The organism is Staphylococcus pragensis (assembly GCF_004785665.1).
GTDB lineage: Bacteria > Bacillota > Bacilli > Staphylococcales > Staphylococcaceae > Staphylococcus > Staphylococcus pragensis.
On record NZ_SRPJ01000002.1, the window covers coordinates 173014 to 288356 of the forward strand.

The 115343-nt window shown below is 32.9% G+C and carries 112 protein-coding genes and 1 pseudogene (1 of these 113 running past the window's edge); 73 read left to right on the top strand and 40 right to left on the bottom strand.

What is annotated here, in order from left to right; all coding sequences use genetic code 11:
• The 4 genes from E2558_RS06570 to E2558_RS06585 all read left to right on the top strand — a co-directional run.
• A protein-coding gene (locus E2558_RS06570; RefSeq protein WP_126565591.1) for an MDR family MFS transporter crosses the window boundary here: on the top strand, positions 1-250 show its 3' portion. It extends 1196 nt beyond the left edge of the window; only the last 250 of its 1446 coding nucleotides appear in the window; its start codon lies off the left edge, out of view; the stop codon is at positions 248-250.
• A gap of 139 nt (positions 251-389) precedes the next feature.
• On the top strand, positions 390-1190 hold the full coding sequence (locus E2558_RS06575; protein WP_126565592.1) for a transporter substrate-binding domain-containing protein: 801 nt from the start codon (positions 390-392) through the stop codon (positions 1188-1190).
• Positions 1171-1890, top strand: coding sequence for an amino acid ABC transporter permease (locus tag E2558_RS06580; protein WP_126565593.1), 720 nt, complete (start codon positions 1171-1173; stop codon positions 1888-1890). Before E2558_RS06575 ends, E2558_RS06580 begins: the two co-directional genes overlap by 20 nt.
• A complete protein-coding gene (locus tag E2558_RS06585; protein ID WP_126565594.1) occupies positions 1887-2618 on the top strand; it encodes an amino acid ABC transporter ATP-binding protein in 732 nt (243 codons plus the stop codon). Before E2558_RS06580 ends, E2558_RS06585 begins: the two co-directional genes overlap by 4 nt.
• A gap of 76 nt (positions 2619-2694) precedes the next feature.
• Here E2558_RS06585 and E2558_RS06590 read toward each other — a convergent pair whose 3' ends face one another.
• Entirely contained in the window at positions 2695-3942 is a 1248-nt protein-coding gene (locus E2558_RS06590; RefSeq protein ID WP_126565595.1) for an aminoacyltransferase, read from the bottom strand.
• A 263-nt stretch (positions 3943-4205) separates the two neighbouring features.
• On the opposite strand from E2558_RS06590, the gene E2558_RS06595 reads away from it, so the two are divergent.
• The 19 genes and pseudogenes from E2558_RS06595 (at position 4206) to E2558_RS06685 (ending at position 24536) form a co-directional block, all read left to right on the top strand.
• On the top strand, positions 4206-4565 hold the full coding sequence (locus tag E2558_RS06595; RefSeq protein WP_126565596.1) for a DUF4467 domain-containing protein: 360 nt from the start codon (positions 4206-4208) through the stop codon (positions 4563-4565).
• 22 nt (positions 4566-4587) lie between these two features.
• A complete protein-coding gene (locus E2558_RS06600) occupies positions 4588-5184 on the top strand; it encodes a thioredoxin domain-containing protein (protein ID WP_126565597.1) in 597 nt (198 codons plus the stop codon).
• A gap of 139 nt (positions 5185-5323) precedes the next feature.
• Complete coding sequence (adcA, locus tag E2558_RS06605) at positions 5324-6883, top strand: zinc ABC transporter substrate-binding lipoprotein AdcA (RefSeq protein ID WP_126565598.1); 1560 nt, start codon at positions 5324-5326, stop codon at positions 6881-6883.
• A 122-nt stretch (positions 6884-7005) separates the two neighbouring features.
• A complete protein-coding gene (locus E2558_RS06610; protein WP_126565599.1) occupies positions 7006-7521 on the top strand; it encodes a YceI family protein in 516 nt (171 codons plus the stop codon).
• Between the two features lie 133 nt (positions 7522-7654).
• Positions 7655-8122, top strand: coding sequence for an SRPBCC family protein (locus tag E2558_RS06615; protein ID WP_126565600.1), 468 nt, complete (start codon positions 7655-7657; stop codon positions 8120-8122).
• A 70-nt stretch (positions 8123-8192) separates the two neighbouring features.
• Positions 8193-8375, top strand: a complete 183-nt coding sequence (locus tag E2558_RS06620; protein WP_103297966.1) for a hypothetical protein — start codon at positions 8193-8195, stop codon at positions 8373-8375.
• 141 nt (positions 8376-8516) lie between these two features.
• Positions 8517-9338: a formate/nitrite transporter family protein gene (locus E2558_RS06625; protein ID WP_126565601.1), complete on the top strand. Its 822-nt coding sequence runs from the start codon at positions 8517-8519 to the stop codon at positions 9336-9338.
• Between the two features lie 165 nt (positions 9339-9503).
• Positions 9504-10217 (top strand): sirohydrochlorin chelatase, encoded by a 714-nt coding sequence (locus E2558_RS06630; protein ID WP_188349587.1) that lies wholly within the window; start codon positions 9504-9506, stop codon positions 10215-10217.
• A 234-nt stretch (positions 10218-10451) separates the two neighbouring features.
• A complete protein-coding gene (gene nirB, locus E2558_RS06635; protein ID WP_126565603.1) occupies positions 10452-12863 on the top strand; it encodes a nitrite reductase large subunit NirB in 2412 nt (803 codons plus the stop codon).
• A 3-nt stretch (positions 12864-12866) separates the two neighbouring features.
• The gene (gene nirD / locus E2558_RS06640) at positions 12867-13181 is read left to right on the top strand and encodes a nitrite reductase small subunit NirD (RefSeq protein WP_126565604.1); all 315 of its coding nucleotides are present in this window, start codon (positions 12867-12869) and stop codon (positions 13179-13181) included.
• Positions 13172-14116 carry a uroporphyrinogen-III C-methyltransferase gene (gene cobA, locus E2558_RS06645; protein ID WP_126565605.1) on the top strand — a complete coding sequence of 315 codons (945 nt, stop codon included), beginning with the start codon at positions 13172-13174 and terminating at the stop codon, positions 14114-14116. The genes nirD and cobA overlap by 10 nt, the downstream gene beginning before the upstream one ends.
• Positions 14117-14365: 249 nt before the next feature.
• Positions 14366-18115 (top strand): nitrate reductase subunit alpha, encoded by a 3750-nt coding sequence (locus E2558_RS06650; protein ID WP_126565606.1) that lies wholly within the window; start codon positions 14366-14368, stop codon positions 18113-18115.
• Positions 18105-19658, top strand: a complete 1554-nt coding sequence (gene narH / locus E2558_RS06655) for a nitrate reductase subunit beta (protein ID WP_126565607.1) — start codon at positions 18105-18107, stop codon at positions 19656-19658. The genes E2558_RS06650 and narH overlap by 11 nt, the downstream gene beginning before the upstream one ends.
• A complete protein-coding gene (gene narJ / locus E2558_RS06660) occupies positions 19651-20226 on the top strand; it encodes a nitrate reductase molybdenum cofactor assembly chaperone (RefSeq protein WP_229716390.1) in 576 nt (191 codons plus the stop codon). Before narH ends, narJ begins: the two co-directional genes overlap by 8 nt.
• Positions 20219-20902 carry a respiratory nitrate reductase subunit gamma gene (gene narI, locus E2558_RS06665; RefSeq protein WP_126565609.1) on the top strand — a complete coding sequence of 228 codons (684 nt, stop codon included), beginning with the start codon at positions 20219-20221 and terminating at the stop codon, positions 20900-20902. Before narJ ends, narI begins: the two co-directional genes overlap by 8 nt.
• Positions 20903-20922: 20 nt before the next feature.
• Positions 20923-21372 (top strand): nitrate respiration regulation accessory nitrate sensor NreA, encoded by a 450-nt coding sequence (nreA, locus tag E2558_RS06670; RefSeq protein WP_126565610.1) that lies wholly within the window; start codon positions 20923-20925, stop codon positions 21370-21372.
• Between the two features lie 9 nt (positions 21373-21381).
• A complete protein-coding gene (gene nreB / locus E2558_RS06675; protein WP_126565611.1) occupies positions 21382-22416 on the top strand; it encodes a nitrate respiration regulation sensor histidine kinase NreB in 1035 nt (344 codons plus the stop codon).
• 21 nt (positions 22417-22437) lie between these two features.
• A pseudogene (gene nreC, locus E2558_RS06680) lies at positions 22438-23099 on the top strand (nitrate respiration regulation response regulator NreC).
• A 261-nt stretch (positions 23100-23360) separates the two neighbouring features.
• Positions 23361-24536 carry a nitrate/nitrite transporter gene (locus E2558_RS06685; RefSeq protein ID WP_126565612.1) on the top strand — a complete coding sequence of 392 codons (1176 nt, stop codon included), beginning with the start codon at positions 23361-23363 and terminating at the stop codon, positions 24534-24536.
• Between the two features lie 72 nt (positions 24537-24608).
• Here E2558_RS06685 and E2558_RS06690 read toward each other — a convergent pair whose 3' ends face one another.
• Positions 24609-25025: an Hsp20/alpha crystallin family protein gene (locus tag E2558_RS06690; protein WP_126565613.1), complete on the bottom strand. Its 417-nt coding sequence runs from the start codon at positions 25023-25025 to the stop codon at positions 24609-24611.
• 230 nt (positions 25026-25255) lie between these two features.
• Positions 25256-25699: a MarR family winged helix-turn-helix transcriptional regulator gene (locus E2558_RS06695; protein WP_126565614.1), complete on the bottom strand. Its 444-nt coding sequence runs from the start codon at positions 25697-25699 to the stop codon at positions 25256-25258.
• 280 nt (positions 25700-25979) lie between these two features.
• Here E2558_RS06695 and E2558_RS06700 point away from each other — a divergent pair, with 280 nt between their 5' ends.
• Together E2558_RS06700 and E2558_RS06705 are read left to right on the top strand one after the other, a co-directional pair.
• Entirely contained in the window at positions 25980-26339 is a 360-nt protein-coding gene (locus tag E2558_RS06700; protein ID WP_103328847.1) for a DUF3139 domain-containing protein, read from the top strand.
• Positions 26340-26519: 180 nt separating this feature from the next.
• Positions 26520-27797, top strand: a complete 1278-nt coding sequence (locus E2558_RS06705) for a cation:dicarboxylate symporter family transporter (protein WP_126565615.1) — start codon at positions 26520-26522, stop codon at positions 27795-27797.
• 132 nt (positions 27798-27929) lie between these two features.
• On the opposite strand, the gene E2558_RS06710 is transcribed toward E2558_RS06705, so the two are convergent.
• The 4 genes from E2558_RS06710 to E2558_RS06725 form a co-directional block, all read right to left on the bottom strand.
• Positions 27930-28283: a DUF4889 domain-containing protein gene (locus E2558_RS06710; protein WP_126565616.1), complete on the bottom strand. Its 354-nt coding sequence runs from the start codon at positions 28281-28283 to the stop codon at positions 27930-27932.
• Positions 28284-28454: 171 nt separating this feature from the next.
• On the bottom strand, positions 28455-28877 hold the full coding sequence (locus E2558_RS06715; RefSeq protein ID WP_126565617.1) for a pyridoxamine 5'-phosphate oxidase family protein: 423 nt from the start codon (positions 28875-28877) through the stop codon (positions 28455-28457).
• A 68-nt stretch (positions 28878-28945) separates the two neighbouring features.
• Entirely contained in the window at positions 28946-31051 is a 2106-nt protein-coding gene (gene rsp / locus E2558_RS06720; RefSeq protein ID WP_126565618.1) for an AraC family transcriptional regulator Rsp, read from the bottom strand.
• Positions 31052-31975: 924 nt separating this feature from the next.
• Positions 31976-32350 (bottom strand): YbgA family protein, encoded by a 375-nt coding sequence (locus tag E2558_RS06725; RefSeq protein ID WP_126565619.1) that lies wholly within the window; start codon positions 32348-32350, stop codon positions 31976-31978.
• A 194-nt stretch (positions 32351-32544) separates the two neighbouring features.
• Between E2558_RS06725 and E2558_RS06730 the strand changes: the two genes are divergently transcribed.
• Positions 32545-33987, top strand: a complete 1443-nt coding sequence (locus tag E2558_RS06730) for a sucrose-specific PTS transporter subunit IIBC (protein WP_126565620.1) — start codon at positions 32545-32547, stop codon at positions 33985-33987.
• A 61-nt stretch (positions 33988-34048) separates the two neighbouring features.
• Here the strand turns inward: E2558_RS06730 and E2558_RS06735 are convergent, their stop codons facing one another.
• Entirely contained in the window at positions 34049-34993 is a 945-nt protein-coding gene (locus E2558_RS06735) for a magnesium transporter CorA family protein (RefSeq protein ID WP_126565621.1), read from the bottom strand.
• A gap of 30 nt (positions 34994-35023) precedes the next feature.
• Positions 35024-35629: a TetR/AcrR family transcriptional regulator gene (locus tag E2558_RS06740; RefSeq protein ID WP_126565622.1), complete on the bottom strand. Its 606-nt coding sequence runs from the start codon at positions 35627-35629 to the stop codon at positions 35024-35026.
• A gap of 163 nt (positions 35630-35792) precedes the next feature.
• On the opposite strand from E2558_RS06740, the gene E2558_RS06745 reads away from it, so the two are divergent.
• From E2558_RS06745 to E2558_RS06780, 8 genes are all read left to right on the top strand, one after another.
• Positions 35793-37076 (top strand): YhgE/Pip domain-containing protein, encoded by a 1284-nt coding sequence (locus E2558_RS06745; RefSeq protein WP_126565623.1) that lies wholly within the window; start codon positions 35793-35795, stop codon positions 37074-37076.
• 161 nt (positions 37077-37237) lie between these two features.
• Entirely contained in the window at positions 37238-37666 is a 429-nt protein-coding gene (locus E2558_RS06750; protein WP_126565624.1) for a MarR family winged helix-turn-helix transcriptional regulator, read from the top strand.
• A 95-nt stretch (positions 37667-37761) separates the two neighbouring features.
• Entirely contained in the window at positions 37762-39117 is a 1356-nt protein-coding gene (locus E2558_RS06755; RefSeq protein WP_126565625.1) for an MATE family efflux transporter, read from the top strand.
• 225 nt (positions 39118-39342) lie between these two features.
• Complete coding sequence (locus tag E2558_RS06760; RefSeq protein WP_126565663.1) at positions 39343-40590, top strand: copper resistance CopC/CopD family protein; 1248 nt, start codon at positions 39343-39345, stop codon at positions 40588-40590.
• Between the two features lie 15 nt (positions 40591-40605).
• On the top strand, positions 40606-41223 hold the full coding sequence (locus E2558_RS06765) for a YcnI family protein (RefSeq protein ID WP_126565626.1): 618 nt from the start codon (positions 40606-40608) through the stop codon (positions 41221-41223).
• Positions 41224-41374: 151 nt separating this feature from the next.
• A complete protein-coding gene (locus E2558_RS06770) occupies positions 41375-41791 on the top strand; it encodes a DUF2871 domain-containing protein (RefSeq protein WP_126565627.1) in 417 nt (138 codons plus the stop codon).
• Positions 41792-41990: 199 nt separating this feature from the next.
• The gene (locus E2558_RS06775) at positions 41991-43022 is read left to right on the top strand and encodes an NAD(P)/FAD-dependent oxidoreductase (RefSeq protein WP_126565628.1); all 1032 of its coding nucleotides are present in this window, start codon (positions 41991-41993) and stop codon (positions 43020-43022) included.
• Positions 43023-43041: 19 nt separating this feature from the next.
• Complete coding sequence (locus E2558_RS06780; RefSeq protein ID WP_126565629.1) at positions 43042-43443, top strand: GNAT family N-acetyltransferase; 402 nt, start codon at positions 43042-43044, stop codon at positions 43441-43443.
• 61 nt (positions 43444-43504) lie between these two features.
• Here the strand turns inward: E2558_RS06780 and E2558_RS06785 are convergent, their stop codons facing one another.
• Positions 43505-44503, bottom strand: coding sequence for an acrylyl-CoA reductase family protein (locus E2558_RS06785; protein ID WP_126565630.1), 999 nt, complete (start codon positions 44501-44503; stop codon positions 43505-43507).
• Positions 44504-44849: 346 nt separating this feature from the next.
• Here E2558_RS06785 and efeO point away from each other — a divergent pair, with 346 nt between their 5' ends.
• The 3 genes from efeO to E2558_RS06800 are packed head-to-tail and all read left to right on the top strand — an operon-like array spanning position 44850 to position 48662.
• Entirely contained in the window at positions 44850-45719 is an 870-nt protein-coding gene (gene efeO, locus E2558_RS06790; protein WP_126565631.1) for an iron uptake system protein EfeO, read from the top strand.
• Positions 45716-46942 (top strand): iron uptake transporter deferrochelatase/peroxidase subunit, encoded by a 1227-nt coding sequence (gene efeB, locus E2558_RS06795; RefSeq protein ID WP_126565632.1) that lies wholly within the window; start codon positions 45716-45718, stop codon positions 46940-46942. The genes efeO and efeB overlap by 4 nt, the downstream gene beginning before the upstream one ends.
• A complete protein-coding gene (locus E2558_RS06800) occupies positions 46923-48662 on the top strand; it encodes an FTR1 family protein (protein WP_126565633.1) in 1740 nt (579 codons plus the stop codon). Before efeB ends, E2558_RS06800 begins: the two co-directional genes overlap by 20 nt.
• Before the next feature lie 88 nt (positions 48663-48750).
• On the opposite strand, the gene tatC is transcribed toward E2558_RS06800, so the two are convergent.
• Together tatC and E2558_RS06810 are read right to left on the bottom strand one after the other, a co-directional pair.
• Complete coding sequence (gene tatC, locus E2558_RS06805) at positions 48751-49503, bottom strand: twin-arginine translocase subunit TatC (RefSeq protein ID WP_126565634.1); 753 nt, start codon at positions 49501-49503, stop codon at positions 48751-48753.
• Entirely contained in the window at positions 49448-49672 is a 225-nt protein-coding gene (locus E2558_RS06810) for a twin-arginine translocase TatA/TatE family subunit (RefSeq protein WP_103297060.1), read from the bottom strand. Before E2558_RS06810 ends, tatC begins: the two co-directional genes overlap by 56 nt.
• Before the next feature lie 182 nt (positions 49673-49854).
• On the opposite strand from E2558_RS06810, the gene E2558_RS06815 reads away from it, so the two are divergent.
• On the top strand, positions 49855-50370 hold the full coding sequence (locus E2558_RS06815) for a GNAT family N-acetyltransferase (RefSeq protein ID WP_126565635.1): 516 nt from the start codon (positions 49855-49857) through the stop codon (positions 50368-50370).
• A 67-nt stretch (positions 50371-50437) separates the two neighbouring features.
• Here the strand turns inward: E2558_RS06815 and E2558_RS06820 are convergent, their stop codons facing one another.
• On the bottom strand, positions 50438-52129 hold the full coding sequence (locus E2558_RS06820; RefSeq protein WP_126565636.1) for a CDP-glycerol glycerophosphotransferase family protein: 1692 nt from the start codon (positions 52127-52129) through the stop codon (positions 50438-50440).
• 401 nt (positions 52130-52530) lie between these two features.
• Between E2558_RS06820 and E2558_RS06825 the strand changes: the two genes are divergently transcribed.
• Positions 52531-54132, top strand: coding sequence for an L-lactate permease (locus tag E2558_RS06825; RefSeq protein WP_126565637.1), 1602 nt, complete (start codon positions 52531-52533; stop codon positions 54130-54132).
• A gap of 69 nt (positions 54133-54201) precedes the next feature.
• On the opposite strand, the gene E2558_RS06830 is transcribed toward E2558_RS06825, so the two are convergent.
• Entirely contained in the window at positions 54202-55347 is a 1146-nt protein-coding gene (locus E2558_RS06830) for a glycosyltransferase family 4 protein (protein ID WP_126565638.1), read from the bottom strand.
• A 326-nt stretch (positions 55348-55673) separates the two neighbouring features.
• On the opposite strand from E2558_RS06830, the gene mqo reads away from it, so the two are divergent.
• The gene (mqo, locus tag E2558_RS06835) at positions 55674-57152 is read left to right on the top strand and encodes a malate dehydrogenase (quinone) (RefSeq protein ID WP_126565639.1); all 1479 of its coding nucleotides are present in this window, start codon (positions 55674-55676) and stop codon (positions 57150-57152) included.
• A 61-nt stretch (positions 57153-57213) separates the two neighbouring features.
• On the opposite strand, the gene E2558_RS06840 is transcribed toward mqo, so the two are convergent.
• Both E2558_RS06840 and E2558_RS06845 read right to left on the bottom strand, forming a co-directional pair.
• Entirely contained in the window at positions 57214-58587 is a 1374-nt protein-coding gene (locus tag E2558_RS06840) for a sensor histidine kinase (protein ID WP_126565640.1), read from the bottom strand.
• Entirely contained in the window at positions 58580-59254 is a 675-nt protein-coding gene (locus E2558_RS06845; protein ID WP_126565641.1) for a response regulator transcription factor, read from the bottom strand. Before E2558_RS06845 ends, E2558_RS06840 begins: the two co-directional genes overlap by 8 nt.
• 137 nt (positions 59255-59391) lie before the next feature.
• Here E2558_RS06845 and E2558_RS06850 point away from each other — a divergent pair, with 137 nt between their 5' ends.
• Positions 59392-60447 (top strand): ABC transporter permease, encoded by a 1056-nt coding sequence (locus E2558_RS06850; protein WP_126565642.1) that lies wholly within the window; start codon positions 59392-59394, stop codon positions 60445-60447.
• On the top strand, positions 60447-61112 hold the full coding sequence (locus E2558_RS06855; protein WP_126565643.1) for an ABC transporter ATP-binding protein: 666 nt from the start codon (positions 60447-60449) through the stop codon (positions 61110-61112). Before E2558_RS06850 ends, E2558_RS06855 begins: the two co-directional genes overlap by 1 nt.
• Before the next feature lie 60 nt (positions 61113-61172).
• On the opposite strand, the gene E2558_RS06860 is transcribed toward E2558_RS06855, so the two are convergent.
• On the bottom strand, positions 61173-62129 hold the full coding sequence (locus E2558_RS06860; protein WP_126565644.1) for a YdcF family protein: 957 nt from the start codon (positions 62127-62129) through the stop codon (positions 61173-61175).
• A gap of 160 nt (positions 62130-62289) precedes the next feature.
• Here E2558_RS06860 and E2558_RS06865 point away from each other — a divergent pair, with 160 nt between their 5' ends.
• The 3 genes from E2558_RS06865 to E2558_RS06875 all read left to right on the top strand — a co-directional run bounded on the left by E2558_RS06865 (position 62290) and on the right by E2558_RS06875 (position 65618).
• The gene (locus E2558_RS06865; protein WP_126565645.1) at positions 62290-62748 is read left to right on the top strand and encodes a MarR family transcriptional regulator TcaR; all 459 of its coding nucleotides are present in this window, start codon (positions 62290-62292) and stop codon (positions 62746-62748) included.
• Positions 62749-62929: 181 nt separating this feature from the next.
• Positions 62930-64306 (top strand): membrane-associated protein TcaA, encoded by a 1377-nt coding sequence (locus E2558_RS06870; protein WP_126565646.1) that lies wholly within the window; start codon positions 62930-62932, stop codon positions 64304-64306.
• Positions 64307-64409: 103 nt separating this feature from the next.
• Positions 64410-65618, top strand: coding sequence for a putative multidrug effflux MFS transporter TcaB (locus E2558_RS06875; RefSeq protein ID WP_126565647.1), 1209 nt, complete (start codon positions 64410-64412; stop codon positions 65616-65618).
• A 59-nt stretch (positions 65619-65677) separates the two neighbouring features.
• Here the strand turns inward: E2558_RS06875 and E2558_RS06880 are convergent, their stop codons facing one another.
• Positions 65678-66229, bottom strand: a complete 552-nt coding sequence (locus tag E2558_RS06880; RefSeq protein ID WP_126565648.1) for a TetR/AcrR family transcriptional regulator — start codon at positions 66227-66229, stop codon at positions 65678-65680.
• Between the two features lie 128 nt (positions 66230-66357).
• Here E2558_RS06880 and E2558_RS06885 point away from each other — a divergent pair, with 128 nt between their 5' ends.
• Positions 66358-67005: a biotin/lipoyl-containing protein gene (locus E2558_RS06885; RefSeq protein ID WP_126565649.1), complete on the top strand. Its 648-nt coding sequence runs from the start codon at positions 66358-66360 to the stop codon at positions 67003-67005.
• A 12-nt stretch (positions 67006-67017) separates the two neighbouring features.
• Complete coding sequence (locus E2558_RS06890; RefSeq protein ID WP_126565650.1) at positions 67018-69105, top strand: DHA2 family efflux MFS transporter permease subunit; 2088 nt, start codon at positions 67018-67020, stop codon at positions 69103-69105.
• A gap of 153 nt (positions 69106-69258) precedes the next feature.
• On the opposite strand, the gene E2558_RS06895 is transcribed toward E2558_RS06890, so the two are convergent.
• Positions 69259-69903 (bottom strand): hypothetical protein, encoded by a 645-nt coding sequence (locus tag E2558_RS06895; protein WP_126565651.1) that lies wholly within the window; start codon positions 69901-69903, stop codon positions 69259-69261.
• 202 nt (positions 69904-70105) lie between these two features.
• Here E2558_RS06895 and E2558_RS06900 point away from each other — a divergent pair, with 202 nt between their 5' ends.
• Complete coding sequence (locus E2558_RS06900; RefSeq protein ID WP_126565652.1) at positions 70106-71005, top strand: alpha/beta hydrolase fold domain-containing protein; 900 nt, start codon at positions 70106-70108, stop codon at positions 71003-71005.
• A 22-nt stretch (positions 71006-71027) separates the two neighbouring features.
• On the opposite strand, the gene E2558_RS06905 is transcribed toward E2558_RS06900, so the two are convergent.
• The gene (locus E2558_RS06905) at positions 71028-71438 is read right to left on the bottom strand and encodes a hypothetical protein (RefSeq protein ID WP_126565653.1); all 411 of its coding nucleotides are present in this window, start codon (positions 71436-71438) and stop codon (positions 71028-71030) included.
• 2 nt (positions 71439-71440) lie between these two features.
• Complete coding sequence (locus tag E2558_RS06910) at positions 71441-71920, bottom strand: thioesterase family protein (RefSeq protein ID WP_126565654.1); 480 nt, start codon at positions 71918-71920, stop codon at positions 71441-71443.
• 124 nt (positions 71921-72044) lie between these two features.
• On the opposite strand from E2558_RS06910, the gene corA reads away from it, so the two are divergent.
• Together corA and fni are read left to right on the top strand one after the other, a co-directional pair.
• A complete protein-coding gene (corA, locus tag E2558_RS06915) occupies positions 72045-72992 on the top strand; it encodes a magnesium/cobalt transporter CorA (protein ID WP_126565655.1) in 948 nt (315 codons plus the stop codon).
• A 44-nt stretch (positions 72993-73036) separates the two neighbouring features.
• A complete protein-coding gene (gene fni, locus E2558_RS06920; RefSeq protein ID WP_126565656.1) occupies positions 73037-74086 on the top strand; it encodes a type 2 isopentenyl-diphosphate Delta-isomerase in 1050 nt (349 codons plus the stop codon).
• A gap of 269 nt (positions 74087-74355) precedes the next feature.
• Here the strand turns inward: fni and gltS are convergent, their stop codons facing one another.
• Together gltS and E2558_RS06930 are read right to left on the bottom strand one after the other, a co-directional pair.
• Positions 74356-75567 carry a sodium/glutamate symporter gene (gene gltS / locus E2558_RS06925; protein ID WP_126566381.1) on the bottom strand — a complete coding sequence of 404 codons (1212 nt, stop codon included), beginning with the start codon at positions 75565-75567 and terminating at the stop codon, positions 74356-74358.
• A gap of 219 nt (positions 75568-75786) precedes the next feature.
• Positions 75787-76395 (bottom strand): DNA-3-methyladenine glycosylase, encoded by a 609-nt coding sequence (locus E2558_RS06930; protein WP_126566384.1) that lies wholly within the window; start codon positions 76393-76395, stop codon positions 75787-75789.
• Positions 76396-76624: 229 nt separating this feature from the next.
• Between E2558_RS06930 and E2558_RS06935 the strand changes: the two genes are divergently transcribed.
• From E2558_RS06935 to E2558_RS06950, 4 genes are all read left to right on the top strand, one after another.
• A complete protein-coding gene (locus tag E2558_RS06935) occupies positions 76625-76831 on the top strand; it encodes a helix-turn-helix transcriptional regulator (protein ID WP_103365562.1) in 207 nt (68 codons plus the stop codon).
• Entirely contained in the window at positions 76815-77549 is a 735-nt protein-coding gene (locus tag E2558_RS06940; RefSeq protein WP_126566386.1) for a hypothetical protein, read from the top strand. The genes E2558_RS06935 and E2558_RS06940 overlap by 17 nt, the downstream gene beginning before the upstream one ends.
• Positions 77550-77765: 216 nt before the next feature.
• Positions 77766-78092, top strand: a complete 327-nt coding sequence (locus tag E2558_RS06945; RefSeq protein ID WP_126566389.1) for a YnfA family protein — start codon at positions 77766-77768, stop codon at positions 78090-78092.
• Positions 78093-78121: 29 nt separating this feature from the next.
• Entirely contained in the window at positions 78122-79141 is a 1020-nt protein-coding gene (locus tag E2558_RS06950) for an aldose epimerase family protein (RefSeq protein WP_126566392.1), read from the top strand.
• A gap of 62 nt (positions 79142-79203) precedes the next feature.
• Here E2558_RS06950 and E2558_RS06955 read toward each other — a convergent pair whose 3' ends face one another.
• A complete protein-coding gene (locus E2558_RS06955) occupies positions 79204-79866 on the bottom strand; it encodes an MOSC domain-containing protein (protein WP_126566394.1) in 663 nt (220 codons plus the stop codon).
• Between the two features lie 157 nt (positions 79867-80023).
• Here E2558_RS06955 and E2558_RS06960 point away from each other — a divergent pair, with 157 nt between their 5' ends.
• Positions 80024-80710 carry a ribose 5-phosphate isomerase A gene (locus tag E2558_RS06960; protein ID WP_126566396.1) on the top strand — a complete coding sequence of 229 codons (687 nt, stop codon included), beginning with the start codon at positions 80024-80026 and terminating at the stop codon, positions 80708-80710.
• Positions 80711-80873: 163 nt separating this feature from the next.
• Here E2558_RS06960 and sdpC read toward each other — a convergent pair whose 3' ends face one another.
• On the bottom strand, positions 80874-81917 hold the full coding sequence (sdpC, locus tag E2558_RS06965; RefSeq protein ID WP_126566398.1) for a peptidoglycan release complex CPBP-like subunit SdpC: 1044 nt from the start codon (positions 81915-81917) through the stop codon (positions 80874-80876).
• 257 nt (positions 81918-82174) lie between these two features.
• On the opposite strand from sdpC, the gene hutG reads away from it, so the two are divergent.
• From hutG to E2558_RS06995, 6 genes are all read left to right on the top strand, one after another.
• Positions 82175-83110 carry a formimidoylglutamase gene (gene hutG / locus E2558_RS06970; RefSeq protein WP_126566400.1) on the top strand — a complete coding sequence of 312 codons (936 nt, stop codon included), beginning with the start codon at positions 82175-82177 and terminating at the stop codon, positions 83108-83110.
• Between the two features lie 499 nt (positions 83111-83609).
• Positions 83610-84791: a SulP family inorganic anion transporter gene (locus E2558_RS06975; protein WP_126566403.1), complete on the top strand. Its 1182-nt coding sequence runs from the start codon at positions 83610-83612 to the stop codon at positions 84789-84791.
• The gene (locus E2558_RS06980) at positions 84788-85915 is read left to right on the top strand and encodes an amidohydrolase (protein ID WP_126566405.1); all 1128 of its coding nucleotides are present in this window, start codon (positions 84788-84790) and stop codon (positions 85913-85915) included. The genes E2558_RS06975 and E2558_RS06980 overlap by 4 nt, the downstream gene beginning before the upstream one ends.
• A 128-nt stretch (positions 85916-86043) precedes the next feature.
• On the top strand, positions 86044-86925 hold the full coding sequence (locus tag E2558_RS06985) for an SDR family oxidoreductase (protein ID WP_126566408.1): 882 nt from the start codon (positions 86044-86046) through the stop codon (positions 86923-86925).
• Positions 86926-87150: 225 nt separating this feature from the next.
• On the top strand, positions 87151-88446 hold the full coding sequence (locus E2558_RS06990; RefSeq protein ID WP_126566410.1) for a Na+/H+ antiporter NhaC family protein: 1296 nt from the start codon (positions 87151-87153) through the stop codon (positions 88444-88446).
• A 141-nt stretch (positions 88447-88587) separates the two neighbouring features.
• Positions 88588-89103, top strand: a complete 516-nt coding sequence (locus E2558_RS06995) for an SRPBCC family protein (RefSeq protein ID WP_103329242.1) — start codon at positions 88588-88590, stop codon at positions 89101-89103.
• Between the two features lie 73 nt (positions 89104-89176).
• Here E2558_RS06995 and E2558_RS07000 read toward each other — a convergent pair whose 3' ends face one another.
• Positions 89177-89938: a MurR/RpiR family transcriptional regulator gene (locus E2558_RS07000; RefSeq protein WP_126566413.1), complete on the bottom strand. Its 762-nt coding sequence runs from the start codon at positions 89936-89938 to the stop codon at positions 89177-89179.
• Positions 89939-90133: 195 nt separating this feature from the next.
• Here E2558_RS07000 and E2558_RS07005 point away from each other — a divergent pair, with 195 nt between their 5' ends.
• Positions 90134-91744 (top strand): alpha-glucoside-specific PTS transporter subunit IIBC, encoded by a 1611-nt coding sequence (locus E2558_RS07005; RefSeq protein WP_126566415.1) that lies wholly within the window; start codon positions 90134-90136, stop codon positions 91742-91744.
• Positions 91745-92145: 401 nt separating this feature from the next.
• Here the strand turns inward: E2558_RS07005 and E2558_RS07010 are convergent, their stop codons facing one another.
• Positions 92146-92676: a hypothetical protein gene (locus tag E2558_RS07010; RefSeq protein WP_126566418.1), complete on the bottom strand. Its 531-nt coding sequence runs from the start codon at positions 92674-92676 to the stop codon at positions 92146-92148.
• 329 nt (positions 92677-93005) lie between these two features.
• On the opposite strand from E2558_RS07010, the gene E2558_RS07015 reads away from it, so the two are divergent.
• Together E2558_RS07015 and E2558_RS07020 are read left to right on the top strand one after the other, a co-directional pair.
• Positions 93006-93650 carry an HAD-IA family hydrolase gene (locus E2558_RS07015; RefSeq protein WP_126566420.1) on the top strand — a complete coding sequence of 215 codons (645 nt, stop codon included), beginning with the start codon at positions 93006-93008 and terminating at the stop codon, positions 93648-93650.
• 6 nt (positions 93651-93656) lie between these two features.
• The gene (locus E2558_RS07020) at positions 93657-93848 is read left to right on the top strand and encodes a hypothetical protein (RefSeq protein ID WP_126566423.1); all 192 of its coding nucleotides are present in this window, start codon (positions 93657-93659) and stop codon (positions 93846-93848) included.
• 62 nt (positions 93849-93910) lie between these two features.
• Here the strand turns inward: E2558_RS07020 and E2558_RS07025 are convergent, their stop codons facing one another.
• Together E2558_RS07025 and E2558_RS07030 are read right to left on the bottom strand one after the other, a co-directional pair.
• Positions 93911-94099: a hypothetical protein gene (locus E2558_RS07025; RefSeq protein WP_126566425.1), complete on the bottom strand. Its 189-nt coding sequence runs from the start codon at positions 94097-94099 to the stop codon at positions 93911-93913.
• Complete coding sequence (locus E2558_RS07030; protein WP_126566428.1) at positions 94099-94449, bottom strand: hypothetical protein; 351 nt, start codon at positions 94447-94449, stop codon at positions 94099-94101. The genes E2558_RS07025 and E2558_RS07030 overlap by 1 nt, the downstream gene beginning before the upstream one ends.
• A 405-nt stretch (positions 94450-94854) precedes the next feature.
• Here E2558_RS07030 and E2558_RS07035 point away from each other — a divergent pair, with 405 nt between their 5' ends.
• The gene (locus E2558_RS07035) at positions 94855-96243 is read left to right on the top strand and encodes an amino acid permease (protein ID WP_126566429.1); all 1389 of its coding nucleotides are present in this window, start codon (positions 94855-94857) and stop codon (positions 96241-96243) included.
• Between the two features lie 206 nt (positions 96244-96449).
• On the opposite strand, the gene E2558_RS07040 is transcribed toward E2558_RS07035, so the two are convergent.
• From E2558_RS07040 to E2558_RS07065, 6 genes are all read right to left on the bottom strand, one after another.
• The gene (locus E2558_RS07040; RefSeq protein WP_126566431.1) at positions 96450-97322 is read right to left on the bottom strand and encodes a MurR/RpiR family transcriptional regulator; all 873 of its coding nucleotides are present in this window, start codon (positions 97320-97322) and stop codon (positions 96450-96452) included.
• Positions 97323-98759: a PTS transporter subunit EIIC gene (locus tag E2558_RS07045; protein WP_126566434.1), complete on the bottom strand. Its 1437-nt coding sequence runs from the start codon at positions 98757-98759 to the stop codon at positions 97323-97325. It lies immediately after the preceding gene.
• A gap of 13 nt (positions 98760-98772) precedes the next feature.
• Positions 98773-99660: an N-acetylmuramic acid 6-phosphate etherase gene (gene murQ, locus E2558_RS07050; RefSeq protein ID WP_126566436.1), complete on the bottom strand. Its 888-nt coding sequence runs from the start codon at positions 99658-99660 to the stop codon at positions 98773-98775.
• Complete coding sequence (locus E2558_RS07055; protein ID WP_126566439.1) at positions 99648-100715, bottom strand: MupG family TIM beta-alpha barrel fold protein; 1068 nt, start codon at positions 100713-100715, stop codon at positions 99648-99650. Before E2558_RS07055 ends, murQ begins: the two co-directional genes overlap by 13 nt.
• Before the next feature lie 103 nt (positions 100716-100818).
• On the bottom strand, positions 100819-101187 hold the full coding sequence (locus E2558_RS07060; RefSeq protein WP_126566440.1) for a hypothetical protein: 369 nt from the start codon (positions 101185-101187) through the stop codon (positions 100819-100821).
• 86 nt (positions 101188-101273) lie between these two features.
• Positions 101274-101975 (bottom strand): helix-turn-helix transcriptional regulator, encoded by a 702-nt coding sequence (locus E2558_RS07065; protein ID WP_126566442.1) that lies wholly within the window; start codon positions 101973-101975, stop codon positions 101274-101276.
• 553 nt (positions 101976-102528) lie between these two features.
• Here E2558_RS07065 and E2558_RS07070 point away from each other — a divergent pair.
• The 7 genes from E2558_RS07070 to E2558_RS07100 all read left to right on the top strand — a co-directional run bounded on the left by E2558_RS07070 (position 102529) and on the right by E2558_RS07100 (position 110616).
• On the top strand, positions 102529-103320 hold the full coding sequence (locus E2558_RS07070; RefSeq protein ID WP_126566445.1) for an inositol monophosphatase family protein: 792 nt from the start codon (positions 102529-102531) through the stop codon (positions 103318-103320).
• A 115-nt stretch (positions 103321-103435) separates the two neighbouring features.
• On the top strand, positions 103436-104383 hold the full coding sequence (locus E2558_RS07075) for an LCP family glycopolymer transferase (protein WP_135789023.1): 948 nt from the start codon (positions 103436-103438) through the stop codon (positions 104381-104383).
• Positions 104384-104695: 312 nt separating this feature from the next.
• Positions 104696-107650: a formate dehydrogenase subunit alpha gene (fdhF, locus tag E2558_RS07080; RefSeq protein WP_126565851.1), complete on the top strand. Its 2955-nt coding sequence runs from the start codon at positions 104696-104698 to the stop codon at positions 107648-107650.
• Positions 107650-108123, top strand: a complete 474-nt coding sequence (locus E2558_RS07085; RefSeq protein WP_126565850.1) for a helical membrane plugin domain-containing protein — start codon at positions 107650-107652, stop codon at positions 108121-108123. Before fdhF ends, E2558_RS07085 begins: the two co-directional genes overlap by 1 nt.
• Before the next feature lie 174 nt (positions 108124-108297).
• Positions 108298-108519, top strand: a complete 222-nt coding sequence (locus E2558_RS07090; RefSeq protein ID WP_126565852.1) for a hypothetical protein — start codon at positions 108298-108300, stop codon at positions 108517-108519.
• A gap of 24 nt (positions 108520-108543) precedes the next feature.
• Entirely contained in the window at positions 108544-109329 is a 786-nt protein-coding gene (locus E2558_RS07095; protein WP_126565849.1) for an N-acetylglucosaminidase, read from the top strand.
• A gap of 162 nt (positions 109330-109491) precedes the next feature.
• Positions 109492-110616 carry an FAD-dependent monooxygenase gene (locus E2558_RS07100; protein ID WP_126565848.1) on the top strand — a complete coding sequence of 375 codons (1125 nt, stop codon included), beginning with the start codon at positions 109492-109494 and terminating at the stop codon, positions 110614-110616.
• A gap of 63 nt (positions 110617-110679) precedes the next feature.
• Here E2558_RS07100 and E2558_RS07105 read toward each other — a convergent pair whose 3' ends face one another.
• The 5 genes from E2558_RS07105 to E2558_RS07125 form a co-directional block, all read right to left on the bottom strand.
• Positions 110680-111636: a 2-hydroxyacid dehydrogenase family protein gene (locus tag E2558_RS07105; protein ID WP_126565847.1), complete on the bottom strand. Its 957-nt coding sequence runs from the start codon at positions 111634-111636 to the stop codon at positions 110680-110682.
• A 78-nt stretch (positions 111637-111714) separates the two neighbouring features.
• Positions 111715-112029 (bottom strand): DMT family transporter, encoded by a 315-nt coding sequence (locus E2558_RS07110; RefSeq protein WP_126565846.1) that lies wholly within the window; start codon positions 112027-112029, stop codon positions 111715-111717.
• Between the two features lies 1 nt (position 112030).
• Entirely contained in the window at positions 112031-112360 is a 330-nt protein-coding gene (locus tag E2558_RS07115; protein WP_126565845.1) for a DMT family transporter, read from the bottom strand.
• 142 nt (positions 112361-112502) lie between these two features.
• Positions 112503-113213 carry a CHAP domain-containing protein gene (locus E2558_RS07120; RefSeq protein WP_126565844.1) on the bottom strand — a complete coding sequence of 237 codons (711 nt, stop codon included), beginning with the start codon at positions 113211-113213 and terminating at the stop codon, positions 112503-112505.
• 325 nt (positions 113214-113538) lie between these two features.
• The gene (locus E2558_RS07125; protein WP_126565843.1) at positions 113539-113967 is read right to left on the bottom strand and encodes a DUF4870 domain-containing protein; all 429 of its coding nucleotides are present in this window, start codon (positions 113965-113967) and stop codon (positions 113539-113541) included.
• Between the two features lie 246 nt (positions 113968-114213).
• On the opposite strand from E2558_RS07125, the gene E2558_RS07130 reads away from it, so the two are divergent.
• Entirely contained in the window at positions 114214-115284 is a 1071-nt protein-coding gene (locus tag E2558_RS07130; RefSeq protein ID WP_126565842.1) for an NAD/NADP-dependent octopine/nopaline dehydrogenase family protein, read from the top strand.
• Positions 115285-115343 lie beyond the last annotated feature (59 nt).

Consider the following 115343-nt stretch of genomic DNA (forward strand, 5'->3'; position numbering starts at 1 on the left):
TTCTGGTTCCATTGGTACTGCGGGCTTAATTACTATTCTAAGTTCAGCTAGTAAAAGTTTTAAGCCAACGATGAGTGACTATCAAGGGATGAATAAGCAAGACATGATGCATCAAATACAACTTGATGCAACGTTGCATGGTTATCATGCTGGTTTCTTATTCGCAGTAGGTATTACCGTTATCAGTTTGTTGTTAACTTTTCTCATTAAAAGTAAAAAGAAAGTCAAAGCTGAGGCGCAAAATCATTAAGCGTGTTGAGTGATAGTTGATAATATCCAAACATTCTGAACACTTGATATGACGCAAATTATTATTGACTATTCCTACCGTTGAGATTAGAATTAATTTATTCTGACTAATTTAATAGGAATATGGAGGAAATATAGAAATGAAAAGACTTTTATTTGTAGCTTTAGCACTTATCTTCGTGTTAGCTGCTTGTGGTAATAGTGGGTCATCTGATAAAAACAGTGATTCAAAATCTAGTGACAGCAGTAGCGACAAAAAAACTTTAAGAGTAGGTACTGAAGGTACATATGCACCATTCACGTTCCACAACAAAAAAGACGAATTAACTGGTTATGATATTGATGTCATCAAAGCAGTAGCTAAAGAAGAAGGTTACAAACTTAAATTCAATGAAACATCATGGGATTCAATGTTTGCTGGTTTAGACGCTAAACGTTTCGACGTTATTGCTAACCAAGTTGGTATTAACAAAGAAAGAGAAGAAAAATACAAATTCTCTAAACCTTACACTTATTCAAGTGCAGTATTAGTAGTACGTGAAAATGAAAAAAATATTAAATCATTTAATGATGTTAGAAGTAAAAAATTAGCACAAACATTCACATCTAACTACGGTAAATTAGCTAAAGATAAAGGTGCTAATATCACTAAAGTTGATGGCTTCAACCAAGCAATGGACTTATTATTATCTAACCGTGTTGACGGTACATTTAACGATAGCTTATCTTACTTAGATTATAAAAAACAAAAACCTAATGCTAAAATCAAAGCAATTAAAGGTGACGCAGAACAAAGTAAATCAGCATTTACATTTAATAAAAGCGTAGATGACAAAGTAGTATCTGACTTTAATAAAGGCCTTGATAAACTTAAAGAAAACGGTAAATTAGAAGAAATCGGTAAGAAATGGTTCGGTGAAAATGTTTCTGAGCCTAAATAGTCAACAACAACACGCACTTGATGCAGCAGGGCAAGCATTTGGACCGATGTTGGAAGGATTAGTAAAATATTCTATTCCAATTACTATCGTTACGTTTATCTTAGGTTTAATCATTGCTTTATTTACAGCGTTAATGCGTATTTCAAATAGTAAGATATTAAGAGGAATTGCACGTGTCTATGTTTCAATCATCCGTGGTACACCAATGATTGTACAATTGTTTATCATCTTCTATGGTATACCTGAATTAGGTCGATTACTTACAGGTAACGCTGATGAACAATGGACATTATCTTCTGTATTATCAGCTATCATTGGTTTATCTCTTAACGTAGGTGCGTATGCATCTGAAATTATCCGTGGCGGTATTATGTCTATTCCTAAAGGACAAACGGAAGCGGCGTATTCTATTGGTATGAATTATCGTCAAACTATTCAACGTATTATTTTACCTCAAGCAATTCGTGTATCGATTCCAGCTTTAGGTAATACGTTCTTAGGATTAATTAAAGATACATCTCTTTTAGGATTTATCTTAGTAGCTGAAATGTTCCGTAAAGCTCAAGAAGTTGCTTCTACAACATATGAATATTTCACAATTTATATTCTAGTAGCAGTAATGTATTGGGTAGTATGTTTCATTATTTCAGTGATTCAAAGCTTCTATGAATCATATATTGAAAGAGGGTATAGCTCATGATTGAATTAAGTGGTATCCATAAATCATTCAATGATAAAGAAGTCATTAAAGGCATTGATTTAAACGTTGGTAAAGGGGAAGTTGTGACGCTTATTGGCCGATCAGGTTCTGGTAAAACAACGTTACTACGTATGATTAATGCCTTAGAGATTCCAACTGAAGGTAATGTAACAGTTAACGGAGTAAGCTATACAGCTGACAACAAGAAGTCTCAAATTAATGTTCGTAAACAATCAGGTATGGTTTTCCAAAGTTACAATCTCTTCCCGCATAAATCAGCATTGGAGAATGTGATGGAAGGTTTAGTAACTGTTAAGAAAATGAATAAAGCGGATGCTAAAGAGAGAGCGATGAGTTTATTAGAAAAAGTTGGATTAACAAGCGTTAAAGACCAACGTCCTCACGCTTTATCGGGTGGTCAACAACAACGTGTGGCGATTGCAAGAGCACTAGCTATGAATCCCAAGGTCATGTTGTTTGATGAACCAACATCTGCATTAGATCCTGAATTGGTCAATGACGTATTGAGAGTAATTAAAGAATTAGCAGAAGAAGGCATGACCATGGTTATTGTGACACATGAAATGCGCTTTGCGAGAGAAGTTTCAAATAAAATCGTCTTCATTCATGAAGGTAGAATTGGTGAACAAGGTTCTCCAGATGAGGTGTTTAATCATCCTAAAACAGAAGAACTTCGCAGATTCTTAAATGTAATTAATGAAGAATAGTAAAAATATAACCACGTTATAGAGAAGTGAAAATTCTCTATAACGTGGTTTTTTATTGAATCTATTTAAAATGAAATTATCTTCTGCGTTCTAATAATTTTTGAGCGCGATAAGCGAATGGTTTAATTGGTTTAATAAAGTCTCCAATGTATTCATATACATTAGCATTGAAGCCTTTTTTAAATTGTTGTACACCATAGTCCTCGGCATCTTCATTGAAGTCTCCTGTGATACCGTAGAAGTTATAGCGATCAATATTATGTTCTTTAGCGAATTTAATCATTTCCCATTGTAAACGGTAAGCACCCATATATGCATTGTATTTAGGGTTAGAGCCACTTGATAAGTAATAAACTTCGTGATCGTTATAAATATAAAGTGCAGCTGCTAGATTTAATATTTCGCCTTCTGCAGCAATTTTTTCTTTTGTTTCATTGAGCTTACGTTCATTACTATTTAATTGTTGCTCAACTTGTGTTTTCTTATTTTTATTCTTCTTAGAATTAGGACTTTCTTTTAATGCTTCATCGACATCAGCCAATTGTTTTGTTAAATCATCATGTTTTTGTTGAAGAGTAGATAAATAGTCTTTTAAATCGATATAAGCAAGTTTTAACATTGCATGGTCTTGGTAAGTCTTTTGCATTTCATAGAAATAAGGTTTATCTCTAAATTTGAAACCGTGCTTTTCTTCTGCCATTTGGAACAATTCAAAGAATGTATCTGTTTCTTCCATAGGTAATGTTCTAACTTTAACGCCCATTTCATATGTCTTTTTAATATTACGGCGTGTTTGATAATCCATTTCTTTTAATAATTGATCTTCAGATTTATCATTAAGGTCAAGAACAGATAGCCAACGGATTTGACTCATTGTACTATAACCTACGGACCAACCTTGATGTTTATAGCCTAAATCTTCTAACGTTTTAATAACGGCACGATTATCATAGCTTTCTAAAATTTCGCCGTCTGCATTTCTTAAATTTTCTAAAATATAAGGATCAACTAAGACGAATAAGCAATTTTGTTTTTTTAAATAGTCTGTTAATGATTTAAAGAAAAAATGAACTAATTTAATATCACTATAATCCATTACTGGACCGCGGTGAGTATAGAAATATTTATAGATTTTTAAAGCACGGGCTTCAGTCATTAAAGTTCCAGCAATAACGTTGCCTTCCTCATCTTTGACACCTACAATATGGACATCATGTTTCATTTCACTTCTATTGTCATAATGAATACGTGATTGAGTGTAATGTGAAAAATTTTCTGATGTAAATTTTCCAAATTCTTCAGGTGTTAAATTAACGAATTTCATACATATCTACTCCTCTGTCTTTTTAAGAATTCTAATCTATTCTATCAAAATAACCGTATTATTACACATAATTTATTATTATATTTAGTCATACTTTAGTAGTATATTGAATTATTTTTTTAAAATAATAACTTGAAAAATTATAAAAAATTGATTTTTAATCATCTAGCGCTCACGTCAAAAGCGTTGTATGATAGAATTTGCAGTAATAGTATTATTGGAAGTTGATAATATACCGAACTGAGTTGTAGGAGTGAATTTAATTGAAGAAATTAATTGTAACGATAAGTGTATGTGCACTGCTATTAGTAGGGTGTGGCAATGATAAATACACTGATAAAATAGATAAAGCGGTGAAGTTACAAGATCAGAAACAAGAGCGACTTGCAAAGAATGACCAAGGCGATGTGGTCAAACACTTTGATAAAAAAGACGCCAATATCTACGTATTTGAAAAAGGGAAGTACGTAGTATTAGCGTATAAGCCTTTGAGTAACAATGAAGAAGTGCATTACTATACATATCAATTTGATGGTAAGAAGGCGACATATTTAGAGGATTTTGATACCAAAAAATATATTGATGGTCACGATCCAGACTATAAAGAAGAAAATATGAATTAATATCATGACTAAAGGAGCATCTATGAAGAAGATATTATTAGCGGGTGGTGCATTTATCGTATTACTTCTTGTTATTGGTGCATGCTCAAATAATAAGAAAGAACAAACACCGCCTAAAACTAAAAATGGCAAAATATTAATAGTAGAATATGGAGATTTTAAATGTCCGTATTGTAAAAAAGTGGAAGAAAAAGTGATGCCTACCATTAAAAAAGAATATATTGATACGAATAAAGTGGAATATCAATTTGTGAATGCTGGATTTTTAGCGCAAGATTCTTTAGTAGGCTCAAGAGCTGGCAATGCAGTAGAAAAAATTGCACCTAAAGAATATTTAACTTTTCAACATAACATTTATGCTCAACAACAAGATGAAGATAAAAAGTGGTTAACTGAGGACTTCTTAGATAAAGAAATAGATAAATTAGATATTGCACAAAATGATAAAGCGCGTATTAAAGAAGAATATAAAACAAAAAACAGCGACGCATGGAAAAAAGCAGATGAGCAGAAAAAACAAACGAAAGAAAATCACATCAAATCTGTACCAACAGTATTTATTAATGGTAAAAAAGTAGACGATCCATACAAATTAGAAAACTGGAAAAAATATTTATAGTTATATGACTGTTATAAACAGAGTGCATTAAATTCAAAAATGAATTTAATGTACTCTGTTTTTTTATGATGTACTTGCTATTTGAGAAAATAACGTCTATACTTTTAAATCGTAATCATTACTATTTAGGAGGAGCAACATGAGAAAAATTATAAGTATCACTGTATTAGTTACGATTTTAGTCCTAAGCTTAGTAGCTTGTGGAAAGTCAGATCAGTCAAAAGACACAAGTAGTAGTAAAGATGGAAAAATCAATGTGTCTACAACAGTTTATCCATTACAATCGTTTATTCAACAAATTGGTGGGGACCATGTGAATGTATCTTCAATTTATCCCGCTGGTACAGATTTACATGATTATGAACCTACACAAAAAGACATTTTAAATGCAAATAAATCTGATTTGTTTGTATATACTGGTGATGATTTAGATCCAGTTGCAAAGAAAATTGCTAGTACCATCAAAGAAGATAAGAAGAAATTATCTCTTCAAAAAGGATTAGATAAAGCAAAATTATTAACGGATCAACATGAACATGGTGATGAAGACCACGAACATGAAAAGGGGCATGAACATCATCATCACGGTGGCTATGATCCGCATGTTTGGTTAGATCCAAAAATGGACGAAGTCTTTGCTAAGGAAATCAAAGAGCAGTTAATTAAAAAAGACCCTCAACATAAAGCTGAGTATGAAAAAAATTATAAAAAATTAATGAGTGATTTAAATAATATTGATACATCAATGAAAGAAATTACTAAAGATAAACAAGGAAATGCCGTATTTATTTCTCATGAATCACTAGGTTATATTGCAAATCGTTATGGCTTTGTTCAAAAAGGTATTCAAAATATGAATGCAGAAGATCCATCACAAAAAGAACTGACAAAATTAGTAAAAGAAATTAAAGATAATAATGTGAAATACATACTGTATGAAGATAATGTAGCGAATAAAGTTACAGAGACGATTCGTAAAGAAACTAATGCAGAACCGTTAAAATTCTATAATATGGAGTCATTAAATAAAGAACAACTTAAAGATAAAAGTATAAGTTATCAAAAACTAATGCATGACAATATTAAAGCGTTAGATAAAGCTTTAAATACTAATATGAAACTTAAGGATTCTAAAGCGGAACATAAATATGATAAAGCCATTTCAGAAGGCTATTTCAAAGATAATCAAGTGAAAGACCGTCAATTATCTGATTATGCGGGTAAGTGGCAATCAGTTTATCCATATTTAAAAAATGGTGATTTAGATGAAGTAATGAAACATAAAGCTGAAGAGGATTCATCTAAATCTGCTCAAGAATATAAAAAGTATTATGAAAATGGTTATAAAACAGATATTTCAAATATAAATATTGAAGGAAATCACATTAGTTTTACTAAAAATGGGAAAACAGAAACTGGAGAATACGAATATATTGGCTACAAAATTTTAGATTATAAAAAAGGAAATCGTGGTGTAAGATATATCTTTAAATTAGTAGATAACGAAGATAAAAATAACGCGCTTCCTACTTATGTACAATTTAGCGATCATAATATTTATCCTAAGAAAGCAGAACATTTCCATATTTTCATGGGAAATGATAACAATAAATTGTTGAAAGAGATGAATCATTGGCCAACATATTATCCAGCTCATTTAAACAAAGAAGAAATTGAACATGAAATGTTAGAACACTAAAATAGAATTCATTTTACTTGTATTTTTCATGAAGTTAATTTATTATACTAAGTATAATAAGTATACAAAAAATGAAACATGATTTAGTAGTTTCATAATTTAACTATTGGAGGTATGCTAACATGGCTAATTTTAATTTAGATCCAGTGCATTCAGGGGTTAACTTTTCAATTCAACACTTAGTAGTATCAAATGTTAAAGGTCGTTTTAATGACTTTGATGCTGACATTACAGGCGATTTCAATGACTTAAGTTCATTACAAGGGACTTTTACAGTACAAGCCAATTCAATCGATACTAAAGTAGAAGATCGCGATAACCATCTTAAAGGCGCGGATTTCTTAGATGTTGAACAATATCCAGAAATTAAATTTGAAATTACTAAAGTCGATGACCACTCAGTAACTGGTAACTTGACTATGAAAGACCATACGCAAGAAGAAACATTTGACTTAGACTTCAAAGGTATTAGCTTAAATCCATTAAACGGTAAAAACACAGCTGGTTTAGTCATTACTGGTAAAATCGACCGTGAACAATACGGTATCACTTTCAACCAACAATTAGAGACTGGTGGTTTCTTATTAGGCAAATCATTAGATGTTGAATTTGATTTAGAATTTCCTATTGAAGAATAATATTTCTGACAATCTATCTATGCAGATTTAAACAGATGAGGTGTTTACCTTATCTGTTTTTTTGTTATATTTATAGAGATAAATTGTTAAATTTTGTAAGAATAAAGCTTTTTGAAAATGAGGGAAGTAAATAATGACAATTAAAATAAAAGATAACAAGATGATATTCTCAAGAACATTTGATGCACCAGTTGAACAAGTATTTGATGCTTACACAAAGAAAGAATTATTTGAACAATGGTTTCATCCACAAGGGGCGACAACGAAAGTATTCACGTTTAATGCTGTAACTGGCGGGCAAGCATTTTTTGCAATCGAAACGCCTGAACATACGAGTCACACACTTACAGAATATAAAAAAGTGAACAAACCATATTACATCGAATACTTTGATTTCTTTGCGACACCTCAAGGTGAGAAAGATACACGCCTGCCTGGTATGCATATCTTTATGGATTTCGAAGACGAAGGCAATCGTACTACTGTGACATCTACTTCTGAATTTCCAACAAAAGAAGCGGCGCAACAAGCAATTCACATGGGTGTTGAAGCGGGAATGAATTCGACACTTGACCAATTAGAGAAATTGTTGGAATCATAAAAACGTCACTAGGATGTCAATTTTTATAAGCAATTTTAAGTTATAATGTAGGGGAAAAGAGGATGATATGATGAAACAACGCTATTTAAAAGTACTTGCATTATTTTCAGTAAGTACATTAATTCCTACATTATTATTTAATTCAAAATGCCTAAATAATGGTGCGATTAAATATGTTCTAAGAACAGCATTAGGGTATGGCATTTTTGCGAGTGGTTTACATTATTTATCTAAATTCAAACGCACACGCTAAACATTTATCGAGATGTAGTTTAATTGAAACTGCATCTCGTTTTTTGTTTATAAGAAAATTTAATTTTATCTATCTCTTTATAAATAATTTATATATAATTGTAAAATATACAATTATATATTGTAGGGGGTTAAGTAATCAATGTTGGAAAATCACAAACATGTAGAGGATACATATGCAACAAGACATATCGTTGAAGCTGTAGTAGACCAAGTTCAAATGAAACAAGTCATGGCTAAGAAAACACCTGGAAGATATTTGTTAAAAGCAATGATGTCAGGATTTTTATTGGCAATCGTGACCGTATTTATGTTAGCTGTTAAAACTCAATTTTCGGGGACAAATGAGGGTTTAGTGAATTTGTTAGGTGCTATTTCATTTAGCTTAGCATTAGTATTAATCGTTCTAACCAATTCAGAGTTACTTACAAGTAATTTTATGTATTTGACAGTGGGCTGGTACTATAAAGCAATTACAGTGAATAAAATGATTATTATTTTCTTATTCTGTTTCTTAGGAAATATTATTGGCGGATTCATTTTATTCTTCTTAATGAAAGGGACACACGTCATGACGCCAGAGATGATTGCAGCTTTAAGCAAAACAGTACATGCTAAAACAGTAGAATCATCATGGTTAAACATTTTAGTTAAAGCGATATTCTGTAACTTCTTTATAAACATTGGCATTTACGTTTCAATGTTATTTAAAGAGGGACTTGCAAGAGCATTCTTTATTGCTGTCGGTGTTATTGTCTTTGTATTTATGGGCTATGAACACGTTGTTTTCAACGCCGGTTTATATGCAGGAATGATGTTCTATAACATTGATGCATTATCATGGTTAGACGTATTAAAAAATATCGTCTTTGCATTTATCGGTAACTACATCGGTGGAGGTATCTTTGTAGGTCTTGTATACGCTTATTTAAATGGTAAACGCGATAGTTTTAGTACAAAATAAATAGACAAAATTAACGAGATGATTTAGTTGAATAAAAAATTATCTCGTTTTTTTATAGGTTGACTTAATTCTCTAAAAAACATATCATTTTAATCAACATTAACATGATTCATTAAAATATTGTGGTTTAGTGATTCATTTTCAAAAAAGAAAGGGATGAGGGGATTGGTAGCAAATATTTTAGTAGCACACGGTATGCGCAAAGGAGACCAAAATAAAGCACTAGGTGACTTCCTAGAACATCTATTAAGTGATGAAACATATAATTATGAATTGGCGTTTATTGAAAGTGAAGAAAAAAGTATCGAGAATACTATTGGCCGATTGATTGATCAAGGAGAAACAGAATTTAAAGTAGTTCCTTTATTAATTTTTTCAGCGATGCATTATATTGTCGATGTGCCAAATATTTTAGAAAGTATTAAGCAAGCGCATCCTCATATTCGTTATGAAATTAGTGAGCCTCTCGGAACACATGATTACATGGTGGATTTAGTTGAAAAGCGTATTAATGACGTACATATTGATGGTACAACTAACTACGCGATTGTATTAATCGCGCATGGTAGCTTCTCATATACTAAAGCGCATGATGAACTTAAAGAATTTAGTGAAAAGTTAACACAAACAGCACCAATTTATTGTCGTACGTTGTACGGGGATATCACATTTAGAAATGACCTCGACCAACTATCACGTGACTATGATGAACTCATTGTCGTGCCGATGTTTTTATATGATGGACGATTAGTAAATAAAGTAAAACGCCTGATTTCAGAAATGGATATTGAAGGCACACTACATATTACACCATCCATTAATTTCGATAACATACTTAAACTTATTATTAGTGAACGTTTAGACCAACTGTATATATAAATTTTTAAGACTCTCTTACTGAAAAAGTAGGGGAGTTTTTTCATGTTTCAAGCAAAAAATAAAGTATTAGGGAATTCCCTATTTTTTAAAAATATGTGAAAAAAATCACAAAATTAACTGAAATTGTTATAAAATAGCAGTGAAGAAAGTAGTTGCAAATTCGCAATAATAATAAATTTATAATTTTAATCATTATAAATGACTAAATATTAAGTGGTAAAAGGGGCATATTTTATGACTAAACAAAAGCTTGTAATGATTGGTAATGGTATGGCAGGCCTTAGAACAATAGAAGAAATATTAGAACGCTCAAACTCAATGTTTGATATTACAATCATCGGCAAAGAACCTTATCCAAACTACAATAGAATTATGTTGTCTAACATTTTACAAAAGAAAATGACAGTCGAAGAAACTATTATGAATCCTTATGAATGGTATGAGGAAAACAATATTCGATTAATTGTAGATGACCCGGTAGAAGCAGTTGATAAAGCAAATCAAACTGTGACAACTTCTAAGGGTGTAGAAGTTCAATATGATATTTGCATTTTTGCGACAGGTTCAAGCGCGTTTGTATTACCTATCCCAGGTTCAGATTTACCTAGTGTTATCGGATGGCGCACAATTGAAGATACTGAACGTATGATTGAAATAGCTAAAACTAAAAAACGCGCAGTTGTTATAGGTGGTGGCCTACTTGGTTTAGAATGTGCACGTGGTTTAATGGACCAAGGTATGGATGTCACTGTTTTACATTTAGCTGAATGGTTAATGGAAATGCAACTTGATCGCAAAGCCGGCGAAATGCTAAAAGCAGATTTAGAACGTCAAGGTATGAATATTGAATTACAAGCAAATTCGAAAGAAATCATTGGTAATGAAGATGTTGAAGCGATTAAATTAGCTGATGGTCGCGTGATTAAAACGGATTTAGTAGTCATGGCGGTGGGTATTCGTCCATTCACTAACGTTGCAAAATCAGCAGGATTAGAAGTGAATAGAGGAATTGTCGTAAATGATTATTTACAAACATCTGATCCTAATATTTATGCTATAGGTGAGTGTGCGGAACATGCTGGTAAAGTATATGGTTTAGTAGCACCACTATATGAGCAAGGTAAAGTGCTTGCAGACTTTTTAACTGGTAAAGAGACAGAAGGTTATAAAGGTTCTACTACATTTACTTCATTAAAAGTCTCTGGTTGTGATTTATATAGTGCGGGTCAAATTGTTGAAAATGAAGATGTCCAAGGTATCGAAATCTTTAATAGCGTAGATAATATTTATAAAAAAGTATATTTAAGCAACGGAGAAGTAGTCGGCGCAGTATTATACGGTGATACTGATGATGGTTCAAGATTTTATAGCATGATGAAGAAACACGAATCTTTAGAAGATTATACGTTAGTCTCTTTACTTCATAAAGGGGGCGAAGAGGCAACAACTTCAATTGCTGATATGGCTGATGATGAAACAATATGTGGTTGTAATGGTGTCGATAAAGGAACCATTGTTAATGCGATTACTACTAAAGGATTAACATCTGTTGACGAAGTGACTAAGGCGACGAAAGCAGGTAATTCTTGTGGTAAATGTAAAGGTCAAATCGGTGAACTTTTAAAATGTACATTAGGTGATGACTTTGTTGCAGCGAAACCTACAGGTATTTGTGCTTGTACCGATTTAACACGCGATCAAATTGTTACTCAAATCAGAGCTAAAGGACTTAAAACATCTAAAGAAGTACGTCACGTCCTTGATTTTAAAGATAAAAATGGTTGTCCAAAATGTCGTCCAGCAATCAACTATTATTTAAATATGGTTTACCCTCATGATCATCAAGATGAAAGAGAATCACGCTTTGCGAATGAACGATACCACGCCAATATTCAAAACGATGGTACATTCTCAGTTATTCCACAAATGCGTGGGGGTGTGACAGATGCGGATCAATTGATTCGATTAGGCGAAGTAGCTAAAAAATATAATGTACCTTTAGTAAAAGTGACAGGCTCACAACGTGTTGGTTTATATGGATTGAAAAAAGAAGAACTGCCTAAAGTATGGGCAGACTTAGGCATGCGTTCTGCTTCAGCTTACGGTAAGAAAACACGTTCAGTTAAAAGTTGTGTAGGTAAAGAATTCTGTCGATTTGGTACCCAATATACTACACGTTTAGGTATTCGCTTAGAAAAAACATTTGAATATATCGATACCCCTCATAAATTTAAAATGGGCGTGTCAGGTTGCCCACGTAGTTGTGTAGAATCAGGTGTTAAAGATTTCGGTGTTATTTCTGTAGAAAATGGTTACCAAATTTATATTGGAGGTAACGGTGGTACTGATGTAACAGTAGGTAAACTTTTAACTACTGTTGAAACAGAAGATGAAGTAATTCAATTATGCGGCGCTTTAATGCAGTATTATAGAGAAACTGGTATTTATGCTGAAAGAACTGCACCATGGCTTAACCGTTTAGGCTTTGACAATGTTAAAGAAGTCTTACTTGATCCAGAACGACAAAAAGAATTATTCGATAGAATTATGGATGCTAAAAAAGCAATTGATGGTCATGGCGAACCTTGGTCAGCTATCGTTGAAAATAAAGATGCACAAAAAATCTTTGAAGTTGAGAAGGTGTAAAGGATGAAAGCAATGGAAAAAGTAAAAGTGACTACACTAGAAGAATTAACGCCATTAATCGGGAAAAAAGTCATCGTTGAGGATAAACAAATTGGCATTTTCCTAACAGAGAGTGGGGAAATCCACGCTATCAATAATATCTGTCCACATAAGCAAGGACCTTTATCAGAAGGGACAGTGAGTGGCGAGTTTGTGTACTGTCCTCTTCATGATCAAAAGATTGATTTGAGAAACGGAGAGGTTCAAGAACCTGATACAGGTTGCGTAGAAACATATAAAGTTGAAGTACATGACGGAGACGTCTACGTATGTCTTTAAATGCAGAACCGAAAGTCTATTTAATCGGGGCAGGTCCAGGTAACCCTAATCTGTTAACTAAAAAAGCTGAGCGCATCCTTCGTAAAGCAGATGTGATACTTTATGATCGTCTCGTCAATCCATTAATTATTCAGTATGCATCACCTTCAACTGAAGTGATAGATGTCGGTAAAAAACCTTATGCGAAACACATACAACAAGAAGAAATCAATTTAAAGATTGTTGAAGCGACGAAAAGACATCGTATCGTTGTTCGTTTAAAAGGTGGAGATCCAGCTATTTTTGGACGCGTCACTGAAGAAATTGATACTTTGAAAGCGCATGGTATCTCGTATGAAATCGTTCCAGGTGTAACGTCAGCAAGCGCAGCCGTAGCTAACATGGATATAGGTCTAACCATGCGAAGTATTGCGCCAAGCGTGACGTTCTCAACCGGTCATTTTAAAGATTCTATTAATCGTGAAACAGATATTCGGAATCTCATTAATGGCGGTACATTAGCTATCTATATGGGTATCAAACGACTGAATCATATTATTAAGCAAATCACTGTCTATACCAACGAAGATTATTCAATTGCGATTGTGTTTAATGCGACTTGCTATAACCAGAAGGTCATCATTGGCAAACTTAGTACGATTGAAGCGCAGTTACAACAGCTCAATTTAGAAAGTGAACCAGGTATTTGTATTCTTGGCGCGATGGTTGAATATATTGATAAAGACAAAGTGGAACAAAGTGAAGCACAACACGATGAAACATTATATATCATTAATGGTTCGAAAGATGAAGCATTGTTAACTGCTGAAGACCTTTCGGAAAAGGGGAAACATTGTCTACTCGCATATGATGATAGTTACCATAAATCACAACAATGGTTATATCAAAGTATAATAGACAAACATCATTTTAAATTTATCGAAACTACATATTAAGCATTTCAGCTTTATATCTTAATTCATAGTCATACAGAACAGTGATCATTTATCACTTCTGTATGACTATTTTTTATTTATAGAAAATGTATCGACGTTGCATGTCTTTTTAGGGATTCTTCTATATGAAATAGGTATTTCCCTAATATATTTACTTTGTGAAAAAATGTACAATTAACTTGAATTAATAAGTAATTAACATATAACGTAACAAGCTAAATACCTTGCTCGGTAGGAGGATTTATATAAATGGGAAAATTTGGATTAAATTTTTTTAAACCAACTGAAAAATTTAATGGTAATTGGTCAGTACTTGAAAGCAAAAGTAGAGAATGGGAAAAAATGTATCGTGAAAGATGGAGTCATGACAAAGTCGTTAGAACGACACATGGTGTGAACTGTACAGGCTCATGTTCATGGAAAGTCTTTGTTAAAAACGGCGTCATCACATGGGAAAATCAACAAATTGATTATCCTAGTTGTGGGCCAGATATGCCTGAATTTGAACCTCGTGGATGTCCACGTGGTGCCTCATTTTCATGGTATGAATATAGCCCGTTACGTGTTAAATATCCATATATTAGAGGTAAATTATTAGAATTATGGACGACAGCTTTAGAAGAAAATAATGGTAACCGTATAGCGGCTTGGGCTTCAATTGTTGAAGATGAAGATAAAGCTAAAGCATATAAAGAAGCACGTGGTATGGGTGGTCATGTACGCTCTAATTGGAAAGACGTTACGGACATTATTGCTGCTCAAATCTTATATACAATTAAAAAAGATGGTCCAGATAGAATCGCTGGATTTACACCAATACCAGCTATGTCGATGATCAGTTATGCAGCAGGGGCAAGATTCATTAATTTACTAGGTGGTGAAATGCTTAGTTTCTATGACTGGTATGCTGACTTGCCTCCTGCATCTCCACAAATTTGGGGTGAACAAACAGATGTGCCTGAATCAAGTGACTGGTACAACGCTTCTTATATTATTATGTGGGGTTCTAACGTACCATTAACACGTACACCGGATGCTCATTTTATGACAGAAGTAAGATACAAAGGAACTAAAGTTGTTTCAGTAGCACCTGACTACGCAGAGAACGTTAAATTTGCAGATAACTGGTTAGCACCAAATCCTGGAACGGATGCTGCGGTAGCACAAGCCATGACACACGTTATCTTACAAGAATTTTATGAAGATCACCCAAGTGAAATGTTCATCAATTATTCTAAACAATATTCAGATATGCCATTCGTGATTATGTTGGATGAAGATGAAAATGGTTATAAAGCAGGAAGATTCTTACGTGCCAGTGACTTAGGAATGGAAAGTGACAATAGTGAATGGAAACCAGTTATCCATGACACGATTAGCCATCAATTTGTCGTACCAAATGGCACAATGGGCCAACGTTGGGAAGAAGGCAAAAAATGGAATTTGAAATTAGAAACAGAAGATGGCACTAAAATAAATCCTGCAATGTCAATGGCTGAGGAAGATTATGAACTTAAAATAATTCAATTCCCATTCTTTGATAGTAAAGGAGATGGCATCTTTGAAAGACCGATTGCTACAAGGAAAGTAACATTAGCAGACGGTAAAGAAGTATATGTAGCGACAGTCTACGATTTAATGACAAGTCAATATGGGATTAAACGCTTCAATCACGAATTAGAAGCAAAGTCGTATGATGATAAAGAATCTAAATATACACCAGCTTGGCAAGAAAGTGTGACAGGTATTAAACCAGAATTAATCACACAAGTAGCAAGAGAATTTGCACAGAACGCTATTGATACTAAAGGACGCTCAATGATTATCATGGGTGCTGGTATTAACCACTGGTTCAATTCGGATACGATTTACCGTGCCGTTTTAAACTTAGTTCTATTATGTGGTTGCCAAGGTGTTAATGGTGGCGGTTGGGCGCACTATGTTGGACAAGAGAAATGTCGTCCTATTGAAGGTTGGAATACTGTCGCTTTCGCCAAAGATTGGCAAGGTCCACCACGTTTACAAAATGGTACAAGTTGGTTCTACTTCGCAACAGACCAATGGAAATATGAAGAATCAAATGTTGATAAATTAAAATCACCATTAGCTCAAAATATTAAGCATCAACATCCAGCTGATTACAATGTTACAGCTGCTAGATTAGGATGGTTACCTTCATATCCTCAATTTAATAAAAACAGCTTATTGTTTGGGGAAGAAGCTAAAGACGCGGGCGATGACTCTAATGAAGCAATTTTAAAAAGAGCAATTGACTCTGTTAAGAATAAAGAAACTCAATTTGCAGTTGAAGATCCTGATTTAAGAAAAAATCATCCTAAAACATTATTTGTATGGCGTTCAAATTTAATTTCAAGTTCAGCTAAAGGCCAAGAATACTTCATGAAACATTTATTAGGTACACGTTCAAATTTAATTTCAAGTTCAGCTAAAGGCCAAGAATACTTCATGAAACATTTATTAGGTACACGTTCAGGTTTAATGGCTGAACCTAATGAAGAAGATAAACCAGAAGAAATTAAATGGCGCGAAGAGACAGTAGGGAAATTAGATTTACTCGTATCATTAGACTTCCGTATGACAGCAACACCGCTTTATTCAGATATTGTGTTGCCGGCTGCGACTTGGTATGAAAAACACGATTTATCATCAACAGATATGCATCCATTTGTGCATCCCTTCAATCCAGCAATCGATCCATTATGGGAATCACGTTCAGACTGGGATATTTATAAAACATTAAGTAAAGCAGTTTCTGAAATGGCTAAAGATTATTTACCAGGCACATTTAAAGATGTGGTGACATCACCACTAGGTCATGACTCTAAACAAGAACTTGGCTCAGAATACGGTATTGCTAAAGATTGGTCTAAAGGTGAAGTCGAAGCTATTCCAGGAAAAACAATGCCAAACTTCTCAATTGTAGAGCGTGATTATACAAAAATTTATGATAAATACGTCACTTTAGGACCTTTACTTGAAAAAGCAAAAGTGGGTGCACATGGCGTAAGTTATGAAGTCAAAGATGAATACAATGAACTGAAAAGTATGGTAGGTACATGGAACGATGAAGATGAAAACTCAGTGAGAAATAATCGTCCACGTATTGATACTGCACGTAAAGTAGCCGATGCAATATTAAATATTTCATCAGCAACGAATGGCAAATTATCTCAAAAATCATATGAAGATTTAGAAAATCAAACAGGTATGAAATTAAAAGATATTTCTAAAGAACGTGCGTCAGAAAAGATTTCATTTTTAAATATTACATCACAACCTCGTGAAGTCATACCGACCGCTGTGTTTCCAGGTTCAAATAAAAATGGACGTAGATATTCTCCATTTACAACAAATATTGAACGCTTAGTGCCATTTAGAACTTTAACAGGTAGACAAAGTTATTACATCGATCATGAAGTCTTCCAACAATTTGGAGAAAGTTTACCGGTATATAAACCAACATTGCCACCTATGGTCTTTGGAGCAAGAGATAAGAAAGTGAAAGGTGGACAAGATGCTTTAGTTTTACGTTACCTTACACCACATGGTAAATGGAATATCCACTCAACATACCAAGACAATGAACGTATGTTGACATTATTTAGAGGTGGCCCAGTAGTGTGGTTATCAAATGAAGATGCTGAAGAACATGGCATCAATGATAATGATTGGCTAGAAGTTTATAACCGTAATAGCGTAGTAACTGCTAGAGCCGTAACCTCACATCGTATGCCTAAAGGCACAATGTTTATGTACCATGCACAAGATAAACATATTGAAACACCAGGATCAGAAATTACTGATACACGTGGTGGTTCACACAATGCACCAACAAGAATTCACTTAAAACCTACACAACTTGTAGGTGGTTATGCACAAATTAGTTATCACTTTAACTACTATGGTCCAATTGGAAATCAAAGAGATGTTTATGTAGCCGTAAGAAAAATGAAGGAGGTAAATTGGCTTGAAGATTAAAGCGCAGATTGCAATGGTGTTAAATTTAGATAAATGCATAGGTTGCCACACTTGCAGCGTAACATGTAAAAACACTTGGACGAACCGTCCAGGTGCAGAATACATGTGGTTTAACAACGTAGAAACTAAACCAGGTGTAGGATATCCAAAACGATGGGAAGACCAAGAACATTATAAAGGTGGATGGGTCTTAAATAAAAAAGGAAAATTAGAACTTAAAACGGGGAGTCGTTTATCAAAAATTGCTTTAGGTAAAATCTTTTACAACCCTGATATGCCTCTTATTAAAGATTATTATGAACCATGGACATATAACTATGAACATTTAACAACTGCGAAAGAAGGTAAACATTCACCGGTAGCCAAAGCACATTCAATCATCTCAGGTGATAAATTGGATCTTGAATGGGGTCCTAACTGGGAAGACGATTTAGCAGGTGCGCATATCACAGGTCCAGAAGATCCTAATATTCAAAAAATCGAAGAAGATATTAAATTCCAATTCGATGAAACATTTATGATGTATTTACCTCGTTTATGTGAACATTGTTTAAATCCTAGTTGCGTCGCTTCATGTCCTTCAGGTGCAATGTACAAACATGATGAAGATGGTATTGTTTTAGTGGACCAAGATGCTTGTCGTGGTTGGCGCTACTGTATGACAGGTTGCCCTTATAAAAAAGTTTACTTCAACTGGAAGACTAATAAAGCAGAGAAATGTACATTCTGTTTCCCAAGAATTGAAGCAGGTTTACCTACAGTATGTTCAGAAACATGTGTAGGTAGAATGAGATACTTAGGTGTACTTTTATATGATGCTGATAGAGTACATGAAGCTGCATCTGCTGAAAATGAACAAGATTTATATGAAAAACAATTAGATATATTCTTAAACCCATTTGATGAAGAAGTAATTGAACAAGCTGAAAAAGATGGCATTAGTTATGAATGGATTGAAGCAGCACAAAACTCACCAGTGTATAAATTAGCAATTGAATATAAAATTGCATTCCCATTACATCCAGAGTATAGAACAATGCCTATGGTTTGGTATTGTCCACCACTTAGTCCTATCATGAGTTATTTTGAAGGGAAAAATGCTGGCCAAAATCCTGATATGATTTTCCCAGCGATTGAGGAAATGCGCTTACCAATCGAGTATTTAGCTAATTTATTCACAGCAGGTGATGTACAACCTGTTAAAGAAGCACTTCAAAAAATGGCCATGATGAGAAGTTATATGCGTTCTCAAATCACTGGTAGAGAATATGATAGTTATAAACTTGAACGACTTGGTTTGTCAGAAATTCAAATTCAAGAAATGTATCGTTTATTAGGTTTAGCAAAATATGAAGATCGTTTCGTCATTCCAACATCTCATAAAGAAACGTATTTAGATACGTATCATGCACAAGGCAGCCAAGGATATGGCGGAGAATACTTCGGAGATAATTGTGAAGGTTGTGGCGTAGCAGTAGGTTCAGGAAAAACAGGACAAGAAATTTATAATGATAATTTCTATGGAGGTATCTTCCGTGATTAATTTACAACAATTTCTATATTATCAAAAAAGTTTCGGTTACATTGCGCAACAATTGAATTTTCCTGAAAAACTAACGTTTCATCCAAAGACTTTCAACGAAACAATTGATGAATCTCATCCAGGCTATGAAGACTTAGTAAAATACCGTGAAATTATGCATCAATTCTCGTTATCAGAAATTAAAGCAATTTATACAGATACATTTGATTTTAATAAAAAAACGCCGCTTTATATGACTTACAACAAGTTTGATACGCAAAAAGAACGTGGTCAAATGTTGGCTAAATTGAAAGTCTTATATGAAATGTTTGGATTAGAGATGGCTAGTAATGAGTTATCAGATTATCTACCTTTAATGTTGCAATTTTTACATGTAGCACAATGGCAAAATGATCCACGTGCTGAAGGAAATATTGAACTCGTCATTATGATTATTGAAGATGGTACGTATGAAATGGCGAATCAATTGGCACAAGATAATAACCCATATGTATACGTGATTCGTGCACTGCGCAATACACTTAAAGCATGTTTAAATATTCCAAATGAGGTGACGTCTCATGCTTAATCAATTTTTATGGATTATCTTTCCATATCTATGTGTAGCTATTTTTGTAGTAGGGCATATTGCACGTTATAAATATGATCAATTCTCATGGACAGCTAAATCAAGTGAATTGATTGAGAAGAAACAACTTAAATGGGGAAGTTTATTATTTCATTTAGGTATCATTCCAGTATTCTTTGGCCACGTGGTAGGTTTAGCTATTCCAGCTAAATGGATAGATGGCTTAGGTGTAAGTGAAGAGATGTATCACTTCGGCGCTGTTTATATCGGTAGTATCTTTGGTATAATAACATTTATTGGTATGTTACTTTTAACGGCAAGACGTATTACTATCAAAAATGTTCGAAGATTAAGTTCAGCTTCAGATATTTTTGTGAACTTTTTATTAATATTAATTATTTTCATGGGTTGTTATTCAACTTTAGTGACGAATGCGATAGTAAGTGATTTTGATTATCGTCAAACGATTTCTATTTGGTTTAGACATCTCTTCACATTTTCACCTAATGCGAGTTTAATGACTGACGTACCGCTATCATTTAAGATGCATATTTTACTTGGATTTACGATTTTAGCTTGTTGGCCATTTACGCGATTAGTACATGTGTGGAGCGTGCCTTTATCCTATACGAATAGAAGATATATCATTTACCGCAGACATAAAACACGCTCATGATGATGAAAGGAGATACGCAAGTGCCCATTGAACCTTTGATTCAAGAAGAGGCTTTTCAAGACGAATTAAATCGTTTAAGAATAGAGGAAGGATATGATTTTGCAGGGGTGGCATTATATGAATATTCATCCACTTCTTCCCCTATTAAATGGCGTTATGTATCTGGAAGTTTAAATGATCGTTATAAATTAATTATTTTGAGAAAAGGTCGTGGATTAGCTGGAATGGTGATGAAAACAGCGAAACGTATGGTCATGTCACAAGTTTCCCATACTTTGACACCTGGAGAGAAAATTAAATATCCTATCTTAGTTAGTGAAGAATTGACAGCAGTGATTGCGATACCTCTATGTCACAAACAACAAGTATGCGGAGTGTTATTATTAGGACAACGTGACGAAAAACCACTTCCTGATAATCATAATTTAAATATTAGTGGCAAATTATGGGCATTTACTGAAGAAATGTAGGTGATCAAAGTGCTAAATATTCAAGAGAATACTATCGAACGTTTACTCAAAAAGTATTATGAAAAAACAAATGAAAAAATTGTCTTTATTAATAATGATGGCAAAGTAATTGCGATGAATGAAGCGGCCCAAGAAATTATATCACTTGATAACAATTACAGCGTCATGACGGATGTAATATGTAGACGTTGTGAAGGGTATTCTAATGAATTCGCCTTACAAAGTTGTATTAATTGTTATTTAGATACTTCAACACCTAATGATAAGAACTTTCAAGTGTTTATGAAGACAGTGAATAATAAAGTACAACCTTTTACAGCTGCTTATCAATGTATTGATGAAGATGAACAAATATATGCTTTTACGTTACAAGATATTTCACCTCAAATTGAACGTCAAGAAAAGATGTATCAACGTCAGATGTTACGTAAAACAATATCTGCCCAAGAGAATGAAAGAAAGCGAATTTCTAGGGAATTACATGATAGCGTAGTTCAAGAAATGCTGAATATTGATGTTGAATTACGATTGTTGAAATATCAACAAGAGATGTCACAACTTATAGAAAAATCAGAACATATAGAAAGCTTGATGTCTAATTTAATCAATGATATTCGTAATTTATCTGTAGAATTAAGACCGTCGTCACTAGATGATTTAGGATTAGAAGCGGCATTTAAGTCATATTTTAAACAGTTTGAAGAAAATTACGGCTTAGAAATCATTTATCAATCGAATATTAAAGATCATCGATTTAATAGTGAAATAGAAACTGTCGTTTACCGTGTTGTACAAGAAGCTATTTTCAATGCTTTAAAATATGCTGGTGTCAATTCAGTTGATGTTTCAGTACAACAGACTGAGCATAATTTAATAGCAGAGATTGTAGACAGAGGAGCAGGATTTAATCCTAATTCACAGCCACAAGGGACTGGCTTAGGATTATATGGAATGAATGAAAGAGCTGAACTTGTTAAAGGAAAAGTGGATATTGAAACACACATTGGAAAAGGGACTATTATTACATTAGAAATACCACTTTAGAGTACGTAAGGGGAATTTAAATTGAGAATTATAATTGCAGATGATCATGCAGTTGTTAGAACTGGGTTTTCAATGATATTAAATTTCCAGGAAGACATGGAAGTTGTTGCGACTGCTGCTGATGGGGTAGAGGCCTATCAAAAAGTGATGGAATACAAACCTGATGTTCTTATAATGGACTTAAGCATGCCACCAGGTGAATCTGGGTTGATTGCGACAAGTAAAATTGCAGAAAGTTTTCCTGAAACAAAAATATTAATATTAACAATGTATGATGATGAAGAATATTTATTTCATGTACTTCGCAATGGGGCAAAAGGATATATTTTAAAAAATTCACCAGATGAACAGTTATTACTAGCAGTACGCACAGTATATAAAGGTGAAACATATGTAGATATGAAATTAACCACATCGTTGGTCAATGAATTTGTAAATCATACAAATATAGAAATATAGACGAGGCGTCTACGAATGATCCTTTTAAAATACTTTCTAAACGTGAACTAGAAATATTACCATTAATTGCAAAAGGTTATGGTAATAAAGATATCGCAGAAAAATTGTTTGTTTCGGTTAAAACGGTTGAAGCACACAAAACACATATTATGACTAAATTAGGATTAAAGTCTAAACCAGAATTAGTAGAGTACGCATTGAAGAAAAAATTATTAGAGTTTTAATTTAAAATATAATATTGAAACTATTAAATAGCCATGAAGAAAATTGAGAATTTGATAAATCTTCATGGCATATTTTTATGTAAAAATAAGTAAGGAAATATAGGGGGATTCCTTATAAGTATAAGGGAAAATCCTTATGTTCATTTTTTCACAAATTCACTAAAATTAATATGTAATCAGTAATGTGATTGAAATATAATTTTTGACCTCTTTTATATAACAATTACTGATAAAGAAAAAAGAAATAGTGAAGGTGAAAAAATGAATAAAAATAAGGGTGGTTTTCAACTTACATTACAAACGTTGAGTCTTGTAGTGGGATTTATGGCTTGGAGTATTATTTCTCCACTAATGCCATATATTTCTCAAGATATTAAAGTGTCTCCGGAACAGCTATCAATTATTCTAGCTATTCCAGTCATTTTAGGTTCTATTTTACGAGTTCCATTTGGATATTTAACTAATATTGTTGGGGCAAAATGGGTCTTCTTTTGTAGTTTTATAGTATTATTATTTCCAATCTTTTTATTAGGACAAGCTCAAACACCTGGAATGTTAATGTTAGCAGGATTCTTTTTAGGCGTTGGAGGAGCAGTATTCTCTGTTGGTGTAACATCAGTTCCTAAATACTTTTCAAAAGATAAAGTAGGCTTAGCTAATGGTATCTATGGAGTAGGGAATGTAGGAACGGCAGTATCTTCTTTCTTAGCGCCACCAATAGCAGGGATTATTGGTTGGCAAACCACAGTTAGAAGTTACTTAATTATCATTGCAATATTTGCGGTTTTAATGTTTATCTTAGGTGACAGTAAAGAGCCTAAAGTTAAAGTGCCACTAATGTCACAGATTAAAAAGTTATCTTCAAATTATAAATTATATTACTTAAGTTTATGGTACTTTATCACTTTCGGTGCATTCGTAGCGTTTGGTCTATTCTTACCTAACTACTTAGTACATAATTTCGGTATCGATAAAGTTGATGCTGGCATTAGATCAGGCGTATTTATTGCTTTAGCAACGTTTTTAAGACCACTTGGAGGCGTCTTAGGTGATAAATTTAATGCGGTGAAAGTATTAATGTTTGATTTCATAGTGATGATAATAGGTGCAATTATATTAGGTATATCTGATCATATCGCATTATTTACAATAGGTTGTTTAACTATTAGTATATGCGCTGGTTTAGGAAATGGCTTAGTATTTAAATTAGTTCCTTCTTATTTTGCAAAAGAAGCTGGAGCTGCTAATGGCATCGTTTCAATGATGGGTGGTTTAGGAGGTTTCTTCCCACCACTAGTAATCACATATGTATCGAACTTGACAGGTTCTAGCCATTTAGCATTTATTCTATTAGCAATTTTTGGCGTTTTGGCCTTCATTACAATGGGGCATTTATATAAAAAAGAATATAAAAGCTCTTTAATGACCTCAAAATAATAAAAAAACGTAGGAAACATTGATGAAAATGAATCCTACGTTTTTTTTAATTAAATTTGATTTTAAATGTTACTAATCAATAGTAATTTTAGTAGTATTATCTTCGTCTGTAGCTTCTTTAGGTAGAATAACCACTAAAATACCATCATTATAACTTGCTTTAATTTGTGTTTTATCGATATCATCAAAATCAAAGTGTCTTACAAGTTCACCGTTAGCGCGTTCGCTAAGTTGAACTTTACCAGTTTGATCAGAAACATGTTTTTGTGCTTTGATAGTTAAAGTTGAATGTTCATAAGTCAACTCAATCTCTGATTTATTAACACCTGGTAATTCAGCTTCTAGGATATATTGACTAGATTGATTATAAATATTTGTTGGGAAAGTCTTTGATGAGAATTGATTAAATACTTGCTCACCTAAATCGCGAAATACGTCTTTAGGATTGTTTTTAAAAATAGATTGCTCAAAGAATTCTCTATTATTCATTATATATTCTCTCCTTTAAATGAAAGTTAAAATCATAACTATTTAGTGGAAATTTTCAACTTCATTATAAAGAGAGTAAATTCTTACGTAAAGTAAAAGCAATTAATTAAGTAGTATGTAAAAATGTGGATTGGAAAAGAACATGACAAAAGTTTGCAAATTATGTATAAAGTCTTTTATATAGATAAAAATGAAAATATAAGATGTATGCTTTTGTCATGTATTATTATTTATTCTGGTGCATTATCGAAATTGTTAGTAATGACGTGTCGTAATCTATGAACAAGTTCATCATCTTCTTCCTTAGTAAAATTGAAGTCTTCAAATACTTGTTCTGAAATAGATTCTAATACGGGCTTAATCTTTTTACCATTTTCAGTTAAAGAAATTTGTAAATTGCGTTCATCTTCTTTTTCACGCATACGTACAACATAGCCCTTCTTCTCTAATTTTTTTAAGAGAGGTGTAAGAGTTCCAGAATCTAAAAAGACGCGTTGGCCAAGCGATTTTATATTTATTTTTTCATCATCTTCAATAGCCATAACAACCATAAAACTTGTATATGTTAAATCATGTTCTTTTAAATAGTAAGTATACTTTTTAATAACTTCTTTTGAATTTACATATAATAAAAAACATAATTGTTTACTTAAATAGCTGTCCTTTACATACATATTTATCCCCCCTTAACTTATTTAAAGATAGTATGAACTAAAACTAATGTCAAGACTGTTGCCATAGTATTTTACAGAGTTTTCAAGAGTTTTGAAAATACATCAAAAATACGTCTACAAATAGTAAAAAAGTGTTGATTTATTTTGAATTAGAGATATATTTAAGTAAATTTTGTTACAAAAATATGCAAAGGCTTTAAAAATATTGTTATTTCATTCATAATAATTTAAATAATAAAAAATATACTTTTGGGATAGGCAGATTAGAAGGAGTTTCAAAATGAGTAAAAAGCAAATAATTATAAGAGTAGTAATTATATTTGCTATTTCTTTAGTTGTAGCTATCGCATTTTTCTTTGGTATGAAGACATATCAAGGCCACAGAAATATAAAATTAGTTGATAGTTATTTAGAACAAAAGCATCTTACAGATAAAGTGAAATCTGAAAAAACATTATACAGTGCTAAAAAGGGCGTCTATTATAAAGAAGTAGTTTTTAAAGATGAGCCAAACTTAACTTATGTTATTCAACCTATTGGTACACGTAAAGGTATTTTTTCAGAAGGATTTGATACTGAAACTAAAAAAAGTATTAAAGGTGCCAAATATAATTACTTTAATCAGAATTTTAAACCTTAATATTAAGATTTGAGCTGTATTTAGACTCAGTGGAGTAGTCTATGTACAGCTTTTTTATATTTAAATTAATAATTTTGGCTAAATCAAATATTGACGATAATAAATAGGATAAAAAATTTTATATCCCAATTTTGAATTATCTGATATAATTAAGCGATGTCAGATGAAGGGGGTTCCAACATGACTCTGTTCAAGAGAAAGATTAGTTTACCAATGCAAGTTTTAATTGCTTTGGTGCTAGGTGTAGTTGTAGGTTTATTATTGTTTGGACAAACGAATGTAGCAAATTATATTAAACCTTTCGGTGACGTTTTCTTAAATTTAATTAAAATGATCATCATTCCAATTGTATTCTGTGCATTAGCATTATCTATTTCAAATTTAGGGGATTCGAAAAAGATTGGTAGCTATGGATGGAAAGCAATTCTTTACTTTGAAATTATTACAACAATTGCAATCGCTTTAGGATTAATTATTGGTAACTTATTCAAACCGGGTGCTGGATTAGATCCTCACAAATTGCCTAAAGGCGACATTACTAAATATCAAACATCTGCGTCAGCAGCAGAACAATCTACATATGGGAATCACTTTATTGATACCATTGTAAACATCGTACCAACAAACATATTTGAAGCATTAACTAAAGGTGAATTATTACCTATTATCTTCTTTGCAGTATTCTTTGGATTAGGATTAGCTGCAATAGGAGAAAAAGCAGATCCTGTTAAAGGATTTTTAAATGGTGTGTTAGAAGCAGTATTTTGGATGATTAACCAAATCTTAAAATTAGCGCCAATTGGTGTATTTGCATTTATTTGTACAACAGTTATGACATTTGGTGCGTCAGCATTACTACCATTATTAAAACTTGTACTTGTCGTAGTGTTCGCGATGGTATTCTTCGTAATTGTAGTTTTAGGCATAGTTGCTAGAATGGTTGGCATTAGTATTTTCTCAATTATTAAAATATTGAAAGATGAATTATTACTTGCTTTCTCAACTTCAAGTTCTGAAGCGGTATTACCAATTATGATGAATAAAATGGAAAAATTTGGTGCACCAAGAGATGTCACATCATTTGTTATTCCGATTGGTTATTCATTTAATCTAGATGGTTCAGCCTTATACCAATCAATCGCTGCATTATTTGTAGCTCAAATGTATGGTATCCATTTATCGATTTCTGAACAAATTATTTTAATGGTAACATTGATGGTAGCCTCTAAGGGTATGGCCGGTGTGCCTGGCGTGTCAATCGTAGTATTACTTACAACATTAGGTGCAATGGGCTTACCAGCTCAAGGACTTGCTTTAATCATTGGTGTTGACCGATTATTAGACATGGTACGTACATGTGTTAACGTCATTGGTAACGCATTATCATCAATTGTTATCTCTAAATGGGAAAAGGTTTACGATAAAGAAAAAGGTAAAAAATATTTAGAATCAATTTAAAAAAGTAATCTGACATTTTTTGTACCGAGTCATTATGTACTCGGTACTTTTTTATTTTGGAAAATTTGCATATAAAAATACCTCCTTCACAAGATAGAATTTTATCTTTATGAGAAGGAGGTATTATTATAATTACATACCTTTCATGTCATGCATTTCATGAATTTTCATCATTAATCCATGTGGTACATCATCATGTTTCACTTTAGATACCCTTGAAAATTTATCTGAACCTTTTTCTTTTACAAGGAATACAAAATCACCTTTTTTAACGTCAACATCTGTGTCTGAAGGCAATTGAACATTTTTTTCAACTTTTTCAGTTTGTTCACTGACCATCTTTTCAATGGTATGGCTATCTTTCATGTAACCATAGTAAGTTTCTTTTTGACCACCAGTCATCATCATGATAACTAATACGATACATATGATAAGCATGATTACACTTAAAGCAATACCTAATCCTAAGCCTTTTTTGTTTTTCATTATGTAGCTCCTTTAAAAGTACTATCTCATTTATACAGAATAAAATATTAAATTGCAATAAAATACTAAAAACAATATATTCAAATGTGTCATTATTATTACGAACAAAAACAAGCCTATAGATAACATTACCTATAGGCCCAATTATATTATTAATTATAGAATTGCAATTTATAGTTCGATTGTTACAGGTGTATCGATTTCATCATCATTCATAAGTGTGATTGTTTTTGGGTTAACTTTTAAGACGCATAAATCTGGATCTTCTTTTGAATCAAAGAATGTTTTATCTTGAGTTTCCCATAACCAATCAATTACTTTTTGGTCTTTTACGATTTCCATTGTTGCTTTGATTTCAACAAAACTATTATTTGTTGTTTCGTTATAACCTAAAAGAATATAAGCATTAGGGTTGCTTTCAATTTCATCAACTTTAACAGTTTTCGTACTTGTCTTTGTATATAAATCTAAACCATCATTATAAAATACCATGTATCGACTATTAGGCTTGTTATTATAAGCAGTTGATAATACGCCAACTTTAGATTCTTGTAAAACTTTTTCGATTGCTTGAGTAGCTTGTTGTTTATCCAAACTTATCATCTCCTTATTCATTAATATTACCTTAATTACGTAATATTAAACTTATAGATAATAATCGATTAAACTGGTTTAATACAGATATATTTGACCTCATCATGTTGTAACGTAATTTGAAATGTTGCATGATTTTTTTCTTGAATAAATAATTCAGTTTTTGGATGATTAGAGCGGTCTAATTGTTTCATAATGCTTTCTTCAATATAGACAGGCAATTTGTCCTGTGGCATTAAATGTTGAATAGACCCATGCTCATTATTGAGTGTATTAACGATAAACAATGAATTTTCGCTTAATTCATTCTGAAAATGATAGTGCTGTTTGCTATCTGATAAATAGCGATCGTTGATTTTATTAAAAAGAATAAAATGATAATTACCATCTTTACGGCTCATAAGATAATTATTCGCAATGGTAATAGGTTCATCTACAAATGCGTTGATAAATTGATACAAATGCATAATTGGGAGAATACTTCCATGATGATTGAATAATGAAATATACATAGGATCATTTTCAATTAATTCATAACAAATACCACCACCGTACTTTAATAAAGCAGTTAAATGGCACACTAAGTCAGATAATTGTAATGGATGAGCGCCATTATTTGTATATTTGAAACAGCGTAATGATAGGCTGCTATATACAAATTTAGTTGATGGAATGTTAGAAGCTTCAATAAAATGTATATAGTTTTCAAAATGTGTACTCGCATGAGTAAAGCCACGTTGCTTATCTATTAACACATTTTTTGTATTAATATTTTCAATATCTACAAAATAATAATCAAAGTTCATGCGATTCATAATATCGTAAGTTTCTTGTAAGGTCTCACATTGATGTAGTAAACCATCCACAATTAACCCAAATTTAATCGAACGATTTTTATTTTTTAATTTTAGATGAGCAAGATGAATATCTTGAATAGACATCGTTTCAGTATCAAAAACGAGCATAAATTTAACAGTTTTTTTATTCCATTTATAATCTTGATTACTTTGTAAAAATGAAATAATTAGACGATAAATTTCTTTAAATTCATTTTTATTTTTAATAGTAACTGCTAAACTAATTTTCTTTTCGAAAAGCTTTTCAAAACATCTGTTAAGTAAATTAAAATTAATTTGTTGGCCAAGGATATCACTTATATCATTAATTAATATAGCAGGTTTCGGTAAATAAGTGAGTTCAATGTTGTAAAAGTCATTAAATACAAATTGAAATAGTTCATTAGTATTTTGAAAATGAATAAATGCTTTCGAAGATTTAGTTTGTTTTTTGGTTTCAATAGATTGAATATCGATATAAGTTGTTTCAGTAGTTAAATGGTCGGTAAATTCAAATTCTGAAATTAAATCTAAATGTTTTTCTTCTATATGATGTCTGAATTTAATTTTAGGCATAGGTGATAAATCATTTAATTTTGAGCGAAATTGTTTAGGATTAAAGCCTAAATATTTCTTAAATTGATTTGTAAAATTCGTATGACTACTAAAACCAGATAATTCAGATATCGTTGTGATGGATTGATTTGTAGATATTAATAAATTTAAGGCATGTATAATTTTTAAACTTGTATAAAAATCCTTGAAGTTCATATTTAAATAGCGAACAAATAAATTTGAACAGTAAGACTCAGAAATAACCGCATATTGAGCTAAATCTAGTAGAGAAATGGTATTCGTAATATTTTTATTGATGAATAACAAAATATTCGATAGTATTTGATGATCCACTGACATTTTAGGAATATAGCTAGTTTCATTTCTAACTACAGCTTCTTTATAAAGTGTTTGAATAATTTTTGATATTGCCTCTTCGTCTTGAGGTTCATTATTTGAAAAGTGAGTAATACTTTGCAAAATGATGGATTTAATAAAGCGGTTAGATTGTAAAAGGTGACGGTCAAAATAGCAATTAAAGAATGTATTATCCTCTAAATAAAAGTACGCCACAGGAATTTTAAGTTCTATTAAATTTTTAGCCATTTCTATTTGGTATAAATCACCTTGATTAATAATTGCAATGTGATTTTGTAAATCTTTACTTTCTCCATTTATGGAAATAGTTAACTCATTGGTTAACGAAAAAAGTAAAATCACATAATTAATATTTCGTGTTGGTGCAGAAGTAATGTGATCATGTAAAAGAAGGTTGTTGCTCATATATGTGGGTCTCCAAGTCGTTAGTATAGTTTTTAAAAATAATATCGTTCAACATGTTTGAGGATAATAAACGTTATTATAAATTAAAAACTAGGAAAAATTAATAGTGAAAAATAAAAACTTTTTATGTATTTTTTAATGAAAGCGTTAAAAATTTTCATCTACATACAATATAAATAAATTTTTAAGAATATAGCGTGATTGATTTGGAAATTTTTAATAGTGTGGGACAACTCTTTTTATTGCATAATAAATATAGATTTCAAAGCAAGCTTAATTTATTTCAAAGTAAGCGTGATTGACGTTTATTTTAAAAAATAAGTAAGCTAGAAATCGATAATTTATGTATTAGTTCTGTCTTTACACCAATGAACAACATCACGAAGAATATTACACATCAAGAAATAAGCGACTAGACTAACAACTAAGAATCAACTACATGATCATCAAAGTGCTCATCATGTGCATAGGTAAACAGCTTATCTTATACGACTTATTTCATTTCAAACTAATAGACTAACATCTAGATAATCCAACACCCAAGAAACTACACGAATCAACTTCTCGTATGAAATGAAATAACATACTCTAATCACACCAGGCCTATACAACTATGCAGAGTATGAAATAGTTTATGAGATGAGTCAGACATCACAACTATGATTCCCTATACAACTCAGAATAAGAATACACTCATGTACATATAGCACAAGGTACTAACAGTAGCTAAACAATGTATATTTAGAACTAGCCTTAATTCCCCAACTATTTTAAATGTTTATATAAAGTGTTTCAGTTTTACTTATCTATCTAAATATACGGTACCATCTACGCTTTAAGCACCAAGAACAATATTCATCTTTAAGAAAAAAATAGAATTAATACGATGTAGACTGAAGCAAATGACTATGAAGCTTCAGTCTTTTATTTAATTTGTAAGACGCGACTTTCTAAAAGATAGGTAACATTATATTTTTGAGCTAGTTCTTTTAGGAATATAAGTAACTCATTTCTAGTAACTGAATCGTTTTGAAACTCACTTTTTAAAGTTTGCGCTTTTTCTTTTTCTTCTTTAGTAGCATTATTTTTAAAATATCCCCACATATGGTCATATGCATTAATGACTGTTCCTTTTGTTGGTTCACAACGCAATGCTTCCTCAATTTTTAATTGAACTTCTTGTAAAGTAGGAGAAGATTTGAGTAATTCACGAATTTCATTATAGGATTGTTGACTGTGTAATAACACATGATACTTTTCTTCACGCCATAGTTTTTCAATATAGCCACGTTCTTTCATCATCTCACTCCTTATTATTAAAACTAAATGATGATTTACACGCCATTTGATATACATCTTTTCCCAGAATAAACAGACTGCAATCATATGTATATTTGGTTAAAAAGAGTAAAAGTATATTGCTTTATTAATTGGAACCGATTACAATAGAATTAATAAATGAAACCGGTACCATTAACAAGGAGGTTGAAATAATGAGTTATAAACAATCGGCTGAAGAAATTTTAGAAGCGATTGGAGGCGAAGAAAATTTAGACGCGATGGCACATTGTGCGACGCGATTACGTCTTGTTCTAAATGATGAAAGTAAAGTAGATGAAGAGAAGTTATCGAAGATGGATGTTGTAAAAGGAACATTCTCAACTGGTGGCCAGTATCAAATTATAATAGGTTCAGGTACAGTGAACAAAGTATTTGCCGAATTAGAAAAAATTACAGGTAAAGAAGCTTCAACGACTGCAGATGTTAAAGATAAGTCGTCAAAACATATGAACCCGTTACAACGTTTCGTTAAAATGTTATCTGATATTTTCGTACCTATTATACCGGCTATCGTAGCAGGCGGTTTATTAATGGGTATTAACAATCTGTTAACTGCTCCAGATTTATTTTATGATCATAAATCTTTTATAGAAGTACATAGCCAATTTGCTGGATTAGCAGATATGATTAATATCTTTGCCAATGCACCATTTACGTTATTGCCTATACTTATTGGTTTTAGTGCAACGAAGCGGTTTGGAGGCAATCCATATCTTGGGGCAGCATTAGGTATGATTTTAGTGCATCCTGCGTTGATGAGCGCTTATGATTTCCCTAAAGCGTTAGAAGCGGGCAAAGCCATTCCTCATTGGGATTTATTTGGCTGGCACATCAATCAAGTGGGCTATCAAGGTCAAGTGTTGCCTATGTTAGTAGCTGCATATATATTAGCTACGATTGAAAAGGCTTTACGTAAAGTTATTCCAACAGTGTTAGATAATTTACTTACACCGTTACTATCAATTTTAATTACAGCATTTCTGACATTCTCATTTGTAGGGCCAATTACAAGACAATTAGGTTATTGGTTATCAGATGGATTAACTTGGTTATATGAATTTGGTGGAGCGATAGGTGGCTTCATATTTGGTCTATTCTATGCGCCAATTGTTATTACAGGTATGCATCATAGTTTTATTGCAGTTGAAACAACATTAATTGCTGATCAAGCAAAAACAGGTGGCTCATTCATCTTCCCAATTGCTACAATGTCAAACGTAGCACAAGGTGGGGCAGCATTAGCGGCATTCTTAATTATTAAGAATAATAAAAAATTAAAAGGTGTAGCTTCTGCAGCAGGTATTTCAGCATTATTAGGTATTACAGAACCAGCAATGTTTGGTGTTAACTTAAAACTTAGATATCCATTTATTGGTGCGATTATTGGTTCAGCAATAGGCTCAGCTTATATCTCATTCTTCAAAGTTAAAGCCATTGCCTTAGGAACAGCAGGATTGCCTGGATTTATTTCAATTAATCCAGCTCATTCTGGTTGGCTTCATTACTTTATAGGAATGCTAATTGCATTTATCGTTTCTGTAGTCATCACTATCGTCTTATCTCGTCGAAATGCATATAAAGCAGCAGCAGAATAATTAAAAATAAAAAGGTCAAAATCCTATTATGAATGTTAGGATTTTGACCTTTTTTAATGCGTTAAAGTTTCTGTTTACGCCATAAGAAGACACTTACAATCATTACAAGTATGAGAGAAATGCCGACCACGATAAGCCAAGAGAGATAGCTTTTATCATCAATAGGAAGGGGGACGTTCATTCCAAAGAAACTAAAGACAAGCGTTGGCAATGTAAGTAATACGGTAAATAATGTCAATGTCTTCATGATATTGTTCATCTCATTAGATAATAATGAAGAATAAGACGTCGTAATACTTTCTAAGATACTCGTATAAAGTTCAGTGGTCTCAATGGCTTGGTTATTTTCAATTACTAAGTCTTCAAGTAAATCTTCATCTTCTTCAAACCTTTTTATCGCAGGTAAACGGAACAATTTTTTAATAATTGTATCGTTACCTTTTAAAGCGGCTAAGAAGTAAACTAAACTTTTTTCAACTTCCATCAATTTATAAAGTTGTCTATTTGTAATATTGTTTTTTAATTCACGTTCTATACGAATTCGTGATTTATTTAAAAGTCGTAAATTTCTGTTGTAGTGGTTAGAAATGGTTAATAGAATATCTAAAGCAAAACGGCTATGATATTTCAAATTAACATTGTCTTGGCGCGCATAATTTTCTAAGAATTCATTTTCAGCATCGCAAATAGTTAGAATAATCCCTTTTCCGATAACGATACCTAAAGGAATTGTTACGAATGAAAGTACGCGTCGGTTCGTAGAGCTCACAATTGGTAAATCGACGATAATTAATGAGTAACCCGTATCCTCATCATATTCAATACGTGCACTTTCTTCAGAATCTAAAGGATCTCGAATAAAATCTTCAGGAAGATCATATTGTTCCATCAATTCCTCTATTTCTTCTCTATCTGGTTCTACAACATTAATCCATGATGCAGAGCGATCTAACAGCGTTGTTTCAACAATTTCATTAGTCGATGTATGTTTATATGCAGTTAGCATGGTTAATGGTTCCTTTCATATTCAATTAGTCTAAGTTGTTTGAGTACGGGCGTAATGATTTTCTGCCATAATTCTTAATGGACCGTTATAAACGATTTTGAAAATGTGTTGCGTCAATTCGTCGACCGAAATACGGTGTTCATCCTGTACCCAGTATTTAATAATAGAAATTGTGGCACCCGCTACATAACTATGAAAATACATTTCAGGTATACCATCAATTTCATTGTTAACACTTATATATTTTTGCATATTTTCTTTTATTAAGAAATAAATTTTATCTTCTAGCTTACTTTTTCTATCTAATTGAAGAATAGTATGGTAGAAATCCATATTATCAGCAATATGTTGTAAAATCTTCGTCAATGTATTATTGATAAATTCATCTGCAATGGTTTCAGGTGAATTAGCGTTAAATTGTGTTAATGACCATATTTCAGATATATATTCATCTTCCATATCTGATAATAGCGTATATTTATCTTCATAATGTAAGTAAAATGTACCACGATTAATATCCGCTTGGTCTGAAATATCTTGAACAGTAATTTTATCGAGATCTTTTTCTTTTAATAGTTGTATAAAGGCTTTCTTAATTGCTGACTTTGTCTTTCTAATTCGCCTATCTTCTTTCATGTATATCGACCTCCAAGAACTTATTAGACAAAAATAACTAATCTGTTCAAAAACATACGCTATCCGTAAAATTGATTATTGTTTATTTTCGACTACCTCATTATAATTTACAACGTATTAAATATTCAACACATTGTTCAATAAAAATAGGAGGTATTATAAAGTGAATATATTTAAAAGTAATTTACTTTGGGCTACACCTTTAGCTGCGATTGCTTTATTAGTTATCTTTTCTTTAGCTTTTTATCCAGCATTCAATCCAAAACCTAAAGAAATGCCAATTGCGATTGTAAATAACGATAAAGGCGTAGATATCCAAGGTCATAAAGTCAATATTGGTAATAAAATTGAGGATAAATTAATGACTAGTCGTTCTGAAACGATTAAATGGATTAAAGTAGACGACGAATCAGACATCCAAAAAGATATAGAAGATGAAAAATATTATGGTGTTGCTATTTTTAATGAAGACTTCTCAAAAAATGCGATGAGCAAAACGCAAAAAGTAGTTATGGATAGCAAAAAATCAGAAATGCAACAAAAGGTTGAATCAGGAGAGGTTCCACCTCAAGCAGCAAAAGAAATGCAAGAAAAAATGGGGAATCAAAGTGTTGATGTAAAACAAGCTACTTTCAAAACAATTGTTAACAAAGGAGTTAGCATGCAAGCTTCTCAAATTGTTTCAAATGTTTTAAGTGGTATGGGCGATAACTTGAATAATCAAATCACAAAACAAAGTATCGACACGTTATCTAAACAAGATGTAAAAGTAGATGCTTCTGATATTAAAGACATTACAAACCCTGTTAAAGTTGATAATCAAAACTTACATTCTATTTCTAGTCATCAAGGTGGAGGTAATGCTGCATTCTTAATGTTCATGCCAGTATGGATGGGCTCATTAGTATCATCTGTACTATTATTCTTTGCATTTAGAACTAGTAATAATTTAGTAAGAAAACAACGTATTATTGCTTCATTAGGTCAAATTGCTGTAGCAATCGTTACTGCAGTATTAGCAAGCTTTAGTTTTGTTTATTTCATGCACGGTGTATTAGGATTTGACTTCGGTTTAGGTCATATTAATCGTGTGGCATTATTCTTAACCATTTCAATGCTAGGATTCATTGGCTTAATTTTAGGAATTATGGTTTGGTTAGGTATGAAAGCTTTACCAATTTTCATTTTACTTATGTTCTTTAGCATGCAACTTGTTACATTACCTAAAGAAATGCTTCCAAAAAATTATCAAACATGGGTATATAGCATTGATCCATTCACACATTATGCTAATTCTTTAAGAAGAATTATCTATATGAATCAACATCTTTCAATGAATACAACAACTTGGATGATGGTAGGCTTCATGATCTTTGGTGTAATTTCAATTATTGCATCTGCACTTGTTAGAAAACATAGTACAAAACGTACTGAAGTGCCATCATAAGAAGAATTTGAATAACCTCAGTTTATCCATATTTTTGGGTAAGCTGAGGTTTTATTTTTCAAGTAATAAAATCAGAAAATTTAAACTTTAATATATCGGTTGACTATTTTTTAAAAGGGAGTATTATATTCGTTAGATATCTAACTAAATGAGGTGAGGGTATGGAAGCGACGTATCAATATTTAATCAGAACGTTAGCCCATGAGATGAAAAAGTACGCTGACCGTAAACTCGATGAATACAATGTTACTCAAGAACAGAGTCATACGCTTGGTTATTTGTATCGACATAAAGACAGAGGCATTACACAAAATGAATTATTAAATACATTTCAACGCAAAGGTTCCACTGTCAGTTCTACGTTAAAAAGTTTAGAGAACAAAGGTCTTATTTATCGTACGGTTGATCCTAATGATTCAAGGCGTAAAAATTTAAAACTCACTGATGAAGGCAATCAATTAGTGGAATCCTTTGTTACCATTTTTGATGATATCGAAACAATTGTGACAAAAGATTTTACTGAAGACGATAAAGAACAATTAAACGCATATTTCGATAGAATGATAGAAAATATTAGACAATCGAATTAATTTTATAAGAGTGTCTGGAAAGAGACACTCAAATTTTTGGAAATATAGTTAGATATCTAATTATTAGATATCTAAGATAAAAGGAGATTAAGGATATGAAAGACGAGCAATTATATTATTTTGAAGAATCACCAATATTAAAAGCGATGATGCACTTCTCATTGCCAATGATGATTGGTTCATTATTAAGTGTGATTTATGGAATTTTGAATGTTTACTTTATAGGATATTTAGACAATAGCCATATGATTTCAGCAATTTCACTTACATTACCTATATTTGCAGTATTAATGGCTTTCGGTAATTTATTCGGTGTAGGTGGGGGAACATATATTTCACGTTTACTCGGTGCTAAAGATTACACAAAAAGTCATTATGTAAGTAGCTTTTCAATTTATAGTAGTTTTATCTTTGGTATTATCATTGCTATTATTGCAACACCCTTCACAGATCAAATTGCTAGCGTATTAGGGGCGAGCGGTCAAACATTAAAATTCACAAGTGATTATTTAAAAGTTCAATTTTTAAGTACACCATTTGTTATTCTATTCTTTGTATTAGAACAATTTGCACGTGCAATCGGCAAACCAATTATTTCAATGATTGGTATGATTTCAAGCGTGGTATTAAACATGATTTTAGACCCTATTTTAATCTTTGGCTTCCATTTAGACGTAGTAGGGGCGGCATTAGGTACAGCAATTTCAAATTTAGTAGCGGCATTATTCTTTATTATCTATATTGCAATTAAAGATGATACTTTATCTCTAAATATTAAACACGTTAAACCAACTAAAACAATGGCACAAGAAATCTTTAAAATAGGTATTCCAGCCTTCTTAATGGTTGTACTAATGGGTGTTACTGGTTTAGTAGTCAATTTATTCTTAGCACGTTATGGAAACTATGCCATTGCAAGTTATGGTATTTCATTCAGACTTGTACAATTCCCAGAATTAATTATTATGGGATTATCTGAAGGTGTTATTCCATTAATTGCATATAACTTCGTTTCTAATAAAACACGTATGAAAGACACAATTAAAGCAGTTATCTTATCTATTGCAGTTATATTTGTAGTGTGTATGGCTATCGTATTATTATTCGGCCATTCAATCGTTCAATTATTTAGCACTGATCCACAAATCGTGACATTAGCTACATTTATCTTGAAAGTAACGATGACCTCTTTACTATTAAACGGTATTGGCTTCTTATTTACAGGGATGCTCCAAGCAACAGGTCAAGGTCGTGGCGCTACAATCATGGCTATTGCGCAAGGTACTGTTATTATCCCAGTACTCTTCGTACTTAACGCATTATTCGGTTTAACAGGCGTGATTTGGTCACTATTAATTGCTGAAACAATATGTGCGTTATTAGCAATGTTGATTGTTTATTTATTAAGAAATCAGCTTACTGTAGATAAACAATCATTAATTGAAGAATAATTATTTCTTGAAAATGAAAATCACAAACTAATGCAAAACAGAATAAATCAAATATAAGTTTGTACTATCTTATAGGAGTAGAATGACGAAATCTTATTTAATCATAAATTGATTTCTATTCTACTCTTTTTTTGGATAAAAAGTGACAAATTAGAATAATTATTGTTAAAAAGCAGACATTATTTTATCATTATTAAATGAGCAAAATTTTATAGGAGGATGTCAATAGTGAAATTAAAGCGAAGTTCGAAAGTAGCTTTAGCCATCTTTATGATGTTTTTATTTATGTTGGTACCCAATTTTCAACATATCGCATCAGCACATGCTACTTTAGAAAAAACCACACCTTCACAGAATGGAGTAGTCTCAAAGCATCCTGATAATATTGAATTAACCTTTAATGAACCAGTCAATGCAGACTATTCTGGTATCACCATTTTCAATGATAAAGGTAAAGAAATTGCTGAAGTCAAACCTTCAACATCGGGTCATTCTCAGACGTTAACGTTTCCTGCAGATAAAGTAGGACACGGGACACATCAAATAGAATGGCATACAGTGTCAGCTGACGGACATGAAATCAGCGACCGCTTCGACTTCTCAGTAGGGAAGCAAACAGCTAATGGCGTAGATACTACTCCAGCATTCTACGAGACACCTAACTTCTGGTTTGGTGTATTTCGATATATAGCTGAAGGTGCCACAATTATATTAGTCGGCCTTTATTGGCTAAATGGTATTGCACGTCGTAACAACCTGTCGACGTTTGATGTCTTCCCAAGACATATTGCCGTATCTTTAATGATGATGATGGCCTATTTAATGTCACTAGTATTATATTTAATGACATTATCATCAGATGTATTAGAGGATGTATTGTCACTTAATCCAAGTGCACTCGTGCAATTCCCATACATTTTAACTTCAATTGCACTTATTATATTAAGTGGTCTCTTCGTATTAAGAAATATGGAGAAATCGTGGTATTGGATTGTATCAATTGCAATGATTTTAGCCTTAAGTATGTCAGGTCACGCATGGTCTCAAAGCGTACCATTATGGTCAATTATTTTGAGAACCTTACATCTTACAGGTATTAGTTTATGGTTAGGGGCACTTATTTATCTACTGACTTCTGTTTTCACTCGGAAAAGAGATGCCGTAGATTTACTGCGCGAAATCTTATTTAAAGTTAATGTTGCAGCTGTAACAGTCATTATTTTATCAGGTGTATTAATGTCTATCGATGAAACGAAGATATTATCAATTTGGAATAATATGCAACCTTGGACAGTGTTCTTAATTATCAAAGTAGTAGGAACTTTAATAATGATGGCATGTGGTTTCATGCAAACGACGCGTGCATTAAATAAACGTTATAGAGTCAATAAAGTTTCATTAATTATAGAAGTAACCATTGGCGTATTACTTATCGTAGCCGGTGTTGTTATGAGTCAAATCAGTATTCCATAGTAAGGAGATAATAAGATGTTAAAAAAATTATTAGCCACGAGTTTAGTACTTTTCTTTTCATTAGGTTTCTTTAAATTTGCAGATGCGCACGTAACATTAAATCCTAAAGCAGTGGATCCAGAATCGTATGAACGTGTGGATGTACGTGTGCCAGTTGAGCAAAAAGATCACACTGAAAAAGTAGAATTAGAAGTGCCTAAAGAGGTACAAGTCGTCAATATTCAACCAGTAGAGGAATATAAATATAAATTAGATAAAGATAAAAAAGGTAATATCACTAAAATTACTTGGACAGCAAAAGGTAAAGGTATTGGTCCAGACGAATTTATCGACTTACCAGTTATCTTAGCAAGTCCTAAAGATGAAGGTAAATATTCATTTAAAGCGATTCAAACTTATGACAATGGCGATAAAGTGAAATGGGTAGGTAAAGAAGATAGTGAACACCCAGCGCCAACATTAGAAGTTAAAAAAGATGCGAATGCGGTAGCTGTGAAAGAAGATAAATCTGAAGATGACAAAAAAGCGAGTGAACAACAATCTTCAGGTGGTTCAATTGCATTATGGATTATCTCTATTATTGCAATTATTCTTTCATTAGTGGCATTATTCAAACACGCTAGAAATAAATAATATTAGATGGATTAAGGACAATTTCTATTTGTAAATAATAGAAGTTGTCCTTTTATTTACTACAAACACATTCTTCCTTTTATTGTCACTTATTCTTACTTTAAACTATAGAATAATCAATTATAATAGTCTTGTGAGGGAGGATTTTAACATGCGTAGATTATTATATGCTTTTTTAGTCTATATGATTATTGGACTAGTTAGTGGATTTTACTACAGAGAATTAACAAAAGCGCATCATTTTACGGGCGATACGCAATTAGCTTTAGTTCATACGCATACCCTTATCTTAGGGATGTTTATGTTTTTAATATTGCTACCACTTGAAAAAGTGTTTAAATTAAGCAGCTATTATTTATTTAATTGGTTCTTAATCGTTTATAATATTGGCGTTGTAATTACTGTAGGTATGATGATTACTAAAGGGACTTATCAAGTCACAGGTAAAAGTTTTTCACCTGAAGCTTTCGCTGGCTTTGCAGGGATAGGTCATACAGGGATGCTTGCCGGATTATTATTACTATTTTTCTTATTAAGACAAGCCATCTTGAAAGAACCTAGAGATTAATATATGAGAATTAGAGAGTGAGACAGAAATTTAATGTCTTACTTTCTTTTTTATTTCGGAAAATGAATGATAGCGAGGTATTTTTCAATTTATATATATAGTGATTTCTTCAACATTGTTAAGTCGTGTAGTATAATGTACAAGAATTAATGATAAGAATTATCATTTAGACGGGAAATGATTTTAGGAGGCAATTTTTATGCAAGATGTAACAATCATTGGAGGAGGACCAGCTGGACTCTTTGCGAGTTTTTATTCTGGTTTAAGAGGAATGTCAGTTAGAATCATTGATGTACAAGATAAATTAGGCGGTAAAATGCAAATTTACCCGGAAAAAATTATTTGGGATATTGGTGGTGTAGCACCGAAACCTTGTTATGAAATTATAAAAGACTTAATTGCACAAGGGCTACATTTCAATCCTGAAGTTAACTTAAATGAACGCGTTATAGATATTCGCAAAGTGGCGGAAAGACATTTTCAAATAGAAACGGATAAAGGTCATGTTTATGAATCTAAAGCTGTGATATTTGCAGTAGGTGGCGGTATTATTAATCCTAAGCCGCTCAATATTAAAGGCGCTGAACGTTATAATATGACTAATTTGCATTATGTGGTTCAATCATTTTCAAAATTCAAGGATAAAGATATTCTTATTTCAGGTGGAGGCAATACTGCACTTGACTGGGCACGAGATTTAGCTAATATCGCGAAGTCGGTTACATTAATATATAGAAAGCCGGAAATACGCGGTTATGAAGCGATGGTTAAAGTATTACAAGATTTAAACGTTAAACTATTGCCTAAAACACAAATAAAAGAATTGATTGGTGATGCTGAAGATAAATGCATTCATGAAGTTAAACTTGAGAATATCGAAACTCAAGAAGCGCAAACATTATCATTTGACGATGTGATTATTAGTCATGGCTTTGATCATGAGAATCCGTTACTAGTTGAATGTTCTTCGAAACTTGATTTATACGATGAATATCGTGTTAAAGGTTTAGGAAATACAACTACGAATATACCTGGTATTTATGCATGTGGAGATGTGGTCCATCATGATGCGAAAGTACATTTAATAGCAAGTGCATTTAGTGATGCAGGAAATGCAGCTAACTTAGCTAAAACTTATATTGAACCTGATGCATCTGAAGAAGGGTATGTATCAAGTCACAATGATATATTTAAAGAGTCTAATAAAGCAGTAATTAATAAATATTTATAAATAGTAAAGGGGATGTACCATGATTCGTTTTTCTACAGAAGCACCTGAAGCAAAGGCATACTGTGACTTGAGAGTAAAAGCAGGCATGAGTCCTAAATCTCAAGAAGCGGCACGTAAAGGGCTATCCAATGCGTGTTTTACTATTACGATTTATGATGATGAGAAGTTAATCGGTATGGGAAGACTGATTGGTGATGGAGGCACTGTTTTTCAAATTGTAGACATTGCTGTTGATCCGGATTATCAAGGACAAGGATATGGTAGACAAATTCTAGAGAAGATTATGACGTATATCGAATCAGTAGCTGAAAAGGGAACTTATGTTAGTTTAATTGCTGATTATCCTGCCGATAAATTATATGAGAAGTTTGGCTTTCAATCGACAGAGCCTAAATCAGGTGGGATGTATACTGTATATTAAAAATAAGAGCGAAATTCGAAGTGTTGGCACTTGCGAATTTCGCTCTTTCTATTTCAAATATTTATTCAGCGTTGAAATCTATGACAATACGTCCTGTATTTTCATGATTTAATACCGTTTCAATAGATTCAGGTAATTCATCAAATGAAATTGAACGCTTAATTTCTTGTAATTTATCTGCTTTTAAATCTGTGGCTAGACGTCGCCATACGCGCTCACGTAATTTCATTGGTGTATAGACAGAATCGATGCCAACAAGACTTGCACCTCTTAAAATAAATGGATAGACTGTCGCGTTAAATTTGACGCCTCCAGTCATACCAATTAGCGCTACACCACCGTTATTATCAATACGATTGATAACATAAGGTGTACCTTCGCCACCGATAGGGTCGATAGCCGCTTGCCAAGTACGAGAACCTAATAATGCCTCATCATTTTCAGTAATGCGATCAATGATTTCTTTAGCGCCTAAGTCTTCCACCTTTTTAGCCGCTTCTTTATTGCCTGTACTTGCAACCACTTTGTATCCTAAATTAGATAACATTAGTACAGCAAGTGAACCAACACCACCTGAAGCACCACGTACAAGCACTTTACCGCCTTCAAGTGTCATAAAGCCAGCTTTTTCTAGCTTTTCAATAGCTAAGCCAGCAGTATAACCAGCCGTACCATAAATCATAGCTTCTTCTAAAGTTAAATTATTTGGTAATTTTACTACCCACTCAGATTTAACACGTGCGTATTCACTGAAACCACCATAATGACTTACACCTAAATCATAACTTGTAACAATGACTTCTTCGCCTTCTTCAATTGTAGGATCACTAGACTCTACTACTTTTCCTGCTAAATCAATACCAGGAATCATTGGATATGATTTGACTATATTATTGTTATCAGTTGTAGCTAATGCGTCTTTATAATTAATACCTGAATAATGGACTTTAATTAACACTTCACCTTCAGGTAAATCATCGGTTGTCATCTTTTTAAAGTCACTCTTCACGTTGCCATCTTTGTCTTTATCAACTAAAAATGCTTTAAATTCTGTACTCATATCTTATGACTCCTTTAATAGTTATTAATAGACATAAATTGTTTACCCATCTCATTGAGATAGTATGCTAAGAAAATCTTATTGAATCATTATATTTTAATTATCAGTAATAAGGCAAATGATAAATTTTATGGTAATTAAATTTAAAATAGAATTGTTATTGACACATTATGGGGACAAACTTATAATTATTTTGATAATGATTATCAATTGAAACTGGATAAGAAAAACCTACTATAATCATTGAGATTTTGAGATAACACATATTATATAAAATGATTATTATAAATATGAAAAATCAGTAGCGGTTGAATAATCACCTATATTTTATTGAGGTGGAAAGATTATGAAGAAATTACCAACTATCTTATTAGCATCATCATTATTATTAGCAGCATGTGGTAACGGTAATAATGGAGATAATGACCATAGTAAAAAAGACAATCAGTCACAAAGTTCTAGTAGTAGTAAAAATAATGCGGCTTTAAACAAAGCTACGAAAGAATACGAAAAATACACAGATAATCAATTAGATAAATTCTTGGAAGGTACAGAAGAATTTGTATCTGCAATTAAAAATGACAATATGGAAAAAGCAAAAGAACTTTATCCTAAAGTACGTATGTACTATGAACGTTCAGAACCAGTTGCTGAAGCATTTGGTGATTTAGATCCTAAGATTGATGCACGTTTAGCAGATATGAAAGAAGAAAAGAAAGAAGACGAGTGGAGTGGTTATCATAAAATTGAAAAATCACTTTTCCAAGATAACAAAATTGATGACACTACAAAAAAAGATGCTGATCAATTATTAAAAGATGCTAAAGAGTTGGACGCTAAAGCTGATACTTTAGATATTACACCTAAATTAATGTTACAAGGTTCAGTTGACTTATTAAATGAAGTTTCTACTTCAAAAATAACTGGTGAAGAAGAAATTTATTCACATACTGACTTATATGACTTTAAAGCAAATATTGAAGGTGCTCAAAAAATCTATGAATTATTCAAACCTGAATTAGTGAAGAAAGATAAAAAATTAAGCGATGATATTCAAAAGAACTTTGATAAAGTGAATAGTTTATTAGATAAATATAAAGACGGCGACGGATTTAAAGACTACAGCGCTGTAACTAAAGAAGATAGAAAAGCATTATCAGATGCAGTGAACTCACTTGGTGAACCGTTAAGTAAAATGGCTGTGGTTACAGAATGAGTAAAATAGACGATCAACAATCCACACAAGTTTCAAGACGTTCATTTTTGAAAATGCTTGGAATTGGTGGAGCAGGCGCAGTAATTGGTGCAAGTGGCGTTGGAAGTATCTTTTCATTTAAATCGATGTTCGATACACCAGAAGATGAGAGTAAAGATGCTTTCGAGTTTTATGGACGTGTACAAGCTGGAGTTACAACACCTACACAGAAGAATTGTACTTTTGTAGCTTTAGATTTAAAAAGTAAGGATAAAAGCGCAATTAAAGAAATGTTTAAAAAATGGACGGACATGTCTGTCAACATGACAGATGGTGCGCCAGCTGAAAAAGACAGTCAAAATGCGTTATTACCTCCAGTTGATACAGGTGAATCTATTGGTTTAGGCGCAAGTAGATTGACGTTAACCTATGGCGTAAGTAAATCATTTTTGAAAAAATTAGGTATGTCATCTAAAATTCCGAAAGATTTTAAAGATTTACCTCATTTTCCAAATGATCAATTAGAAGATGAGTATAGTGATGGAGATATTATGATTCAAGCGTGTTCAAATGATCCACAAGTGTCATTCCACGCAGTTCATAATCTAGTTAGACCTTTTAGAGATATAGTCAAAATGAGATGGTCTCAAAACGGTTTCGTTTCAGGAAAATTAAAAGAAACGCCTAGAAACTTAATGGCTTTCAAAGATGGTACTGTAAACCCTACTAAAAGTGATGAACTTAAAAAATATGTCTTCATTGATGACGGTTGGGCTAAAAACGGTACATATTGCATTGTAAGACGTATTCAAATTCATATTGAAACGTGGGATCGCACGTCTTTAGAAGAACAAGAGGCAACATTCGGACGTAAACGTGACACTGGCGCACCTTTAACAGGTAAAAAAGAATTTGATAATTTAGATTTAAAAGCGAAAGATGCGAGTGGTAATTACATCATAGATCCAAATGCTCATGCACGATTAGCACGTGAAGCTAACACATCTATTAAACGTCGTGCTTATAACTATAGTGATGGTACTAATGCGAAGACTGGTAATTTAGAAGTAGGGTTAATCTTTACTTGTTTCCAAAAATCTACGCAACAATTCATCGATATTCAGAATAATTTAGGTCATAATGACAAATTAAATGAATATATTACACATAAAGGTTCTGCATCATTTCTTGTATTACCTGGTGTTCAAAAAGGAGGCTATTTAGGTGAAACACTTTTCGATTAAACTCCTTTTAGTAGCGGCACTTCTTTTCACAGTGCTAAGAATTCCAACAACACCGGTATACGCTGCAGATGATAACTCAATTAGTGATGTTTATGTGGCTATTACAGATGCAAAGTCAACGCTACAAGATAAGAGTAAAAGTGATAAAGAGAAACAAAAAGCAGTAGAAGAGATTAAATCTAAAGTTAATGATTTAAATATTAAAAATAATAAAGAAGGTAAAGAGGTTAAATCTAAATTAAAAGATTTAGATCATACTTCTTCGACCGATAAACAAGCTGATCAACTTTCAGAGTTAACTAAATCATTGATTGCTTATGAAAATATAGAATCATCATCTGATATTTCAGGAGAAATTAAAGAGCTAAAACAACAAGTTGATTCTAAAGATCCACAAGTTAAAAAAGCGATTAAAACCAAAAATGCGTCTGAATTACAATCAGTAAATAATAGTTTAAACCAAATTTGGACAAGTCATGAATCTGCAATTCGTAACTATGATGAAGGTAAATATGGACAAATCGAAGTGAATTTAATGCAACTTCGTGTAGCTACGCAAAAAGAACCATTAGATACGAAGAAAGTTGAAAATGCTTGGAATACGTTTAAATCTAGCATTGATACTGTAGATCAAAAACAATCTAGTGATGAATCTGGTCAATACAAAGCGTCACAATTAAATGATGAATTGGATAAAGCAATTAAAGGTATTGATGATAATAACTTAAATCAAGCTGATGAAGCATTATCTAAATTCGTACAAATATGGCCATATGTTGAAGGTAAAATTCAAACAAAAAATGGTTCATTATATACAACTATCGAAGATAAAATTCCATATTATCAAAGTATTTTAGATAATAGTAATAAAGATAGAGTAAAAAAAGGCTTACAAGAAATCAATTCAGATATTAAAGATACAGTAGGTCAAGAAGGTTATTCATTTGTTGATGTAATGATTATCTTCTTACGTGAAGGTCTTGAAGTACTCTTAATTATCATGACATTAACTACAATGACACGTAACGTTAAAGATACAAAAGGTACTACAAGTGTGATTGGTGGTGCAATTCTTGGTTTAATACTAAGTATCACGTTAGCAGTTGTGTTCATTCAAACATTAGGAAATAACGGTATCTTACGTGAAGGAATGGAAGCTACGCTAGGTATCATTGCAGTTATTCTTATGTACGTAGTCGGTATTTGGATGCATCGTCGTTCAAGTGCGAAACGTTGGAATGATATGATTCAAAATATGTACCAAAATGCTATTAGTAATGGCAACCTTGTTCTTTTAGGAACAATTGGTTTAATTTCAGTTTTACGTGAAGGTGTAGAAGTTATTATCTTCTATATGGGTATGATTGGTAGCATTACTACTACAGATTTTGTAATTGGTATCGCTTTAGCAATTGTGATCTTAATTATATTTGCATTGCTATTTAGATTTATTGTAAAACTTATACCAATTTATTATATCTTTAGAGTGCTTTCAATTTTAATCTTTATTATGGCATTCAAGATGCTTGGTGTAAGTATTCAAAAATTACAATTATTAGGTACTGTACCACATCATGGTATTGAAGGTTTACCAACAATTAGTTTCATAGGTTTTTACCCAACAGTTGAAACAATTGTTGCTCAATTAATTTACATTGTGTTAATTATTTTCTTCATTTTCAAAAATAGAAAAGATAAGAAAGCACAACGCGTTAAATAAAAATTAAATAATATAAAGAATCCTCGAACAAGGCATTAAAATAATGACCATGTTCGAGGATTTTTGTATAGTTATGCCGATTTAAAGATTAATTTCGTTGTGTAACTTTAGCAATAATCATACTAAATTCAAATAAAATAATTAATGGCAATGTTAATAATAAATTCAAGGTTAAATCGGGTGGCGCAACAATACTTGCTGCAACAAAGCATCCAAAATATACATATTTGCGGTATGTTTTAAGTTCATTAATATCTACTAAGTCTAATTTGGCTAAGCCTAAAAATAATGTGGGTAGTTGGAATAGAACACCAAAGATTAATAACCATCTTATTAATTCGTGTAAATAGGCTTGAAACCCTATCACGGGCTGAATGCTTAAAACGGTTGAAAGGGTTAATGAGAAATTAATAACTAGTGGAAAGCCAATGAAAAATGCGAATGCTACTCCAATAATAAATAATACAGCACACCAAATACTATATTTGTAAATAAATCGACGTTCATGTGGATGGAGGCCAGGTGCGATAAACGCCCATAAATGATAAAAGATAAAAGGCATAATCAAACATAGCGCCACAAAGAAAATAATCATAATATATATTTGAATCATTTCAGTGAATGAAAATGCATGCAGTGTTACATGTGCCCTTTTAATATAATGAATAGATGGTTTCATCCACCAGTGTGATGAAATATAAACAATGATAGTTGAAATAATAAAAGCAATAAACACTCTGACGATTCGTGTTCTTAATTCATCAAAGTGTTCTAGCAATGTCGAATTATTTTGATTGTTCTCGTTGTTGTTTTGACTCTTTACTGGGAGTATCGTGTACATCATCTGAATCTAAATTTTCAGCAGCAGATTTAAATTCTTTTAAAGTGCTTCCAATTGCTCTCCCAAATTGTGGTAATTTTTTAGGTCCAAAAATAATCAAAGCGATAATACTGATAACGACTAGACTTGTTGGTCCAGTGATACCTACTACAAATAAATCTTGAAACATTTGAAAAAACCTCACTCTAATTTATACTTATATCAACTATACTTTATACTCATTGATAAATATTATCAATAGTAATTTAAGACGTTCACAAATTAATTATAATTTATTCTTATTAAAATCAGCGTGCACGTCGTGTTTCAATGCTTGAAAAGCTAATATAGATGGGGAAAGGGCGTAGTAATATGAATGAACACATTGAAGAGATACACAAAAATGAAGTAACTGAGTTAAGACGTATAGCAGAAACGACATTTTACGAAACGTTTAAAGGAGAGTATTCACAAGAAAATTTTCAAAAATTCTTTAAGGAAACTTATAATGAAGAAATATTACTATCTGAATTAGATAACCCCAATTCATTTCATTATTTTTATAAAGTAGATAACGAAATAGCTGGATATTTAAAGTTAAATATTAATGACGCTCAAACTGAACCCAAAGGTGCTGACTATTTAGAAATACAACGTATCTACTTTTATAAAGGTCATCAAGGTGGGGGAAGAGGTAATGCTTTTATTAAATTAGCACTTGAGAAAGCATGTGAACATCACAAGTCCAAAATATGGTTAGGGGTATGGGAATACAATGATAATGCATTAGCATTTTACAAACGACATGGCTTTGAAGTGACTGGTGAGCATGATTTTGTGAATGGCGATATTATAGATACCGACCTTATTATGGAAAGAAATGTTTAAAGTTGTATTTGATATAGTTAACTAAAAAAACGTTAAGATTCGTAAGTTAGAATCTTAACGTTTTTTATTAATGAGCATCATTTAAAATATCGCGCATAAGTTGTGTTAATTTTTTTAAAGATTGGTTATTCTCATTCACTAATGGGTGGTGAGTGATATTAGCTAACGTGTGATTAATTAAATCGTTAAGTAATGCCTCTTCATCTGTATACCAAACATTAGATAAACTATGCATCACGTCCTCATATACACCACGTTCATCTTCGTAAGCTTCATGATTAGGTGTGAACAAGCAAACCTTTTTCCCAATCGTTAAAGCATCAAAAATAATTGAAGAATAATCTGTTAAGACTACATCAGCAATTAATAATAAATCTTGAGTTTCAATATGACTAGGCGCTTCAATCACTTCTTCTGGCACTTGGGCCTTACTTTCAACATGACCTTTATAAACTACATCATATTGTTCTAGTAGCTCAGGTGTAATCGTTAAAGTAACATCTTCTCTGTCAGTTGCATGCCACGTAGGCGCATATAATAATACTGGTTTTGTACGTTCTATACCAAGTTCATCTTTGACCTTTTTATGATGACTTTGATCATTAAGATTATGTAATAAGTGACTGATTCTTGGATAGCCATATGTAATAAATTGCGTATTTTGATTTGGAAAAGCTGTTTCAAACAAGCCTTGTGAGTTAGCAGAATCTAATAAAAAGTAATCTTGTTGTAACCACTTATTATATTTACGCGCTTTATAGTTATAGATATTTTTATTTTGATCTGGTTCATGGCTATCTAAAAATAGCTTTTTAATAGGCGTGCCATGCCATAATTGGATAACTGTACCATTTGGTTTATAATCGTCAGGTATATAACTCTCAATGACTACGATTTTAGCACTCTCAATTAATTCTTTATTTCCTTCCGCTTCAGGAGGTACGAAATAAGGACCTCGACGATCGTTCGTTATAAAGTATGCTTCAGTAGTAGGGTTACGTTTAACGAAATAATTAAATAAATACTTTGAATTTCCTCTGTAACCATAATCAAAGCCTAAGAAAACAACATTATCTTTCACTTGAGATTTATCTTTTTGATAAACATAGCTCAAATTACGATGATTTTTAACAGCACGTTGATGCATTTTATGATACATCCATTTAGGTAATTTAAATTTAGTAGTCACTAACCAACTTTCAGCAAAACGCATTTCATCTTCTTTGCCAGGAAATCTAAATTTATTAAATGGAACTGAATGGCCATGTATATAAGCTAATTTATTTAAGTCAAAATGATTAATCAATTTAACTTCACGCGTATCTAAAGATTTCCAAAATGCTTTGCTAGTTGGCATTTCATCGTTGAAGTCAAAAACAACATGACCATCTATATCTACTTCATTCTTCAAAGCAGTAATAACCGCTAAATCCATAATAGAGTGAATATCATATTTAGCTAAGTGTAAAAGTGTTGCATCGATATTATAAATAAAATTGGGATAATGATTAATATTTTTCATCCAAGATAAAAACGTAAGTTTATCGTCACCAAAATATCGACAATCGTTTAAATATAAGCCGTCAATTGTATAATCCACTGCAATAGAGTGATTTGATAAAGCCACGGCTTCAAGCATATCTTGATTGATTTTAATTTCATTAGAATATGGAATAAAATGTGAAAACCCTGCCGATTTCGCTTTATTAAGTTGTAGCTCAAGATGTGCCATATTAGAAATGTTTATTTGTTTAATCATCATACATTATCCTTTTGCTCGTAAATTTCATATATATATTTTACCACGTGCATTAAAAAAAATCATAGTTACAAAGACATGCAAAAGAGAATGGTTGTAATTCATCTAATACTTAAATCAATGAAAAATTTTAATTTTATTGTATTTGTTAAAAAAATCACAAAAATTTAGTTAAAAACGCTATATAGTATTGTCAATTAAATAAAAAGGTGTTATATTCTAATTGTGAAAAAGTTCACAATATAAAAATTGTGAAATCTAGCATGATTAATTTGTCGACAAAATATTAATTATGTAGTGAACTGTACGAGGTTGAAATAGTCGTAGTGGACGTCCAGACCTCTTCCAGCTGAACGCTCTAGATGATTCATTAAAAAAATAAGGAAAGAAGAGTCAAAATTATGTTAGTTCAAACATTTAACCCCTTCGATAACTTAGTGTTATCTAGCTTAATTGCAGCAATTCCTATTATTTTATTCTTATTATGTTTAACTGTCTTTAAAATGAAAGGTATTTATGCTGCTATTACTACTTTAGTAGTGACATTACTTATTGCTGTGCCATTCTTCAAATTACCAGTAGGTATTGCTTCTGGAGCAGTTGTAGAAGGTTTCTATCAAGGTATCATTCCAATTGGTTACATTGTTATGATGGCCGTACTATTATACAAAATCACTCAAGAATCAGGACAATTTAATACAATTCAAGATAGTATTACTAGTATTTCACAAGACCAACGTATTCAACTTTTACTTATTGGTTTTGCATTTAACGCATTTTTAGAAGGTGCAGCAGGATTTGGTGTACCAATTGCTATCTGTGCATTATTATTATCACAACTTGGATTTAGACCATTACAAGCAGCGATGCTTTGTTTAGTTGCAAATGCAGCTTCTGGTGCTTTTGGTGCTATTGGTATTCCAGTAGGTGTAGTTGATACTTTACATTTACCAGGTAGTGTACATGCGATGGGCGTTTCTCAAACATCTACATTAACTTTAGCCATTATTAACTTCTTTATTCCATTCTTATTAATTTTTATTATTGATGGTTTTAAAGGTATTAAAGAAACATTACCAGCTATCTTAGTTGTTTCAGTCACATACACAGTTTTACAAGGTTTATTAACAGTATTCAGTGGTCCAGAATTAGCTGACATTATCCCACCTTTAGTTACAATGGGAGCTTTAGCTTTATTCTCTAGAAAATTCCAACCAAAAAATATTTATCGTGTACAAAAAGATGTCGAACCTGAACCAGTTAAACATCATAGTGTAAAAGAAATTATGTACGCATGGAGTCCATTCGTAATTTTAACTGTTATTGTTATGATTTGGAGTGCTTCATTCTTTAAAAAATTATTCTTACCAAATGGCGCACTTTCTTCATTAGTGTTCAACTTTAATTTACCAGGTACATTTAGCCAAGTTGCACATAAACCAATTATCTTAACATTTAACTTTATTGGTCAAACTGGTACAGCGATCTTATTAACTATTATCATTACAGTATTAATGGCGAAAAAAGTAAGCTTTGGTGATGCAGGTCGTTTATTTGGCGTTACATTTAAAGAATTATGGTTACCAGTTCTTACAATTTGTTTCATCTTAGCTATCTCTAAAATTACAACATACGGTGGTTTAAGTGCTGCAATGGGTCAAGGTATTGCCAAAGCAGGAAATGTCTTCCCAGTATTATCACCAATCTTAGGTTGGATTGGCGTATTTATGACAGGATCAGTAGTAAATAACAACTCATTATTTGCTCCAATTCAAGCGTCAGTAGCGCAACAAATTGGTACTAGCGGTTCATTACTTGTAGCTTCTAATACAGTTGGTGGGGTAGCTGCTAAATTAATCTCACCACAATCAATTGCAATTGCTACAGCAGCCGTTAAAGAAGTAGGTAAAGAATCAGAATTACTTAAAATGACTTTACGTTATAGTATTGGATTATTAATCTTTATCTGTATTTGGACATTCCTACTTTCATTATTCTTATAAGCATAATAAAAATTGTAATTTGAGCGATGTTGCTCAAATTACAATTTTTTTATGTCTTAATTTAAATTTTTATGAAATAGCAGATACGAATTTGGCATAAACTTTATCTGATGAATATTGTTCAACTGTATGATGGCCTTCTGTTATCACATTGTCATTATGGTCGAGATGGTTGATTGTAAGGTCTATATATTTCGTTAGAGAATTAACATCTGCATAATCAGCTAAATAACCATTTACGCCATGATTAATTAAACTAGCAGGACCTAAAGTATCTTTGAAACTAATCACAATATTGTCCTGTGCCATCGCTTCTAAAATGACCATCCCAAATCCTTCGTTTCGTGAAGGTACGACAGTGATTTTACTTTGTGCTAATTTCTCATTTAACTGTTGAGTAGCAGGATGAAGTGTAATAATATCAGTGAGTTTATAATTATCAATTAATTGTTGAAGCTTCGCACGTTCTTGACCATCTCCATATAATTCAACTTTAAAGTGAGATTGACGCACTGTATTTTGAATTCGTTGAATACTTTCTATTAAAATGTCAAAGCCTTTTTCATACTCTAATCTTCCAGCACTCATAATAATATTTTCTTTGGCAATGGGAAGTGATTGAACATTAATAATATTAGGTACGGTAAAAACTGGCGTAGTTATAAGCTCTTGATATTTTTTTTGATCATTTGCAGTTAAAGTAGTAATCACATCTAATTGATTATAAGCACTGATAATTTCACTTTGATACGCTTTCGGATATGCCTCTAAATTCATATGTTCCATACCAACAGTCGTAATATTTGCAGAATGGTATTGGGCAATTAATATATTAAAACTCGCTCTCGTACCAACTAACACATCGGTATTAACCTGCTTAATCGCTTTGATTATCTTACGTTCTATATAGCTTGAAAATTGATTCAAGCCGGGCTCATATTTTGATAGCCGAGTTGGCTTGAAAAAAGGTGTATAACGATTTAAACGATTCATTACTATCGAGCCGACATTTTGAGGTTTCAAGCGATAATCGATTAGCGTTTTAACATGAATTGCGTCATCTAATTCAAAGTAAGGCTTATCTGCAGCCCTAAAGATAGAAATGATTTCTACATGATGTCCTTTATTTGATAGTGTATTAGCAAGTTCAGTCACTGCTTTAACAGTACCGCCTAAAGCATAAATATTATGCATTAAAAAAGTAAATGATTTCATGGTTACACCTCAAATTTCTTAATTTAAAAAGATTATAGCATGTGTGACTTCCTGAGTAATAGCTATTAAATAGCGCATTGCTTAATAAAAGTAAATTTAGTGTAAGTAGGAAACAGTAACTTAAATAATGTAATAATTAGTATAAACACTTTTTTCAACGAGAAATTATGTATATAATTAGAGTAGTTATTAAAAAGTCGATTTACGTTTTTACGTAAAATTAATATTAAAAATTTTTATAAGAAAAAGAAAGCGTTTTAATTTATTAGGCCAGGGTCTTAACTTATCGACTAAAGATGTGATTATAAAAGGGGGACTGTGTTGTTATGAGTTCACAACATAGCAAAACAGATGTCATCTTAATTGGTGGCGGAATTATGAGCGCAACATTAGGTACATTGTTAAAAGAATTATCTCCAGACAAAGAAATCAAAATCTTTGAAAAGTTAGAACAATCAGGAGAAGAAAGTTCTAACGTATGGAATAATGCTGGTACAGGACATTCAGCATTATGCGAATTAAACTATACTAAAGAAGGTAAAGATGGCTCTGTAGACATTAATAAAGCCATTAAGATTAATGAACAATTCCAAGTATCAAAACAGTTTTGGGCACATTTAGTAAGAACAGGCCAATTAGACAACCCAGGTAATTTTATTCAATCTGTGCCACATATGAGTTTCGTAAAAGGTATTTTTAATGTTCGATTTTTAAAAAGCCGTGTGGAAGCACTGAAAAAAAACATTTTATTTGAAAAAATGGAAATTACTGAAGATAGAGAAAAAATGAAAGAATGGGTACCGTTAATGATTGAAGGTAGAACTTCTAACGTACCAATTGCTTTATCTCGTGATGAATCAGGAACAGATGTTAACTTCGGCGCATTAACAAAGAAATTAATTTCTAATTTAAAAGAACGCAATGTAGAAGTGCAATATAAACAAGAAGTTGAAAATATTGAAAAGTTAGATAATGGTAACTGGAAAGTGACAGTTAAAGATTTAAAATCTGGTCAACAACATACGTATGAATCAGAATTTGTCTTTATTGGTGCAGGTGGCGCAAGTTTACCGTTACTCCAAAAAACAGGTATTAAACAGTCTAAACATATTGGTGGTTTCCCAGTAAGTGGATTGTTCTTACGTTGTACAAACAAAGATGTCATTGAACGTCATCATGCGAAAGTTTACGGTAAAGCAGACGTAGGCGCCCCACCAATGTCAGTACCTCATTTAGATACTCGATTCGTAAATGGAGAACGTTCATTACTATTTGGACCATTTGCAGGCTTTTCACCTAAATTCTTAAAAACAGGATCAAACTTAGACTTAATTCGTTCTGTTAAACCAAATAACGTGGTTACAATGTTAACAGCGGGTGTAAAAGAATTTAACTTAACGAAATACTTAGTTTCTCAACTTATGTTAACGCATAAAGAGCGTATGAATGACTTACGTGTCTTCTTACCAAATGCGAAAGATGAAGACTGGGAAGTTATTGTAGCGGGTCAACGTGTACAAGTGATTAAAGATACAGAAGATAGTAAAGGTAATTTACAATTCGGTACAGAAGTTATCACATCAGATGATGGCTCATTAGCTGCATTACTTGGCGCTTCACCAGGGGCATCTACTGCAGTAGATATTATGTTAGATTTATTACAACGTTGCTATGGTGCAGAATTCAAAGGTTGGATTCCGAAGATTAAGGAAATGGTACCTTCATTTGGATTGAAACTAACTGAACATGAAGATGTATATAGAGCAGTTCATAAAGAAGTACAAAAATATTTAAATGTAAAATAATAAATAGAAGCGGATATCTATTAATGAAAGTTAATTCATTAATTAGATATCCGCTTTATTATTAATGTATGTTTTCAAATAGGTTTATAGTAAATGTTGTCCCTATTTGTTCAGAACTTGATACTGAAATAGTACCATTATGAAGTTCTATGATAGCTTTCGTAATTGCCAATCCTAAACCATTACTATTTTGATGGTTATTAAGTTTGTAAAAGCGATCAAAGAGATGTTGCTGTGCTTCTTCATTTATAGAAGTACCTTCATTCGTTACTGTAAAAATAATTGAGTCATTGTCAGAAGAAAGCATCACTTCAATTGTGCTATCGGTTGTTGCATATTTAACTGCATTTTGAATTAAGTTGAAAAAGGCTTGATATAATAAGCGACTATTTCCTCGGAAATAAACATCTTCTATTTCTGATAATAACATGAGATTCTTATCATCAAGCGCAAACTGTTCATGTCGAATAATATCAGTAATCAAAGCAGTTAAATGAACCTCATCATTGAATTTTAAATGCTGAGCATTATCTAATTCAGAAAGTAAAAGTAACTCTCTAGTTAAATCGCTTAAACGTGTGACTTCTGAATGGACATCATTAATCAACATGTTTCGACTTTGCTCAGTTTTAGATTTTTGCAACTCACTTAATAGTCGTTGTATGTGCGTTAATGGTGTTTTAATTTCATGTGAAACGTTTTGCACGAAATGTTGGCGCATATCATCCACTTGCTTCAAAGATTGACGCATATCATCAAAGCGATATTGTAGTGTACCAATTTCATCGTGACGTGTTTGTTTAATAGGTGTATCAAAGTCACCATTGATCAACCGCTCAGTTGCATTTTTCAAAAGTTTTACCGGACGGATAATCGAGTATGTTGAGAGGATAACAAGCGTGATAGAAATGATAAGCAGTAATCCTAGAAGTACACCCAAAAAGATACGGAACTCACTAAAAGTATGACCAATATCAGGTCGCATAAATACTGCGATAGGTTGCTGTTGATGCGTAAATCTGACACCAACCGTATTATTAGTCTCGTTATCAAAAAAGCCTGTGACAAATAATTCATAGGGCTTATTTTTTATACCGTGAAAGTCTTGACCTTGCAACACTTTATCTATCGAAGCCTTGCTAAGGTTATCTTTTCGAAAAGGATGGCCATAAAAAGATTTATGATGATGTTTGTCCACTGTCACAATTTGATAGTTCATTTGACCTAAATGTTGAAAATACGCGTCTAAATTTGAAGCGTCAAAATGCTCATTATAGGAACGAGCTTCTTTTAACGTGCGCATAATCTTAGCGTCGTTACTCGGTTTTAAATTGAAATGATAATAAACATTAGTAAAAAGGAAACTGACTAAGGCACTAAATAAAATCACGGTAATAGTGTAAATGGCGATTCGGCTATACAACGTCTTAAACATCATAACTCACCCTATAACCTTGGCCTCTGACAGTTTGAATATGTATATTTGATTGTAATTTAGCTAAACGTTGTCTTAAGCGTTTAATATGAACATCCACTGTGCGCTCATCACCTTCATAATCAAAGCCCCAAATCTTCTCGATTAATACATCTCTCGTAAAAATTTGTTTGGGCTGACTACATAATAAGAAAAGTAATTGAAACTCTTTCGTAGGTAAATTCATCTTTTTATTATGTACTGCGACTTCCATGTATGATTCGTTTAACACTATATTACCGATTTGAATTTCACTTTGGGCATTAATTTGATAACGACGTAATACTGCTTGAATTCGGAACAATAATTCTTTAACTTCAAAAGGTTTAGTAACATAATCGTCTGTCCCACTTACGAAGGCATGTTCCTTATCACTTAATGCATCTCTTGCCGTCAACATAATGACAGGGAGGTTGAAATTATTCTTTAACGTCTTACAAAGTTCAAAGCCATCTATACCTGGCATCATTATGTCCACCACAGCAATATCTACTTGATGCGTATCTAAGTAATCAAGCGTCGCTTCTCCACTTGATTGAGTAATCGTGTGGATATGATTTGCCTCTAAATGTGTGGAAACGTAATGCAATAACTTTAAATCATCATCTACAATTAAACACTTCACCATGTTTGCTCTTCTCCTTTATATTTTATCCTCATTATACGAATAACTAATTAAGAAGACAATTCCTCTTATCGTTCATATTCAGTTCATATTTGTCAATTAAGCTATGCACATAAAGTCGTAGTGGGGAGGAATAATATATGAACTTAGCATGGAAAGAAATGAGATTTTATAAATTTCGATATGCTTTAATCATGTTAATTATATTTTTATTAGGAATTATGGTGTTATTCATTAGCGGTTTAGCACAAGGCTTAGCTCGTGAAAACATCTCATTTTTAGACAATACGAACGCACGCTATTTTATTACCGAAGATATGAAAGAACCTAAAATTGAAAGTTCTCATCTAACAACAAAACAACAAAGTCAAATTGAGGATGTCATTCATCAACAGCCAACTTCAATAGGGCCTCAAACTTTGAAACTTCAAAACCAAGATCAAGATGTATTAACATATACGACATCATCAAAGTTGCAACCTAAACTTGAAAAGGGTTCATATCCTCAAAAAAGTGATGAAATTGCTATTAATCAAAAATTAACGGGAGAAGATATTAAAGTAGGAGATAAAGTATCTTTTAAAGGACATCATCAGCAGTTTAAAGTGAGTGGCATTATTGAGGACACGATGTACGCGCACAGTTCGATGATTTTAATGACAAAAAAAGGATTTAACCAACTCAATCAACAAGTTTCAACATTTTATCCAGTAACTGATTTAGATAAACAACAATTAGAAAAAATCAATTCATTGAAAGATGTAAAAGTGAGTACACAACCAACATTAACGGATAATATTGCAAGTTATAAAGCTGAACAATTACCACTTAATCTGATGATTGCAAGTTTATTTATTATTACAGCTATCGTTTTAAGTGCTTTCTTTTATGTGATGACTATTCAAAAAGTTTCTCAAATAGGGATTTTAAAAGCAATAGGTATAAAAACACGTCATCTACTGTCAACGCTCGTATTACAAATTTTAATGACTACGTTGATTGGTGTATTCTTGGCTGTGCTTCTTATTGAAGTATTACAGTTAGTGATGCCAGTCTCAATGCCATTTTATTTGAACAACACAAACATTGTCATAATGATAGCGATTTTCTTAATCGTTGGATTTATTGGAACCATTCTTTCATTCTTTAAAATTTTGAGAATAGATCCTATCGAAGCAATTGGAGGGGGAGAATAATGACATTACAAATTGAACATATCACTAAATCATTTGGTAAAGGAAGTTCACAAACCGATGTTTTAAAAGATGTTAACTTTACTGTTCAACCTGGTGAATTTGTTATTTTAAATGGGGCTTCTGGTTCAGGTAAGTCTACGCTTCTTAATATATTGGGTGGATTACTGAGCGCTACAGAAGGCGACATTCTATTTCATGACGAGCCTTTATTTTCAAAAAATAAAAACAAAACAATGTTACGACTTAAAGAAATTGGCTTCATCTTCCAATCTTCTCACTTAGTGCCATATCTTACAGTTAAAGAGCAATTGACTATTGTGGCTAAAGAAGCAGGAGAATCTACTAAAGCAGCTAAACAACGCGCAGAGCAATTACTTAATGAAATAGGATTAAAACATCGATTAGATGCTTATCCGCATATGTTATCAGGCGGGGAAAAACAACGTGTAGCAATTATGCGCGCCCTTATGAACCAACCTAAACTATTGTTAGCGGATGAACCTACTGCTAGTTTGGATGCTGAGCGAGCTTTAAGTGTAGTAGAAATGATTAAAAATCGCGTTAAAAGTCATAATATTATTGGCATTATGATTACGCATGACCAACGATTATTTGATTATGCTGATCGCATAATCCAACTTGAAGATGGAAAAATAACTTCATAAATTTAAAAAGCCCACAGATGCAGTGCCGTCATCTATGGGCTTTTGTTATGTACTTTGTACTTAGAATATGATTAAAATCGAAATAAAGAATGTAATCGCAAAATAAAAACCAAGGAGTAATTTATACTGATACATTAAGGCTAAGAAATCACGCACTAAAGCGATATCAAAAAAGTGATAAGGCGTATGACTACCAATACCTTCCATGTCCAATCGAACAGTACGTGCAAAGTACAAGCCTCTTAAAATATGAAATTGACTTGTAACACAAAGCATTTTAGCTGAACGTGAAAAGTGATCAGCGATAATATCTTTAGAGAATACAAAGTTCTCATAAGTGCTTGTGGATTGGTCCTCCATGATAATAGAAGAAGCGGGAACACCACGGTCAATTAAATAACGTTGCATAGCCAAAGCTTCTGTGATTGGTTCATCCGGACCTTTACCGCCACTGACTAAGACCTTACAATTTGGCGGTTGGCTTTCTAACACATGTAACGCGCGCTCTAAGCGATCGGCTAACATAGGTGTCACTTGCTCTGAGAAAATGCCCGCCCCTAAAATCATGATTAAATCATATTGCTTTGTTGTCATAGTACGGCCAAACGCTGAAGACCATACCATGTAAAGCGTAAAAGCATAACACGCACTAAAAGCAATCATAGATAACCATAAAAAGATACCATTTACAATTGGAATAGGGATGGTGCTAATATAAAATAATATCGAAATGATTAAGGTACCATGTATTAAATGTTTAAACATCTTGCGTAGAAATTTAGCCCCCTTTTTCAAAGTGAAAAGATGACTATGTTTAATAAATAAGCCAATGATAGCGAGAATCATAACGATGAATAAACCAAGCGGTAACGTCATTGTGAGCAGATTAATTATGTTAATAATAAAACATAAAATGATTGTTAAAATAAACGCAGGCAGATTAAGTAAATGATTACTATTTAATAACACGCCTAACGTGATGAATAAAACTATGATTGAAAGAAGAATTGCAAGCATAATTAAGACCTCTTATATATTTGTCTATTTAAATGTAATTGAAAGTCTAATATTTTAGCAACTATTATTACTGAATTATAGTTTTCAAGCGTACCGATTATTGATATTATTTAACAGAATATATAGAAATTATTTGAGTTTATCAGCAAGGAGCTAGGCCATGAGCAGAATTTCGAAAAATCATATCGAATTTATGAAACGATTTATTGATGATACAAATACGTTAACTGCTAAATTATTGAAAGACCAGCAAATTAAATATGGTATTTCAATGGAACAATCTAATGTATTGCGACTATTGAGTCATCATCATGCCTTATCTATTATAGAAATTACGGAAAAGCAGGGCGTCAATAAAGCGGCGGTTAGTCGTCGTATTAAGAAACTCATTGATGGCGAGTTTGTAAAGTTGCAAAAGCCTAATGATAAAATAGATCAACGTTTAAAATATGTTGTTTTAAGTGATAAAGGACGTCAATACACTGAAGAAAATAATGAAATTGTAAGTAATATTGTTAACGATATGGTGGAAGACTTATCAAGTCAGGACATTGAAAAGGCATTAAATGTGTTGTATGTCATTGATGAACGCTTGAAAAAATATAATGCTAAAATTTAAAAAATTGGCGGACATTCCAAACTATATTACAATTTTGAAAAAAATGATTATAATACTTAGATAGAAAATGATTGGGCAGAATAAAAACAACGTATAAGTGTTCCTATATAAACTATCTATATTATAATAAAATTATGATTAAGAAATAATTAACATCATGCGAGGGGAAGTTGGTGATTAAATGAAACAATGTCCTAACTGTGGTCAGAAACTAAGAAGTAAGGATACGCGACAATGTCCTAATTGTGGTGAACAAGTCGATGGAAAAGAGATCAAAGTACGACAAAATAAAGCCCCTCAAACAGAATCCTCAAATATTAGACTTAGGAAATTTATTCCATGGGCGATTGTTATATTTATTATTATTTTATTGGTTATTGTCTTCTTTTTAGTAAGGAATTATAATTCTCCAGAAGCTCAAACTAAGATTCTTGTTAATGCGATTGCTAATAATGATTCACAAAAAGTTGCAACGTTATTAAGTACTAAAGAAACGCATGTCGATGCTGAGGAAGCGGATGAGTATATTGCGTACGTGAAAAGTGAAGTAGGCATGAAAAAATTTATTCATGATCTTAAAGATAACGTTGAGAAATTGAATAAAAGTGAATCTAAAGAAGCGGCGTATATCAAAACACAAGCTGGGAACAATGTCTTGAGAGTAAGTAAAAACGGCACGCGTTTTTTAATCTTTGATAATATGAGTTATACTGCACCGACGAGAGAGGCTGTGGTAACCCCTAAATTAGAAACAAAATATGAATTTAGAGCTGGGGGTAAAAATAAAACAGTAGTTGTTGATGCAAATAAAACAACATCTTTAGGTAAGTTTATCCCAGGTGTCTATTCAATAGATGCGGAAAAAGAAACAGAATATGGTAAATTCACGGGTCAATTAAAATTTGACTTTAGATATGGTAAAGGCAATACAGTAGAAGTTAACGAGGACTTTAATGAAGCGCTACTTACAGTGAAGTTAAAAGGTAAAAGTGATTTAGACGATGATTCACTGAAAGTAAAAATTAATGATAAAGAAATGAAATATTCAACTTCTAGAGAATATGGTCCTTATCCTCAAAATAAAGATATCGTTGTTTCTGCTTCTGGCAAAGCAAAAGGAAAAACTTTCAAGTCAGAAACTAAAACAATGAGAGCAAAAGATTTAGGGAATATTAATAGTGTCGAATTAGAATTTGATGATGAAGCGATTAGTGATTATGTTGAGGAGAAGGAAAAAGAAGAAAACAGTTTAAAAAATAAATTGAGTAACTTTTTCAGTGATTATTCACTCTCTTTAAATACTGCAATTGCGAGTAAGAACTTTGATTTGGTAAGTACATTTTTAAAAGATAAATCAGATATCTATAAAAATATTAAAAATAATCTAGGGTCAAATCCTGGATTAACACAGCCACAAATACTAAGTGCTTCACAAAAAGGCGATAAAATAGAAACAAAAGTGCAAGAATTAAATAACAATGGACAATTTCAAACTATTGATTATGAACTAACTGAAAATAGTGATGATGGATCACTACAACTTGTGAAAGCAAAATAAAGCGTGGGAAAAAGATTCATTAAAGAATCTAATCCCACTCTTTTTTTAAATACATATAAAAAATAATGACTTTTCCTATTAAATTAAAGACGGGGGCTTTTATATGAATGAGGAACAGAGACAAAATAAACATTCGTTATTGTTTATCATTATCTTGGGTGCACTAACAGCTATAGGTGCATTATCCATAGATATGTTTTTACCAGGGTTACCTGAATTGAAGAAAGATTTTAATACTACAACTTCAAATGCCCAATTAACCTTATCATTATTTATGATTGGTTTAGGGTTGGGGAATTTATTCGTAGGTCCGATTTCAGATAGTATAGGGCGTAAGAAACCTTTAGTAATTGCTATGGTTATCTTCACATTAGCAAGTTTAGGCATCGTCTTTGTCCATAATATATGGATTATGGTATTTCTGCGCTTTATCCAAGGTTTCACTGGAGGTGCAGGCGCAGTTATCTCTAGAGCGATTGCCAGTGATATGTACAATGGTAACGAATTAACTAAATTTCTAGCTTTATTAATGCTAGTGAATGGTGTGGCTCCTGTACTTGCTCCTGCACTCGGAGGTTTAATTCTTAGTGTGGCAGTCTGGCGAATGGTCTTCGTTATTTTGACAATATTTGGTGTATTAATGGTAATGGGATCTGTAGTTAAAGTACCTGAATCATTAGCTATTGAACATCGAGATAGCAGTGGAATAGGGGTAATATTTAGAAATTTTAAGAGCTTATTTTCTACACCACGCTTTGTCTTACCTATGTTAATTCAAGGTGTTACATTTATTATGTTATTTAGTTATATTTCTGCATCACCTTTCTTAGTTCAGAAAATATACGGTGTCTCAGCTTTACATTTCAGTTGGATGTTTGCAGGAATAGGTATTACATTAATTATCTCGAGCCAATTGGCTGGTAAGCTAGTCGATTATGTTCATCCACAGAAGTTGTTACGTGTTATGACCTTTATTCAAGTTATAGGTGTCATTGTCGTAACTTTAACGCTTATCAATCATTGGCACTTTGCCTTGTTAGTCATTGGATTTATCATTCTAGTGGCGCCAGTAACAGGCGTGGCGACTTTGGGATTCTCTATTGCAATGGAAGAACGTACAACTGGAAGCGGCAGTGCTTCAAGTTTATTAGGATTACTGCAATCACTACTAGGTGGTATAGTCACGCCACTTGTAAATCTTAAAGGGGAATATAATAGTACGCCTTATATCATTATTATTTGTATCACAGCAGTTGTACTAATTGTTTTACAACTATTAAATATTAAAGTATTTAAAACAAAACCAGAATAATTCACATAATAAAAGGAGCTTGGACTTTTAGTTAAGTCTTTGCTCCTTTAATCTTTACTTTAACGTTGTAATTTAATTGTATTGGCTAATAAAGCATTTGCAATTATCTCAGGACTTTCTTTACAGCCACCTCTTAGCCAACTTAAAACTACACCGGCTTGACCACTCATAGTATACGTAATAAAAAATGTTTTGTTTTGAATAGAAGTTTCATGTTCACCTAAAATTTTAGAATAATAATCCTTAGTAATGTCAAAATAATCTAATACTAATTCCTTGTTAGGATGAGAAATAAATATAGCATGATAGAACGCTTTCTTTCTATATATATACTTCAATATAATATAGAAGAACTTGTGTACTTTCTCAGGATTCTTTTTAATACTTTCAAAATTATTAGCGAAAGCATGTAATAACTTTTCGTATTTATTTAGATGATAACTTTGGATTTTATCAAGCAAATCATATTTATCTTGAAAATTAGCATAAAAAGTTGAACGATTGACATTGCTATTAGCACAAATCATCTTTATGGAGATATTCTCGATTGGATAGAGCTCTAATAAATCGATTAAACTTTTTATAATTCTATATTTCGCTTTTTGCTTCATTATACGTCACCTATATATTTATACCTTCAAGAAACCAACAAATTTAATGTAATTGTTGGTGTTTTTTTCTTCACATGTCTTTATAATATTAAAAGTAATTTTGAAAAGCAAATAGGAGGAAAAGTTCAATGAAAAAAATGGTGTTAATTAATATCATCACTATCATTGTTATCATTGCTATTGGTATTGTAGGTTTCATGTTATACCACAATGCTACAAGTTATGTAACAACTGATAATGCAAAAGTTGACGGAGATCAAATTCAAATCTCAAGTCCTGCTTCAGGTCAAATCAAATCTTTTGATGTGAAACAAGGCGACAAATTGAAAAAAGGTGACAAAGTAGCTGAAGTAAGTGCTCAAGGTCAAGGCGGAGACGCTAAAGACATGGACATTAAAATGCCTCAAAACGGTACTATCGTTAAAACAAGTGGTATGGAAGGTTCAGTTGCACAAGCAGGTTCACCAATAGCTTACGCTTACAATTTAGATGATTTATATATTACAGCAAATATTGACGAAAAAGACGTTAACAGTATCGAAAAAGGCGACAAAGTTGATGTTTCAATTGACGGTCAAGATTCTGATATCGATGGTAAAGTAGAAGAAGTAGGCCAAGCAACTGCAGCTAGCTTCTCATTAATGCCATCATCTAACGCTGACGGTAACTACACTAAAGTTTCTCAAGTAGTACCTGTTAAAATTTCTTTAGATTCTGTACCATCTAAAAACGTTGTTCCTGGAATGAACGCTGAAGTAAAAATCCATAAAGACTAAGGAGGTCATAGAATGACAGCGACCTTCATTATTGGTTATATAGTTGTAGCGATCATTTTAGTTGGTTTGATTAATGTTTTACTTATGAAATCACGTAAAAACGCAAAATCAAACCAATCTAAGGGACAACACGTAAATGAAGAATCTAAAAGTCAAAGTAATCCATCTAAATTTAAAATAAGTGACTTAGACCGAGATAAAGCGTCAAACGAATCAACTTCTTCTCATCATGACGAAGAAGCACGTCGTCACTTTGAGAACGAAGACGATCATCGTTTTGATAATGACAAACGTAAAGATCATTTCGAAAGCGAACAAGATCAACAAGATTCTGCATCTGAAAAAATTCATCCTGAACAAAAACAAGCATCACATTCCTTACATTATTCAGACGATGCTTCAGACATGAACAGTGAAGAAGCTGTTGGTGAATCAAGAGATGAAGAAGATGTAAATAATCAACATTTACCTAAAGATTCAATTTATGAGCCGATTAATCCGAACTCTCAAGAAGGACGCGTAAATGAGCGTATTAAACATCAAAAAGCTAATTTCGTGTTCGGCAAAAACACTACAAGAGGTATGATTTTAGCAGCACTATTGTTTGGTATGTTTATTGCCATCTTAAACCAAACATTATTAAACGTTGCTTTACCTAAAATTAATACTGAATTTAATATTTCAGCATCAACTGGTCAATGGTTGATGACAGGTTTCATGTTAGTAAATGGTATCCTAATTCCAATTAGTGCATTCCTATTTAATAAATATTCTTATCGTAGATTATTTATTATTGCGCTTGTATTATTCACACTCGGTTCTTTAGTTTGTGCGATTTCTACAAACTTCCCGATTATGATGACTGGACGTGTGTTACAAGCCATTGGTGCTGGTGTCTTGATGCCATTAGGTTCTAACGTTATCGTTACAATCTTCCCACCTGAAAAACGTGGGACAGCAATGGGTACCATGGGTATTGCCATGATTCTTGCGCCAGCAATTGGACCAACATTATCTGGTTATATCGTTCAAAACTATCACTGGAACGTAATGTTCTTTGGTATGACAGCATTAGGTATTATTGCTATCATTATTGGTTTCTTCTGGTTCAGACTTTACCAAAAAACAACTAATCCTAGAGCCGACTATCAAGGTATTGTATATAGTACAATTGGTTTTGGTGCTTTATTATATGGATTCAGTGAAGCTGGTAACAAAGGTTGGGGCTCAGGTGAAATCATCGCTATGTTTATTATTGGTGTTATCTTCATTGCAGCTTTCGTCATTCGTGAATTAACAATGAGAGCGCCAATGTTAAATCTTGAAGTATTAAAATCACCAACATTTACACTTACTACAATTATTAACATGGTAGTAATGATGAGTTTATTTGGTGGTATGCTCTTATTACCAATTTACTTACAAAACTTACGTGGCTTCTCAGCCCTTGATTCAGGTTTACTTTTATTACCTGGTTCATTAGTAATGGGTCTTCTTGGACCAATTACTGGTAGATTATTAGATAAAATTGGTCTAAAACCATTAGCACTATTCGGTATTGCCGTAATGGCATACGGAACTTGGGAACTTACTCGATTAAATATGGATACATCTTATCTCCATATCATGAGTATTTATATTATCCGTTCATTTGGTATGGCGTTTGTAATGATGCCTTTAATGACAGCAGCTATCAACGCTTTACCACCAAGACTAATTTCTCATGGTAATGCATTCTTAAATACAATGAGACAATTAGCTGGTTCTATTGGTACAGCCATTCTTGTTACAGTTATGACTACTCAAACAACTAATCATGTTGCTAACTTTGCGAATGAAATGGATAAAACTAATCCAATGATTATCGATAAAATTCGTCAAATGGCTATGCAATATGGTGGTCAATCAAATGCTATGCAAGCAATCTTAAAATATGTTAATAAACTTGGATATATCGAAGGTATTAACGATGCATTCTGGATTGCTACTGGATTAGCAGTATTAGCGTTTATTTTAAGTTTATTCTTAAAAGGTAAAAAAGGCGCTGAAGCAGAACATGACAGAATGGTAAAAGCAGATCAAAATAAACAAGTAAAATAATTTAAATAAAATTGTGTTGTGGGGGCATGATTTTTAAAGTATCGGTACACGTTAAGTGTTATCGATACTTTTTTTATTTTTTTTTGAAAAGATAGAACCAAATAAAAAAACATCAAGAATTTCACACTTCTTGATGATTTTTTATAATTAAATCTATTTAAGTTTCGTTTTTGGACGACGGTTTCTAAAGAAGAAACTGATAATGAGCAACGCTAAACTACATACCAATAAGATAAGCGCATTGTGAATCGCATCTGCTTCAGAAACAATTTGAGTTGGTGCTACTTTTAAATAGAAATCTTGTAACTTGTCAGAAATACGTTCCCCAATAAGTTGAACGGCATAACCAAAGTAATAAGACATTACTAACAGGATAGCTATAATAATGAAATTAATTATTTTTAAAATTGTACGATTAAAGAGAATAGTAATGATCGAAATCATCATACTAATGATGCATAAGATAAAAAATATATTAAAGACTATGACTAATTTGTCTGCAATATCTTGAATGTTTGCTAGCTGGCCAAAGTTAATATTTAATGAACCAATTTGAGTTACCAAATTTTGAAAATCTTTAATGCCTTCATAATTTATAGGTTGGTTTGCAAAGACAAGATTAAATATTGGTTGTCTGTACATACTATAACCAGTAATACCTACTAATACTAAAATAATAATATGAATAATTAAACTTACCCAAGAGCGTTTTTTCTTGCCAGAGCGATTAGAACGACTAAACGGATGATTATTTGTATATCTATTTTTTTCATAATTATCGTTGCGATAGTTTGACACTTTTTGACCTCCTTTATTCTTATTCATTTGTGTTATAAGATTGACTATTTTATACTGTGTTTAATGTGAAATAACTAGTATATTAATTATTCTTAACACTAAATTTACAACATACCTTTCATTATATCGTTTTTTATATTTAACGGAATAGTATTTCAAATATATCTCATTAAAAATAAAAAAGGCAGGTTATAAATATATCATGAGATCACATATGGTAAATAGAATTATGAATAAGTATTTGTTACACAACCGCTCAATATTATTTGATAATCAAGCTGCATTTGATCAATTTATGGATAGACGTAAAGATGCCAATCAAGCGAAACATAAACAACCTTCAACATTAAATGTTAAAGCGAATCTTGATAAACTTTCTTTAGGAGAAATGCAGGTATTTAGATTCAATTTCCGTCATGAAACGAAGAAGAAAATATTATATATTCACGGTGGTTATAATACATTACAACCTTCACCATTTCATTGGAGATTTATGGATAAACTTGTATTAAATACCTTGTATGAAGTCGTACTACCTATTTATCCTAAGACGCCGGAATACCATATAGAAGATATTTTTAAAGCCATTAGTGATGTCTATGATTCTCTTTTAGAAGAAGTAGAGCCACAGAACATAGTGATTATGGGGGATGGAACTGGCGGCGCACTTGCATTAAGTTTTGTTCAACAACTTGTCGAACAACAACGCCCTGTACCTAAGAAGTTATTCTTAATTTCACCTATGTTGGATGCAACGATGACAAACCCTCAAATAACAGATAGTCTAATTAATAAAGACCGCTTTGTAAATATTGATGGATTACAACGTATTTTAAACGTATGGAGTAATGGAGATGCACTCGCAAATCCACGTATTTCGCCATTATACGGCTCATTAAAACATTTACCACCCATTGTCATGTTCGGAGGAGGTCGCGAGATTTACTATCCAGACATTCAACAATTGGCTTATACATTAGAAGAAGCGAATCACGATATTCAATTCTTTGATTATCCTAAAATGTTTCATGATTTCCCGTTATATCCAATTCGTGAATCACATAAAGTCATTAAACAGATTACTAAGACAATCGATCAATAATTACTGAAAAGAGGTTTCAGAATCATTCTGAAACCTCTTTAATCATAGTCTCTACTTGTGAGATGATGTAGCTTTGTCCCATGTAGTGGTAATGCTGGTCTAATACTTCTTCAAGTTTAGTGTGTGATTCATTTGTATGCTGCATCACTTCTGATAAATTAATTTGCTTATCCTTAACGCGTGTTTGATAATCACGAAACTGTTTAACTAGTGTATGTGCTTCTTCGTTATCATCGATTATTCTTTGTACTGCTTCAATAGCCTGTTTTTGGCCTTGATAATAACTAATGTTAAACGCGCGTTTCATTAATTCTTGACTTGGTCCGTTTATAAATAATTGCTTGGACTGATTTATTTCGATTAACTGCACTTTTAAATCATCATACAAATCATATACTTTTATTGTGATTGAATCTCTTAACGTTTGCGTCATTTCTATTCATCCTTTTTTGTTGGTATACCAATTTGATGGCCCAATTGTTTCGGCCATTCGACATCTCCTTGAATGCTATAATACTCTTCAACATTCTTTTTATATTCTTCTGGAAAAGGGGCAGACCGACGTTGTTCGCCATCAATACCCATCATCATAACTTCATTAGTAGCGGCTAATACATCATCTTCTGTATATAGAGATAAAAAGAAGTGAACACGTTTATCATCATAATTATAGATGTTTACTATAATATGAAATGCTGTATCTAAAGACATTTCAGATAAATAAGTCGTATGTTCTTCTAAAGTGAACATCGTATAATTTAACGTTTTGCGTTCTTCTAATGATAGACCATTAGCATAATTAAATTCATTCACGGCTTCACTAAAGACGGCATTATATTCAGAATCGTGCATGTGGTTATTGTGATCGATTTGAGATTGTTCTACTTTTTTTCTAACAATAAATGGATAATTCATAAATAGTTACGTCCTTTCAATTTATATTTCTAAATTCATTTTACTAAATTAAAATAACGCATACACGACATTTAATTCATGGTAGAATGTAAGACGTATGGTTCTATAGGAGGTAACATATAAAATGACGATGATAATTCGGTATCAAACTTCAAAACAGTCACTTACCCAAGTTGATACAGTAAAAGACATTCCACAGGACGCGACGATCGTGTGGTTTGATTTTGAGAAAGCTACATCCGAAGAAAATGATTATTTAATTGAGAATTTCAATTTTAACTATTTAGAGTTAGAAGATGCTATCAGTGGCGTGCCACGTGTTAAATACAAAGCGTATAAAGATTATCAATACATGGTATTTCATAGTATGTATAAAGATGATTTTTCTCCTATAGCATTAAACGTCTTTGTAAATGACAAGGTATTAGTGACATATCATGATAAACATTTTGAATCTCTAAATAATGTCGCTGAAATGAACTCTAATAATCATGATCCAGATCTAGACTGTGCAGATATAGTGATACATATTTTGGACATGATGGTAGATAAATATTTTGATTTTGTTTATACAATTGAAGAGAAAGTCTATAACTTTGAGGATGCGCATGTTGATGATACGCATAGTAAAAAAGTAATGGACAATGTCTTTAAATTACGTTCAGACTTGATTAAAATCAAACGCGTTTTATTCCCAATGCAAGAATTGGTTAATACGATTAAAACAGAAGGTAATTTAATTGTCGATAGTAAACATTCCATGTATATTCAACATATCGATGACCATTTGATTAAACAGAATAACATTATCCGTACATCGCAAGAAATGACGAATGAGATTAGGGAGAACTTTGAATCGTATTCTTCTTTTAGAATGAATAGTATTATGCAAGTGTTGACACTTGTATCCGTTATTTTCTCGCCATTAACATTTATCGCTGGTGTATATGGAATGAACTTTGAATATATGCCTGAATTGAAATGGCATTATAGTTATCCTTTATGTATGCTAGTCATGTTAATCATAGCAGTGGCGTTAATTGTCTTTTTCAAAAGAAAAAAATGGTTCTAGTAGAGAGTATCAATATTATAAATTAAGCAAAGGTAGGTAGTAGCATGAGCGATATGCAAAGAGAACAGAGGAAAAATGAACATGTTGAGATTGCAATGGCACAACATGACGCGCCTCAATCGGACTTTGACCGTGTGAGGTTTGTACATCACTCGATTCCGAACATAAATGTAGATCAAATTGATTTAACAAGTCATACATCCAACTTTGACATGAAATATCCTTTATATATTAACGCAATGACAGGTGGCAGTGATTGGACGAAGAAAATTAATGAAAAATTAGCGGTCGTTGCACGTGAAACAGGTTTAGCGATGGCGGTTGGTTCGACACATGCGGCACTTAGAAATCCTAAAATGGCTGAATCATTTAGCATTGTGCGCCAAACTAATCCAGAAGGTCTCGTGTTTAGTAATGTCGGTGCTGATGTACCTGTAGATAAAGCAGTAGAAGCGGTGAGTTTATTAGACGCACAAGCTTTACAAATCCATGTGAATGCACCGCAAGAACTTGTAATGCCTGAAGGTAATAGAGAATTCTCAACTTGGATTGATAATGTAGCAGCAATTGTACAACGCGTAGACGTGCCAGTCATCATCAAAGAAGTTGGCTTCGGTATGAGTAAAGAATTATATAAAGATTTAATTGATGCAGGAGTAACGTATATTGATGTGAGTGGTAGAGGTGGTACGAACTTTGTAACCATTGAGAACGAACGTCGCTCTAATAAAGATATGGACTATTTAGCAAATTGGGGACAATCTACTGTAGAATCTCTACTTGAAAGCGCTGCTTACCAAGACACATTGAATGTATTTGCGAGCGGGGGTGTACGTACGCCATTAGATGCTGTTAAAAGCTTAGCATTAGGTGCGAAAGCAGTCGGTATGTCACGTCCATTCTTGAATCATGTTGAAAATGGAGGCATCACGAGCACAATTGACTATGTTGAATCATTTATTGAACATATGAAATCGATTATGACTATGTTAAATGCTAAAGACATTAGTGAGCTTAAACATAGTAAGTTAGTATTTGATCAGAAATTAATGTCTTGGATTGAACAACGTGGACTAGATATTCATAGAGGATAATGAAGTGAAAATAATAAAGGGAGTGGGACAGAAATTAAATAAATTTCGTCGTCCAACCCCAGCTTGCTTTATTAGTGGAATTTCTTAATGAAATTCTCTGTGCTGGGGCCCCGCTCCCCGGCAAGGCTGACTAGATTTGAAAAAAGCTTGATTTAAGCGCATTTTCAAACCAGTCAGCTACTGCCAATATATTAGTAAAGGCTGAGACATTTTAATTTGTCTCAGCCTCTTTATTTATTGTGTAGGTGTTTATTTTTCATTTTCAAGGGTTAACTACCAAAGATATTGATGAAGCCCATCACGATAGGTACGCCAGCTAAATCAATAAGGAAGGCACCAACGATTGGAACCACTAGGTAAGACTTAGGTGAGCTACCGTATTTCTTAGTAATCACATCTAAATTTGCCATAGCGTTTGGTGTCGCACCCAGACCGTGACCAATAAAACCACCGGCCATCACTGCCGCATCATAATCTTTACCTAGCACTCTAAATAGAATAAAGAAAGCAAAGAGTGAAATGAAAGCGACTTGGACTAAAACAATAATAATTAATGGTAAAGCTAATGAATAAACTTGTGTTAATTGAATACTCATTAAAGCAAGTGATAAGAATAAACCAAGTGCGACATCACCGATTTGATCATTCAGTTTCAAATCTATGATATTCCAATTAGTATATTCTGAAATATTACGTATAGCTACTGCTACAAACATAGAACCTACATACATCGGTAAACTTTGTCCAGTAAGATTAGAAAATTGATCGCCTATAAATGTACCTAGTGACATACAAAAGGCAATAATTGTTAATTGAATAAAGAACACTTGTGTTGGTTTATATTTCTTATGTAATGTGGCATTTTCTTCAACCTTACTATAATCTTTGAATGAATCATCACTATTTCCAGGTTTAAGGTTATAATGCTTAATCATCAATTTTACTAATGGGCCACCAATTAAACCACCAAATACTAAACCGAGCGTAGCAGCAGCTAAAGCAGCGGTTACTGCAGAATCAATATTGAAACTTTGTTCCAATGTTTGACCATAAGCCGCCGCATTGCCGTGTCCGCCTTCCATTGACATAGAACCAGCAGTTAAGCCTAATAAAGGTTTAATATGGAGTAGCTTCGCCAGTGAAATACCGATAAAGTTCTGACAAATGGCTAAAACGGCACAACAACCGAAATAAATGAGTAGCACTTTACCGCCAATTTTAAATAATTTAAATGATGCACCTAAACCAATGGTCGTAAAGAATACCATCATAAAGAAGTCTTGAATAAATTGTGCGTCGAGTGTAATTTTTAAAATATTAAAAGTATCTAAGACTGCAACTAATATTGCGAATATTAAACCACCAATCACTGGTGCTGGTATACAGACTCTTTGTAAAAAGGAAACGTGATTAACAATAAATTCGCCTAATAAATAAAGCAGACAAGCGAGACATAATGTTGTCACTGCATCTAATTCCAATTTATATTCCCCCCTTTGTTAATTTCGCACACTTATCAATAATGAAAGCGCTAAAATTATCCATATTAACCATTATACATACAAAAAATATATATTTCTAGAAAGCATAATATCTTTTTAGTATATATAAAGGTTTGGAGTTATTTATATAAATGGAATTAATGTAACTTATATAATAATTTAAAGATTGCTTTTACTGACGTTAAATTCAGCAGGTCGTTATTTCCAAGTTTCTTCTGGCATCACACATTCTGACTTACGTACGCGAGAGACATACGGATTCCCTTTGACTGTGTATCTTAAATGTTTGTGCGTCCATTCGCCTTTATTAGGAATGCCAATTCTTGCACTTTCTTCAATTTCTCGTGGATATTTTCTGTTCTTTACATCAATTGATAAACGACATTCGTTAATAGTGGAACCATCAATTGCACGAGGAATGTTAAATGCTTTCGTCCATTTTCCAGGTCCATTCGTCACTTCATATCCATTTTTATTGCGATTCTTAATCATCGCTTCAATACCATCTTCCGGCTCAACAGCGCGAATCAATACACCTTCAGGTACGCCTTCCGTACGTGTCACTAAGTTAATTAATAAGTGCGTGTGCATGACGTGACCATAAATTGTGCCTCCACGTTTATACAGTGATGTCACTTTAGGCGTTTGCTTGCCTCCAAATCCATGTGCAGCTCGATCATCAAAGCCTAAGTATGCTTCAGTTTCTACAATATAACCGCTATACGTTTGATTGTTATCTTGATAAATAATCTTAACGCCTAATAATGCTTTAGCAGTTTCTGTCGTTGGTTTAGATACGAAATCCACAATTATTCCTTCTTTCTATCTTTTTGAAAATGAAAAATAAAAAATGCACTCCATCAAGATATAAGACTAGAGTGCTATGTTAATTATGTAGTAATATAGCAATTATAATTGAAGTGACAGAGAAATAACATTAATTAAAATCAAAAGCGTGACGTCACATATATTTGACAATTATTATGATAACTCGTTATGCTTTAAATAAATGGGAGTTTGAAAGAAGTGAGGGAAAGTGAATAACGTTAAGAAATATCGTGGAGTAAGTAAAATATCTCAATTAGAACTTGCGCGTTCAGTTGGGGTCTCACGTCAAACGATTAATATGATTGAGAACAATAAATATAATCCTTCATTGAAGTTATGTATTAATATCGCTAAGACATTAGGTGTAACATTAGACGACTTATTCTGGGAGGGAGAAGATGACAGCGACGGATGAAAGGATAGACGAACAACATCAAATAATTAAAGCTAAACATGGCATTATTAGTTTAAACTTTCTAGGTGCGATTGTTTCTTTTGAGGCAATAAGCGATTTAGAAAGATCGTTTTTATCCCCATTATTGATTGGGAGTCTTTTCATTCTAATCGTAATTGTGTGTAGGTTAACTATTCATAAAGAAACAGCGGATGATTTGTTTATCTATGTTAAAACACATGAAGAGAAAAGAAAACTAAATCGTCAATCCAAATTTAAACGTTTCTGGTTTTGGTTAACATGGATGCTTTTTGTGATATTTACAACTAATTTTATCGTACCAATGATATATAAAGGCCATATTAAATGGGAAATAAACCCAATACTTCTTATTTTTCTTCCAATTTATTTTATTATTTTTATGCTAGAAAATGACAAACGTATTCAAATTACTGAACAATATGTCCCAAGCATTGAAGAAAGAGAAGCTAATCCTAAAGGAATTCTCAGACTTATTCCTAATTACCGATTTGCTGACGAGCAACAAAAACAAACGATTATTAATACATATGCATCAAATTATATTTGGATTATCATTTCTCTAACTATCATTGTGATAATTGATTGTGTTGTGGAATTATTTATGCATCATTTGCCTATTGGTTCAATTATTACAATCTTATTTTTAATGATTTCAGGAATAATATTAGCAATTCAATTTTATCGTCTTAAAAAATAATTTCGTTAAAAAATATAACAAGAAAACGCTATCTACAAAAAATATTTTATAGATAGCGTTTTCATTTTTTTATTTATATAAAATGTATGGAATATTAATAAGAAAAGTGTAACAATATGTATGTGAAAAAGTCAGTGCTTAAAATTAATTAGATAAAGAGCGTTATGAGTTGATACAATACAACTAACAAAGTTCATTGTATCGGAGGATTTAGAAATGCTTTATTCCATCTTTATCTTTTTATTAGCAGGTTTCTGTGAAATTGGTGGTGGCTATCTAATTTGGTTGTGGTTAAGGGAAGGGCAATCAAGTTGGTTGGGGTTAATAGGAGGTGCCGTACTTATCATGTATGGTATCGTCGCTACATTTCAGTCATTTCCAACATTCGGGCGTGTTTATGCAGCTTATGGCGGTGTATTTATTGTCATGAGTATTGTATGGGCATATGTTATTGATAAACAAGCGCCAGATAAATACGATTTAATTGGCGCATTAATTTGTATCGTAGGTGTACTTGTAATGATCTTACCGAGCAGAGCCTGATTAAGCGTGTTAAGAGGGAGACGTAAGTAATGAAAGTTGAAGTAGAGAATCAAAATCACGGTATTGACTTAATTAAAATTGACAACGAAGAAACGAACATTGTATTTACGAATTATGGTGCACGCATTGTATCTTGGAAATATCATGATAATAATATCGTGTTGGGCAATAGAGTTGAGGCGGATGAATTCTACCCCCAGAACCCTTATAACTTTGGAGCTACAATTGGACGATACGCAGGTCGTATAGGAAATGCATCATTTACATTAAATAATCAAACTTATCAGCTTGAAGCAAATAATGGACCGCATCAGCTTCATGGAGGTAGTAACGGTCTAGATAAACGTTTATTCGATTATGAAGTAATAGATAATATAACGAATGTAAAGATTATTTTTACTACGCAATTACTTTCTAAAGAAGATGGTTATCCAGGGGATATGACAATTAAAGTGACTCATACGTATGATATGGAACATAGATGGACGATTGAATACGAAGCTCAATCTAACGAAGATACCCTATTTAATCCAACCAATCATGTTTACTTTAACTTAAATAGAGATAACAACGTCATAGATAATCATAAACTTACAAGTAGCAAATTGAATATGTATCCAATCGACGATACCCATTTAATTTCAAATCATCAAACGATTGATTTAATAGATATTTTCAAGAGTGATAGTATTTATTTTAAAGATATTTTTTCATCTGATCATCCATTAATTACTGAACAGATTCAAGCTAACAATGGGTTAGATCATCCTTTTGAAATTGGCAATCAACAATTTCTTATTGAAAATAACGAATTTGCATTAGATGTTAAAACGACAATGCCTAACATGGTTATTTTTACTTTTAATCATACGTCAGATTGGAAAAGTGATTTCAATATTTATAAAGCACATTCAGGTGTAGCGTTAGAAACACAATTTTTACCTAATGACATTAATATGGATAAAGCACAAGCGAAATCCATCTTAAAGGCAAATGAGAAGTTTTATTCAAAAACGATTTATCATATTGCTGAAAAGAAAGAACAATAAAACAGAAACTCTGACTAGTTAGGAATGAGACATTCATTCTCATTTAACTAATCAGAGTTTTTTTATTTGTGTCTTTTAAGCGCCACGTTACGCATTTTTTCTAACTTTTCAATTCGATGAGGTGATAAATATGGGTTTTGAAGTGCATAGTTTAAGCGTTCTAAATTTTTACGATCATTATAATAAATATCATTAAGCTCTTGGACAGACAATCGTGTATCAGCATTGGCCAATTGAAGTAATTCTAGATTATCATCCGCCTTAACAAAGCCTTCTTTAATGACTCTAAAGTAAAAACCTGTCTTTCCAGATGCAGACATTCGTTTAACCAAATCTGGTATGCCATATTTAGTTTGAATCTTCCAACAAGGTTCACGTATTTCTGACACTTCTATTATCGCTTCACCTAAACGGTATTGATTGCCAAAGTACACCTCAGACTCGTCTAAATCTTCTATTGTAAGATTTTCACCGAACATCGCATATTCAGGTAAGTGCGGGAGGTCTTCTTTATACATAGCATAGTTTGCTTTACTAAAGCTACACACTGCTTTATGAGGGCCACCGTGATCTTTATACGCTTGTTCATCCTCAACAAATCCTAATGTAGATAACCACATTTTTCCTGAAAATGGGACTTTATTTAAAGCAGAAAGCATTTGACGCTTTTGCCCATAGTCTAATTCTTCAATCTTTCCAGTAGAAATCGCATAGATAGGAATCATATATGTCACTCCTAACACTGTTTTAAGCAAAAGTTTACTATATTTTATTTGAAAAGATAAGGGATAATCAATAATAAATCTCTACAAGTGCTATATATTTCTTATTATGTCATGTAAAATAATAAGTAAGTAAACATGTAAAGGGGTCTCAGTAAACATGAAAGATTCGCAAGAGCTTAAACGAATGACAGTTGATGATGCTGTTGCTCAAATTACAGATAACATGATTTTAGGCATCGGAACTGGAAGTACCATTGAATTATTGATTCCTAAAATTGCAGAACGTATAAAAGAGGAACAACTCAATATTACAGGTGTTTGTACATCTAATAAAAGTGAATATCTTGCTAAACAATTAAATATAAATATTGTAGATATTAACGATGTTTCCTATGTAGATTTAGCGATTGATGGGGCAGATGAAGTAGATCCTCAACTTAACTTAGTAAAAGGTGGCGGAGGAGCGCTATTCAGAGAAAAAGTCATCGATGAAATGGCTGAGCGTTTTGTTGTCTTAGTCGATGAAGGGAAAATGGTAGATTACTTAGGTGAAAACTTTAAATTACCAATTGAAGTAGATAAATTTAATTGGTTACATACTACTAAAAAGATTGAATCATATGGCAATATCCAAACTGAACGCCGCATGAATGGTGATATCCCATTTATTACCGATAATGGTAATTATATTATCGATTGTCAATTAAATGAAAAAATAGACCCTTATCAATTCCATGAATTCCTTATTCATTTAACAGGTGTCCTTGAAACAGGTTATTTCTTAGACATCACAGACCAAGTCATTGTAGGGACACAACAAGGCGTACAAATCATTAATAAATAACAAATAGTAAGGTAATAAGACATTTCATTAATAAAGTTAATTCTTCTATATTAACTCGTATGAAGTGTCTTATTTTTTTATCTAACATTAGATAATTAGAACTACATAGATATAAAAAAACCACTTCATAGCGAATAATGAAGTGGCTTTAATAATACACGATTTACTTGTTTTTAGTGCTGTCAATTTGATCTTTAGCATTATCTACTACTGATGAACGTCTATCATTTTCATAAGAAGCACTTTCTTTTAAATCATCTTTAACTCGTGACGCACTGTCAGTCGAATTTGTTGTTCTCTTAGCGCCAGACAAATGATTCTTCTTATTCTGATGTGTAACTGAGCCTTCATCTTCAGAAGTAGAGTTATCATCGTCGTCCATATGATCTAAGTAGTTATTAGGTTCAACTTCATCTAAAGATTGGTTCGTGTTTCTATAGAAAATGAAGTGAACAATTAAACTTAATAAGTAAAAGACAACCGCTACGATTGTTGTACTTAAAGCAATTACTTTCATTGAGAAAACATCACCAAGTTCTTCACTAAATAAGAACACTTGCGCAAATGTCATCGCTGCATGGAAGATAACCGCGATATAAATTGTACGGCCTCGCGTAGCACGAATCAGTTCACCAATAATCATAGAGAACATAAATGTGTAAAGGAAATGGTAAGCAGCGTATTCAGTACCATAAGTCGTATTCGCTGTCCATACAGAATACATTAAACCAACGATAATAGAAGCGAAAAATGTATTCACTTTAGTTTCTGTAATATTTTGAATGTAAGAACGGAAACCAAATTCAGCGAATAACGCCATAAGAATATGTCCAATTATAATAGTAAATACTGAAACTGATAAATCAGAAGATTGAAGTAAGATGAAACTGTCTGCAAATGCATTAAAGCTGAACATACCAATAATGAAAATAATTAGAGGTAAAATTAATGCAAGTAACATACGTTCCACTACTCTGATATCAATTGATAACTTCAAACCAGCAAGTTGTACTGGTTTATTTTTAAATGCCACAATACAAATGACTGCGGCTATAGCTGGTGCTATATTTTTAATATCAAAAACGAAACGTTTAATACCGATTGTAGCTTGAAAATCTCGTAGGATAATGGATAGCGTCATTATTACAACGAAAAACACGAAGATTGTTAACGCCCATTGAAATCCTGAAATACGATTAGTCTTCATTTATGTAACCTCCATTAGGGTAACCGTATAAACTCTTTCTTTAATATTATACATATTACTTGGGTATAAATAAATTGTCCATTTCAAATATCATTAAAATGTAATAGTCTTGAATTATTTTTATCTTATTGAAAACAATTTTTAATGTCTTAAAATGATTAGAATTGGGTATCAAACAAATACAAGGCGATAATGACATGATTGAATTAAATAATGTATGATTTAAATATAATATTTATTTTTTAGGGGGCAGCTTAATGTATACACAAGGTAATCCAAAACTATGGACAGGTAGAATTGATAGTGAAACTGATCCAAAACAGTTTAGACATTTTCAAACAGTAAAATTTGCTAATTTAGAAAAAATGGATACGAACGAAGATAAATCGGGTGTAGGTTTATTAGGTTATGCTGTAGATAAAGGCGTTGAACTGAATAAAGGACGAGTGGGTGCTAAAAAGGGCCCGGATGCAGTAAAACGAGAATTTGCTAAATTGCCTGATTTAAGCGAATGTGAAGCATTAATTGATTATGGAAATGTCGAATATGAAGATGGTGAACTAAGTGAAACGCAACAGGAGATGGCTAAATTATCAGCTCAAGTGATTAAAAACCACAATCAAACCTTCTTAATTGGGGGAGGACATGATATAGCGTATGCGCAATATTTGGCTACAAGAGAAGTTTATCCTGATGCGTCTATTGGCATTATTAATATTGATGCACACTTTGATACACGTCCAGATGAGACACCAACTTCAGGTACGATGTTTAGACAAATTTTAGAGGAAGATGAACATGCGGATTACTTAGTGCTTGGATTAGCTCAAGGTGGTAATACACGAGCGTTATATGATTATGCTGATGAAAAAGGAATTATTTATGTCTATGCAGATGAACTCTTACATCAAGTTTCCCCAACGATTAAAGATAAAATTGAACGCTTTATGCATGACCATGATACAATTATGTTTACTATTTGTATGGATGTTATTGATAGTGCCTTTGCTCCTGGTGTGAGTTCGCCAAGCGTCTTAGGTTTATATCCACATTCAGTATTTGATATAGGTAAACGTGTGATTTTAAGTGAGAAAGTTTCTTCTATTAGTATTGCAGAAACTAATCCAGATTATGATGTAGATGATCGTACATCAAGATTAGCTGCTAATTTAATTCATCACTTTCTTGTGTAAGGAATTATTTGAAATTCTTAGATGAACATTTACTCATTCTGTTGTGATGCTTGCCTAGGGGGATAAGTCGAGCCTTGGTCTTGTAAAGTAGTTCTTAGATGAATGTTACTCATTTTGTTGCGACGCTTGCCTAGGGGGCTGGGTCGAGTCTTGGTCTCGACACTCATCCTGCTCCCTCAGGCGTCACTCAACTACGTTTCGTTATCTATCTTAGAACGCCTTACACAAGTGCACACGCACTAGTGTTCAATATAAAAAACACCAAGAGTCACGCAACGCCATTCGTAGTTCATCTTAGAACTACTTACTTAAGTGTTTGAACACTTAGGTTTATTAAAATTATTGCTTTTAATAATTCTCATAACTAAATAATTTATTATATTAAATTTCAGTCGCTCTTATGTGGAAGAGTGGCTTTTTTAATACGAAATAAATATAAATGTTAATTGTGAGAAAAATTTGACAATTGTGATACCATAAAGATAAAGGGGGAAGCGCTATGCAGGAGAGATATCAAACCTACTTACAACAATGGAATAAAGATATTTCACAAAATATCTTAGTAGGCATATTGATGGGACTAGCCTTGCTTCCTACCACCATAGCATTCTCATTTATTGTCCACATAAGTCCAACTATCGGCATTATGAGTTGCGGGTTAATGCTCTTCTTCATAAGTTTTCTAGGTGTACGATTGAGTATGGTTTCTGGACCAAGTAGTGGTATTTCTATTGTGGGCGCGCCTTTAGTTGAGCACTACAATGTGCATTACTTAATTGCCGCAACGATTGTAATGGGTATCGTACTTTTTATATTTGGACTATGTCATATAGATAAAGTATTAAAACTAATACCAGATACGGTAGTTATGGGATTTATGAATGCCTTAGGTATTTTATTATTAACTACTCAAATTAAGTATATATTTGGTATCTCTGTTGCGACCTATATAGTCGCAATTGCTACGTTTGTCATTATATTTTTATCTTCTAAATTGATTCGGGCGGTCCCAGCACCGTTGATTGCAATTATTCTTGTATCGGTAGGTAGTTATATATTTAAGCCTCATGTCCAATTAGTCCATGACTTAGCTGACATTCATATTGCTATACCGAAGCTTACTTTACCTACTGAATTATTTCATTATCATGCTTTAAGCGTCATTGTCTTATATGGTTTGACTATGGCTATTATTTCAGTAGTACAAACCAATTTAACGAACGAAATGATGAATGTAATTACTCAAAATCCTACCGATAAAGATAAAGAAGTGGTTGCTCAAGGTATATCAAACATGTTAGTTGGATTATTTGGCGGATATGGCAGTAGTGCACTTGTAGGTCAATCGAAGTTTAATCATAGAATGGGCGCGACTTCGCGTTTAGCAACGTTAGTAACAGGACTACTCTTGCTATCTTGTATTTTCATTTTAGCGCCGATTGTCGGATTAATTCCTATGGCGGTATTAGCTAGTGTCTTAATTACTATTTCACTTAACACATTCGATCGCCGAACGTTCAAGCATTTGCGCGAAGCACCTGTCACACGTACGTTTGTGATGTTAGTTACCATTATTTTAGTTTTAACCACGCATAATTTAGCAATCGGTGTTGTAGTAGGTACAGTCGTATACTATATTGTTCAATTTATTTTGAAAAAGGGAGGACGAAGCACGACATGACAGAATATAAAGATTACGTTCAATGGCGTCGTTTATTTCATCAATATCCGGAAGTATCTAATAATGAATTTGAAACCACTCAACGCTTAAAAGAAATTTTAAAAGAATATGATATTAAAATCATTGATATTCCGCTTGAAACAGGGTTTGTAGCAGAAGTAGGGAAAGGCGAACCTTGTATTGCAGTACGTACAGATATAGATGCCTTACCAATTAAAGAACAAGTAGATCACGATTTTACCTCTTCTAATGAGGGGGCTATGCATGCTTGTGGACATGATATTCATATGGCAAGCATTTTAGCAGTAGCGACACAATTAAAAGCACAAGAATCTGAATTAAAAGGGCGAGTGAAATTCTTATTCCAACCGGCAGAAGAAGTGGGGACAGGTGCATTAGCAATGGCGGAAACAGAGGCACTAGATGATGTCAAAGCGATTCTAGGTTTCCATAATTATCCAACTTTAGATATAGGAGAATTTGCGATCAAGTCTGGTCCTATAACGTCAGCCGTGGATCGTTTCGAATTTAAAATTCGTGGAAAAGGTGCACATGCAGCTAAACCAGAACAAGGTAACGATCCAGTCATGGTGTTAGGTCAACTTATTACTAGTTTACAGACGATAGTGAGTCGTAATTTATCTGCCTTTGATAGTGCGGTGGTTACGATTGGCGAAGTATCTTCAGGTAACACATGGAATGTCATTGCTGATAACGCATATGTTCAAGGTACAGTGCGTTCATTTAAACCAGAAATTCAAGACCAAATTGAACAACGTATGACTGATATTGCGAAAGGGCTTGAACAACTCTTTAATGTAGAAATTGAACTGGTTTATACGCATTTACCACAGGCTGTGATGAATGATGAGTTCTTAACAGAGCAGGCGAAAGAAGCGGCTAAGAAGGTTGGTTATAACGTCATTGAATTAGATGAACCTTATACCATTGGGGAAGATTTTTCAGGATTATTGGCTAATCATCCAGGTGTTTTTGCGTTTATTGGCTCTAATAGTGAGTATGACTTACATCATCCTAAGTATGATCCTGATGAGCGTATCTTGGAAAAGGTGCCTGAGTACTTCATAACGTTGATTCATCAATTACTTGCTGAGTATGCATAAAAGGTGTTTGTTAGTATAGAATAATTTTTTACGAGTGCTGTTTGGTTGTGCATTTTCAAAAAGAATGATTAAAAGGGCTATGAAGTTGGGTAAATAGTGAGTGATTATTCTATAGGAGATGATTTAACATGGGTGCACAAGATCCAAGAACGAAATTTAAAACGTCAGATTATGAGAAGCAAGAACAACCTGTACCAGGTTTGCAATCTGAATTAACGCCGCAACCAGATTGTGGTGAGGAATCATATGTAGGCCACGGACGTCTTCAAGATTACAAGATGCTTGTAACAGGCGGTGATTCGGCGATTGGACGTGCAGCTGCGATTGCTTATGCGAAAGAGGGCGCTGATGTGGCAATCAACTATCTTCCGAGTGAGGAACAAGATGCGCAAGAAGTTAAAGCAGTCATTGAAAAAGCAGGTCGTAAAGCGGTGCTTATCCCAGGAGATTTACGTGATGAACAATTCAATTATGATTTAGTAGAGAAAGCACATGATGAACTAGGCGGATTAGACAATGTGACTTTAGTAGCGGGTCATCAACAATATCATGATGACTTAAAAGATTTCGACACTGAATCATTTAAAGAAACATTTGAAACGAATGTTTATCCAGTCTTCTGGACAGTGCAAAAAGCGTTAGATTATTTACAACCAGGTGCTTCAATTACGACAACATCATCTGTTCAAGGTTATAATCCTAGTCCAATCATTCATGACTATGCGGCGTCTAAAGCTGCGATTATTTCTTTAACAAAAAGTTTCTCTGAACAATTAGGAGAGAAAGGCATTCGTGTGAATTGTGTGGCACCAGGGCCATTCTGGTCACCACTTCAAATTAGTGGCGGTCAACCTCAATCAGCGATTCCTAAATTTGGTCAAGAAACGCCACTAGGTAGAGCGGGTCAACCAGTTGAATTATCTGGTACGTATGTATTGCTTGCTTCAGAAGAATCAAGTTATACAACTGGACAAGTATTTGGTGTAACTGGCGGTATTCAAATCGATTAATTAATACAGTTGAAGTCAATGCGAGAGTTGTTAATGCTCTCGCTTTTTTAGATTTTAAAGAAGTTTTTGAGTGCTTTAGTTTCGGCTGATAACGCGCTGATACACATATAACGTCACTATTCGAGGTGAATATATGTAATTTTCATGAAAATAGGTTGACGTTAAATTAGTATTCTTGTAATTTTAAAGTTAAACTGATGTCAGATTATAGAAAGTAGGTCAAATATGGAAGATAGGAAGAAAGGCAATGCCTGGGCATTACTTCCTTTAGTATTATTTATAGCTTTATTTTTAGGTGTAGGTACTATTACAGGTGATTTTACAAGTATGCCGCTTAACGTAGCAATCACAATCACTGTGATTGTTGCTTTAATAATGAATAGAAAAGAAAAGTTTGTAGATAAAGTTGAGATTTTCACAAAAGGGGCAGGCCATTCTAATATCATTTTAATGGTATTTATATTTATTCTGGCTGGCGCCTTTTCAACGACCACTGAAAAAATGGGTGGCGTAACATCTACAGTTAATTTAGGTTTATCCCTTATTCCTCAAAATTTAATCATTGTAGGATTATTTATCATATGTATGTTTGTTTCTATCTCCATGGGAACTTCTGTTGGTACAGTAGCAGCTATCGCTCCTGTTGGTTTCGGCTTTGCGCAAGCAACTGACATTTCTGCTGCGTTAGCGATGGGCACCGTGGTCGGTGGCGCAATGTTTGGCGATAACTTATCGATGATTTCAGATACAACGATTGCGGCAGTTCGTACGCAAAAAACTAAAATGAGTGATAAGTTTAAAGTGAATTTTTGGATTGTATTACCTGGTGCGATTTTAACTATTATTGTGCTTTTCTTCTTAACGAATGGTGTAACCGTTGATCACTCAAAGAGTTATGACTACAATTTAGTGAAAGTCATTCCTTATGTGTTAGTCTTAATCTTAGCGGTGATAGGCGTTAATGTTATCATTGTATTAATCGGTGGTACATTGTTATCAGGTATGATTGGACTGATAGATGGTTCTTTTGGCTGGCAAGGTTTATTAAAAGCAGTGTCTGAAGGCCTTATGAGTATGGAAGACATTGCGATTATAGCTTTACTAATTGGCGGACTAGTTGGTATTATTCAACATAATGGTGGCGTTGACTGGTTGCTTAACTTTGTAAGATCAAGAGTTAAGTCTAAACGTGGTGCGGAGTTTGGTATCGCTGGCTTAGTCAGTGCAGCGGATATTGCGACAGCAAATAATACAATTTCAATCATTATGGCTGGTCCTTTAGCAAAGAATATTGCTGATGAATATGACGTTGATCCTCGTAAATCGGCTAGCTTACTGGATATCTTTGCAGGCTGTTTCCAAGGTTTCTTACCATACAGTCCTCAAGTTATTGCTGCTGCCGCAGTAGCAAGTATATCGCCGTTTAGTGTAATGCCTTATTGTATTTATTCAATTATGTTAGGTGTCTGTGGTGTAATAGCAATTATTTTACGCTATCCAAGAGTGAAACCTAAGGCTTAACGTAATTATTTTGGCGAACTAGTTTTATTTTTTAATTTTCGAAAATGAAAAACAAATAATTTATACATTTCAATAGTTGAAAGTTTGGTACTATTTATAAATGCGTTAAAATAAAAGTAAGAGTGAAAGTAGGTGAAGCAAGTGGCAAAGTATAACGTGGAAAATGAACATGTTGAAATTCATATTGAACGCTTATTAAAATATTCGCCAGAATTAGTTTATCAAGCATGGACAGATGTCAATTTATTAAAACAATGGTTTATGACAACGCAACGTACAAATAAAGTGTTTGATGCAGACATTCATGAAGGCGGCCAGTATCGCATTGTAGATGCTCGTAATGGCAAACAAAATGTGATACAAGGGAAATATGAAGAATTAGTTTCAGATGAATACATTAAAATGACTATCGGCATGCCTGAGTTAAGCGATAATGAAGATGTAATTGAAGTAGAGTTTGAAGAGCGTGAGTCTGGTGGAACACAAATGTTCTTCTTTTATCAATCTTTAGTTGAAAAAGAGCGTCGTTTAACGGCATTAGAATATAAACATAAGAAAAAAGAATATCATGATGCGACTGTACATGGTCTAGAATTAATGTTTGATAAAATGCATGAAGTTCTACATCAGTACGTTGAAGATAATGGATTATTATAATTTCAATAAATAAGCGTCGAATAGATAACTATTCGACGCTTATTTTTTATTTAGTGGGCAGGGGTTGCAGGGGTTACGCTAATTCACCTTTCTCTTTACGCTCGTTATATTTACGTAATAATGTTTCAAAGAAGATATGATAATTAATAAAACTAGAATAATCTGTCCCATCATATAAATAGAATGTATTACTTGCGACATAAACATTGTAATTGGCATGTTGTGCAAGCGTATTATCTTTCATCGTCGTTACAGAAATAAAGTACTTTTGACGGAGCTTCAGCAAATTTGTAATATCAGTAAGCTGTGATGTTTCGCCAGATAACGAAATGATAAAGAACAAATCTTCATCTACTGAACGATTAAGTACCATTTTAATTTCATGTTCATCATGTAACACAATAATATTTTTATGCATAGTTAATAAAATACGTTGTGCTTCTTCAGCTACATTTCTTTGAGCACGTCCTGTGCCGTATAAATAAACAGTTGAAGCATGATTAATTTTATCTGTTAGTAAATGATAATCAACACGGTCTAAATAATTGAATGTTGTTTCAATTTCTTGTTTAAACGCATCTATTGAATCCGTTGGCAATTGACTCAAAGATTCGCTTTCAAATTTCAAATATGATTTGAAATCACTATAGCCATCGAAACCAAGTTTACGTGTAAAACGATGGATCGTAGCGTTGGATGCGTGCGTATATTGAGAAAGTTCATGAATTTTTAACGTTTTACATTTATTGATATTGGTATTAACGAAATGTGCAATTTGAAGGTCATTATCATTTAGTTTATCGAAATTGGCATTTACTCTTTCATCTAATAGCACAATTACACCTCTAATTTTTTTGAAAATATTTTCACTCATAGAAAACATAAACTGATTATACAAAAATATTTCAAAATCAGTCAACGCCGTTGTATATATGAAAGCGTTTACTATAATATAGAATAAGTTATTAAGAAAACGCTTTACATATTAATATTGTCACAACATAGATTGGAAAGATATGGGGGTAAAAATATGAATGCTATTAAACGTTTTGGGAGCGCAATGATAGTTCCCGTTTTAATGTTTGCATTTTTTGGGATTGTATTAGGATTTGCAACATTATTTAAAAACCCAACCATAATGGGTGGATTAGCTGATCAACACACTTTCTGGTTCAAGTTCTGGTCAGTAATTGAATCAGGTGGCTGGGTCATCTTCAATCATATGGAAATTGTCTTCGTAGTTGGTTTACCATTATCGCTAGCTAAAAAAGCGCCAGGACATGCGGCATTAGCAGCATTAATGGGTTATTTAATGTTCAATACATTTATCAACGCGATTTTAACACAATGGCCGCACACATTTGATGCCAACTTAGAAAAAGGTGTTGAAAATGTAACTGGATTAAAAGCAATTGCTGGTATTGAAACATTAGACACAAATATCTTAGGTGGTATCATCATTTCAGCGATTGTGACTTGGATACATAACAGATATTACAGTAAAAAATTACCTGAAATGTTAGGCGTGTTCCAAGGTTTAACATTTGTAGTCACTATTTCGTTCTTCGTCATGTTACCAATTGCTGCGATTACTTGTGTAGTATGGCCAACCATTCAAAGTGGTATTGAATCAATGCAACATTTTATCATTGCATCAGGATATATCGGCGTATGGTTATATCATTTCTTAGAACGTGTCTTAATTCCAACAGGATTACATCACTTTATTTATGCACCAATTGAGGTTGGACCAGTTGTAGCTAAAGATGGTTTGAAAGCAGAATGGTTCAGACACTTAAATCAATTTGCTGAAAGTAGCAAACCATTAAAAGATCAATTCCATTATGGATTCATGTTACAAGGTAATGGTAAAGTATTTGGTGCTATTGGTATTGCTTTAGCAATGTACTCAACAACACCTAAAGAGAATCGTAAAAAAGTGGCAGCACTATTACTTCCTGCAACTTTAACTGCAGTCGTGGTAGGGATCACTGAACCATTAGAATTCACATTCTTATTTATCGCACCATATTTATTTGTTATTCATGCTTTATTAGCAGCTACAATGGATACAATCATGTATGGTTTTGGTGTTGTAGGTAACATGGGTGGCGGTTTATTAGATTTCATCGCTACTAACTGGATTCCATTAGGTCAAAATCATTGGATGACTTATGTTGCCCAAGTTATTATTGGTTTAATCTTCTCTGCAATTTACTTCTTCGTATTTAGATTCTTAATATTAAAATTCGACATTCCATTACCAGGTCGTCGTGCTGAAGAAGAAGTTAAATTGTTCTCTAAGAAAGATTATAAAGAGAAAAAAGGTGAAGGAAACACTGACAATGCAGGTTTCACTCCAAACAATGAATATGAAGCGAAAGCACATTACTATTTAGAAGGTCTAGGAGGAAAAGAAAACATTAAAGATGTGACAAACTGTACAACACGTCTACGCTTAACAGTAAATGATGAATCTAAAGTAGAAGATAGTGGCTACTTTACACATGATCAAATGGCACATGGCCTAGTAAAAAGTGGTAAGAACGTACAAGTCGTAGTGGGTATGACAGTACCTCAAGTACGTGAAGCATTCGAACATCTTGTTTACGATGAAAATGATAAAAATAAATCAAAGTAAGATAAATTGGATTTAATTTTTAGATAAATAGCCAGTAAATGAATTTATAAGTTCATTTACTGGCTTCTTTATTTACAATACCTTGTAGTCATGTAAAGGCGTTCTTAGATAGATATTAACTCACTTAAGTTGCTATGCGTTCCTGGGGTGCCGTCTCAGCCTGTAGTCTTCGACTAGCACTGCTCCCCTAGGAGTCTTCACAACTACACTTCGTCATCTATCTTAGAACTACTTACGTAAGTGTGTGAACACTTACGTTCATCAATAACTCATACCTCAGGCGTCGCAAAGTACGTACCATTTACTTATAAGTAAAAAAAGGCCATTTCTATATAATTTATATAGAAATGACCTTTTACTTCATAACATGGTCGTGAGTGCTTCTTAATATGTTTCTTTTATTAAGAAATGTTTGCTTTATGCATTACATGTGTTTTATACGTAGCTGATAATATATCAATATTGCGACAAGCAATCGTTTGTAGTAATTTAGTGAAAATTTCAGGTGGGCAACATACACTTGCACAGTTATTGTTTAATGTATATTTAATGTCAAATTGATTTGAGAAATAAGTCATAATATCAATTACTTTATCTTTAATAAATGCATCTTGGAGGCCATCAATAGCGACATCAAATCGTTTAGAAGATTGATAAGATTGCTCTGAATCTAATAGCATATTTAAATGCTTAGGTGAAAGAATTTGGTAAATTGAGAATTGATAAAAACTTAAAAAGCTAATGAAGTAGGGAAGCTGTTGTTTAGGCAAGCTTACTTCTAAAGCTGGAATATTATTGTGTTTAATAATAGAGTATTGGAAAGAGTCGCAAAACTTAACATCTTTGCAGACTTTGATTAATTTTTTTCGAGTCGATCTAGATTTCAAACCTACGATGTTGAGCACGTAAGTTTCGAATTTATCTAACAACATGCAATGACCTCCTAATTTATTTATTATATGTAGAACGCATTTAGCTATAAAGACTTAAATAATCGTACGCCGTTCATTAATACACACTGATTGTATCACTCTTTTTGAATATAATCACTAGGACTTTCGAACGAACTTTAATTTAATTTTTTTGTAATATAATCTTAACCATATTTAAACGTTTCGATATAATTACATAACAGTTAATTAAATTTTCAGATTTTTATTAAACTCAAATATTTAAGTTTAGTTTTGAAAAATGAAGCATGAACTGGTTAATTGCATATGTTAAACTTAACTATAATTGTATAGTTTAAAGGAGTAATTATATGTATAAAGCAGTCGTATTCTATTTCGATGGCACCATTATTGATACAGAAAAACATTTATATGAAATCATTAATAAACATTTAAACCATCATCAAGTTGAACCTGTGACATTAGAATTTTACCGTAGTCATATTGGTGGACATGCCCAGGGATTGCACGATTATCTTGAGAACCAAATAGGACAAGATAATAAACAAAAAATTTACGATGAACATAATCAAACCAGTCATGAACTTGAAATGATAGAAACAGTCTCTAAATTAATGGCATATTTAAAACAACGTCATATTCCAATGGCGATAGCGACAAGTAGTTACAAAAAGGATATTATGCCTACTGTACAAAAGTTAGGACTAGACGAATATATTAACGTTATTGTTGGGCGTGAAGATGTAGAAGCGGTAAAGCCAGATCCAGAATTATACTTAACTGCAGTACAACAGCTTAATTATTCACCGGCACATTGTTTAGCTATTGAAGATTCAGCGAATGGTGCCACTGGTGCTACAAATGCAGGACTTGATGTAATTATTAATACAAATGAAATGACTGAAGCGCAAGATTTTTCATCCATTCCATATGTTGGTAAAGATTTAAACTTTGATGAGATTATTGCACGCTTTTTTGAAAAGGATAAGGAGTAAAGGCATATGTCTTGGCAAATTATCTTATTCTTCTTAGCGGGACCAATCATTATTGGTATTGGTAATTTAGTATTAGGCCCTATATTTAGTAAGCATATCCCATTTAAAGTACAACTTCGTTCGTTTATAGTAGGTACAATGATTTATTTAATTTTAGCCACGATAGGTTATTTCCTGTTATTACAAGGTAGAATTTAAAAATAAGCCTTAACCTCATTTTGTATGTATATGAAATGAGGTTAAGGCTTTTAATATAGCTTTTAAATAATTAATTTTAAAATAATAGTTACTATTAATAGTACAATCAGTATTAAATCAATACCTACCATTACAGTAAAACGCGTGCTTTTAACTCCTTGAGATTGAGCTTGTTTCATTGCTTTGTAGTTTGGAATTAAACTAAGCAATAGTAGAACTATTATTAAGATAATACCTATCGTTACTGACATTAATGTGTACCTCCATTTCTTTTTTCAATGATTTCCCATACGAATCCAGCAATAAGACCTACAATTAATCCGATAATCACACCAATTTGAATTGTGAAAAATAATGCACCAATAATTAAGAAAAGGATGGTTGAAATAGATAATGTTATTCCAAACTTAATTTTGCGCGCATCAGAATTAAATATTGAAAAAACGATAATATATAGTACAAAAAAAGTTAACGTAGCTAATAATGTTCTAATAAGTAGAGGACTTATTGTGTCATGTTTAGCTGAAAAATAATTTAATAAGAAAAATATAATACCAAAGAATACGGATAATGTAGCACTCTTTTTTACTAATGCTTGCATGTTACTATGCTCCCTTAATTAATCTATGAAGAGTATAACATATTCTATTTTACCGAAATTGATAGATCTAATTATTAGAAAATTTAACATCATATTTAATAAGAAGATAGTAAATTTTGTAAAAAGTGAAATTTTTCAATTAAAAAAATAGTAAAAAGTAACTCGCTTTAACGCGTTAAAAAGGCTTGAAATCAATGTTTTTGAAAATTTGCAAACACTAATCATGACAGTAATGGAAGCGATTTCAAATATTTGTAAAATTTTTGTTTTAATTTTGTCAAATTATAGTATAATAACTTCAATAAGGTAAAGGATGTTTTTTTAGGGAAAGAGGGAAAGCAAAAAGAGGTTTTCTGAAAATAAAACTATTCCACCTTAGATTAAATAGAGATGGGGTTATTTTATATGGATAACAATGAATTACATAGGGGGCTAAGTGCACGTCAAATTAGAATGATCGCACTTGGTGGGACTATCGGTGTTGGTTTATTTATGGGAGCAACTAGTACAATTAAGTGGACTGGTCCTTCAGTTATCTTTGCGTATTTAATCGCAGGTATCTTTTTATTTTTAATCATGAGAGCAATGGGGGAAATGATTTACTTAAATCCAACAACTGGATCTTTCTCTACATTTGCAAGTGATTATATCCATCCAGCAGCTGGTTACATGACAGCATGGAGTAATATATTCCAGTGGATTGTTGTAGGTATGAGTGAAGTTATTGCCGTTGGTGAATACATGAACTATTGGTTCCCACATTTACCAGGTTGGATTCCAGGTGTGATTGCGGTATTACTTTTATTAGCAGCAAACTTAACGTCTGTTAAAGCATTTGGTGAATTTGAATTCTGGTTTGCAATGATTAAAGTAGTAACAATCTTATTAATGATTATTGCAGGTCTTGGATTAATCTTCTTTGGTATTGGTAACGGCGGCCATCCAATTGGTATTTCTAATTTATGGTCTCACGGTGGCTTCATGCCAAACGGTTTAGTAGGATTCTTCTTTGCATTATCAATCGTTATTGGTTCATACCAAGGGGTTGAATTGATTGGTATTACTGCAGGGGAAACTAAAGATCCTCAAAAGAATATTAAAAGTGCGGTTAACGGTGTTATCTGGCGTATTTTAATCTTCTATATTGGTGCTATTTTTGTAATTGTTTCTATATACCCTTGGAATCAATTAGGAAACATTGGTAGCCCATTCGTAGCAACATTTGCTAAAATTGGTATCACTTTCGCAGCAGGTTTAATCAACTTTGTAGTATTAACAGCTGCATTATCAGGTTGTAACTCAGGTATCTTCAGTGCGAGTCGTATGATTTTCACATTAGCTCAAAAAGGTCAAATGCCTAAAATCTTCACTCGCGTAATGAAAAACGGTGTGCCATTCTATCCAGTACTAGCTATTGCTATTGGTATCTTAATCGGTGCATTATTAAATGTTATTCTTCCTTTATTCATTAAAGGTGCAGACAGCATTTTCGTATATGTATATAGTGCTTCAATTTTACCAGGTATGATTCCTTGGTTTATGATTTTAATTAGTCATATTCGTTTCAGACAATTACATCCTGAAAAAGTTGAAGGGCATCCATTCAAAATGCCTGGTGGTACTCCAGCAAGTATCATTACTATTATTTTCTTATTAGTAGTACTTGTAGGTATGTTATTCAACAAAGATACTGTAGTATCTGTTATTATCGGTATTATTTTCTTAGCAGGCGTAACGGTTTACTATTTCATCCGTGGACACCACAAAAATGATACATCACGCAATCTTAAATAATAAAACTGAAAATAAACTATAAACAACACATTATTCAAAAAAGGCTGAGACAAATAAAAATGTCTCAGCCTTTGCTAATATATTGGCAGTAGCTGACTGGTTTGAAAATGCGCTTAAATCAAGCTTTTTTCAAATCTAGTCATCTTTGCCGGGGTGGGACGACGAAATTTCTTTAATTTCTGTCCCACTCCCTTTTTTATACTGTCTTAATGTTTAAATTCTATATTTGATAAATGTTTTCGATAATTATCTAAAGCCATTTTCGATTGAGTAATATAATCTAATGAAGACTGATAATTTAACGCCACATAGCGATAAAACAGTACATCAATCGTATACATTTGTGCAAATAAAGAAGTGGTTGCGCCCATGCGTAAATCATTTTCATCAGAATGACCGTAAGTTAATACCAGCTCAGATTGACGTGCTACTGGATTATTATCAGAACTTGTAATAGCAATAATAGGAATATGATAGTCAGCAACGACTTTCGTCATCGCTTGTAATTCGCTTTGTTCACCGTTGTTTGTAATAAAGATCACACAATCTTTATTACTATGCGTTGATAACATTGTCGTAAACAGATGTGTTTCTTGAATAAGTTGAACATTTAAACCTACGCGTGACAATTTTTGATATAAATCAGTGGCACAAACGAATGAAGCACCGTATCCGAAGATAAAGATAGTTTCTGATTGTTTGAATTTATCGCAAATCTTATCAATAGTGCTATCATCTGTAAACCTCGCACTCTTCTTTAATGCTTCTTCTGCGCGTGCACATAGCTTCTTTTTCAATGTCTCGACAGGTTCATTGTTTACAAGTTCTATATTATAAGGTGTCACTTGTTTAGGAAATAAAGTTTTTAATTCATTTCTAAGTACTTGAAAGCTTGCATTAATCAATTTCTGACTATAACGATTTAGCGTTGAGACACTAATGTCTAGTTCTTCAGCGACCTCTTGGTTGGACATCCGTAAGAGGGCATGCGGTGAATTTAATATGAAACGTGATAATTTTTTCTCATTTTTAGAAAATGAATTATAATTCTCATCAATGATATATAAAATATTTGTCATCTAATCACCTAATTTGTCTAAGTTTCTCATTTCTTTAGTCGTACCGAAGAAATATGTGAATACAAATCCTCCAATATAGGCAGAGACTAAGCCGATAATATAGCCAAGATATTTTTGGTGTGCGATTAAAGGTAATAAAGAGATACCACTAGGTCCAATAGCGGTAGCACCAATGTGACCGATGCCTCCGATTACTGCACCTCCAATACCACCACCAATGCATGCCGTAATAAATGGGCGACCTAATGGAAGCGTTACCCCATAAATAAGGGGTTCGCCAATACCTAAGAAGCCGACTGGTAAAGCACCTTTAATAGCATTGCGTAAGGTTGTATTCTTTTTACATCTCACCCAAAGGGCAAGTGCAGCGCCTACTTGTCCAGCGCCAGCCATAGCTGCTATTGGCAATAAATATGTAGCGCCTGATTGATTAATCAATTCGATGTGTATTGGGGTGAAAATATGATGTAATCCTAACATCACGAGTGGTAGGAAGAAAGCACCAATGATAAAGCCACTAAATGGTCCACCTACGCCAATGACCCAATTGACAACGCCAACTAAACCATCTGAAATGAAGCCAGCAATAGGCATAATAACAAAGATCGTTAATAGACCGATTATTAATAGTGAAATAGTAGGAGTTACGATAATATCAATTGAATTTGGGACTACTTTATGTAATCGTTTTTCAATTAAACTTAGTAACCATACCGCTAGGATGACACCGATAATCCCACCTTGGCCGGCAAGTAATGGTTCCCCGGTAAAAATATTTTTTATAGGGTGTTCTGGAGTAATACCTGTTAGTAATGTGGTACCCCCGATAACGCCACCTAAACCTGGAGTTGCTCCGAAGACTTTAGCAGCATTGAAACCAGTAAAGATGGCTAAGTAAGCTAACATCCCATCTTTAATCACATTTAACACCGCAACGAGTTGTTTCACCCAATCAGCAGAAATAGTACCAGCTGTGATGAAATTATTTAGAACGGCAGCAATACCTCCAATCAAACCAGCACCTATAAAAGCTGGAATTAAAGGGATAAAAATATTGGCAATCGTTTTTAAAATTTGATTCATTTTGCTTTGTTTACGTTTGCTAGTATACGACGCTTTATTTTCTTGTGCTTGTTGTTCAATACGTCGCTGATGACTTTGTTCATGAGAGATGTCTTCGCCTAATTGTGTGCCACTTACTTTAGCCATCTCTTGCGCGACTTTATTTACAGTTCCAGGGCCGACGACGATTTGAAGACGTTCATCTTTAACAACTCCAAGCACACCATCTATCTTCTTTAACTCAGTATAATCAATTTTGTTATCATCAATAATTTTTAAACGTACACGTGTCATACAATGAATAATATTACTAACGTTTTCAATTCCTCCCACAGCATCTAAAATGCGATGGGCGAGTTGTTGTTCTTTGTTCATACGCAGTGCCTCCTTAAGATTTGATAGCTTGTTTAATCACTCCGTTGTGATTTAATAATCTTAATTTAGCGTCTTCTTTAGTGGTATCACGTAAGTTCATTACAATGGCTACTTTTAAATTAGAATCAGCGCGTTCATATAAATCAAAAGCTTCGTCATAATTTAAGCCACATATATCTTCGATAATATGAATCGAACGTTGCTCTAATTTATAATTTGTTGGTTTCACATCAACCATTAAGTTATCATATACTTTTCCAATGCCTATCATAGTTAATGTAGAAATCATATTTAGAACGAGCTTTTGAGCAGTACCAGATTTTAATCGGGTGGAGCCAGCTAATACTTCAGGACCCACTGGTACTTCAAGAGGAAACTGAGCTAATTTACTCATCTCACTATTGGTATTACATGATAATGCAACTGTCATTGCATTTAATGAATTTGCATACTCAAGTGCGCCTTTAACGTAAGGTGTACGACCGCTCGCTGAAATCCCGATTACTACATCTTTTTCAGTTAAATGAATATCCTTTAAATCATTAGCGCCCATTTCAAAGTTATCTTCTGCGCCTTCTACAGCTTCAGTCATTGCTTGTTGTCCACCTGCAATAATTCCCACCACTTCTGTAGGTTGAGTATTAAATGTAGGTACACACTCAGCAGCGTCTAATACGCCTAGGCGACCACTAGTGCCTGCACCGATATATATAAGGCGACCGTGACTACGGAAACGTTGTATCGTTTGTTCAATAACGTCGCGTAATTGTGGCAGGATTTGTGCTACGACTTGTGCCACTTGTTGATCCTCTTGATTCATTGTATTAAGTGCGTCTGAGATAGACATTTCATCTAAATGCATCGTGTGCTGATTTCTGCTTTCAGTTGTTAAGTGTTCCATAGACAGTCCTCCTTTTCAGAAATAATATCAAATGTGTCGCCAGGTTGAATCAAATCAAGAATGTATAAATCTTCAGAAGATACAGTAGCCACATAATTAATATTGGGGTGACTAGGTAATTCTGATTTAATAATTTGAAGTTCACCTTCATAGCGCTTATTTAAAAGGTTATCGATGGTAATGGTACCTTTCTTACGTACACCATCATGGTGATGATCTGGTTCAATAGTAAGATGATTTATCGCTCTCGATTCTTTAGAACGAATAAGATGTTCTGGTGCATCGATACGCGATGTATGAGTTCTAAATATGAGTTCTGCATAGGCAGAAGAGTAAGATGAAACGTTAATAACGAAATGACGATGTAGTATCATTTGAGCTAAAGCCTTAGCTTTATCATCGCTAATAGCTAAATCACCAATCATAATGTGATGGATACCGATAGTAAGTAATGAGTGTGCAGCTAATAATGTAGGTGTTGATCTATGGTGTTCAATAGTAGGTAAACCTTTAAATAAAGGTCCTCTTAGTATGGTACCTGGAATAAAAGCAATAATCTGCGCTTCCTTATCATATTGAGTAATTAATTGGTTACGTTCTTGTACACTACTCAGTGATAGGCCTGTATCTGGTCTCGGATAATAATTATGGCAGTATAGTATTTCAGGTAAATGTTCTTGCGTGTAAATTGATTTAAGTATATCTGAAGTTATTGTGCTAGCATTTAAGCAACATTTTAAATTATGTGTGTAAAGTTCATGTATAAGAGCCATATTTAAATGGTCATCTATTCTGATCGCAAAATCCCCATTTGGATACTGTTGTAAAAAACTGTAAAGTTGTTGATTAAGTAAAGAAGGATGGAGATCAATAATGTAGGTTACAGGCGTGTCCTGTAATAATTGACATAATTCTCCCAAATATGTCAATTTTGTTTCTTCATTCTCCTCAGGAATTTGTAAAGATGTAAATATATAACGGTAACCTTTGCTTATCATATTTAAGATGTATTCTTTATTTAATGGTTCACCTAAGTACACTGAGAAACCCAACATAAAGCTGCCTCCTAAGTTACATTAATCTAGCCTCATTATATCGTTTTGCTAGTGTAAAGACAATTTACGTTAAGGGCAACCTCTTTTCAAAATAGGCGGAGGTTTATAATTCATTAAATATGCTTTGGATAGTGATATAAGTTTGATAGATGCGACGATGACGTTCATGTAAATCGCACAGCAATTCTCCCTGTTGAAAGTGATGAAGAGGTTGTTGATTTAGGGAATGAAGTAATTTCTGATAAGTAGTAAATGCCGAAGCGGGAGATAGATGTATAGTGGGATTGGCAATATTCTCGTGCTGTTGCAAATTAGCTTCCGAATAATAAGTGTCGACGATTATATTGAATTGTTCAATAGCTTGAATGAGTCGTTTTGGCTCCATGAAATAATAATATTTTATTGTTTCAACAAGTGTCAGTAAGTCTATTAAATTATGTTGATAGTTAATAGGTAATTGTGAGTTGGTCATTGAGTTGCTCCTTTTAGGAAAATGGGGGAGAGTAAAGCGGAGATGAAATATAGGATAATCGAGTAAGAAGAACGCTTTAAAAGTAGTTAGTGCTCTTCTTCCTCGTTTGAATTTAAAAAATCAGTGTAGTTATGAATAGTAATGTCGTAAGTTTTAATCGTTTTTTCGAAAGAATAAGAAATATCATAGATATCAAGTACAGGTAATTCACGTGTACGCCCAGAACCAATTTCGTAAATGATGGCTAACCATATACCATTGCGACAAAGTAAGCCTATAAAAATAACATTTTCGGCAATAAACTTATTATCTTCTTGAAAATCAATTAACATGACGTGACGTTCATTGCTATAAATTAAAATGTCGGCGAATAATTTAGGCAAGGTAATATCTTGAGTATCTTCAAATTTAATGAAATCATTCATATGTCTTAATGAATGACGAAGTCGCACATTAGATAAAGTCAGGCATTGATTAATAATAGTTTCAATCGACTCTGAATATGGTAACGTTGAATATGATTTGCTTTCTATTAAGGTTAAAAATAAGGCAATGATCTGTTGTTCGTTTAAATTGAGCTGAATACTTCCCTCATTATTATGTATTTCGTAACCCCCGCGTTTACCTTTAGAAGTGTATAGTTGAACGCCTTTCGCTTCTAATTCAGCCATATCTCGAGTGATTGTCCGCACTGAAACATTAAATTGTTGCGCTAATTCTGAAGCTTTGACTTTGTGTCCTTGTTTAATAGCTAAAATAATTTGATTCTGTCTTTCTTGTTTATTCAATATTTTCACCGCCTGGACATTACATATCAGGCTGGAGACAAACCCTTTCACTCATCGTCACCTCATACGTCACGTCGGTCACTAAAGAATAGTAAGTTCCCATCGTTACGCATTTCGTTTCCTTGACTGATAAAGGTTTTCTTTCAGCCTTTATAATTAAGGTTACTTTAATATCGATTATGCGTTACTTATTACATTAATTATAACATAAGACTGAGATAGAAGACATTTAATCACTTATAGTAGATTTTAAGTGTAAAAATAAACATAATTTATTTGGAAAACGCTTACATATATAGTTTTTTTATGCTAATATAATATTTGTAACAGGGGAGAACAAATTCAAACAAAGGGGTAGAAGCTATATAACAGATAGCTTATTGTGAATCGTTCGGGTTACATCGAAACATCTTCAATATTTATTACTTACTTTCCTTTCTATTTGTCGGCTAGCAGATGACTAGCCGATTTTTTTTATTTGTGTAACTTAACCTATAAAGAAATAGAATTTTAAGATAAAATAAAATGAAATAATATAAATGGGGTGCAAGCGATGGAACTAAACCAACTTCAACATATCGATCAACACATTGCACAATGGCTTGAACATTTAGACAATGTGATACCTAATTTAATTGCTGAAATGACTACCGATACTAAAGTAGACCGCTTTGATTTAGTAACGAATGTAGATAAACAATTACAACAACAATTTGAGGACTACCTTGTTGAACATTTTCCTGGCCATCAGTTATTGGGCGAAGAAAAAAATAATGATTCAATTAAACCTTATGAAGGCCACTTATGGATTATGGATCCAATTGACGGCACGGCTAATTTAGTTAAACAGCAAGAAGAGTATTGCATTATTTTAGCTTACTTTGAAAATGGCGAACCACAACTTTCTTATATCTATGATTATCCACATCGAAAACTTTATAAAGCGATTAAAGGTCAAGGCGCTTATGTGAATGGACAACCTTTACAAGCACCAAAAGAAGTGAAATTGGAAGATGCAATTATTTCTTTTGGCTCAGAATATATTAATGATCGTGCAAATAAAGCGCTATATAAAGCGGCATTTGGTGTGAGATACATTGGTGCATGTGGATTAGATTCAATACGTGTCATTAAAGGTCAATTTGGCGCACACTTTAATACAGATCCTAAGCCATGGGATATCGCAGCACAATTCTTATTTGCTGAACAATTAGGATTAAAAATAACACGCCTAGATGGAGGACCTTTAGATTATGCTAAAGGCGGACCATTTATTATTAGTAATAAAGGATGTCATGAAGAAATGTTATCTATTTTAAATGAAGGAAGCGGTTATTTGAAATAGCTGATAGATTATCTTATTTTAGTGAAAATTACAACTTGAGATGTATAGAAAATAAATAATTTTCATATATAATGATATAGATATATAATTCACAAAATAAGATAGGAGTGGTAGGATGCGTAGCACTCGAAATAAAATGAGCCTGCCCGTCAAAATTCTACTATGGCTAATTGGAATTTTAGTAGTATTAGCCATTGCAGCAGTTATATTCATAGGAGCCAGTATTTATATTACTGGTGACAAAATTCATAACCCTTTAAATCGTCAGCACTCAGAATTGCGTTCTAAAAATGTTAATTTAAACAACGGTGATCCATTTACAATTGCATTATTTGGTGTCGATTCTGATGCCCAACGTAAAAGTGCCAATGATGGAGAACGTAGTGATACAATCATGTTGCTATCTATAAATCCAGCTAAAAAGACTACAGAAATTGTAAGTATCCCACGTGATACACAAGCACAGATTGTAGGACATAACACTACTGAAAAAATTAATCATGCTTATGCTTATGGTGGGCCAACGATGGCAGTTAAATCTATAGAGAAATTAATGAATGTGCCTGTTGACCATTATGCCACAGTAGATATGGATGGATTACATGAGATGATTGATGCTTTAGGTGGCGTCGATGTAGTAAGTAACGATACATTTTCTTTCAATGGTACTCAGTTTACTAAAGGTCAAACAACGCACGTAGATGGTAAAACTGCTATGGAATTTATCAGAAGTCGTAAAGAAGAAGGTGCAGGTGGAGACTTCGGTCGTCAAGAACGTCAACAATTGGTCTTACAAGCGATGGCTAATAAAATGACTAGCGCCTCTGCATTGACACATTTCCCTTCATTAATAGGAGAAATTCAAAAGAATGTAACTACAGACTTAACGTTAAGTGACATGAATGCAATTAGAAGTAATTACAAAGATGCCAATAATACTGTCAATCGTCATCAATTAGATGGCCAAGGTGGCATTCAAAGTGATGGCTTATGGTACTTTATTCCAAATGATTCGTCTAAGCAACAAGCTTCAGATATACTCAATAATAATTTAAATAACTAACTAGTTAACTTCATAAACACGCTTGCTCTAACTTTACTTTTAAACGAAGAGTAGGCGTGTTTGTTTTTTTACTTTTTATGAAAATATAGTTTGTAATTTTACAAAAAAGGTACAGTAAAGTGATTTAAATAAACTTAATTATTATCATATTTTAAAACTTTAAATATTGAAAAAATTTATGAAACTATTAACATTATTCACAAATAGTTATACAATTAAAGTAATTCTATGTTCAATATATGTGGGGTATTGGAATGGAATATTTTTTAATTAGTTAATTTTACGGTAAAAAATATAGATGGGGTGGAAAGTATGCAAGAACATTTAATCGTAACGCTTGACGGTACAGATTATCTTGTGGAACCTGGAACGAATTTACTTGAATTCATTAAATCTCGTGATACTTTCGTGCCTTCAATTTGCTATAACGAATCGATGGGACCAATTCAAACATGTGATACATGTATGGTTGAAATCGATGGCAAAATTGAACGTGCGTGTAGTACGGTTGTAGATCGTCCTATGACAGTTAATACACAAAATAATGATGTAAAAGTAAGTCAAAAAGAAGCATTAGATAGAATCTTAGAAAAACATATGTTGTATTGTACAGTATGTGACTATAACAACGGCGACTGTGAAATTCATAATGCTATGGACGCATGGGGTTTACAAGAACAATCATATGAATATAAAGAAAAACCTTATGAAAAAGATTATGGTCCATTCTATCGTTATGATCCAGACCAATGTATTTTATGTGGACGTTGTGTTGAAGCATGTCAAGACATCGAAGTAAACGAAACAATTTCAATCGACTGGGATCGTGAACATCCTCGTGTAATCTGGGATAATGATGTACCTATTAACGAATCTTCATGTGTATCTTGTGGTCAATGTGCAACAGTTTGTCCATGTAACGCAATGATGGAAGTTAATATGGAAGGTAATGCAGGTTATATGACTGATACTGAACCAGGTTCATTAGCAGCTATGATCGACTTAACTAAGAAAGCTGAACCAGGCGATGGTTTATTATTCGCAGTTTCAGATTCAGAAGCAGAAATGCGTAAAGAACGCATTAAGAAAACGAAAACAGTTTGTACATATTGTGGTGTAGGTTGTTCATTTGATGTATGGACGAAAGATAGAGAAATCTTAAAAATGCAACCGTCACACGATTCACCGGCAAATAAAATTGCAACATGTGTGAAAGGTAAATTCTCTTGGGGTCACATCAATTCAGATCAACGTTTGACTAAACCACTTGTTAGAAAAGATGGCGAATTCCATGAAGTTGAATGGGATGAAGCACTAGATGTAATTGAAACAAACTTCAAACGTATTAAAAACGAATACGGTGGCGATCATTTAGCATTTATCGCTTCTTCTAAAGGTACAAACGAAGAATCATACTTAATGCAAAAACTTTCTCGCCAAGTATTTGGCTCAAATAACGTTGATAACTGCTCTAGATATTGCCAAGCACCAGCAACAAAAGGATTATTCCGTACTGTTGGTCATGGCGGTGACTCAGGTTCAATTGATGATTTAGAAAGAGCAGCTATGACAGTATTAATCGGTACAAATACTGCAGAAGCACATCCAGTAATTGCCTCACGTATTAAACGCGGTCAAAAATTATTTGGCTCAAAAATGCATGTATTTGATATCAGAAAACATGAAATGGCTGAACGTGCCGATGCATTCTATCAACCTAAACCAGGTACTGACTTAGTATGGTTAGGTGCTGCAACGAAATATATCATTGATAATGACTTACATGACAAACAATTCTTAAATGATTGGGTAGATAATTTTGATGAGTATTATCAATCATTAGATCTATTTACAATGGAATTTGCTGAAGAGGCAACAGGTATTTCTAAAGAACAAATCATTAGCTTTGCCGAAGAAGCGGCTAAAGCAGAATCAATGTCAATTTGTTGGGCTATGGGTGTTACCCAACAAGATATCGGTAGTGATACTAGTACGGCAATCTCAAACCTATTACTTGTAACAGGTAACTATAGAAAACCTGGTTCAGGGGCATATCCATTACGTGGTCACAATAACGTACAAGGTGCGAGTGACATGGGAAGTATGCCGGACCAATTCCCAGGTTATCAAAAAGTAGATAATGATGAAGTAAGAGCTAAGTTCGAAAAAGAATATGGTGTGAAATTAAATCCTAAACCAGGACGCGACAATCACCAAATGATGGAAGGTATCCATAACGGCGAAATTCAATCATTATACTTATACGGTGAAGATACTGGTATTGTAGACTCAAACATCAACTTCGTACAATCTGCATTAGAAAAAGTAGACTTCTTAGTTGTACAAGATGAGTTCTTAACATTCACAGCAACATATGCTGATGTGGTATTACCAGCAAGTCCATCACTTGAAAAAGACGGTACATTCACTAATACTGAACGTCGTATTCAACGTATTAATAAAGCTTTACAACCATTAGGCGACTCTAAACCAGACTGGGAAATCTTCCAATTAATCGCTCAAAGAATGGGGGCAGATTGGAACTATCAACATCCTTCAGAAATCATGGATGAAGTTGCACGCTTAACACCTTCTTACTCAGGTGTAAGTTATGATCGTTTAGAAGGCTTTAATAGTTTACAATGGCCTGTTGCTCCAGATGGCACAGATGAACCGACATTGTATATGAACGGCTTTAACTTTGAAAATGGACGAGCAAAATTATTCCCATTAACATTTGATAACTTCTTCAAAGAAGATGAAGTTTACGATTTACATGTAAATAATGGTCGTGTACTTGAACACTTCCATGAAGGTAATATGACTTATCAAACTGAAATGGTTAAATACAAAATGCCTAACGCATTCGTTGAAATTTCTCCAGAACTTGCCAAAGAACGTGATATTCACGAAGGTGCTGAATTAAGATTAATTTCAGAAACTGGTGAAGCAACATTAATCGCAACAATTACAGATCGCGTAAAAGGTAAAGAAATCTACATTCCATTAAATAACGATGCGATGTCTAACGGTGACATAGGTGCTATCAATAAATTAACAAACAGTGATGTTGATAAATATACTGATACACCATCATATAAACGTACAAGTTGTCGTATGGAAGTATTAACACGTAAAGGTAAATCACCATTGAATCCAACCAACTTCCGTGTTGATAAACACCGTTATCCGCAATATAGTGTCCAAGTACAGAAAAAATGGGAACGTCCAGATTATGTTTTCCCAGGAAATGTGGTGGATAAATAATGGCTGAAAGAATTACTAAAATTAACCGTTTAGAAAAGTCCGAAGAGCAAATTAAACAAGAAAGTTTAATTGAAGTAACAGACGCAATTGCTGAAAATAAAGATAGTATTTTAAAAGCAATACGTATTGTTAAAGCACTTGACGAAGCTAAAATTCTTGATTTAATGAATGGTGGAATTAGAGGCCGTCAAGTAATTATCAATAAATTTATGACTGAACTTAATAAAGATTTATATGCTGGGTTAATTACTAACTTAGCGCCTATGGTCTTTATGTTAGGTGAGTTAAATGTTCAAGAGTTAAGCCAATTCTTGAATAAATTAAATAAAGGTCTTCACGTGGCAAACCAAGCTAGCCCTAATGCTAAAACGTCTGTACGTGGTTTAATGGGTGTGCTTAAAGATGATGATATGAACCGTAGTTTAACTTATATGTTGAATTTGCTTAAAGGTATGTCTAGAGGCGAAGACTAATTCAATACACATAAGAAATCCTTTTTAGGAGTAGTACGCTAAGTATCTCACTCTTAATAAGGGTTTCTTTTTCATTATTTTGTAAACCATTGTGACATAAATTGTGGTATGGTTGGTTATATATGAATTTACATAAAGGGGTGAGGACTTATTCATCCAAAAGCACTTAAAATGATGACAATTCTTTCTAATATTTTTATCGTATTAGGAATTATTTTTTTAATTATGATGCAATTGGTTTTGGCTATTTCAATGTTTGCAGTATCTTTAGCAATTAGTTTAGTCATATTTAACGTCATGTTTCGTGATCGTACAGGTATGAAAATTGTAATTAATCTATCTTTTGCAATTGTAGTGATTGTTATAATGATTGCTTATTTCTTTTTATCTAAATAAGCTAAACAGGAGATTAACGTAGCTATGAAGAAATATAACCATTTGAAGTTTCCCATGATATTGTTAGTACTGGTGTTAATTGCTTTAGTAGTATTATTGATTTTTAATAAAAAGAATATTTTAAGAAGTGATCTTAATTATCATTTTCAGGAAGCAGTAAGTAAACAAACACAATCTGATCTCACCAATACAATCGATAAAAATGGTGATTTTACTGCAGCAAGTGATACTGAAGTGAAACAAGCGATGCAAATTAAGAAGCATGATAATGATTTAAAATATATGGACCTTTACCAAACAGTGCCAATGTCGAAAGAAGAAGTGACGCATATACTTAAAGGTAAAGGTATTTTAGAGAATCAAGCGAATGCTTTTATAGAAGCACAAGATAAATATGGTGTGAACATTCTTTATTTAATTAGTCACGCAAGAGTGGAGACGGGTAATGGTAACTCTGAGCTTGCTCAAGGAATTAAAGATGGAAATAATGAATACTATAATTTCTTTGGTATTGGCGCTTTCGATGAAGCCGCTGTGCATACTGGTAAGAGTTATGCCAAAGAACAAGAGTGGACGTCACCGCGTAAAGCTATTTTAGGTGGTGCTAAGTTTATTCGCTCAACTTATTTTGACAATGAACAACGTACGCTCTATCAAATGCGTTGGAATCCACAGAATCCAGGACAGCATCAATATGCAAGTGATATTGAATGGCCAGATAAAATAGCTACGTACATGAAAGAATATTATGACCATTTTGGCATTAAAAAAGATAAAATAAGACGTAACTATTACATATCCAAAAATTAAAAATAAGTAATTTAAAGTGAAAAGAGCCTGTGACATGATTTAATGTAACAAGCTCCTTTTACATTTTTAATGTCATTGGAAGTTTGAATTATCTAGAGCATATTAAGGGTATAAGGCAATATGTTAAAATGAATAAGAATTTAAATTCTGAGGTGTAAATAAATGAAAATTGCAATTATAGGTGCAGGTATTGGAGGGCTTACTGCTGCTGCACTATTACAAGAGCAAGGACATGATGTCAAAGTTTTTGAAAAGAGATCAACCATTCAAGAAGTGAGTGCAGGCATCGGCATTGGAGATAATGTTTTACAAAAACTTGGTAACCATGACTTAGCGAAAGGTATTAAAAATGCAGGTCAAAATTTAACTTCAATGAATGTGTATGATGGTAAAGGAACGCTTTTAACTGCTGCGAAATTAAAAGAAAATACATTGAATGTTACTTTGCCTCGTCAAACACTGATTGAACTAATCCAATCTTATGTTCAACCTGATACAATTTTTACAGATTATCAAGTGGCGAAAGTTGATAGTGAAGAAACACAAGTGATGGTTCACTTTTCAAATCATGCGAGCCAATCTTTTGATATGTGTATTGGCGCTGATGGCATCCATTCTGCAGTTAGACAAACAGTTCAACCGGAAGCTAAAATCTTATATCAAGGTTATACATGTTTCAGAGGTTTAGTAGATGAAGCGGACTTGAAGCACATTGATAGTGCGAATGAGTATTGGGGCCAAAGAGGACGCGTCGGAATCGTGCCATTGATCAATAATCAAGCCTATTGGTTCATTACGATTAATGCTTCGGAAAAAGATTCTAAGTTCCGCTCATTTGAAAAGCCACATTTACAAGCATATTTTAATAACTATCCCAATGAAGTACGTCAAATATTAGATAAACAAAATGAAACAGATATTATCAAAAATGATTTATATGATATGAAGCCATTAAAAACATTTGTATATGGGCGTACTGTCTTATTAGGCGATGCAGCTCATGCTATGACACCTAATATGGGACAAGGCGCTTGTCAAGCGATGGAAGATGCTATTGTATTAGCTAATTGCTTGAGTTCTTATGATTTTGAAAAAGCGTTAGCACGTTATGATAAATTGCGTGTGAAGCATACTGCTAAAGTAATTAAACGTTCACGTAAAATAGGGAGCATCGCACAAAAAGAGGGTGCTTTAACAACTAAAGTACGAAATCGTGTAATGAAAATGACACCTACACGTCTGGTAAGTGGTCAAACAAAGTTCTTATATAAAGCGAAAAAGAAATAAAACGAAAAAAGGATTGAATCAATAGTAGTAAAACTACTATCGATTCAATCCTTTTCTTTTTAATTACTTATTAACAACGAATTGTGGTTCTTCACCATTTAATTTTTTAATCGTGTCATTTGCGACAATTTTAGACATCATATCTCTAGCTTCGAATGTAGCGTTACCGATATGAGGAGTGATTACAACGTTGTCTAATGATTTTAAGCCTTCAGTAATTTCAGGTTCAAATTCATATACATCTAAGGCAGCACCTTCAATTTCTTTATCGTTAAGCGCTTGAACTAAAGCTTCTTCATTGACGATAGGACCACGACCAGCATTAATTAAATAAGCAGTTGATTTCATTTTTTTGAATTGTTCAGTATCAATCATGTGGTGTAAATCTGGGTTATATGCAGCGTTGATAGTAATGAAGTCTGCATTTTCAAGTAATGTATCTAAATCTACATATTTAGCACCAATTTCACGTTCTTTTTCTTTCTTTTGATGAGGTCCTGTATAAAGGATGTCCATATCAAAAGCTTTGGCACGTTGAGCTACAGCGCCGCCAATTTCTCCAAGACCGATAATACCGATTGTTTTACCTGAAACTTCACGTCCTCTGAAGAATAAAGGTGCCCAACCATCGAATCCTTTAGTTCGTGATAATTTATCACCTTCAACGATACGACGTGCTACTGCAAGTACTAAGCCGAAAGTTAATTCAGCAGTTGAAGCTGTAGAAGCCTTTGGTGTATTTGTAACATCAATATCTTTTTCACGAGCGTATTTAACATCAACATTGTTAAAACCTGCACCATAGTTAGCAATGATTTTAAGATTTTTACCGCTATCAATCACTTCTTGGTCTACGTTAGTAGATAGAATACTGATGAGAGCAGAAGCATCCTTTACACCTTCTTTTAGTGTTTCTTTATCTATAATACCGTCACCTTCATACATTTCGACTTCAAAGTGTTCTTTTAATAAGTTTAATCCCACTTCTGGAATTGCCCCAGCAATATAAACTTTTTCCATCAAACTCACTCCTTAATGTATATTTCTCTTTAAGTATAATAAAAGAAGAAAACGTATACAAATTAAATATTTTACATACTATTGGAGAAGTCTTAACCCTATTACTGCTATTAAAATCAATGAAATAAAAAAGAGGCGCACAAAATGTTTAGATTCATTATAAAAGATCATACCAACAATAGCGCCACCCGCAGTTCCTATACCTGTCCATATAGCATACGAGGTACCCATTGGAATCGACGTCATTGCCATTTTAAGAAAGCTGAAACTAAATATAAATGTGATAGCCATGACGATAATGAGCCACTTTCTTTTTGTGCGAGCAAACTCATTTAACCATAAAACGCCTAACACTTCTAATAACCCAGCGACCACTAAGCTTATCCAGGCCATACTATATTCCTCCTTCATTTTGATTATTAGTAGAAAGTTTTAAACCAATAATACCTATAAGGAGTAATATAAGTAGTACAATTTTAGTGATGGAAAATGGTTGATTAAACAATATCATGTCAGTAATCACTGTACCTGCAGCGCCTATACCGACAAACACGGCATAAACTGTGCCTACTGGTAAGTGATTAGAAGCAGATAACATTAAATAAAAACTAAGAGATAGAAAAACTAGAGTAAACAGCCATGTGAGAAAATTATGAGCGTTATCTAATCCAACTACCCAAACCACTTCTATTAACCCGGCGAATATTACTTTTAACCACTGCATCGTATAACCTCCTTGCAGTTTAGATAGTGATAGACATATTTTCTCAAAATTTATATGCAAATTCAAAACAACCTTCTCTGAGATGAAAGCTTCAAACGAGAAGGTTGAATTTATAAAAGATAGTTATTTATATTTATAAAGTTTAAGATAAATGAATATAGTTAAATGAACTTACTTGGCTTGATGAAATGGTACGTGTGTCTACTACATATGGTCCACCAGTATAATTCATTTCAGAAATTGTGATAGAACTATCACTATTCACACTTTCTACATAAGCGACATGTCCAAGACTTCCTTGAGTAGTTTGTAATATAGAACCTTTAGCAGGGGTATTGTTTACAGTATAACCTGCTGCTTGAGCAGCACTTGCCCAGTTATTCGCATTGCCCCAAGTTGAACCAATCTTACCGCCGACTTTATCATACACGTACCAAGTACATTGACCTGCTGTATATAAGTTGCCAGAGGTTGAAGAGGTTGTTTGTGTTGAAGTTGAAGTCGTAGTTGAACTATTAGTAGTAGCACTTGTTGATGAATTGCTCGTACTAGACGTTGTATTTGATGTGCTTTGTATATTAGAGAATGATTGTTGTTGAAATTGTGGTTGTTGATATCCACTTGGTTGTTGATGATTAAACTGCGGATGCCCTTGACCGTTATTATTATTATAATTTTGATCATCTTGTGGCATAAATTGAGCATGTGATTGATGGTGGTTTCCGAATTGTGAATGTTGATGTGGTACTGGATTATGATTATATTCGGCAGCGTCAGCATGGTTTGCATTCAATCCTAATGCCGAAACACCGATGCCAGCTGTTAATGTTGAAATAGTGATAATTTTTTTCATAGTAAAAAGTCCTCCCAAGTTTGTCTTCAACAATAGATTGATTAGCGATATGTTGAAGAAACTTTAAATCTAAAATTTAATAGTTAATTGTCGCTCCCAACGACAACACATACTTTACCAGAATATTTTGAGTCTATGGGCGATGTTACGGTTTCGTAAATGAAATACAAAAACCTTGAACAACTTCGTAATAGAAGCATGTTCAAGGTTACAAGCTGTAATAAAACGTAGAAAGCAAGCGATTCCTACGAAAATTGAATAGTTTTAACTTACATAGAGTTTATTAATATTACAAAGTATTGTAATAAATAAGGTCTATAATATTCTATTTAAAAAAACGAATAGAAAGTGGAACAACATATTCTTTACCACCAAAATATTTCACACACGCTACAATATGGAAGATGAAATATAAGATAGAAAGAACAAAAAGTGCTATACATAAAATCACTACTACTAACCCTAAAATGATAGATAATGTATCATTATTTACTGCAAAACCAGCAAAAACAGGAATAAATAGAAGCCCTATAATGACATTCCAAATAAAATAAGAAATGACCATGTTGAAGTAATTTTTACCAGCTTGATCAATAAGACGGGCATCGTTGCGTTTAATAGCCCATAGAATAATAGGACCAATGATAGATGTGAAAAATCCTAATAAGAAAATGAGCATAGACATTAAACGCGCGTCATCATTGTTATCGTTGATGATTTGCTGATGAGCTTGATGATTATAATTTTCTGTCATAAGAAAACTCCTTTTTATCTAAAATTTATTTCTCATATTAAATATAACAAAGTTTTAAATTATATTTTAGTGAATTTTAAATTATAATTTATGGACTTGTTTAAAATTTTTCCAAGACGGTTATATATAACGATACTATAGATAAAAGATGCGTTTCTTAATGCGCATCTTTATTTTTTGAATGCTACTTTCAAGAGATATTCTTACATATTTTAATTTTCAATAAATAGAAAAGAGGGTTAATAAATGAAAATAGCAGTTGTAGGATCAGGTAATGGCGCAGTTACTGCTGCGGTAGACATGGTAGACCAAGGACATGATGTGAAGTTGTATTGTCGAAATTCATCGATAAAAAAATTCAAAAATGCGATAGATAAAGGTGGATTTGATTATAACGATGAAGGAGAAGAGAAATTCATTCCATTTACTGATATAAGTGATGATATTTCTTATGTATTGAAAGACGCTGAAATCATTCAAGTTGTTATTCCTTCTTCATATATAGAATATTACGCGAAGATTATGGCAGAACATGTAACCAATGATCAATTAATATTCTTTAATATCGCTGCTGCAATGGCATCAATTCGATTTATGAATGTACTTGAAGATCGTCATATTGATGTGCAACCTAAATTTGCAGAAGCTAATACATTAACATATGGTACACGTGTAGATTTCGAAGAGGCACGCGTAGATTTATCTCTTAAAGTACGTAAAGTCTTCTTCTCTACTTATAAAAAAGATGAACTAAGTGAAAGCTTCGAAAAAGTAAGACAGATTTATCCTTATTTAGTTAAAGAAGAAAATTTATGGAAGACTAACTTAGAAAATGGTAACCCAGAAGTACATCCGGGACCAACTTTACTTAATGTAGGTCGTATAGACTATGCTGATTCATTTGCATTATATAAAGAAGGTATCACAAAACATACAGTTAGATTGCTACATGCAATTGAATTAGAACGTTTAACATTAGGACGTAAATTAGGCTTCGAATTACTAACTGCCAAAGAAGCACGTATTCAACGCGGTTATTTAGAAAGAAAAGATGAAGACGAACCATTAAATCGTTTATTTAATACAAGTCCAGTGTTCTCTCAAATACCAGGGCCAAATTCAGTGGAAAATCGTTATTTAACTGAAGATATCGCTTATGGTCTTGTTTTATGGTCAAGTTTAGGACGTGCTATTGATGTAGATACTCCTAACATTGATGCCGTTATCGTGATTGCTTCTACTATTTTAGAAAGAGATTTCTTCAAAGAAGGGTTAACTGTAGAAGAATTAGGTTTAGATAAACTTGGACTAGAATAGTACGAGAAAAGAATAAATTGAAATCAAACAGAAAAGAGGTTTTTTAAAACATAGTTAAA

Coding starts and splice junctions, on each gene's coding strand:
- E2558_RS06845 (WP_126565641.1), bottom strand. CDS start 59,254: ATGGTGAAGTGTTTAATTGTAGATGATGATTTAAAGTTATTGCATTAC.
- E2558_RS06885 (WP_126565649.1), top strand. CDS start 66,358: ATGAAAAAAATGGTGTTAATTAATATCATCACTATCATTGTTATCATT.
- E2558_RS06905 (WP_126565653.1), bottom strand. CDS start 71,438: ATGACGCAAACGTTAAGAGATTCAATCACAATAAAAGTATATGATTTG.
- E2558_RS06750 (WP_126565624.1), top strand. CDS start 37,238: ATGGAAGCGACGTATCAATATTTAATCAGAACGTTAGCCCATGAGATG.
- E2558_RS06620 (WP_103297966.1), top strand. CDS start 8,193: ATGAAACAACGCTATTTAAAAGTACTTGCATTATTTTCAGTAAGTACA.
- E2558_RS06950 (WP_126566392.1), top strand. CDS start 78,122: ATGAAAGTTGAAGTAGAGAATCAAAATCACGGTATTGACTTAATTAAA.
- tatC (WP_126565634.1), bottom strand. CDS start 49,503: ATGTACACGATACTCCCAGTAAAGAGTCAAAACAACAACGAGAACAAT.
- E2558_RS06615 (WP_126565600.1), top strand. CDS start 7,655: ATGACAATTAAAATAAAAGATAACAAGATGATATTCTCAAGAACATTT.
- E2558_RS06695 (WP_126565614.1), bottom strand. CDS start 25,699: ATGTATGTAAAGGACAGCTATTTAAGTAAACAATTATGTTTTTTATTA.
- rsp (WP_126565618.1), bottom strand. CDS start 31,051: ATGAGCAACAACCTTCTTTTACATGATCACATTACTTCTGCACCAACA.
- E2558_RS07005 (WP_126566415.1), top strand. CDS start 90,134: ATGAATGCTATTAAACGTTTTGGGAGCGCAATGATAGTTCCCGTTTTA.
- E2558_RS06775 (WP_126565628.1), top strand. CDS start 41,991: ATGCAAGATGTAACAATCATTGGAGGAGGACCAGCTGGACTCTTTGCG.
- E2558_RS07055 (WP_126566439.1), bottom strand. CDS start 100,715: ATGTTGGGTTTCTCAGTGTACTTAGGTGAACCATTAAATAAAGAATAC.
- E2558_RS06650 (WP_126565606.1), top strand. CDS start 14,366: ATGGGAAAATTTGGATTAAATTTTTTTAAACCAACTGAAAAATTTAAT.
- E2558_RS06870 (WP_126565646.1), top strand. CDS start 62,930: ATGAAACAATGTCCTAACTGTGGTCAGAAACTAAGAAGTAAGGATACG.
- E2558_RS07060 (WP_126566440.1), bottom strand. CDS start 101,187: ATGACCAACTCACAATTACCTATTAACTATCAACATAATTTAATAGAC.
- E2558_RS06580 (WP_126565593.1), top strand. CDS start 1,171: ATGTTTCTGAGCCTAAATAGTCAACAACAACACGCACTTGATGCAGCA.
- E2558_RS06980 (WP_126566405.1), top strand. CDS start 84,788: ATGACAGAATATAAAGATTACGTTCAATGGCGTCGTTTATTTCATCAA.
- sdpC (WP_126566398.1), bottom strand. CDS start 81,917: ATGAAGACTAATCGTATTTCAGGATTTCAATGGGCGTTAACAATCTTC.
- E2558_RS06985 (WP_126566408.1), top strand. CDS start 86,044: ATGGGTGCACAAGATCCAAGAACGAAATTTAAAACGTCAGATTATGAG.
- E2558_RS07020 (WP_126566423.1), top strand. CDS start 93,657: ATGTCTTGGCAAATTATCTTATTCTTCTTAGCGGGACCAATCATTATT.
- E2558_RS06705 (WP_126565615.1), top strand. CDS start 26,520: ATGACTCTGTTCAAGAGAAAGATTAGTTTACCAATGCAAGTTTTAATT.
- E2558_RS06690 (WP_126565613.1), bottom strand. CDS start 25,025: ATGAATAATAGAGAATTCTTTGAGCAATCTATTTTTAAAAACAATCCT.
- E2558_RS06975 (WP_126566403.1), top strand. CDS start 83,610: ATGCAGGAGAGATATCAAACCTACTTACAACAATGGAATAAAGATATT.
- E2558_RS07085 (WP_126565850.1), top strand. CDS start 107,650: ATGGCTGAAAGAATTACTAAAATTAACCGTTTAGAAAAGTCCGAAGAG.
- E2558_RS06765 (WP_126565626.1), top strand. CDS start 40,606: ATGTTAAAAAAATTATTAGCCACGAGTTTAGTACTTTTCTTTTCATTA.
- E2558_RS06855 (WP_126565643.1), top strand. CDS start 60,447: ATGACATTACAAATTGAACATATCACTAAATCATTTGGTAAAGGAAGT.
- E2558_RS07130 (WP_126565842.1), top strand. CDS start 114,214: ATGAAAATAGCAGTTGTAGGATCAGGTAATGGCGCAGTTACTGCTGCG.
- hutG (WP_126566400.1), top strand. CDS start 82,175: ATGTATACACAAGGTAATCCAAAACTATGGACAGGTAGAATTGATAGT.
- efeO (WP_126565631.1), top strand. CDS start 44,850: ATGAAGAAATTACCAACTATCTTATTAGCATCATCATTATTATTAGCA.
- E2558_RS06755 (WP_126565625.1), top strand. CDS start 37,762: ATGAAAGACGAGCAATTATATTATTTTGAAGAATCACCAATATTAAAA.
- corA (WP_126565655.1), top strand. CDS start 72,045: ATGACGATGATAATTCGGTATCAAACTTCAAAACAGTCACTTACCCAA.
- E2558_RS06610 (WP_126565599.1), top strand. CDS start 7,006: ATGGCTAATTTTAATTTAGATCCAGTGCATTCAGGGGTTAACTTTTCA.
- E2558_RS06780 (WP_126565629.1), top strand. CDS start 43,042: ATGATTCGTTTTTCTACAGAAGCACCTGAAGCAAAGGCATACTGTGAC.
- E2558_RS06625 (WP_126565601.1), top strand. CDS start 8,517: ATGTTGGAAAATCACAAACATGTAGAGGATACATATGCAACAAGACAT.
- E2558_RS07040 (WP_126566431.1), bottom strand. CDS start 97,322: ATGACAAATATTTTATATATCATTGATGAGAATTATAATTCATTTTCT.
- E2558_RS06700 (WP_103328847.1), top strand. CDS start 25,980: ATGAGTAAAAAGCAAATAATTATAAGAGTAGTAATTATATTTGCTATT.
- E2558_RS07035 (WP_126566429.1), top strand. CDS start 94,855: ATGGATAACAATGAATTACATAGGGGGCTAAGTGCACGTCAAATTAGA.
- E2558_RS06735 (WP_126565621.1), bottom strand. CDS start 34,993: ATGCTAACTGCATATAAACATACATCGACTAATGAAATTGTTGAAACA.
- fdhF (WP_126565851.1), top strand. CDS start 104,696: ATGCAAGAACATTTAATCGTAACGCTTGACGGTACAGATTATCTTGTG.
- E2558_RS07090 (WP_126565852.1), top strand. CDS start 108,298: ATGACAATTCTTTCTAATATTTTTATCGTATTAGGAATTATTTTTTTA.
- E2558_RS06825 (WP_126565637.1), top strand. CDS start 52,531: ATGTTAGTTCAAACATTTAACCCCTTCGATAACTTAGTGTTATCTAGC.
- E2558_RS06890 (WP_126565650.1), top strand. CDS start 67,018: ATGACAGCGACCTTCATTATTGGTTATATAGTTGTAGCGATCATTTTA.
- E2558_RS06590 (WP_126565595.1), bottom strand. CDS start 3,942: ATGAAATTCGTTAATTTAACACCTGAAGAATTTGGAAAATTTACATCA.
- E2558_RS07110 (WP_126565846.1), bottom strand. CDS start 112,029: ATGGCCTGGATAAGCTTAGTGGTCGCTGGGTTATTAGAAGTGTTAGGC.
- E2558_RS06960 (WP_126566396.1), top strand. CDS start 80,024: ATGAAAGATTCGCAAGAGCTTAAACGAATGACAGTTGATGATGCTGTT.
- murQ (WP_126566436.1), bottom strand. CDS start 99,660: ATGGAACACTTAACAACTGAAAGCAGAAATCAGCACACGATGCATTTA.
- E2558_RS06880 (WP_126565648.1), bottom strand. CDS start 66,229: ATGAAGCAAAAAGCGAAATATAGAATTATAAAAAGTTTAATCGATTTA.
- efeB (WP_126565632.1), top strand. CDS start 45,716: ATGAGTAAAATAGACGATCAACAATCCACACAAGTTTCAAGACGTTCA.
- E2558_RS06585 (WP_126565594.1), top strand. CDS start 1,887: ATGATTGAATTAAGTGGTATCCATAAATCATTCAATGATAAAGAAGTC.
- nirB (WP_126565603.1), top strand. CDS start 10,452: ATGACTAAACAAAAGCTTGTAATGATTGGTAATGGTATGGCAGGCCTT.
- E2558_RS06770 (WP_126565627.1), top strand. CDS start 41,375: ATGCGTAGATTATTATATGCTTTTTTAGTCTATATGATTATTGGACTA.
- adcA (WP_126565598.1), top strand. CDS start 5,324: ATGAGAAAAATTATAAGTATCACTGTATTAGTTACGATTTTAGTCCTA.
- E2558_RS06600 (WP_126565597.1), top strand. CDS start 4,588: ATGAAGAAGATATTATTAGCGGGTGGTGCATTTATCGTATTACTTCTT.
- E2558_RS07015 (WP_126566420.1), top strand. CDS start 93,006: ATGTATAAAGCAGTCGTATTCTATTTCGATGGCACCATTATTGATACA.
- E2558_RS07115 (WP_126565845.1), bottom strand. CDS start 112,360: ATGCAGTGGTTAAAAGTAATATTCGCCGGGTTAATAGAAGTGGTTTGG.
- E2558_RS06860 (WP_126565644.1), bottom strand. CDS start 62,129: ATGCTTGCAATTCTTCTTTCAATCATAGTTTTATTCATCACGTTAGGC.
- E2558_RS06875 (WP_126565647.1), top strand. CDS start 64,410: ATGAATGAGGAACAGAGACAAAATAAACATTCGTTATTGTTTATCATT.
- E2558_RS07100 (WP_126565848.1), top strand. CDS start 109,492: ATGAAAATTGCAATTATAGGTGCAGGTATTGGAGGGCTTACTGCTGCT.
- E2558_RS06740 (WP_126565622.1), bottom strand. CDS start 35,629: ATGAAAGAAGATAGGCGAATTAGAAAGACAAAGTCAGCAATTAAGAAA.
- E2558_RS06725 (WP_126565619.1), bottom strand. CDS start 32,350: ATGAAAGAACGTGGCTATATTGAAAAACTATGGCGTGAAGAAAAGTAT.
- E2558_RS06730 (WP_126565620.1), top strand. CDS start 32,545: ATGAGTTATAAACAATCGGCTGAAGAAATTTTAGAAGCGATTGGAGGC.
- E2558_RS06710 (WP_126565616.1), bottom strand. CDS start 28,283: ATGAAAAACAAAAAAGGCTTAGGATTAGGTATTGCTTTAAGTGTAATC.
- E2558_RS07070 (WP_126566445.1), top strand. CDS start 102,529: ATGGAACTAAACCAACTTCAACATATCGATCAACACATTGCACAATGG.
- E2558_RS07025 (WP_126566425.1), bottom strand. CDS start 94,099: ATGTCAGTAACGATAGGTATTATCTTAATAATAGTTCTACTATTGCTT.
- mqo (WP_126565639.1), top strand. CDS start 55,674: ATGAGTTCACAACATAGCAAAACAGATGTCATCTTAATTGGTGGCGGA.
- E2558_RS06955 (WP_126566394.1), bottom strand. CDS start 79,866: ATGATTCCTATCTATGCGATTTCTACTGGAAAGATTGAAGAATTAGAC.
- E2558_RS07125 (WP_126565843.1), bottom strand. CDS start 113,967: ATGACAGAAAATTATAATCATCAAGCTCATCAGCAAATCATCAACGAT.
- E2558_RS06820 (WP_126565636.1), bottom strand. CDS start 52,129: ATGATTAAACAAATAAACATTTCTAATATGGCACATCTTGAGCTACAA.
- E2558_RS07010 (WP_126566418.1), bottom strand. CDS start 92,676: ATGTTGTTAGATAAATTCGAAACTTACGTGCTCAACATCGTAGGTTTG.
- E2558_RS07030 (WP_126566428.1), bottom strand. CDS start 94,449: ATGCAAGCATTAGTAAAAAAGAGTGCTACATTATCCGTATTCTTTGGT.
- narI (WP_126565609.1), top strand. CDS start 20,219: ATGCTTAATCAATTTTTATGGATTATCTTTCCATATCTATGTGTAGCT.
- E2558_RS06785 (WP_126565630.1), bottom strand. CDS start 44,503: ATGAGTACAGAATTTAAAGCATTTTTAGTTGATAAAGACAAAGATGGC.
- E2558_RS06850 (WP_126565642.1), top strand. CDS start 59,392: ATGAACTTAGCATGGAAAGAAATGAGATTTTATAAATTTCGATATGCT.
- E2558_RS06575 (WP_126565592.1), top strand. CDS start 390: ATGAAAAGACTTTTATTTGTAGCTTTAGCACTTATCTTCGTGTTAGCT.
- E2558_RS06945 (WP_126566389.1), top strand. CDS start 77,766: ATGCTTTATTCCATCTTTATCTTTTTATTAGCAGGTTTCTGTGAAATT.
- E2558_RS07045 (WP_126566434.1), bottom strand. CDS start 98,759: ATGAACAAAGAACAACAACTCGCCCATCGCATTTTAGATGCTGTGGGA.
- E2558_RS06865 (WP_126565645.1), top strand. CDS start 62,290: ATGAGCAGAATTTCGAAAAATCATATCGAATTTATGAAACGATTTATT.
- cobA (WP_126565605.1), top strand. CDS start 13,172: ATGTCTTTAAATGCAGAACCGAAAGTCTATTTAATCGGGGCAGGTCCA.
- E2558_RS06815 (WP_126565635.1), top strand. CDS start 49,855: ATGAATGAACACATTGAAGAGATACACAAAAATGAAGTAACTGAGTTA.
- fni (WP_126565656.1), top strand. CDS start 73,037: ATGAGCGATATGCAAAGAGAACAGAGGAAAAATGAACATGTTGAGATT.
- E2558_RS06830 (WP_126565638.1), bottom strand. CDS start 55,347: ATGAAATCATTTACTTTTTTAATGCATAATATTTATGCTTTAGGCGGT.
- E2558_RS06810 (WP_103297060.1), bottom strand. CDS start 49,672: ATGTTTCAAGATTTATTTGTAGTAGGTATCACTGGACCAACAAGTCTA.
- E2558_RS06910 (WP_126565654.1), bottom strand. CDS start 71,920: ATGAATTATCCATTTATTGTTAGAAAAAAAGTAGAACAATCTCAAATC.
- E2558_RS06685 (WP_126565612.1), top strand. CDS start 23,361: ATGAATAAAAATAAGGGTGGTTTTCAACTTACATTACAAACGTTGAGT.
- E2558_RS06990 (WP_126566410.1), top strand. CDS start 87,151: ATGGAAGATAGGAAGAAAGGCAATGCCTGGGCATTACTTCCTTTAGTA.
- E2558_RS07105 (WP_126565847.1), bottom strand. CDS start 111,636: ATGGAAAAAGTTTATATTGCTGGGGCAATTCCAGAAGTGGGATTAAAC.
- E2558_RS06840 (WP_126565640.1), bottom strand. CDS start 58,587: ATGTTTAAGACGTTGTATAGCCGAATCGCCATTTACACTATTACCGTG.
- E2558_RS07075 (WP_135789023.1), top strand. CDS start 103,436: ATGCGTAGCACTCGAAATAAAATGAGCCTGCCCGTCAAAATTCTACTA.
- nirD (WP_126565604.1), top strand. CDS start 12,867: ATGAAAGCAATGGAAAAAGTAAAAGTGACTACACTAGAAGAATTAACG.
- E2558_RS06940 (WP_126566386.1), top strand. CDS start 76,815: ATGACAGCGACGGATGAAAGGATAGACGAACAACATCAAATAATTAAA.
- E2558_RS06900 (WP_126565652.1), top strand. CDS start 70,106: ATGAGATCACATATGGTAAATAGAATTATGAATAAGTATTTGTTACAC.
- E2558_RS07120 (WP_126565844.1), bottom strand. CDS start 113,213: ATGAAAAAAATTATCACTATTTCAACATTAACAGCTGGCATCGGTGTT.
- E2558_RS07095 (WP_126565849.1), top strand. CDS start 108,544: ATGAAGAAATATAACCATTTGAAGTTTCCCATGATATTGTTAGTACTG.